The organism is Ruegeria sp. AN6, assembly GCF_056540425.1.
Window position 1 is genome coordinate 167384 of the sequence record NZ_JBQFWR010000001.1, and the last position, 115343, is coordinate 282726.

The window sequence follows — 115343 nt, forward strand, 5'->3', positions numbered from 1 at the left end:
GCCGGTTGGGGTGGCGTAGTGTGGAAGACTTTGGGGTCCGAAGGCCCTCCGGTCGTGAACGTAAATGGACCGCGTTATGGCGCGATCTACGGGGCGGACCGCCGGTTGTTGGGGCTCAACAACATTGAACTGATCACCGACCGGCCACTTGAGGTGAACCTTGAGGAAATGGCCCGTGTTAAGGCCGACTACCCAGATCGCGCCCTGATCGCCTCGATCATGGTGCCCTGTGAAGAGGCCGCTTGGAAGGCCATTCTGCCGCGCGTGGCTGAAACTGGCGCGGATGGGATCGAGCTGAATTTCGGTTGCCCGCATGGGATGAGCGAGCGCGGCATGGGTTCGGCCGTAGGACAGGTGCCGGAATATATCGAAATGGTGACCCGGTGGTGCAAACAGTATTACGACCGCCCGGTTATCGTGAAACTGACGCCGAACATAACCGATATCCGCAAACCCGCAGCGGCAGCTAGGAACGGCGGTGCGGATGCGGTGTCGCTGATCAACACGATCAACTCGATTACCAGTGTAGATCTGGATACGTTCAGCCCCGAACCATCGATTGACGGCAAAGGCAGCCATGGTGGCTATTGTGGTCCGGCGGTGAAGCCGATTGCCTTGTCCATGGTGTCCGAGATTGCGCGTGCCGAAGCCACGCGTGGCCTGCCGATCTCGGGCATCGGCGGCGTGACCACTTGGCGCGACGCTGCCGAGTTTATCTCGCTTGGTTGTGGTAATGTTCAGGTCTGCACCGCAGCAATGACCTATGGCTTTAAGATCATCGACGAACTGACTGCAGGCTTGTCAGAATGGATGGACGAGAAAGGCTATACCAGCATCGATCAGGTGATCGGCCGCGCGGTGCCCAATGTCACTGACTGGCAATATTTGAATCTCAACTACATCGCAAAAGCGAAAATTGATCAGGACCAGTGTATAAAGTGTGGCCGCTGCTATGCCGCCTGCGAAGACACCAGCCATCAGGCGATTTCGATGTCGGCAGATCGGGTATTCGAAGTCATCGATGAAGAATGCGTTGCCTGCAATTTGTGTGTAGATGTCTGCCCGGTCGAAGGCTGTATCTCGATGGAGCCAATGGCGGCCGGAGAGGTTGATCCGCGCACGGGCAAAGTGGTTAATCCCGAATATGCCAACTGGACAACGCATCCGAACAATCCGATGGCCAAGGCCGCCGAGTAAGAGATACCGGAATCCCGCTACAACCGGTTCGGTGATACACTGCCGCTGACGGACAGGATCAAAGGAGCATGTCATGTCAGCGGCACCAATGGGTCGGAACAAGGGTGGCAACCGGGTCACAAAGCTTGATCGGGATACATCCAAGAAGAATGTCGCCCTTTCCAAAGCGAAACAGCGCGACGCGCTTGCGGCAAAAAATTTCGTGAAACATCAAAAGCAGCTCAAAAAGGATCTGGAGCAACTGATCAAACTTCGGCGCTCGATCGAAGAGATGCTCAAGAAGTTGAAAGAGGACCGGCAACTGGATCAGAGATTTCTGAACCAAGTTACGAAAAAGGTTAAATCTCTTAAGGACTTTAGCACATTCATCAAAGCATCCGAACGTGAGCATTCGGTAGGTGTTCAGCAGCCCAAGATGTACACCGCAATTGTACGGGATGCCGGAAAAGTACCCAAAATCAATACAGTCAATACAATGGGCGACTTGACCATAATTCTGGCCATGACCATCGTGATTTTGAAGCGTATTCTGGCACTAAAACCGGCGAAGTAACGTCTACGGCGTTAGAAGTCTGCGATAGAGTGTATCAACGAAAGTCTCAGCGCCTTCAAAAGGATCTTCGTCACCCAAGATTGCACGAACCTGCACGTCAAAATCTGCATAATGCTGGGTCAGCGCCCAGATTGAGAAAATCAAATGATAGGGATGCAGGCGCGCAATCTTTCCCTGATCCATCCAACGGGTAAGGATGGCGGTTTTTTCATCGACCAGCTTCTTGAGATCGCTGGATAAAGCATTGTGAATGCGGGGCGCTCCCTGAACCAGTTCATTTGCAAACAGGCGGCTTTCGCGGGGGAGGTCGCGACTCATCTCAAGCTTTCGGCGGACGTAAGATAAGATCTCTTCAAGCGGCTCTCCGTTTTCGTCAAGCTCGTACAAAGGTGCCAACCATACCTCAAGTAAGCCAGTTAGAAGGGCGGTGTGAATCGCTTCTTTTGACGGGAAGTAATAGAGCAGATTGGGTTTGCTCAATCCCGCCTCGGCGGCGATTTGGTCAACGGTGGCCCCGCGATATCCATGTGCAGAGAACACATTCAGGGCAGCGTCCAGAATCGCTGCTCGGTTTTTTTGCTGAATCCGTGTTGGCGCGCGGTCCTTGGGCATGTTTCCCTGTGCCTATTTTTGGTTTTCTGCGTGGCGGATATGTCGAAAATTTCGGCAACACCATGCATTTTCTTGACTGATGTCGAACCCGTGATAGCGTGAGTTTGACCAGATGGTCAAATCAAGACACCAAAAGCGAGCTAAATCGCAAGCAACAGGGAAGAACAAGATGGCAGCTCCGGCGCAGAATCTCAGGATCAATGGCGACAGGCTATGGGACAGCCTGATGGAGATGGCCAAGATCGGGCCCGGTGTGGCGGGTGGCAATAATCGCCAGACGTTGACTGATGAGGATGCCGAAGGGCGCGCATTGTTTCAAAAGTGGTGCGAAGACGCGGGTTGCACCATGGGATTGGATCAGATGGGTAACATGTTCGCCCGTCGAGAAGGCGCTGATCCTGAAGCGTTGCCGGTATATGTTGGGTCGCATCTGGATACGCAGCCGACTGGCGGCAAGTATGATGGTGTTTTGGGCGTGCTTGGCGGGTTGGAGATCATTCGAACCCTGAACGATCTAGGCATCAAGACCAAGCACCCCATTGTCGCGACCAACTGGACCAACGAAGAGGGGACGCGATACGCGCCTGCGATGTTGTCTTCGGGCGTATTCGCCGGAATGCACACGCAGGATTGGGCCTATGATCGTGAGGATGCCGAGGGCAAAAAATTCGGGGATGAGTTGAACCGCATCGGCTGGCGCGGTGATGAAGAGGTGGGTGCGCGCAAGATGCACGCGTTCTTTGAGCTGCACATCGAACAGGGCCCCATACTGGAAGCTGAGGGCAAGGATATCGGCGTTGTCACGCATGGCCAGGGGCTAAGCTGGACCCAAGTCACAGTGACTGGCAAGGATGCGCATACCGGGTCTACTCCGATGCCGATGCGTAAGAATGCCGGGCTGGCAATGGCACGTATTCTTGAGAAAGTGGATGAGATTGCGTGGTCACATGCGCCTCATGCCGTTGGTGCGGCGGGTCATATCGACGTGTACCCGAACTCGCGCAATGTGATCCCGGGAAAGGCGGTGTTTACGGTCGATTTCAGATCACCCGAATTGGATGTAATCACTGATATGGAGAACCGGCTGCGTGTCGCGGCAGAGGATATCGTCAATGAGATGGGACTGCAGATCGAATTCGAGAAGGTTGGCGGCTTTGATCCAGTAAAATTCGATGAAGGCTGCGTGGCGGCGGTGCGCGACGCTGCTGAACGGTTGGGTTATTCCCATACGGATATCATTTCAGGCGCGGGACATGATGCCTGTTGGATCAATCGAGTTGCCCCGACGGCGATGGTGATGTGCCCATGCGTTGATGGACTAAGCCATAATGAAGCTGAGGAGATCAGCAAGGATTGGGCTGCAGCCGGGGCGGATGTTTTGCTGCACGCTGTCGTTGAGACGGCCGTGATCGTGGAATAGGGGGCTTTGCCCCCGTCGCCCGATGGGCGATTCCCCCGGGGATATTTTTAGCCAGATGAAGCAAGCGGCGCAGACCGCATCAGGGAGTTTAACATGAGCACTGTGATCAAGAACGGAACCATTGTGACCGCTGATCTGACCTATAAGGCGGACGTGAAGGTTGAAGGTGGCGTGATTACCGAAATTGGGCCGGACCTGCGTGGTGACAAGGAACTTGATGCGTCGGGCTGTTATGTCATGCCCGGTGGAATCGACCCGCATACGCATTTGGAAATGCCGTTTATGGGCACCTATTCCAGTGATGATTTTGAAAGCGGGACGCGGGCGGCGCTGGCCGGCGGGACCACGATGGTGGTGGATTTTGCGCTGCCCAATCCGGGTGAAAGCTTGTTGGACGCGCTGAAACGCTGGGACAACAAGTCAACGCGTGCAAACTGTGATTATTCGTTCCACATGGCGGTGACCTGGTGGGGTGAGCAGGTGTTTGATGACATCAAAACTGTCATCGAGACCCGCGGCATCAACACCTTCAAGCACTTTATGGCCTATAAAGGCGCGCTGATGGTGAACGATGATGAACTTTTTGCCTCGTTCAAACGTCTTGCGGAGCTAGGTGGCACCGCGATGGTCCATGCCGAGAATGGAGATGTGGTTGCTGAGCTGAGTGCGAAACTGCTCGCCGAAGGCAATACTGGGCCGGAGGCGCATGCTTATTCCCGCCCACCGCAGGTTGAAGGTGAGGCTACCAACCGAGCGATCATGATCGCAGATATGGCAGGTGTGCCACTCTATGTGGTGCATACATCCTGTGAAGAGGCACACGAGGCCATCCGGCGCGCCAAGATGCAGGGCAAGCGTGTATGGGGCGAGCCATTGATCCAACACCTGACCTTGGATGAAAGCGAGTACTTCCACCACGATTGGGAACACGCGGCACGTCGGGTTATGAGCCCTCCGTTCCGGAACAAGCAGCATCAGGACAGCCTTTGGAATGGTCTACAGTCTGGAACGTTGAGCGTTGTGGCCACAGACCATTGTGCGTTTACGACGGAGCAGAAACGGTATGGCTTGGGTGATTTCACCAAGATTCCGAACGGGACCGGAGGGTTGGAAGATCGGTTGCCGATGCTATGGACCCATGGGGTGAATACCGGTCGTCTGACGCCGAATGAGTTCGTGGCTGTTACTTCAACTAACATCGCCAAGATATTGAATTGCTATCCGAAAAAGGGCGCAATTCTTGTGGGCGCGGATGCTGATTTGGTTGTTTGGGACCCGGACAAGGCCAAGGTAATCTCGGCCGAGACACAGCAATCCTCCATCGACTACAACGTCTTTGAGGGCAAAGAGGTGCGCGGGTTGCCGCGGTTCACGCTGACCCGCGGTGCGGTGGCCGTGCATGATGGTGAGATTCAGACTCAGGAAGGGCACGGGAAGTTCGTGGCGCGTGAGGCCAATACCCATGTGAACAAGGCGCTGAGCACCTGGAAAGAGTTGACAGCGCCCCGGCCTGTTGAGCGGACAGGTATACCGGCAACGGGTGTGTAAACCCCTTGGGTCGCCTTTCCGGCGACCCGGGTCTGAGCTTCTTCAAGGCAATGGAATGAATACAGAAAATACTACTCAGCCCGTTATTGAGGCAAGGCAGCTGGATCTTACATTTCAGACGAATGATGGGCCTATTCATGCGCTGAAAGATGTGAACTTGTCGATTGGCAAGGGGGAGTTTGTCAGTTTCATCGGCCCTTCCGGCTGTGGCAAAACCACTTTCCTGCGCTGCATCGCGGCGCTTGAGACACCGACGGGCGGGTCTTTGACCGTAAATGGTATGGCCCCGGATGAGGCGCGGAGAAACCGGGCCTACGGGTATGTGTTTCAGGCGGCGGGGCTGTATCCATGGCGAACGATTGCGAAGAATATCAAGCTGCCACTTGAGATTATGGGTTATTCGTCTGTTGAGCAGGATGAACGGGTTAAAAAGGTCTTGGAACTTGTTGATCTTGAAGGGTTCGGTGGTAAATTCCCCTGGCAACTATCAGGCGGCATGCAGCAGCGGGCCAGCATTGCGCGAGCCCTGGCCTTTGATGCAGACATCTTGCTGATGGATGAACCGTTCGGTGCTTTGGATGAGATTGTGCGCGACCATCTGAACGAACAGCTCTTGGCGCTGTGGGCTCGGACCGAGAAGACTATCGGCTTCGTGACCCACTCGATCCCCGAGGCGGTGTATCTCAGCACCAAGATCGTGGTTATGAGCCCGCGGCCTGGTCGGATCACGGATGTGATCGATAGTCCTCTGCCGAAAGAGCGGCCATTGGATATCCGCGATACGCCCGAGTTTATCGAAGTTGCTCATCGCGTGCGCGAGGGGTTGAGGGCCGGTCATGGGGATGATGTTTGATGGCGGGTGACGGCATCAGACGGGCATCTTTGGATGATGTGAAAGATTGCGCGCGGATCATTTGGACCTGGGCGAAGCAGACGGGCTGGATGCCCGATGAAATGCCGCAAGAGGAACTGGCGGGCCTGATCCGTGAGGCGTTTCCCAACCGGGACGTCTGGGTCGCCGGAGATCCGCCTGATTGTTACATGTCGGTTGATCCGGTCGAGAACAAAGTGGGCGCGCTTTATTGTCTGCGGACGGGACGGGGTGTCGGCAAACGGTTGTTGGATAAGGCGAAGGAAGGGCGCGACCATCTTTGGCTAACGACGCATGAGCCCAATGTGGACGCGCAGCGGTTCTATCGTCGCGAAGGGTTTATCGAGACGGGACGGGAGCCTCCGGTGCCGCCTGACATGGTACCTGTCATTCGGATGGAGTGGCAGGCATGAAGCAAATTATTGCAGTCCTCACTGTCCTCGCCGCCATTGTTATCGTGTGGTACGCGGCCTGTATCCCGATGAATATCAAAGGGGTTCTGACTGAGCAGGAGCGTGCGGGGGCCGAAGTCCAGCCGCCCTCAGCCAAAGATCGCCGAGACATGGGTGAGATCGGTCTGGCCTTGAATAACTCTTTCGCCATACCAGCGACATGGGAGCAAGAGCGTCCGCGCCTTCCAGCGCCCCATCAGGTTGCGATTGAAATGTGGGAGACCACGGTTCAGAAGAAAATCACCTCAAAACGCTCGCTGATCTATCATGGTTGGGTCACGTTAAGTGCCACAATGTTGGGTTTCGTTATCGGGACCGGGCTGGGCATTCTGCTGGCCGTTGGAATTGTGCACAGCCGGGTGATGGACTTGTCGGTGATGCCCTGGGCGATTGTTAGCCAGACCATCCCGATTATCGCGTTGGCGCCGATGATCATTGTTGTCCTGTATTCGGTTGGCGTTCAGGGGATCATTCCCAAGGCCATTATTTCGGCTTACCTGAGTTTCTTCCCTGTCGTCGTCGGCATGGTGAAAGGGCTGCGTAGCCCTGATGCCATGCAGTTGGATTTGCTGCGAACCTACAATGCCAGCCGCTCGCAGGGGTTCTGGAAACTGCGTCTGCCGGCCTCGATGCCCTATCTGTTTACATCGCTGAAGATTGGCGTCGCTGCGTCTTTGGTAGGGGCCATTGTTGGGGAACTGCCTACAGGTGCTGTGGCGGGGTTGGGCGCTCGATTGCTCGCAGGCAGCTATTACGGCCAGACCGTGCAGATCTGGTCGGCGCTATTTGCAGCGGCCATTCTTGCCGCTTGTCTTGTAGGGTTGTTAGGGCTGATTGAGCGGACGGTTCTGAAACGGATGGGGATGGCACAATGATACCTATTCTTGGTGCAATAGCTGTCTGGTTATTGGGCTGGTGGTTGAACAGCCGTCTGGCCAGCGGACCCTATTCCGACACACGGATTGTGCGGTTTCTTGCGCCTTTGATCTTCGGTCTAACCGTCATTGGCATCTGGGAGCTGGTCGTGCGCGGCCTCGAGGTGCCATTGGTCATCCTGCCGGCACCATCTGTCATCTGGGTTCGTTTCTGGGACAGCTTGCCGACTCTTTGGGCGGACTTTGTACAAACGATCATCAAGGGCGCTTTGAGTGGCTATCTCATCGGCTGCGGTTCGGCCTTCCTGATGGCGATTGCCGTGGATCGATGGGATTTCCTGCGGCTCGGGCTTCTTCCCGTCGGCAACTTCGTCGCAGCGCTGCCGATCGTGGGCACAGCGCCTATTCTGGTAATGTGGTTCGGCTTCGACTGGCATTCGAAGGCGGCGGTTGTCGTGGTGATGGTGTTCTTCCCGATGCTGGTGAACACGGTGGCGGGGCTGCGCGAAGCCACTGCGATGCAGAGGGATTTGATGGAGACCTATGCGGCCACTTATTGGCAAAGCTTCCTTAAACTGCGCTTGCCTGCCGCGATGCCATTCATATTCAACGGATTAAAGATTTCTACCACTCTCGCCCTGATCGGCGCTATCGTGGCTGAGTTCTTTGGTTCTCCCACCTTGGGCATGGGCTTCCGGATATCTACCAGCGTCGGGCAATTGTCGCTGGATATGGTGTGGGCCGAGATCGTGGTCGCAGCGCTGGCGGGGACGGCCTTTTATGGCCTTGTGGCGATGATCGAAAAGGCGGTGACCTTCTGGCATCCGTCTCAGCGAGGATAAATGGAATAATTCAACAGACCCCACAAACGGGGCAAACATAAGCAACTAGGAGATATGATGATGAAGAAGCTACTCAGCGGGGCGGTTGCCGCCTTTAGCCTGGCAGCCAGCGCGGCACTTGCTGCGGATGAGGTGACGCTGCAATTGAAGTGGGTCACGCAGGCCCAGTTTGCAGGCTACTATGTGGCGAAGGACAAGGGGTTCTATGAAGAAGAGGGGCTGGACGTTACAATTCTACCCGGTGGCCCCGACATTGCACCCACTCAGGTGATTGCAGGCGGTGGTGCAGACGTGACGGTTGAATGGATGCCAGCCGCGTTGGCCGCGCGTGAAAAGGGTTTGCCTCTGGTAAACATCGCACAGCCCTTCAAAAGCTCAGGCATGATGCTCACTTGCTGGAAGGATGCTGGAATTGCTGCACCCGAGGACCTGAAGAACCGTACTTTGGGTGTTTGGTTCTTTGGCAACGAATTCCCGTTCATGAGCTGGATGAGCCAGCTGGGTATCAGCACCGATGGCAAAAGCGACAGCGGTGTCGAGGTTCTTAAGCAGGGTTTCAACGTTGACCCGCTACTGCAGCGCCAAGCCGATTGCATTAGCACTATGACCTATAATGAATACTGGCAAGTCATCGATGCCGGTGTCACGCCCGAGGAACTGGTGACCTTCAAATACGAAGATCAAGGCGTCGCCACGCTTGAGGATGGCCTCTATGTGCTTGAGGAAAACCTGAGCGATGCGGCCTTTGCCGACAAGATGGAGCGTTTTGTCCGTGCCTCGATGAAAGGCTGGAAATACGCCGAAGAGAATCCGGATGAGGCCGCTGAGATCGTGCTTGAAAATGATGCAACCGGTGCCCAGACCGAAGAGCATCAGAAACGCATGATGGGTGAGATTGCCAAGCTGACCGCAGGGTCGAATGGTGCTCTGGACCCGGCTGATTTCAATCGTACGGTTGAGACTCTGCTGGCCGGTGGTTCCGATCCAGTTATCACCAAGCAGCCTGATGGTGCTTGGACACACCAAATCACGGATGCTGCGCTGAACTAAGTTCAGCAAAACGCGCAATTCTAAACGCGGTCCCATTGGGGCCGCGTTTTCTGTTGTGGATGCCGGATTCGTGCCTGTACTTGCTGGTTGAAAGGTATAGTATTTCACTGAAATTAGCGGCATTTAATAACGTCATGGCATCTGTTGGGTAGAGAATGCAGAGTTTTGCATCAGAATTCAATCAAGCGATCTCGTTGATCCTGAATGGGGATGCCGAGTTGTGGGCGATTGTTCTGTTGTCGCTGCGTGTTTCGGTGTTTGCGGTGCTGATTTCGGCAGTCATTGGAATGCCTGTCGGGGCAGCATTGGCGGTCGCCCGATTTCCAGGGCGGCGCGCGCTTATCATATTGATGAACGCTCTGATGGGATTGCCACCGGTTGTGGTCGGATTGCTGGTTTACCTGATGTTATCCCGATCTGGCCCATTGGGTGTGCTGGAGCTGCTCTACACACCTGCTGCCATGATCATAGCGCAGGTGGTTCTGGTGACACCGATCATGGCCGCGCTTACCCGCCAGGTGGTTGAAATGCTGGCCGAGGAATATTCCGAACAGCTCCGCTCGCTTGGGGTATCGCGGTTGGCGTCGGTACCGGTGCTGTTGTGGGACGCGCGGTTGGCGCTGGTTACCGCCTTGTTGGCTGGGTTTGGCCGGGCGATTGCCGAGGTTGGTGCGGTGATCATTGTGGGTGGAAACATCAATCACGTCACACGCGTGATGACGACCACGATCGCTCTTGAAACCTCCAAAGGTAACCTTGCGATGGCGCTGGCCTTGGGGGTGATCCTGATCGGCTTGGCCGTGGCGGTAAACGCGATGGTCAGTGCGCTGACACTTCGTGCCGAGCGGGAAGGGCTGCGCCATGCGTGATGTCGTGACCGGGGCGCCGGGTATTCTGGACGTGAGCGGCCTGAGTATTGCACGTAATGGCAAGGCATTGCTGGACGTCCCGCACCTTTGTCTGGATGGTCCGGGCCCGACCCTTATTCTTGGACCGAATGGGGCGGGTAAAAGTCTGCTGCTGCGTTGCCTGCACGGACTGATACAACCAGATCGGGGACGGGTTTGTCAGAACGGTGCTGTGTTGAATGCCCGCCACAAGGCACGACAGGCGATGGTATTTCAAAGCCCTGTTTTGCTGCGCCGTTCTGTTGCTGCCAATCTGGACTTTGTTCTGAAGCGGGGATCCATGCCGCGCGCGGAAAGGAAGCATCGTATCGAATCCTTGCTGGATGAGGGCGGGCTAGGTGGCAAGGCGCGTCAACCCGCGCGTTCGCTTTCCGGTGGTGAGGCGCAAAGGCTCGCAATATTGCGCGCATTGGCCTTGGACCCCGAGACGTTGTTTTTGGATGAACCCACCAGCGCACTGGATCCCAGCGCAACGCAGATGATCGAAAGGATGATCCTGCGCGCCTCTGAGCGGGGCGTACGCATCGTTATGGTGACGCATGACATTGGACAAGCACGCCGGTTGGCATCTGACATAGTGATGATGCAAGCAGGGCGAGTTGTTGAACACGGTAAAGCAATGCAGGTTCTGGAAGCACCAGAAAGCGACGAGTCGCGCCGGTATCTGGCCGGTGGCCTCGTTACCTGATTTATACAGATGGAGAAATGGGATGATCCCTGATTTCATTCGGGCATCAATTGTTGCGCTTGGGCTAACCGCTGGCGCAAGTTTGGCGGAAGAACCCTTTATTATCGTGCAGTCTACGACCTCTACTCAAAACTCGGGTTTGCTTGATTATATCTTGCCCGGGTTTGAGGCCGAAACCGGTATTGACGTGCGGGTTGTGGCTGTTGGAACTGGTCAAGCGATCCGAAATGCAATCAACGGGGATGGTGATGTCCTGTTGGTTCATTCCAAAACAGCCGAAGAGCAGTTCGTTGCTGATGGTTGGGGGGTTGAGAGGTTCGATGTCATGTATAATGACTTTGTTCTCGTCGGCCCGAAATCTGACCCGGCCGAGGTCAAGGGCGATACCGATATCATCGCAGCCCTTGCGGCAGTGGCCAGCTCAAAGGCGCCCTTCGTTTCGCGCGGCGACGACAGCGGAACCCACAAGGCCGAGATGCGTTATTGGCAGGTGACAGATGTCGACCCGACAGTTGCGTCGGGAACATGGTATCGCGAGGCTGGAGCGGGCATGGGCGCATCGCTGAATATCGCTAGCGGAATGGGCGCTTATATCCTGACGGATCGCGCAACATGGCTTTCGTTTGGAAATCGAGGTGATTTGGAAATCCTGGTTGAAGGCGATCCTCGAATGTTCAACCAATATGGTGTGATTCTGGTGAACCCAGAGAAGCACTCGAAAGTTCGTGCAACTTCGGGGCAGAGGTTCATTGATTGGTTGATTGGCCCTGATGGTCAGGCGGCGATTGAATCCTACGAGTTGGATGGGCAGCAGATGTTCTTTCCGAACGCAAAATGAATTTCATCTTTGGCAATTGTCATTGGAAAAATGGAAAGATCAGCCACTTGCGCCGTTGTGGTGAATCTGGCCCAGATACCTGAGGTCATATCCGCCCAGGTCGGTAGCGCGTTCAGAGAAACGCTCGGATTGCAGGAACTGGATTAAAGTCTGCATCGGCGCCTCAAAGAAAGCGCGTCGCCAGATGGCAAGATCTAACCGTTCAGAGTGAGTGGGCACAAAGCTCAGCCCATAAGGGCTCGCAAGTGCACCGAGGCCGAACCCGGCTTCTGCTTTGCCATCCCGTACGGCAATCGCTAGTTCTTCTTCAGTGCGGGCGCAGATCGGAAGGGCATTCAGATCCTCTCGGCCGAGCCCATGCTTGCCAAGCTCTGCATCGAACAGGTGCTGACTGGCGGCACTGTCCTGTCGCAGGATGACGCGACGGCCTTTCAAGTCCTTTATACCAGAGATTTCAGGTGTGCCAGTCGCAAGCAACAGGCCGCGCTGCCGATGCGCGATTTGGTAGAGGATCACCGGGGCGTTGCCCATTTTGTCGCGCAAAGACTGGGTGTTAAAGCCTTCGGGTTCATGGATATGCAACGCAGCCGCTTGTGCTGTGCGGTCAGATAGGCGGTTCAGCCCGTCGAATGAACCGTCATAATAGGTGGCCAGCCCCGAGCCACTTTCCCTCAGCGCCCAATCCAGCAGCGGATCATGGCTGCCGGCGACAATGGGAGGCAGGGGCGGTTCAGCCACCTGCGGACCAGAGCGCGAGGCATTGAGCCATGCGATGATCTCAGCCTTCGGGAAAAGCAGTTTTCCCATTGCCCGCACGCAAGGGATTTCACCAGAGGACGCGAGATCATAGGCTTTCCGCTCACCTATGCGCAGCAGATCCGCCAATTCGCGGGTTGTCAGGTATTGCGACATTCAGTCTAGACGCACCGAAGAGCCGGAACCCGACGCTGCAGCGCTGAATCCGATCTTGTCCAGCACGATCGGCGCGGCAGCGGTAATAACGACCATCGCAACGACGGCGGAAAGGAAGGCTTTCATTGTCTCCTCCGGCTCAGTTTTCGGGTGCCGTGGCGTGTCGTAGAAAGGTGACCAGATCAATGCGGTCTTGCGACCCGCTAATCCGCTGCATTGGCATCTTTGATCCCGGAATGTAATGATCCGGGCCCTTGTCGAAAAGAGCGTTTATCGTCTCTTCATCCCAAATAATATCAGAAGATTGCAGTGTATCTGAATAAAGATAGTCCGGTACTGTCCCTGCTTTGCGTCCAAACACCCCATACAGGGTTGGACCCGCGCGCCGCTGGTCATCCGGTGAAAGGCTATGACAGATTGAGCATTTGCGGGCAAATTGGCGTTCCCCATTTCCCATCTCGTTCGGGTTCTTCAGGAAACTGGGTTCGGCCGCCGCCATCTGCTCGCGGTCTCCCGAGGCCGCGACCGGCCAGCTATACATCGCTTCGTCAATTCCGCCAGCATGAATATTTTGCCCATCGTTCGAAAAAGCCAGAGCCCAGACAGGCCCGCGTAGCGTAGCCCTGAAATCCTGCGAGATACGCCAGTTCAGGGTGTCGATGACCATGATAAAACCTTCACCATCACCGACTGCGAGAAGGCTTCGATCAGGGCTGAGGGCAAGCGCCAGTATCGGCCTTCGGTCCAGGGTGAAATCGCGTTCGTCGCCGGTTGCTAGGTCAAGGATGCGGGTGACACCATCGACGGCACCGTAGGCGATCCAGTTGTCGATAGAATTCAAGACCAACCTGTTCACGCCGAACCCGTGCTCGATAAGGCGATCCACCTCCTGACCGCTCGCGACATCCCAGAGGCGGACCGAACCATCGACACCCGCCGAATAAAGCTGTGACCCATTAGCAGTGAATTCCACGGCATTTACCCCGCTGCCCGTTGGCCCGAGCAACATAGGTTCTGACCCATCGACCGGCCAAAGCCCGATCATTCCGTCCCAGCTTGCCGTAGCGACATGAGTTTTTGATGCAGCGAGCCCGACGATCTTTCCTTTGTGTTGTCCAACGATTTCGCCTCCGGGCCAACGGCGTAGCGTGAAATCATCACCAGCTGAATAGATTGCGGTACCGTTGAACACGACAGTGTTGACGGCAGCTTCATGGCCTTCCAGCCATTCCGGGGTCTGTCCGGTCCACAGGCCAACCGAATTATCAAAACTCGCCGTTGCGATGCGCCCGTCTTGTGCGATTGCGATCCCCATGATCGGCCCGCCATGGCCTTTGAGCGTGAAGAACTCGGACCAAGCGGGCAGGGGGAACAAGCCAAGCGTCAGAACCAGCCAGCGCATTTATTCAGCGGGTGAGGCCGCCGCTTTGCTGGCCTCTTTTTCCTGCACCTCTTCCAGCCACAGCGAGTGATGCTCGCGCGCCCATTGCTCTTCGACTTCACCAGTGCCCATGGCGTCAAAAGCACCTTCCATGCCGACTGAGCCGAGGTAGATATGAGCTATGATGATTGCAATGAATACGTAGGCCACCATGACGTGCCAAACCTGAGCATATTGCATCTCTTCTTGTGGCGACATCTGCACGGGCAGGTTCAAACCCAGCATCTGCGGAATGCCGGTTGCGTTGGCGATTTGGAATGTCTTTGCGAACATCGGCAGCTCAAACGGGAACAGCAAGGAAAGGCCCGACAAGCTGATCGAGGCGCCGAGTAGTATACAGGCCCAGAAAATCACTTTTTGACCTGCGTTGAACTTCTTTGCGGGCGGGTGGCTGTTTTTGGTGAACAAACCACCTCCGGCTGCGAGCCACTTCAGGTCTGTCTTGTTGGGTATGTTATGTGAAATCCAGTTCACGGTGACGATGATCAAACCAAGCATGAAGGCCCAGGCGAGATTGTTATGTAGCCATTTACCCCCCTGCGCGATGGTTGCGAACCCTTCCTTGCCGAAAATCGGGATCAGGAAGTCACGACCATAAAGCGCCAGCAGGCCGGTGATGCCAAGGATCAGGAATGAACCGGCAAATAACCAATGTCCGAACCGTTCGAAACTATTGAACCGCAGGACCTTGCGCCCGGTCTTTTCGCCATCAATGCGGATTTTTCCGCGGATCAGGAAGAACAGAACGATGACCGCAATCATTCCCGCGATGATGTATGTACCGTATTCGCGCAGTGGCCCGGTACGGAAACTCAGCCACCACATACCGCCATCTTGAATCAAAACGCTGTCTGCTGGTCCATGGGATGAAACGGTGACATCTGCCGATCCATAGCGCAGCGCGCGATAGACATCGCTGTCTGAGGCGACGCCGCGTGTGCCGATTTGCCCGAGCAGGCCTTCCACATTGCCCTGTCCGGTATTTTCCGACCGATAGCTGTTGTCGACCTTCTCGCCGCGCTGTCGGGCCAGAATGTCCTCAAGCGTTGTCGCTCCGCCAGTCGAAGCGCGTTCATTCGTGGTTGCGGGTGCCTCAGCATCGTTGGTTTGGGCAACGGAAGCGTGGACCAGCCCGATGGTGAACAGCAATGCGAAGAGTAAGCGGAACATCTGAACCTCGGTCAAAATCCCTGATCAGGCGACCCACGGATGCGGGTCGCCTGTTTGGTTCATGAAAGCGGAGTTATCCGTCTTTCTGGTCGTAGGCTGTACCCCAACCCCAAGCGCCCGAGCCGAATCCGCGCGCCACGACGCGTTCGCGGTAAACGGCAGACACTACGTCGCCGTCACCGGCAAGCAGGGCTTTGGTGGAACACATCTCGGCGCAGATCGGCAGTTTGCCTTCGGCGATCCGGTTGCGACCGTATTTGGCGAACTCCGCGGTCGAGTGCGTTTCCTCGGGGCCGCCAGCGCAGAAGGTACATTTGTCCATCTTGCCGCGCGATCCGAAGTTGCCCGCCTGCGGATATTGCGGCGCGCCGAAGGGGCACGCGTAGAAGCAATAGCCGCAGCCAATGCACAGGTCCTTGGAGTGCAGGACGACCCCTTCTTCGTTCTGATAGAAGCAGTCGACCGGGCACACCGCCATGCAAGGCGCATCCGAACAATGCATACAGGCCACCGAGATCGAGCGTTCGCCCGGGTTACCATCATTGATCGTTACCACCCTGCGGCGGTTGATACCCCATGGCACTTCGTGCTCGTTCTTACACGCGGTTACGCAGGCGTTGCACTCGATGCAGCGTTCAGCGTCGCAGAGAAACTTTGCTCTAGCCATTATCGTCCTCCTTACGCTGCCCAGATTTTGCAGAGAGTACACTTGGTCTCTTGCATCTGGGTCACTGAATCATAGCCATAGGTCTGGGCGGTGTTGGTACTTTCACCCAGCACATAGGGGTCTGCACCGGCGGGATATTTGTGCCGCTGGTCTTCGCCCTGGAAATGGCCGCCAAAGTGGAATGGCATGAAGGCGACACCGGCACCAACCCTGTTGGTAAGCATCGCCATCACCTTGACCTTGCCACCCTCAGGACCTTCGACCCAGACCTGTGATCCGTCCCGAATACCAAGGTTGTTGGCATCGCGCGGATTGATCTCGACGAACATGTCCTGCTGAAGCTCGGCCAGCCACGGGTTCGACCGCGTCTCATCACCGCCGCCTTCATATTCGACCAGACGACCTGACGTTAGGATTATCGGGTAATCCTTTGAAAAGTCGTTCTTTTGGATCGAAGCATAAAGGGTGGGCAGGCGATAGGCTTGACGGTCCTCGTAGGTCGGATAATCCGCCACCAGATCGCGACGCGGCGTGTAAAGCGGCTCGCGATGCAGTGGGATCGGATCCGGGAAGGTCCAGACAACCGCGCGGGCTTTGGCGTTCCCGAAGGGCGCACAGCCATGGGCGATTGCAACCCGCTGGATACCGCCGCTAAGGTCGGTCTTCCAGTTGGTTTTCTCGCCCGCAACAGCGTCAATGGCCGCGCGTTCTTCTGCGGTTAGATCGCCGTCCCAGCCAAGATCCATCAGCATCTGCATCGTAAATTCGGGATAGCCATCCTGAATTTCCGATCCAACGCTATAGACCCCTTCGGCCAGCAGGTTGTCGCCGTCACGTTCCACGCCGAATCTGGCGCGGAAGGTCAGGCCGCCTTCGGCCACCGGTTTGGACATGTCATAGAGGTTTGGTGTCCCTGTATGACCCATCTCAGCGGTACCCCAGCAGGGCCACGGTAGACCGTAATACTCGCCGTCGTTTGGTCCACCAATGGCTTGCAGCGTGGTTCTGTCGAAGGTGTGCTGGTTGGCCATATGGCTTTTCAGACGTTCCGGCGACTGACCGGTATAGCCGATGGTCCAGAGACCCGAGTTGAACTCACGCGTGATGCTTTCAACATTCGGGGTTTCGGGATCTTCCATCTCGATATTGCGGAAGAACCGGTCTGCCCAGCCAAACTTGTTGGCGAACTTGGCCATGATGACCTCGTCCGGCAGGCTTTCGAACAACGGATCAACCACCTTGTCGCGCCACTGCAACGACCGGTTCGATGCCGTGACCGAGCCACGGGTTTCGAACTGCGTACAAGCAGGCAACAGATAGACGCCGTCAGTACGGTCGTGCAGAACGGCCGAAACTGTTGGATACGGGTCGATCACGACCAGCATGTCCAGCTTCTCCATCGCCGTCTTCATTTCCGTCATCCGGGTCTGTGAATTGGGCGCGTGTCCCCACAGAACCATGGCGCGGACATTGTTGTCCTGGTCCATGTTGGCCGGGTCTTCCAGAACGCCGTCGATCCAACGAGAGACCGGGATGCCGCGCTCATTCTGAAGCGGTTTATCCTTGCCTTCCTTGTCCTTGATCGTGGCGAATTGGCCTGCGAGCCATTCGGGCTCTTCACCCCAAACGCGCGCCCAGTGACCCCATGCGCCTTTCGACAGACCATAGTAGCCGGGCAGGGTGTGGGACAGAACACCAAGGTCCGTTGCGCCTTGCACGTTGTCATGGCCACGGAAGATGTTGGTGCCACCACCCGTGGTGCCCATGTTTCCAAGTGCCAGCTGAAGCACACAGTAGGCGCGGGTGTTGTTGTTGCCGTTGGTATGCTGAGTACCACCCATGCACCAGACGACTGTACCTGGACGGTTGTTCGCCATTGTGCGGGCAACGCGCTTCAATTGCGATCCCGGAGTTCCAGTAACGCGTTCCACCTCATCCGGGTTCCAATTAGCGACCTCTTCGCGGATCTGGTCCATGCCCCAGACACGGGTGCGGATGAACTCTTTGTCTTCCCAACCGTTGTCGAAGATGTGCCACAGGATTCCCCAGATCAGCGCAACGTCTGTACCGGGGCGGAAGCGGACATACTCATCCGCATGCGCTGCCGTGCGTGTAAAGCGCGGATCGCAGACGATCAGAGGGGCGTTATTCTGCTCTTTCGCGCGCAGAATATGCAGCAGTGAGACAGGGTGTGCCTCGGCCGGGTTGCCGCCGATGATGAAGATCGCCTTGCTGTTGTGCATGTCATTGTACGAATTGGTCATGGCGCCGTAGCCCCATGTATTCGCAACACCCGCAACAGTGGTTGAGTGGCAGATACGGGCCTGGTGATCCACGTTGTTCGTGCCCCAGTAGGCAGCAAACTTGCGGAACAGATAGGCCTGTTCGTTGTTATGCTTCGCAGAACCCAACCAGTATACGCTATCCGGTCCGGATTCTTCGCGGATGCTCATCATGCCGTCGCCGATCTCGTTGATCGCCTCTTCCCAGCTGATGCGCTTCCACTCGCCGCCTTCCTTTTTCATCGGATACTTGAGGCGGCGCTCGCCATGGGCGTGCTCGCGGACCGCGGCCCCCTTGGCGCAGTGTGCGCCCAGATTGAACGGGCTGTCCCAGCCGGGTTCCTGCCCGATCCAGACGCCGTTCTGTACCTCGGCTACGACCGTGCAGCCCACCGAGCAGTGAGTGCATACGGATTTGATATTCTCCACGGCGGTGTTTGCCGCTGTCTGGGCGCTGGCGGGCGTCACGGTTCCACCCGTGGCGCTGATCGCGGCAAGGCCGCCGATCGTCAGGCCCGAGCCACGCAGGAATGCGCGGCGATCGACGGTTTTCTCGCCGACCTGGGACAGGATACTTGTCCGCTGGGGGCGTCTCGCAACCCCGTTGGTCTTTTTCCTAAGCATTTCTTTCCTCCCTTGCGCGCCGTGTAAGCCACGGCTGGCTTGGTACTGCTGATCCCGACGTCAGGGCCAATCGCAACCGTCTGTCAGGTATGAAAACGTCCAGTCCTAGAACCGGGTGCTTTCGATGTATGCGCGCGTATGCGCGGTATCCTGCATCCGGGTTTCGTCCGTCGGCAGCTCGGCTGCTTCGGCCTGTCCAGTCAGGCTGGCTGCGGCAACAGCAGCAGGGGCTGCGGTTCCGGCCAGTTTCAGGAAGTCGCGGCGGGTTGCGCCTTCTTCCTTTGTCTTGCTCATGGGCTCCTCCTGTCCCAATTGCGGTTTGGCGCTGCAAAGCACCGGCGATTGGCGGATTAATCCGCCGTCATTCGGAAGGCTTCGCGCTCGATCTCCATGAACACCCGACCGGCGGTGCCGACCGAGGCATAGAGAACCGAATTCTCAGCGCCTTCCAAATCTGAATAGAAATGTGCGGCCCAGGGGCCGATGTGTTTACTCCAGAACGCCTTCTGGTCTTCCAGCGAGGCAGGCGCGCCGAAACGCCCGACGATCATGCCCGCCATCATCTCCATCAGAGAGGCAATGTTGTCTTCGGGTTCGTAAACATTTTGCGCCCTCGTGATACCGCGTGCTGCCATATCATTGCGAAGCTGGGCCAGCGGTTTTTCGTTCAGAAAACCGGTCAGATAGAAGCTGGCATAAGGCAACAATTCACCACGCCCCAATCCGATGAATAGCGCATTGAACTCACGCTCGGCAGCGGCGGGCTTAGTGACCTTTGCCACGCGCGCCATCGCCTCTATGGCCTGACCCAGATCAGAGGCGTCACCGCTTAGCCCTGCCATCTGGTCCAGCAGCAACTGATCGGGCGGACCGGCCAGAAGCAAACCCAGAAAATTGTAGAAATCCGCGCGCAGACGATCCTCGGCCGAGATATCAATGGTTTGCGCGTTGTCTGCGGTCATAGAGTTATCCTTCGAATTCAAATTTCATGCGGCGCGGAGCAGGGGGGACTTCAAGCTCCTCTGGTTCTTCCACATTAGCCACGATCATGGGTTCCGGCGCAGGTTCTTCGGCCTTGGCCGGTTCTTCACGCGCCTCGATCACATCAAGCGTATCTGTCTCTGGATCGCATTCTTGCTCTTCAACCTCGGCAGCGAGCGCTTCGACATGAGCCAACATGCCCTTGCCTACCTGATACGCGGTCTGAAGGTTCTCAATCACGCAGGCTGCGTCGGTGTAGTCCTCGCCGTAGTCGACCAGCCCGTCGACATTGGCCAGAATAGGGTTCAGCCGCCATAGGCGCCGCAAAGCGCGGCGGCGCAGGCGGTCAGGCACGGCTTTGGCCATGAAGCCCGAGACATCATCGCCTGCTTGCAGCGTATCGGGATCGGGCAGATCAAACTCGGACAGAATTTCGGCGTCGCTTTTTTCTTCCAGCTTAGCTTGCCGCGTCGTGATGATCTGTTCCTCTGCGACCAAAGCTTCTGCTTCGGTCTCGGCCTGAACGGCGGCCTTGCGGCGGGACCAGAAATCGCGCGCTTGGGTCATTGCAGCACCCGACGCGGTGCGCGGTAGACATCTGTGTCCTGACGGATGCGAGCGTCGCCTTTTCCGTCCTCAACCAAATCTATGCGCTTCTTATCCCGACGGCGCTTTACGAACACTTCGTCCCGATGATGCTGCAGCGTGAAATCGCGCACCCAAGCGATTAGACCTTCTGTCATCGGGATCTTCTCGACAATCTCCTCGCCGGTATCAGCGTAGTCCTGACCTTCAAACGGAGAGGCCGTGATCAGCACTGCATTCAAGGGAGTTTCACCTTTCAACTCATCCCGAAGCACCAGGTAAAGCGAGGGCTGTCCGTCCGACAGGTTCACCATATAGGCCTCTGTCTCGTCAGGCCATAGTGATAGGGGCAGTGTGGCAGCGTGATATTCGACGGTTTCACCTTCGCGGCGCAGCTCTTGCCAATCCGCAGGTCCGGCGCCAGGCAACAAAGCGACTGCGCGCCAGCTCCAGCGGGCCCAACGAGTGACCCCGGGTGTTTTGCGCACGATGACGCCAACCGGCATTTCAATCTGGCTTGCGGCCTTGGCCACTGGCTCCTCCCCGGAAGGCTCTCCCCTGCCTTCCCTATGATGTACTATGGTACATAAATCGGCGCTGTGCCAAGTCCACTTGCATTGATCAGGTCGTTTTCTTCGATAATTTATTCGTTATTGACCTCAGCGGTTCGTGTATCGCTTGGGGGTCGATGAAAAATAGTGCACAAATCTACCATTCTGCCCGGTATCGCATTGCCACGGTGCGGATTAGGTCTAGTGTGAATTGGGGCGGCAAACAATCCGGGAGAAGATATGACCAGCAAGCTTTTGTTGTGTGATTGCGAGGGGACGCAATCAATTGACGCAGATCGCATATCTTCGGCCTGTGAACTGTGCTGTTCAAAGGTCCATACTGCGCTTTGTACCCGACAACTTGGCGTGGTGGCTGAAATGCTTCAGACCGACGATCAGGTCGTGATTGCCTGCGGGCAAGAGACTGTCGTGTTTTCTGACCTTGCAGATGATCTGGGTGTGGATCAGCCGGGATGCGTTGACCTCAGAGACCGTGCTGGCTGGTCGGAACAGGGCCAAAATGCAGCGCCTAAAATGGCAGCGTTGGCAGCTGAAGCGATGTTGCCGCAGCCGATCACTTCTGCAGTTGATGTTATCAGCGAAGGCACTTGTTGTATCATCGGGTCGGGCGAAATCGCTTATGATCTGGCTGAACAATTATCGGACAGCTTGGCCGTAACGGTTTTAGTCACAGATGAGATTCAACCGCTGAGCCGTGCTTTTGATGTTATTCGTGCCAAGGTGCGGAACCTGTCGGGCGCACTGGGCGGGTTCACGTGGCATCTGGATCAAGTGCAACAACTAGAACCCGGCGGGCGTGGTGACTTTGCGTGGAGCGCGCCGAGGGATCGGGCCACATCGCGCTGTGATATTGTCGTTGATCTGACTGGAGGTACGGCTTTGGTTGCGGCCCCGGATAAGCGCGAAGGCTACCTGCGCGCCGATCCTCGTGATGCGGTGGCAGTTGCGCGCCTAGCCTTCGATGCGGTGCAACTGGTCGGTACCTTTGAAAAACCGCTTTACGTGCGACTGGATGAAGCGCTTTGTGCCCATTCACGCGCAGGACAGACCGGGTGTTCGAACTGTTTGGACATATGTCCGACCGGTGCCATCACATCAGCGACAGATCATGTGGCAATCGACCCTATGATTTGCGCCGGGTGTGGTGAGTGTTCTGCCTTATGCCCGTCTACAGCCATCACTTACGAGGATCCGCCGGTATCTGCCATTCTCTCTAGGATGCACATATTAGCGCGAACTTTTCGTTGGGCAGGGGGTACAGCGCCGCGTTTGCTGGTGCATGATGCCCACGGGGCGCAGATGATCCGAATGGTTGCCCGGTTTGGCCGAGGTCTTCCAGCGGATGTCATTCCACTAGAATTGCACGTGGTTTCAGGTTTTGGTCATGCCGAGATGCTGGCCGGGTTGGCACACGGCTTCGCCCGGGTCGACGTCCTGTTGGGGCCCAAAGTCGAACGGGACGCTCTGGATCGGGAGCTGGACTTGGCGCAGGCCATCGCGGGGCAGGGTGCCCTGAGCCTGATTGACGAAGTTGACCCAGATGCGTTTGCTGATCTGCTTTATGCGCAAGAGGTGCCGCTACCATTGACCGATCCGGTTCTTCCATTGGGGAACCGGCGACAAATCACCCGACTGGCGGCACAAGCGCTGAATACCAAGACCGAATCACCGTTGGCCTTGCCCGATGGCGCGCCATATGGCGCCGTCGTAGTAAACACTGGCACCTGCACTTTGTGCCTCAGTTGTGTATCTTTGTGCCCCTCAGGTGCGCTGATCGACAATCCAGACAAGCCGCAGTTGAACTTTCAGCAGGATGCCTGCCTGCAATGCGGTATCTGTCGCACGATCTGTCCTGAGCACGCCATTGATCTGGTGCCGCAGCTTGACCTAAGCGACAAGGCCCTGTCGCAGCAGGTTCTTAACGAGGAAGAGCCGTTCGAATGCATCGAATGTGGTGCGGCCTTTGGCGTCAGATCGACGATCGAGCGCATAATGGACAAACTGTCGGGAACACATCCGATGTTTGCAACTTCGGATCAGGCAAGGCTGATCCAGATGTGTGATGATTGCAGGGTAAATGCTCAGTTCCACAGCACCGACAATCCGTTCCGGTCATCTCCCAGACCCCGTGTCGTGACGACGGACGATTATTTTTCAAAGCGTAAGGATCACTGAAGTTGCAGCGGTGCGCCCAGATCGGCGGCGCTGATGGCGGCGACAAAGGCCAAAATGGCTTCGAGATCATCCAGACTTATTTCCACCGGATGGATCGGCGATGGACGCTCGGGCGGGAAGGGCTCGGTTACGCCTTCAATCTGGGTGAAGGCGGGATGTGGGTTCAGGGCAAAAAAGGCCTGAAACCGCTCGGACCAATCAGGCATCGCGCGCAGGACGGCGAAAGACGGCGTGGAACCCAATCCGTTCATGCGGTTTTGCGGCCCGATCACATGGCACCGGCCACAGTGAGTAAACGACAAATCCTGACCCAATGCAGCATCTCCGTCGATTTTAGCGTCTTCGACAACATCTGCGATTTCGAAGTTCGCGCTAAAAGGCCCACCTTCAGCGGGAACAAAGCTTTCGACGGTACGTTTGCCAATGTCGGACAACAGCCAGTCTCGGAACTTGATTTCCTTTGCGCTGGCATTAATGCGCAGGTGATAGACTGTTTCGTCACGGGCAAAAACCGGATCGCCAGGAGGTGCCGGAGCAAGAGCCATTACACCATCATCGTCTGCGACAACGCGAACCCCGGTCTTGAGAGAGAAGCGCGGAAGGATATGTTGCAGAAGACCCGAGTTTGAAATCTCATCTGGCGCTGCGAGTCCAATTGCCTCTTGTGACCAAGAGGGGGTGGCGGTGAGCGTCAGGCTCAGGCACAACAGGACAAAGCGCATGGCCAAACTTAGCGGTGTCAGGCCAATTGCGTCAAATGAACGAAAAGAGACGGAGTATCATGCAATGAGCGGCGACCGCAATCAGTCGACACGCAAGGCCCTAATCGAAGGGTGGATAATGGAGGTGGTCGCATGAGCATCCGTGACGCCGTACTGGCGAACCTAAAGAAGATCACTGATCCTGTTTCCGGGCAGGATATTGTCAGCGCAGGTATTGTGCGCGCACTGAATGTCGAGGGGGATACGGTGCGCTTTGTACTTGAGATCGATCCCAAACAGGCCGAGAAAATGGAGCCCGTGCGCGCCACAGCCGAGAAAGCGGCGCAGATGGTGGACGGCGTGTCCAACGTCTCGGCCATGATGACCGCGCATTCGGACAAGGCCCCACCCGATTTGAAGCCCAAGCCTAAGCCTTCGCAAACCGGACCGCAGGCGGTTCCGGGTGTGGATCGGATCATCGCGGTGGCGTCTGGCAAAGGGGGTGTCGGCAAGTCCACTGTGTCGGCCAACCTTGCCTGCGCGCTAGCCGCAGAAGGGCGCCGCGTGGGTCTTTTGGATGCAGATGTCTACGGTCCGTCGCAACCCCGGATGCTGGGCGTCTCGGGCCGTCCGGCCAGCCCTGATGGCAAGACGATTCTGCCTTTGCGCAATCACGGTGTTACCATGATGTCGATGGGACTGATGACCAACGAAGGACAGGCGGTTGTCTGGCGTGGCCCGATGCTGATGGGCGCATTGCAGCAGATGATGGGGCAGGTGCAATGGGGCGCGCTGGATGTGCTGATCGTTGACCTGCCTCCTGGCACGGGTGATGTGCAACTTACGTTGAGCCAAAAGTTTCAGGTGGATGGCGCCATCGTTGTTTCAACCCCACAAGACGTGGCTTTGATCGATGCTCGCAAGGGGATCGACATGTTTAATCAGCTCAAAACACCCATCTTTGGGATGATTGAAAATATGTCGACTCATATCTGTTCGAATTGTGGACACGAAGAACACGTGTTCGGTCATGGCGGTGTGGCGTCAGAAGCCGAGGCATTGGGCGTGCCGCTGCTGGGTGAGATACCACTGCATCTGGATATCCGCGTGGCAGCAGACGGGGGTGCTCCGATCGTGGTCAGCAAACCCGACAGCCCACAGGCAGAAGCCTTCCGCAAGATCGCTCGCGACATGATTGCCAAGGGGAATGCATGAGCCACCCGGTCTTTCCCCCATTGCTCAGCGGGCATCCTGCCAAGGCCGGAGAGGATCCGTTCGAAAAGGCTCAGGCCATGGCGGCGCTAGGCTGTGATGGGGGAACCGTGGTCTATAGTATTCAGGCGGATCGTTTGCGCGTTGCCATCGTCTTTGCCCCCGAGGTGCCGCTGCAGGATGCAATAGCAATGTTGCCGCTATGTGCCGTCGGTTTCCAGAACGCCCTGGGCGCATTGGCTCCTCCAGAAGTTGCTGTGCATCTAGGCTGGGACGGAGTGATCTGCGTGAATGGCGCAAAATGCGGGACGATGAAGGTTGCAGCCTCGTCTGCCGAGGCTGGCGAGATTCCTGATTGGCTTGTCGTCGGTTGGGAGCTTGCATTGCTGCCGACCAGCGACGCCCCCGGGGAAACGCCGGATGTAACTGCGCTTTATGATGAAGGTTGTGCTGACGTTTCGGCGACGCAACTGGTCGAAAGCTGGTCGCGCCACATGCTGACATGGCTCAACCGCTGGCAAGAAGAGGGCAACGCGCCGCTCCATGCCGAATGGATGGGGTTACTGCGAGGGGTTGGAGAACCGATCGCGGGCTCCGGTGTATTTCTCGGCACCGACGAACGGTTTGGCATGCTGATCCGCGAGGGCGCAGACACCCAAATACGCCCGCTGACAGAACTGTTGGAGACCGTCTGATGAATCTCGCCCGCGCAATCCATTTTGATGAAAGCGACATGAACGTGTTCCATTCACCTGCACGAACCGGTGAGTGGTGCATCCCGGGTGGTTTCGAGTTTTCGAATTGGGGAGAGGCCGACTTGGAAGGCAAGGCACGTCAGGCCTTTGCCAACGGTTGGCTGGGGCTTGAGACGTTTGGGCGCGTGACATTCGTTGCGGTTACGCAAATTGAGCAGGCTGAAATTGACCAACTGACACAGAATCTGGCTGAGCATTTTGTGCAGTTATACGGCGCACCATCGGTCGAGGCGGCGATGGATGTCGCGCAGACCGAAATCGCGCACATGACCGAGATGTGCGAGGATCATGCCCCGAACACGTTGCTGACTGTGGCCCGGGAATTGACAGGGGCAGGGGTGCACGAGGCGTTTCGTGTGATCACGCCGCAAGAAACGCAGCTTGAAGCATTGGCCGTCCACGGATCGCTGGACGACTAGATCAAATCTGCGAAACCACCAAACTGGCCGCGTTTAAAGATCAATCCTTGACCGGGGCGGTGCATGACTTTCTCGACATGGCCAACAAGAATCAGGTGATCACCTGCCGCGTGACGCGCCGACAAGCGACAGTCGAAGCGGGCTAGACATTCAGCAAGACGGGGACGCCCTGCATCATCTTCCTGCCAGTCGGCATGAGAAAAATCGAACCCGTTACGCGCAAATTGTAGGGCCTGATCGTGCTGGTCCTGCGCCATCACATGTATCGCGTAATGCTCGCAGGTGCTGAAGGCGTCATACCGGTTCGAGTTCCGGTCGAGGCACCATAAAACCAAAGGTGGGTCCAGAGATACGGATGCGAACGAGTTCACCGTGATCGCGGCGGGTCCTTCGGCGGTGCTGGTAGTGACAACGGTGACTCCGGTGCCGAAACAGCCCAACGCCTCGCGAAAGGCAAGATTGTCCTCAGGGCCAGGAATGAATGTTTTTTCCGTCATCACGCGCTCGTTCAAGGGGCCTGTCTCAGGTGCCATGTGGCGCAGGGATTGTCCACGAAAAGCTGCGGTGAATTGAGGATTTTCCGGCTAGTTCAGATCCTCCAGCAACCGCCCGTGTTTACGGGTTTCCGCGATTACGTCGCCAAAGGTTGTCATGCCGCGTGCCTTAAGCATTGGCAACATTCGGACCAGAGCCTCGGCAGTGGCAACCGCATCGCCCAGAGCAGTATGGCGTAGGGTTTCAGGTATGGTTACACCCAGCCGATCACAAACCGCATCCAGTGTGTGGGTTTCGCTTGCTCCGAAAAGAACAGCCGACAGCAAAACAGTGTCAAGAATGGGGTGGGACCAGTCTACCTCCATACGGTCGGCATGACGGCGCAGGAAAGCCATGTCGAATGGTGCGTTATGGGCGACAATCACAGCGTCACGGGCGAATTGGTGAAAGCTTTGCCCGGCCCCGGCGATGTCGGGCGCACCCTGCACCATCCTGTCGTTAACCTTATGGACTTTGGTCGAGGCTGGCGGGATCGGTATACCCGGATCGACAAGTGTGTCGAACTTCTCACCCTCGACAATCTTGCCCTTTACCACCCGCACAGCTCCTATCTGAACGATCTCGTCTTTATGAGGCAACAAGCCGGTCGTTTCAGTGTCAAAGACCACGAAACACAGGTCCGACAGGCTGCGTTCCTCAAAGACGTCATCCCCGGGTGTGTCGAGCAGCTCGAAATCATAGACCAGAGGGCGGGCATCCTCGGGCGGAATGCGGGCAACGCTGCCTTCAAAGACCAGCATATAACCCGGAGCGTCACCCAGCGGTTTCATCCGCGCGGTATAGGTTTGCCGCCCATCAACGCTGGACAAAGTGCAATAGACATCCATGCCGGTCTTGCACATCTCTTTGTAGGCATCGGTGAGGCCAGTGCTTTCAAGATAGTCAAACAAAGATGCGTTCAGGCGGGGGTGGGCGATCTGGGCCAGTACCCCGGCGGCCTGCGCGTCATACAGAACGATCTGATGCTTGGGGCTTGCCAGAAGCATGGCGACGGGTATCTCGGTCAGCAGGGCGGTGAGGCGTTTTTTCTCAGCCGCCAGATGGGCGGTTTCCGCTGCGACGGCCTGGGCGGTGGTCATGGCGTTTTCGGCCAGCTGTTCTGCTAGCCCCGCGGCCGCTGGGGCAAGATCACCCAGATACCGCGCAGCTTCCAAATCGAGATCTGTGCTGACCCCTGCATGGGCGCGGGCCCGAAGTTGCGCGGAAAGACGTTCGATCGGTTTAGCCACGTTATCATCGAACAACAGCCAGACACCTGCGACCAGTCCGAGCAAACCGAAGGCGATCAACGCATCCGCGAAGATAAATGCATTGATCAGTGCCGGGTCGGCCGCACGTTCATAGCTAATCCACAAGACCACTGTGCTAACAAGTATCCCGCCCAAGGCCAGCAGACAAAAAAACAGGAAGATGCGCAGGCGTAGGCTTAGCTTGTGCAACATGGTCAGACTCCGCAAGTCGCCTCGATGATCGGATCTCCGGTCTCGGCCTTGAACCATGTTGCGTTCGTCAGGCTGCCATCGGTTGCAAATTCTGCACCGTCAACCAAATTGGCGCGACTATTCTCGGCACAATTGACTGCAATCGGCAGTTTTGAAACCGGTGCCCAGCGGCCGAAGAAGTAGAGATCCACAAGACGTTGATCAGGGACACTTTCGTTTGTGCGAACAGATACGGTATCGATAGCGGCGAAGCGATCGACGAAGGGCACAGCATATGTCCAAGGTCTATAAATCGCGCGGCTTTCGATCTCTTCGACAATTGCCAGCCCATCAGGCAGTTGACCACGCGTGCGATCATACCAGGAATATTCGCTTGAGATCGTCATGGCGATCATCCCAACGCCTGCCGCGACCGGCGCGGCCCATTTTGGCAACCGGCCACCGGTTAGTTTGTTCAGCACCATGACAATGCCGGCAAAGGCAAAACCTGCAAAGACCGTGCCTATCAATTCCAGAAACATATTGTCTCTCCGTTATTCAGGCCTGAATTAGCCCAGCATACCTTTGCCATGACCAACCGCCGATTGCATCGTTTTTACCACGACGAAGGCATCGCGAAGATGACTTCGCTCAAAGTCCGAAAGGGCGGTTGGGGGCAGATAATTGTCCGGCGCGTCACCGGATTTCACTAATCTGACCTGATGTTCCAGCCGCGTCTCGGCAATCAGATCATAGGCGTCCAAAAGATCGCGCGCACCGGATGCACTCAGGACATCTGCTGCCTGGGCAGCGGTCAGACGGGCGCGCGTGTTGGCCTCGGTTAACTGACCCTGAAGGCTGTAGATGCGTGCCAGATCAACCACAGGCACGACGCCATTGTGCTTGAGGTCCAGCGTATTGCGGTGCTCACCCGACCGGATCGTTGCAAAACCGCGCAGCAGCCCCAATGGTGGTGTGTGTTTCAGCGAATTCGAGATCATGTGCGCCACGAAGATCGAGTTTGCGCTGGCATTGGCCAAAGTCTCGGACTGCAGGTCAGTGAACAGGTCGAAATTGCCCCCGATCGGACGCAGATCGAACATGACCGAGGCCAGCATCTGTGCCTCAGGGTTTGGCCTGTCGATCCATCCTTTGAAGTAATCGCGCCAGACCCTGACTGGTTGGCACCAACGTGGATTTGTCGCCATCATGTCGCCGGGGCAATAGAAATACCCGCAGGCGTCCAGCCCGTCCGATACGAACTTGGCCAGATCTGCGAAGTACGCCATGTCGTCTTCGGTTACGCTGTCATCCAGCATCAGGCAATTGTCCTGATCTGAAACACCGGTCTGCTCTTGCCGTCCTTGCGAGCCGCAGGCCAGCCACAGGTATGGCACCGGAGGTGCCCCAAGCTCGGCCTCGGCCAGTGCCAGCAAGCGCCGTGTTGCGGTGTCTGCAATGTCGGTGATCAGTCGTGTCACGATCTCGTGCCGGTTGCCGCCTGCAACGAGTTGAACCAGCAGTTGGGGTATCTCGGCAGTGACTGTAGCCATCTCATCGGCAGTATTGGCGCGGGCGATCCGGCCCACCAACTCGGCAGAATTGACCGCCTGATAACGGGTGAGGTCGGTTTGAGTGACGATGCCAACCAACCGCCCGGCCTCGGAAATTGGGATATGCCCGATGCCGCGCTCCATCATCACATGCAGCACGTCCGAGCCGATATCGGTGGGGGACAGCGTGATCGGGTTGGTGGTCATGATGGCTGAAACCGCAGTGTCTGCTGGCATCGACTCGGCGACGAATTTGCCCGAGATATCGCGCAGGGTCGCGATGCCCAGCAACTTTTCACCCTCGGTCACGCAGAGTGATGAGATATGTCGGTCGCGCATGATCTGCGCGGTGTTTTGAACCGGAGTATCGGGCGGGCAAGTGGCAGGGTCGCGCGCCATCAAAATGTCAATTGCACTGGTGGCCAGGCTTTGCGGCCCGCTGCGTCCACCGCGTGTGCGGTTGAAGAATTTGGACACCACGTCGTGCCCGTCGATCAGGTTTTTCACCAAATCCAGTGGCAGCACGATCAGCACCGTCGGCGTGTGGGCCCGCGCATGGGTTGCGGCCTTGCCGTCCTTCAGCAATCCGCGTTCACCAAACGAATTGCGCAATCCCAGATGCGAGACGACAGCGCCGTTCTCATCGGTAATCTCCACCTGTCCTTCGTAAATCACAAAGACGCCGGGCAAGGCGTTGCCCACCTGGTAAATGCTGCCATCGGCATCGACCTCACGCACTTCGATCTGCTGGGCCAGCTCGTCCAAAGCATCTTGGGGCAAGGCGTCATAGGGGTGCACAGATTTCAGAAACCGGGTGATTTCGTCATGGGACAGGGGCATTTACGCTCTCCGGAGTTCCGAATAAAAATCCCGCCCGGTGGTGTGCCGGGCGGGAACAGTAAGTCGAAAGACGCGATCGAAGACAAGAGCCACCGACCGCATCACACTCAGTGATCCTGAGCTGCGCCCGCACCACGGGGAATGCGAATGCTTTCGACCATATCTTTGATCTCCTGCGGAGTCTCTTTGGTTGCGCCTGCTACAAAATAGGCGACCGCAAAGTTGATCATCGCACCGATGGCGCCGAACGAGGTCGACTTGATCGGACCCAGAAGCGGGTCAGCATCGGTGAACGAGTTGGTGCCCGGAATAAACAGCCAGCCCTTATGCAGGAAGATGTAGACCAGAGTTACGGTCAGACCAGCCAGCATACCTGCGACCGCACCGGTGTTGTTGATGCGGGTCGAGAAGATCCCCATCATCAGCGCCGGGAAGATAGAGGCAGCCGCCAGACCGAAGGCCAATGCAACCGTCTGCGCCGCAAAGCCCGGAGGGTTGAGACCCAGATAGGTTGCAACAACGATGGCTACAGCCATGGCAATCCGCGCCGCTAGAAGTTCACCCTTTTCAGAGATCGACGGATTGATTGCACCTTTGACAAGGTCGTGGGACACGGCCGACGAAATTGCCAGCAGTAGACCCGCAGCGGTAGACAGAGCAGCCGCAAGACCACCGGCTGCGACCAGACCGATTACCCAACCAGGCAGGTTGGCAATCTCGGGGTTGGCCAGAACCAGTATGTCGCGGTTGAACTTGGTTAGCTCGTTTCCGACCCAGCCTTTTTCTTCGGCAAGCGCCTGCATGTCGGCATTCTTGTCGTTGTAGTACTGAATCTTGCCGTCGCCGTTCTTGTCTTCCCAATCCAACAGACCGGTTTTCTGCCAAGTAGCCATCCAATCATAGCGCGGATCGTTGTCTATATCTTCGACCGAGACAGCGCCACCTTCGATGCCGCCATTGGGCCACATCATGTCACTGATGTTCAGACGCGCCATGGCACCAACCGCAGGGGCGGTCAGGTACAGCAGTGCGATGAAGACCAGCGCCCAGCCAGCCGACCAACGCGCGTCAGATACCTTGGGAACGGTGAAGAAGCGCATGATGACGTGCGGCAGACCCGCTGTACCGATCATCAGCGATAGTGTGAACAGCACCATGTTCAGCGTGTTCGAGTGGTGGGCCGTGTACTCATTGAAGCCCAGCTCGGTCACGATGGCGTCCAGCTTGGTCAGCAAGGGTTCACCGCTTGCGGTGTCACCAAACAGACCCAGCGCCGGAACCGGCGTACCGGTCAGCTGCAACGAGATGAAGATGGCCGGGATTGTATAGGCGGTGATCAGCACGCAGTACTGAGCGACCTGAGTGTAGGTCACGCCCTTCATCCCGCCAAACACTGCGTAGGCAAACACAACAGCGGCACCGATTAGCAGACCCGAGGTGTTGGACACTTCGAGGAAGCGGCCGAAGGCCACGCCCACGCCAGTCATCTGACCAATCACATAGGTCACCGAGGCAACGATCAGGCAAATCACGGCAACGATGCGGGCTGTCTGGCTGTAGAAGCGGTCGCCGATGAATTCCGACACGGTGTATTTGCCGAACTTACGCAGATAAGGCGCAAGCAGCAGAGCCAGCAGCACGTAGCCACCGGTCCAACCCATCAGAAAGGTTGAGTTGTCATAGCCGGTAAAGGCAATCAGACCCGCCATCGAGATGAACGAGGCCGCCGACATCCAGTCTGCCGCTGTCGCCATACCGTTGGTGACCGGGTGAATGCCGCGACCGGCGGCATAGAATTCCGATGTGGAACCCGCACGGGCCCAGATTGCGATGCCGATGTAAAGCGCAAAGGACGCGCCCACAAACAGCAGGTTGATGGTAAACTGATCCATGGCTCTTACTCCTCGTCCACGCCGTGTTCAGCGTCGAGCTTGTTCATGCGCCAGGCGTAGTTGAAGATCAGCACCAGAAAGACCAGGATCGATCCTTGCTGAGCGAACCAAAAGCCCAGATCTGTACCGCCAACGGCGATGCCAGACAGCAGCGGACGCAGCAGAATGCCGAATCCAAACGACACCAGCGCCCAAATCGCGAGGCTGATGTAGATGAGGCGCAGGTTGGCCTGCCAATAGCCCTTATCGGCTTCGGCAGTCTGCGCGGAGTTTGTTGAATGATCCGCCATCGCGGGTTCCTCCTTCGCTTCCCTCATTGGCGGCCCGTTGCCCAACTCCTCCAGTGCCATGGGCCGCTTCTCGAAATTGCCAGATGCCGGATGGCGTCAGGCATAGCTTCTCCGGTCCGCCGAGGCAGTTCCATTGAAGTATTCTGTTTTTGGATCAAGGCCCTAGGGCTTATCTGCTCCCTTTAGTCCATGACTTCGCCGACAATCCCGTGAAGGTCTTGCGCGATGTCGTCGATCTGACCCATGGCATCGATGCCTTTCAGCACGCCCTGGGCTTGATAGTAGTCAATCAATGGTGCGGTTTGCGTGTGATAGGCGGTGAGCCGCGAAGCGACCGTCTCGGCATTGTCATCAGCGCGGCGCTTGAATTCGGTGTGGCCGCACTTGTCACATTTGCCGTCTTCGACGGGCTGCTTGTACGTGTCGTGATAGCCTTCACCGCATCCGGCGCACGTGTAGCGACCCGAAATCCGCGTAACCATTTCGGCGTCTTCAACCTCAAGGCTGATGGCCGCGTTGATCTTCTGATCTGACGACGCGAGTAAACCATCAAGCGCTTCGGCCTGAACGGTAGTGCGCGGGAATCCATCAAGAATGACGCCCTTGGCGCAGTCCGGTTCCGCCATGCGGTCGCGCAGGATAGCGATGACTATCCCGTCGCTGACAAGATCACCGGCCTCCATTACCGCTTTGGCCGCATTACCGGCATCAGTGCCTGCGGCAACCGCGTCGCGCAGCAGATCACCGGTGCTGAGTTGTACAAGCCCGAACTTCTCTTCCAACATACGGGCCTGCGTGCCCTTCCCGGCGCCCGGAGGGCCGAGAAGGATCAGAACGGCGGGGGATATGGTCGTGGCAGCCTCCATCACATCCTCACTTGTTCGCGCGGTTTTCGATTAGGTCTTCGACCACCGAAGGATCGGCCAGTGTGGAAGTATCCCCAAGCGAGCCAAAGTCGTTCTCGGCAATCTTGCGCAGGATGCGGCGCATGATCTTGCCCGAGCGTGTCTTGGGCAGGCCAGGAGCCCACTGGATCACATCCGGGCTGGCGATCGGGCCGATCTCGGTCCGGACCCAAGTGCGCAACTCCTTCAGTAGATCATCCGAAGGCTCGCGATCATTCATCAATGTGACATAGCAATAGATGCCTTGCCCTTTGATTTCATGTGGATAACCGACAACGGCGGCCTCGGCCACGGCGGCATGTGCCACCAGTGCGCTTTCCACTTCGGCAGTACCCATCCGGTGACCCGAGACGTTGATCACATCATCGACGCGGCCAGTGATCCAGTAATCGCCATCCTCATCGCGACGGCAGCCGTCGCCTGTGAAGTAGTAGCCTTTGTAATCCGAGAAATAGGTCTTTTCGAACCGCTCATGATCGCCCCAAACGGTGCGCATCTGACCGGGCCAGCTGTCCTTGATGCACAGAACGCCTTCGACACCATTGCCTTCGATCTCAACACCGGACTGAGGGTCGAGAACCACGGGCTGAATGCCAAAGAAGGGCTTCATCGCCGAGCCGGGCTTCATCGCGTGAGCACCGGGCAGGGGGGTCATCAAGTGACCGCCAGTTTCGGTCTGCCACCAGGTGTCAACGATCGGACAACGTCCACTGCCAACCACTTCGTTATACCAGTTCCAGGCCTCCGGATTGATAGGCTCGCCGACCGTGCCCAACGTGCGTAGGTCGCTCAGGTCGCACTTCTCGACCCACTCGTTGCCTTGCCCCATCAGAGCGCGCAGCGCAGTTGGGGCGGTATAGAACTGGTTCACCTTGTGCTTTTCACACACCTGCCAGAAGCGCGAGGCATCCGGATAGGTAGGCACACCTTCGAACATCAGCGTGGTCGCACCGTTGGCCAGCGGGCCATAGACGATATAGCTGTGGCCGGTGACCCAGCCCACATCCGCCGTGCACCAGTAAATGTCGCCTTCGTGATAATCGAACGTGATCTCATGCGTCATGGCCGCATAGACCAAATAGCCGCCGGTCGTATGAACAACGCCCTTGGGCTGACCTGTCGAACCGGAGGTATAGAGGATGAACAGCGGGTCTTCAGCGTTCATCTCAGCGGGTGCACAATAGTCGTCCGCCTCAAGCGCCATTTCGTTGTAATCGTAGTCACGACCGTCGATCCACGTGGTTTGCCCGCCAGTGCGTTTAACGACCAAGCATTTTACTGTGTCCTTACAGTGCAGCAGTGCAGCGTCTGCGTTCGACTTCAGCGGGGTCTTGCGGCCACCACGGGGCGCCTCATCGGCAGTGATGACGACTTTGGCGTCGCAGCCGTTGATACGTGCCGCCAACGCGTCGGGTGAAAATCCGGCAAATACAATCGAATGAATCGCTCCGATCCGTGCACAAGCCAGCATCGCGTAAGCAGCTTCGGGGATCATTGGCAGATAGATGACAACGCGGTCGCCTTTGCGTACACCCATCGACTCAAGGATGTTGGCCATCCGGCAAGTGCGGCGATGCAGTTCGGCATAAGTAATATACTGAGCCGTGTCGTTTGGATCATCTGGCTCCCAGATAATGGCCGTCTGATCGCCACGCGTCTTCAAATGACGGTCCAAGCAGTTGGCTGAGACGTTCAGCGTACCGTCCGCATACCAATTTATGCCAACCGAACCAAATTCATAGCTGACGTCTTTGACCTGAGTATAGGGCTTGATCCAGTCAACGCGCTTGCCTTGCTCATCCCAAAATGCCTCAGGGTTGTTGATCGACGCAGCATACATATCTGCGTATTTGTCGGCGTCGACATGCGCGCGGGCGACGGTTTCTGCGGATGGCGGATATGTCTTGGCATCTGCCTGGGCAGCGGTGGTCATTTTTGAGGCTCCTCCCTCTAGACTGGATTGCATGTGACCGATATTGCCAGCCGATCAGACAATGTCGATCCATTTCCTCCCCGAGTCGAATAATACGGAGATCAGAAAAGAAATAAATAAATTGCGATAATCCTTGAACTTCTTTGTAAATAAGTTTCAGAATAATCGCGTTACTTGTAAACAAATATGAAATAAATAGTAATTATATAATAATAACAATAATATAACTGTAACATATATAAAGCTCAACGGATCGGTTCTGGAATATTAGTGTATAGCCCCATTTTGTTGAGCTGAATTGATTGCGGTAACACCGCTTATCCAAGCAGGGGTTGGCAGATTCCAGACTAGGCGCTAGCTTCTCTTTCAAGCGCCTCGATAGGGGGCGCATCTATGGGAGAGATCACAATGAATAAGATACTGAGTGGTGCGGCCTTTGCCGCCCTGAGCGTGGCGTTTGTCACCGAGGCAGCCGCGACCGAATGGAATGCCTCGGTCTGGGGTAAACGTCGTGCTTTTACCGAACATGTTGAAAAACTGGCTGAACTGGTGAACGAGAAAACCGGCGGCGATTTCACCATCAATGTCAGCTATGGTGGCCTGTCGAAGCCCAAGGAAAATCTGGACGGGATCGAGATTGGTGCGTTTGAGATGGCGCAGTTCTGCGCGGGCTACCACCGCGACAAGAACCGCGCGATCACTGTTCTGGAACTGCCCTTCCTGGGTGTGAACACACTGGATGAAGAAGTGGCCGTCAGCCACGCGGTTTATGATCACCCGGCGGTCAAGGATGAGATGGCGCAATGGAACGCGCGTATCATCATGACTTCGCCGATGCCTCAATATAACCTTGTTGGCACCGGTGACCCTCGTGATGAACTTGCCGATTTCGACGGAATGCGCGTCCGCGCCACCGGTGGTTTGGGGCAAGCATTTGAAGCGGTTGGTGGAGTACCTACGTCCGTGCCCGCAACCGAAGCCTACAATGCGATGGAATCGGGCGTGGTCGATACAGTGGCCTTCGCTCAGCATGCGCATCTGTCGTTTGGAACCATCAACGAAGCCGACTGGTGGACGGCGAACCTCAATCCGGGAACCGTGAATTGCCCGGTTGTGGTGAATATAGACGCCTATGAAGCCCTGCCAGCGGAACACCGTGAGGCGCTTGATAGCTCGATTGATGAGGCGATCGCACATTATCTGGCCAACTACGGTGGACTGCTTGAAAAGTGGGACGGCGTTCTGGAAGAAAAGGGCGTTGAAAAGGTCGAGATTGACGGCGCAGTTCTTGAAGAGTTCCGCGCCAAGGCCGCCGATCCAATCCGCGCAAAATGGATTGAAGACATGACGGCTCAGGGTTTGCCAGCGCAGGACCTGTACGATCTAGTGCAGGCAACACTGCAACAGCAACGCGGCGGTAATTAATCGCCCTTCGCCGGGTGTCATTGGGCCCCCGGCCTTTCCTACAATCAAAGGATTGCTGAGATGGCAGGACATGCCACGGTGCTTGAGGATGGCGGTCTTCTAAGTCGGCTGGATCACCGATTGTTGCGACTGGAGCGCTTTATGGCGCTGATCAGTGGATTTGCGGTCTTCGGACTGATGGTGCTGGCTGTTGTGTCAGTCAGCGGCCGAAACGCCTTGAATGCGCCGTTGCCCGGCTATGTTGACTGGATAGAACAGGCGATGCCCCTGATCGCATTTTTGGGCATTTCGTTTGTGCAACGCGATGGCGGGCACATCCGAATGGATATCGTGATCTCGCGCCTGAAAGGGCGGGCGCTGTGGTTGTTTGAACTGATCTCGGTTCTGTTGATCCTGCTGCTGATGCTGGCACTGGTTTGGGGCAGTTGGTCCCATTTCGACCGCTCCTTTGATTTTGGCGCCCCGATGTGGAGCCGCGACAGCTCAATCGATATCGGGATTCCTATTTGGCCAGCCAAGCTGTTGGCGCCCGTTGCTTTTTCGATTCTTTGTGCTCGATTGGTCCTGCAGGTCTGGGGCTATGGTCGCGCGTTCTTGCTGGGGCTCGAAACCCCGGTGGCCGTACCGCTGATACAGGATGCCGCTGCACAGGCTGCAGCCGAGGCCGAACAATTCGAAGGACGTAACTGACCCATGGATACGATTGATATCGGCCTTTGGGTCACCGCCGGGCTGCTGGTTCTTGTCGTCACTGGTATGCGCGTGGCCTTTGCTGCCGGGTTGGCAGGTTTGGTTGGCCTTATTTGGATATTCTGGGCGAAATTTGGGTATGACCCCGAGCGGTTTGGAAAAGCACTGACGGTGGCCGTCAAAACGGCGGGGCAGGTGCCACATTCCAAGGTGGCGTCTCATACGCTCAGCCTGATCCCGACATTTATCCTGATCGGCTATCTGGCCTATTACGCTGGCCTGACCCGCGCCTTGTTTGAGGCAGCAAAACGCTGGGTGGCATGGGTGCCCGGCGGGTTGGCCGTTTCAACGATCTTTGCGACCGCCGGTTTCGCAGCGGTCTCAGGTGCATCGGTCGCCACATCAGCCGTTTTTGCAAGAATCGCCATCCCCGAGATGCTAGCCGTCGGCTACAACAAACGCTTCGCCGCCGGCGTCGTTGCCGCTGGCGGGACCTTGGCTTCGCTCATTCCTCCATCCGCGATTCTTGTGATTTATGCGATCATTGTCGAGCAGGATGTAGGAAAACTGCTGCTTGCGGGATTTATACCCGGTGCGTTCTCGGCGGTGATTTACGGGCTACTGATCGTCGGCATTGCCGTGATCTTCAAATCTGTCGGACCGCCGGTTACCGGGTTCACCTGGAAACAACGATTTGCTGCGCTTCCGGGCGCTTTGCCCATCGTGGCCGTGATCCTCATCATCATTTGTTTCGTTTACAACCCGTTTGGCGACAAGGCCTGGGGCACCCCAACCGAGGGCGGAGCCATCGGTGCCTTCATCGTGTTTTGCTTTGCCCTGATCCACGGCATGCGCTGGCCAGAGTTCAAGTCGGCCCTACTCGAAACCGCCAAACTGACCGCCATGATCTTTGCGATCATCTGGGGCGTTCTGATTTATGTCCGCTTTCTGGGATTCGCTGATCTGCCCGGAGCGTTTTCCGACTGGATCACTTCGCTGGAAATGTCACCCATGCTGATTCTGATCTGCATCCTGCTGGCCTATGCAGTGCTGGGCATGTTCATGGATGCGATCGGCATGCTGCTTTTGACACTGCCTGTCGTGTATCCCGCCGTTATGGCCCTGAATGGGGGCGAGGCCGTCAGCGCCGCAGACAGCGCATTTGGCATGTCTGGGCCAATGTGCGCGATCTGGTTTGGTATTCTTGTGGTGAAAATGGCCGAGTTCTGCCTGATCACACCACCAATTGGCCTGAATTGTTTTGTCGTTGCCGGGGTGCGGCCAGACCTTAGCGTTCAGGATGTGTTCAAGGGTGTGACGCCGTTCTTCATTGCAGATGCGCTGACCATCGCGCTGCTGGTGGCTTTTCCGGGGATCGTTCTATACTTGCCATCGCTGGCCGGATAAGAAAAAGCCCCGGCCAAAGGCCAGGGCACAGTTATTGATGTGCGGGTTCTTTATCCTGCCCGCATCAACATCCCAAACAGGTCCCTTGGGTCGTCAGGGTCTGCGAGCATATCCAATGCTTCATAGAAATCAGTGCCTTCAATTGCACTTTTGATGTATCGTAGTGCCGAAAAATCTTCGATTGCGAAACCTACACTGTCAAACAACGTGATCTGTCGATCATCGGTGCGGCCTTTGGCCTGTCCGGTCATCACTTCCCACATCTCGGTGATCGGGTGATCATCCTCCAGAGCCTGTATTTCACCTTCGATCCGTGTTTGCTCGGGGTATTCTACAAAGATAGCCGAGCGCAGAAGGATATCGCGGTGCAGTTCGGTTTTGCCGGGGCAATCGCCGCCAATCGCGTTGATGTGGACGCCGGGGCCGACCATATTGTCTGTCAGGATGGTGGCGTATTTCTTGTCAGCGGTGCAGGTCGTTATGATCTGGGCGCCTTCGATCGCGTTCTCTGGCGTTTTGCAGGGCACAACCGTCAACCCTTTGCCCTTGAGGTTGGCCGCGCATTTCGCAGTCGCGTTTGCATCGGTGTCATAAAGCCGGACGGTATCGATCCCGCACATGGCCTTGAATGCGAGGCACTGGAACTCGGATTGCGCGCCGTTTCCGATCATCGCCATCGTCGTCGCGGATTTGGGCGCGAGGTATTTGCCAACCAGCGCCGAAGTTGCTGCCGTCCGCAGAGCGGTCAGCATAGTCATTTCCGTCAATAATGTCGGGTAGCCGGTGTAGACATCAGCGAGCAGGCCAAACGCTGTCACGGTTTGCAGGCCCTCAGACGTGTTCTTGGGATGCCCGTTTACGTATTTGAACCCGTAAGCCTCACCATCCGAGGTTGGCATCAGTTCGATTACGCCGTGCGGTGAGTGAGCCGGGATGCGGGGCGTTTTATCAAAACTCTCCCAGCGTTTGAAATCAGCTTCGATCTGCGCAGCAATCTGTGTGATCATCTGTTCGACCCCGACGTGGTGAACCAGACGCATCATGTTGTCGACGGATACAAACGGCACGAGGGCCTTATCAGAGGGTTGCATCAAAGACTCCTATCGGCGGGAAAGATGGATACCAGCGATCATACAACGTACGGATCCACCGGCTGTTTCAATTGTGGGAACCGAGAGTGGCAGCGGAGTTGCGCTGGCTTCGATAACCGCGACTTGAGCGGGCGTAAGAGCCATTAGCGCACGGCTGGACAGCGCCAAAACAAGACCATCGTTGCCGCTAAGCTCAATCGCGTTTCCTGCAAAATCTGCGATCTGTTCATGAGACAGATCGATGACAGTACGACCAGACTCCTCAAGCCGTGCCCGAACTGTTGCCCGACGTTCTGGGTCGGAAATCATGTCCAAACAGATCAGCGCGTAGTGCGTCCCGATCCCCATCAGAACATTGGTGTGATAGACATCGCGTCCTTCGGCATCCTTTGCATCGAACGCGATCGGCTCATAGTTGAAATGCGTACAGAAACGTTCCAACAACACCGGATCAGCGCGGTTGGATCGAACGGTGTAGGCAATACGGCCCACGTGATCCAAAACCATTGCGCCCGTACCCTCAAGCGCGAGGTCGTCCTGTTCGAGGCCGGAATAATCGATGATGTCCTGAACACGATATTCATGCTTTAGCATCTCAATCACATCTGAGCGTCTTTCGCGTCGGCGCGATGGTACGAACATCGGATATACGGCGACATGACCGCCCGGATGGGTCGAAAACCAGTTGTTTGGGAACACGCTGTCGGGTGTATCGCGCTCACCTTCATCGTCAAACACATGAACGGTCACACCAGCAGCGCGAAGCTGTTCTACTGCTTTGTCGTGCTCATCCCGCGCAGCCGCTGAAGTCGCTGCGGCAGATCGATTTGCCAGCGTTTGAAACGCATTGTCGTCTCGGGTTTCTGGATTCGACGCGAATGCACGGGGGCGCACCATCACTACAGCCGAAGGCGATTGAAGAGATATCATCAGAAACTCCGGGTCGGGCGATCGAAGATGCGACGCCCCATAAGCGAGGCCGCAAGATCGACCATCAGTTTTGCGGTCCGGCCGCGCTCATCAAGGAACGGGTTCAACTCGACGAGGTCCAGCGAACAAACGAGGCCGCTTTCGTGCAGGAGTTCCATGACCAGATGCGCCTCACGCTCGGTCGCGCCTCCGGGGACTGTGGTGCCAACTGCTGGTGCGATCGAGGGGTCAAGGAAATCCACATCCAACGAGACATGCAGGATGCCGTTGGCCTCGCGTACTTTGTCGAGAAAGGCCAGAAGTGGGGTCTTGATGCCGTGTTCATCGATGCTGCGCATATCGGCCAGCATCGCGTCATCCTTTTCCAGCGCCGCGCGTTCGGCTGGATCAACCGAGCGCAATCCTATCATCCCAACGCGATTGGTTGGGATTGGAGTGGTTACAGGAGGAAAGGGCTCAAACCCCGGTTGACCGGTGAAATAGGCGACGGGTGTTCCATGTAAATTGCCGCTATCTGTGCTGCTCGGTGTATGAAAATCACTGTGTGCATCCAACCAAAGAACAAAGAGCGGGCGCCCGATTTCATCCGCGTGTGCCGCCATCCCTGTCACCGTACCCATCGACAGCGCGTGATCGCCGCCCATGAAGATCGGCAAACCTTGCTCTGCGACTTCATTCGCAGTCCGGCTCAACGCCTGTGTCCAGCCCACGCATTCCGGAAGCGAAAACAGATGGGCGTCTTCTGGCACATCTACCTGATCCTGGTGAGTATCGCCAATGTCGGTTACAGTATGGCCCAGGTCAGACAGCGCTTGTTCAAGCCCGGCAACACGGTAGGCGTCGGGGCCCATTCGACAGCCCTGACGATGTTTGCCAGCATCCATCGGAATCCCGGCGAGAATGATGTTCTGTTTGCTCATAAGTCTATCTATCGATACGATATGAGTTGAGAGAAGAGGGCAAATTGATCAAACTGGATCAACAAAATTCTATTTGGTAATTAAGTATGGACGAACTGGATAATAGGTTGCTGAATGCCCTGCATAGGGACGCACGCGCATCGCTGTCAGAATTGGCCGAATTGCTTGGCGTAACACGAACGACTGTGCGCAGCCGACTGCAGCGTCTCAAGCAATCTGGCGAAATCGTAGGGTTCACTGTGGTGACCCGGCAGGGTGTGTCGGAAAGCCCCGTACGTGGATTGATGATGCTTGGAATCGAAGGTCGCGGGACCGAGCGGATCAGGTCCCGGCTGGCTGCGATGCGGCAAGTTCGGGCAGTACACTCGACCAATGGCAGTTGGGATCTGATAGCCGAGATCGGCACAGATACTCTGGACGAGCTTGATGAAGTGTTGTTCCAGATCAGGCGGATGGAAGGCATCACGCGGTCCGAGACAAACCTGTTGCTTTCTACGCGCAAGGGCCGTTCGTGACAGGCTGTTCAAGCCACTTTGACGGATTCGAGAATCGTGCAAAGCTTTGAATTAACACTGATCTGAAGATCATAGGGCAGGGACGTACGGTATGACCACAGAGGCGAGCACCAATGAGACGCGCGTGGAAAATTTGGCCGAGCGCGTAGCAGGGTTGCTGGAAAAGCCATTGGTCAAGATTGCGGTTCCGCTGCTGATCACCGGAATAGCACTCGCGGTTCTGCACGACCTGTCTGCACATGTGAAATGGTCAGATATCCAAAGTGATATCGCGGCGAAGCCTGGGAAGTTCATGTTCTTCGCGCTGTGTTGGACGGCGTTTAGTTTTCTGTCTCTATCATTCTATGATGTCCTTGCCGTGCAGAGTGTGGCTGGTGGAAAGGTGCCTTTGCCCGTTGCCGGAATGGCTGGGGCGAGCGGTTACGCGGTGTCGAATTGCCTTGGATTCTCTTACATCACCGGCACCGCGATCCGATATCGGATCTATGCCTCGCTCGGGCTGGATTTGGGGCGCGTTGCGGGAGTGATCGCGACCTCGTGGGTGGCGTTCTGGATGGGGCTGGTTCTGCTTCTGGGCCTGCTGCTCACCATCCATCCTGACGGTATTTCCAAGGTCCTGCCCATCAGTGAGACAATGGAAACTGTGATAGGCCTCTGCATGCTTGCGGGGCTGATTGTTCTGTTTGTCTGGCTTTCAAGCGGTGGGCGGCGATTGGCGTATGGCGGCTTCGGGTTCAACCTGCCGGGTGGTAAGCTGGCCAGCTTGCTGACAGTCGCTGCAGTTGGCGATCTGTTCGGCGCGTCCATGGCGCTTTGGGTATTGATGCCTGACGATCTGGGTTTTGGCTATCCATATTTCTTCGCGGTCTATATCGGTGCAATCGCGGTGGGCATCCTCAGCCATGCACCGGGTGGAATAGGCGTGTTCGAAGCGACCCTGATTGCAGGCCTCGGGGCATCGGGCCGGTCTGATGTCATTGCTGCACTTCTACTGTACCGGCTGATCTATACTTTTTTGCCATTTGCCATTGCCAGCCTGTCGATTGCGGTCGCATCGGCAATGACTCAGCGCCGACGCATCGGGGGCGCGATGACCTGGGTTTATCGCGCAATCCGCCCCATTGTCCCGATGGTGGCCGCGGGTGTTGCGGCAGTGGCTGGGGTGATCTTGCTGGTCTCGGGTGCCTTACCTTCCAGTTCCCAAAACCTTGGCGTACTGCGTGCGGTGCTGCCCTTGTCGTTTGTCGAGGCCTCACACCTCGCAGGCAGCGCAGTGGGCGTTTTACTACTGTTGGTATCGCGTGGACTATTCCGCAAACTCTATCGCGCATGGGTCGTAGCCATGTTGTTGATGGCGGCTGGTTTCTTTGCCTCGCTCGCCAAGGGGTTGGATACACATGAAGCCCTGTCCTTGCTGTTTACGATTGGCCTTCTGGCGATGTTTCGGGGGGCTTTCTACCGGGTTAGTGGTGCGTCGATCTTTCGGCTGAATATCCCATGGCTGGTCAGCGTAGTCGCATTGCTGGCAGTCATTTTCTGGATCGGGTTGTTCGCTTATTCCCATGTTGAATACGAGAACGCCTTGTGGTGGGATTTTGCCTGGAGCGGCGATGCCTCACGTTTCCTACGCTCAAGCCTTGTTGTCGCTGTGATCCTTGGCATTGTGGCGGTGAACTCTCTGTTTGGGAGAGAAATTCCGGCTCCGGTTCGCACTGAAATTCCCGAAGTCGTTGAACGGCTTGTGATGGAAAGCGAAGACACCGAGTCTCAGATTTCGCTTACGGGCGACAAGCAATTCCTGATTTCACCCGACGAAACCGCATTCCTCGCTTATGCCGATACTGGCAACGCGCTTATCACCAAGGGTGAGCCGGTGGGAGATGAAAAGGCAGGGCAACAACTGATCTGGCAATTGCGAGAAATGGCCGATCGCGAAGGCAAGCTTTGTGCCTTCTACAGTGTATCGACCAAGTATCTGCCAACTTTCCTCGACCTCGGCCTATCTATCTTGAAGATCGGAGAAGTGGCCCGCGTGCCGCTGCAGGATTTCTCTCTGGATGGAAAATCGCGCAAACGGTTTCGTCAGGCCAAGAACCGGGCCGAGCGTGAAGGGTACAAGTTCGAAATCATCCCCAAGGAACAGCTTGCTCCGGTGTTGCCCGAGCTTCATCAGATCTCGGACGACTGGTTGGCGCAAAAGGCGGGTGAGGAAAAAGGTTTTGCACTGGGCGGCTTTGATGATGCCTACCTGTCCTATTTCGACCACGCCGTTCTGCGGGATGAGACAGGCAAGATCATGGCTTTCGCCAACCTGTTTCAAGGCGGAAACAAATCCGAATTGTCTCTGGACCTGATGCGTTACGAACCCGACAGTCCCAGTTTTGTCATGGACGCACTGTTCGCCGAGATGATGGTCTGGGGTTCCGAGCAGGGATTCCACTGGTTCTCGCTGGGCGCTGCTCCGTTCTCAGGGATTGAGAACCGGCAGTTGGCCTCGCTTTGGAATCGGATCGGTGGGTTCGTTTATGAACATGGCGAGCAGTTCTACCACTTCGAAGGCCTGCGCGCCTTCAAGCAGAAATTCGATCCGGAATGGAGCCCCAACTATCTGGCCAGCCCCGGCGGATTGGCGGCGCCACGTATCCTCTACGAAGTTAACATCCTGATCTCGGGTGGCCTGCGCGGGTTGACGAAATAGCGTTTAGTTCAGGCTGGCGCGTGTTGGCGTTTTCTCAAGCAGATCACCCCAATCGGTGCGATAGGCCATTTCGGCCAGAACAGTCTCGGGTAGGAACTCCTGATTCTGACGGATCTGCCAGCCGCCACCCAAACCTTTGTAGATCGCGACCAGATTGGACGAGACTTCTTGCCGCGCCTCGATCAAGTTTGCTTGTGAACGGAGCAGGGCAGTCTGTGTATTCAAGATACGGGAATAACTGGCGATGCCATCGCGGTATTGATCTACGGCTATGTCAGCAGCTTTGCGCGATGCTTCAACGCTACGCTGATAAAAGGTGACCTGTTTGCGCGCCTGTGCATAGGCGACCATCGCACTTTCAACCTCTGAATAGGCGGTCAGCACAGTGTTCTGGTAATTTGCGATCAACGCCTGATAAGCCGCATCCTGAGCGCGGACGTTGTTCTTGATGCGGCCATAGTTCAGGACATTCCAGACAACGCCTGCACTGGCCAATCCCGTGGCACTATTGGTGCTGAACAGATCACGCCCGCCCGAAGCCTGCAATCCGATCGACCCAGACAGGATGAATTGCGGATAGAGATCAGCCAAAGCGATTCCCACCTGCGCCGACTGGGTGGCAGCCGCAAGTTCGGCGGCGCGGACGTCGGGCCGCCGCCGTAGCAATTCGGCAGGGACTCCCACAGCTACGTTGCTGCGCCCTGTTGGAATGCGGCCCGAATTTCCAATCAGGCCCGCCATCTGGGAAGGGGTTTTGCCCAAAAGAACTGCCAGCGCGTTCTTGGCCTGTTGGATATCGCTTTCCAGCTCGGGCACTAGCGCCTTCGTGTTGTTGAGCAGAGCAGTTGATTCCTGCACATCCAGCTCGGTCGTCACGCCGTTGTTAAAGCGTAACTGGGTGAGGTCTGCGGATTCCTGCTGGATCGTGATGTTCTCCCGCGCGATGCGCAGAGCCTCCTGCAACGAACGGATGTTGATATATAGCGCTGCAACGTCCCCGGTAAGCGTGACTAGAGCGTCGTCATAATTGGCGACCTGTAGTGCAAGGTTAGACCGTGCGGCCTGTACGCCGCGACGTTGTTGGCCCCAAACGTCCAGTTCCCATTGCGCATCAAAACCGACTTGCGAGGTTGAGAATTCGGTGTCCAAAGGGATGATACGCCGTATATCCGAAATCGGCCCAAGGTTGTCGCTGATCTGTCGGCGTTGCAGCGAACCGCCCACGGCCTGCGACTGCGGGTACAGCTCTCCAAATGCGATACCAAGTTGCGCACGAGCCTGAAGTACTCGGGCGCCCGCAACCTGCAAGGTCAGGTTTTGCGCATAGGCTTCGGCGATTAGTTTGTTCAGCGTCGGATCGTTGAATGTCTCCCACCAGCGCACAACGGGGGCGCTGCGCGAGGTCAGGCCGCTTTGACCCGCGCTGGGGTTGTTGACCTCCATCCATTGCTTCACCACTGGAGAGTTGGGACGCACGAAATCGGGCCCCACCGGCGTACAGGCGGCGAGAGTGGCAGCGCAAAGGGCGTTGCCCAACAACCGGCGGAGAGTCATCTTACGCATCCTCAGATATCCAGCGGCCGGATGAAGTTGGCAAAGGAATAGAGGCGGATATTGATGCGCCTCAGAAACTCAAAACTTTGACCCATGCCCGTGTAGATTGCTACGGCCGCATGGCCACCAGCGGGGAAGGTGTGCCCCTCAGGCACATCGACTGAGATTTGAACAGCGATCCGACCGGGAAGCTTCGGCAGCTCAAAGCCGGGCAGGCGGCCTGAGGGCAGGTATTGGCCTTGACGTGTGGCCCACCAGACGGCTTCGACCTTGCCGGTCAGAATTTCTCCGGGGTAAAGGTCCAGCGCAACTTCTACCGGTTGGCCGACCTCAACGAATTTCAGGTTCTGCTGGCGGAAGGTGGCTAGAATATAGGGGTCTTCTTCGGTGACAAAGCTGGCAATGGCACCCAGACGAATTTCCCCCACGACCATACCAGGACGCGCCTGTTGTGAAACGATCATGCCATTTTCGGGGGCATAGATCGTTGTGTTGTCCAGAAAATACTCGGCTTCGGCCAGCTGTGCCTCAGCCTCCAAAATGCCGGTATTCACCCCGTCGATCTGTGAATCCAGCGCGAGGTTGGCCTTTTCCAGATTGGCCTGAGCCTCTTTGATTTTGGCCTGATCTTCCGCGACCTGTTCGTTCCAGCGGTCTAGTTCGTCCTGACGTGCCCCACCAGCCGGAACGAGGTTTTCGTAACGCGCCTGTTCCGTTTGGGCATACGCCAATTGCGCATTTGCACGCTCAACCGCTTCGCTTGCAGCGATGACGTCCTGTTCGAGAATTTTCGCGTTTTGCTGTGCCGCCACCAACTGGGCATTTGCCTTGTCTACGGCCAGCGAAAACACCGTATCGTCGAACTTATACAGCGGATCGCCCTTCGTGACCCATGTGTTGGGCTCGACCAGAACCTCGGACAGGATTGTGGGCTGTGTCAGGCGCGGAACGATCTGGATCGTGGACCGCACAACGTGGCTGTCAACTGAGAAGGGCTGAAAGAACCGCAGCGCGACCAAAAAGATCAGCAGCAGATGAGCGCCGACCCAGAACGAGACGATCCCCCACATGATGTTGAATTTCAGCCATTCCATCTTGAAAAAGATGAACCAGACAAAAATGATGTAGAACAGCGTGATGCCAAGGGCGACAAACATGAGTGCTGAATTCCTTTGGCGTTAGGCTTGCTTGGTTTCGTCGGTGTCCAGCGGGTCTTGGTATTCCGGTTTAACGGTGCCGCCCAGACGCTTGATCTCATCCCGGATCGCTTTGCGTTCTTCATCAGGGCCACGGCGCATGTCGACTGTCACCCCGTCATGGAACGCCCAGATAAAGGCATGCACCCACGGGACTATAGCCAAAAAACCCATCCATCCCATGATCTTGACGGCTTCGGCATGCGGGTGATTGCGTTTGATCGCTATTCGCCCCGGCAGACCCATGAGAAACAGAAACAACGCCATCACGGCAGCCAGAAGCAGAATGAGTGCCACAAATGTCAAATAGTCATAGTAGCCTAGCGGCTGCCCCAAAAGTCCCATGCTCGCGCCTCCTGTTGGGAAGGTTGTGCCATCCTCAGTTGTTGTTGCCCAGTTCGTCAATCAATTTGTAACTGGTCGGCGGGTCCGCACAAATGGTTGGGCCGCATTCGATCAGGGTCGAGATCGCGTTTAGCCCCGCCAGAGCCAACAACGTAAAAAATGCAGCTTTTGCCAACCCGCTTCCTCCGAAACGCGGGCCTTGTTGCGCGCCACTGACATATTGCCTGTCAAACATCAGCATGATCGCAGTTCCCAGAAGGACCAGAAAAAAGCAGATGGCGGCCCAGGTGTAGTAGTGCAGCCCTAATACGGGAGAGCCGTAGTGGCCTGTGCCTGGTACGATATGCAGCAGGATTTGACGGATCGAAACGCTGCCTCCGTAAAGTGCGGCAAGCAGCATTAGCGCATAGTGACGCGCACGCGCTCCGTAAAGCAGGTTCAGCCCAAGTCCAACGCCGACGGCGACAAAACCGACCCTCTGCAACAAACAAAGCGGACAGGGCAACTCGTTCAGCGAAAACTGATAGGCGTAGGCCAATACAAGTACGAGGCTGACAGCAAATGCGCCAACGGCATTCAGGGTGCGAGACAGTTCAGGTGTCATTGAAGCGCCCCCTACAGCTGAATGGTCAATGTGCTGGTGGCGTGAAATTTCAGCCAATAGACGCTCAACGCCAGAGTGATCAGAAACAGTGCCATTCCGGCGCTTGTCCGGCCAAAGAAATTTAATCCCATTGTGACTGTAAGTAACGAAAATAAAAGCGCGATCATGGTCCGCTGCCGCCCCCCTTGCGCCAATTGCAATTGATCACGACTTTGTCATCTGGATTGTGGTCTGGCAAGCAGAGACAACCGAAAGGCGCAGTAGAGGGCTATTTGCATTCCATAATTTGCGTTTGCCAGTCATTGCATTTCCGGGCCAGCGTTTCAGGAAAGTCAGAATCTGTATAAACCGTATCAATATCCGCCAGCGACGCTATGCGCGCAGGTGCGGTTCTGCGGAACTTGGAATTGTCAGCGACGAGGCTGATCTGCCGTGCCTGTTCAATGATTGTTTGGCTGACCAGTACTTCCTGTAGGTCAAAATCCATCAAGTCTCCGTCCAAATCTAAGGCCGAGCATCCAATTATGGCGTGATCAAATTTGAATTGTCGGATGGTTGAAACTGCCAGATTGCCTACCAGCCCGCTATCCGATCGGCGCAGAACACCACCTGCAACGACAATCTGACAATCCGGGTTCTCTACAAGGATATTGGCCACGTTCATGTTGTTGGTTACGACCATCAGATTCTTGTGGTCGAGCAACTGTCGTGCGACGGCCTCGGTCGAGGTGCCGATATTCATAAAGATCGAGCTGCCTTCCGGAATATCTGCTGCGCAGCGTTCGGCGATGCGAATCTTGGCCTCATGGTTCAGGGCACGCCGGTCCTCGTAACCAATATTGGACACGCCCGAACGCAGGACGGCCCCTCCGTGCACCCTGTCCAGTTTTCCTGCATCGGATAGCTCGGACAGGTCGCGGCGGATGGTCTGAACCGTCACCTGAAAGCGTTCGGCCAGTCCGTCGACGGTAACGCGACCCTCTTCATTGGCGATTTCAAGAATGTCTGATTGACGGAAGGATAAAGACATAGATCAGCTCTGCGCTTGGGATAGTTCGTTTTTGTTCTATTTTTTGAAACTGGCAAGACTTATTGAGCAGTAATTAAAAAATTTTGCGAATTATGACCGCAAGCGAACATTTGCGAAAAGTTATGTTGACGATACGAAGTGTTGTGATGCTAATGCCATCGAAACTGCCACTTTTGGGGAATCGTTTGGATATGTCATCAGACAGCAGTCAGGTAACCGATCTTTTCATAATCGGTGGCGGCATCAACGGGTGCGGAATTGCAAGGGACGCTGCGGGGCGGGGATTGTCTGTCACTTTGGCAGAGATGAACGATCTGGCATCTGCCACATCCTCGGCGTCGACCAAACTGTTCCATGGTGGGCTAAGGTATTTGGAGTTTTTTGAGTTCCGTCTGGTCCGCGAAGCTCTGATCGAGCGGGAAACGCTGCTGCGCGCGATGCCGCATATCAGTTGGCCGATGCGTTTTGTGTTACCGTATCACGCCGATATGCGCTTTGATTCTGAGACGCCAACCTCGCGATTGCTGAGTACGGTGATGCCATGGATGCGTGGGCGGCGCCCGGCCTGGCTGATCCGGTTGGGCTTGTTTTTGTACGATAATCTTGGCGGCCGCAAAATTCTGCCGGGAACGCGCGCGTTGAACCTGCGCTCTGTGCCTGAGGGCGCGCCTTTGCAAGACAAGTTCGAAACAGCCTACGAATACTCGGATTGCTGGGTCGAAGATTCTCGGCTGGTGGTTCTGAACGCCCGTGACGCTGAGGCAAGGGGCGCGAAGATCAGGGTCCGGACCGAGGTTCTTGCGGCCAGGCGTGTTGATGACTTGTGGCATATCACGATCCGCGATCAGCAGAGCGGTGAGACTGAGACAATTCTGGCAAGGATGTTGATCAATGCAGGTGGCCCGTGGGTGGGCGATATCATTCAGACCAAGATCCACATAAATTCACGCGAAGGGGTCCGGTTGGTGCGGGGCAGTCATATCGTGACACCCAAGCTGTTTGATCACGACAAATGCTACTTCTTTCAGGGTGAGGATGGGCGCATCATCTTTGCCATTCCCTACGAGCAAGACTTCACCCTAATTGGCACCACAGATCAGGATCATTCTGATCCATCGGAGCGGCCAGTTTGCACCGAGGCCGAGCAGGAGTACTTATGCGCATTTGCCACGAAGTATTTTAAGAAACCGGTGACTCGTGCTGATATCGTCTGGACCTATTCTGGCGTGCGTCCACTTTATGACGACGGCGCAAGCAGTGCCACCGCAGCGACCCGAGACTATACGCTGAAGGTTGATGCCACAGGCGGCGCTCCGGTTCTGAATGTCTTTGGCGGCAAAATCACCACATACCGGCGCCTCGCGGAAAGCGCGCTGGAGAAGATCGGAGAGTATTTCCCAGATCTTGCAGGGCCGTGGACTGCCGGAGTATCGCTGCCCGGAGGAGATTTCCCCGTTGATGGTGCGCCGGATTTAGTTCGGCAGGTGCAAACGGACTATCCTTTCCTTACAGAAGCATGGGCGCATAGGCTGGTCCGGGCCTACGGCACCGAAGCTTGGGACATTCTGGGGGCGACCAAAGATCAGACCGATTTGGGCGAGGATTTTGGGGCGACGCTGACCGAGACCGAACTTGTTTGGTTGATGGACAAGGAATACGCGCGCACCGCCGAGGACGTTGTATGGCGCCGCAATAAGTTGGGTCTACGACTAAGCCCCGAGCAGATTGATCGGCTCGAAGACTGGATGACAAATCGGTAACGCAACAACCAGTCGCTTCACACGAAAAAACGCCCCGCTGTTTTGCGGGGCGTTTTCGTTTTGGTGCCGTTTTTACGCGGTTTCCTCCGACGGTCCTGGATCATTCTTGCTCCCTTTGATCCACTCTCGCATGCTTTGCATAACGGCATAAAGGACGGGAACCAGAATGACGCCGAACAGTGTCGCAGCAAGCATACCGCCAAACACGGCCACACCGATGGCCTTCTGGCTGGCCGCTCCGGCACCGTTCGCTGCCAGCAATGGAACCACGCCCAACAGGAAGGACAATGCGGTCATCATCACGGCGCGAAACCGCTGGAAAGCAGCCTCGACCGCGGCGTCTTTGACGGACAGCCCCTTGGCCCTTTGTTCCATCGCAAATTCGACGATGAGAATCCCGTTCTTTGACGCAAGCCCGACCAGCATGATCATCCCGATCTGCGTGTAGAGGTTGATGTCGCTGCCCACGATTGCCACCGCTGCGACGGCACCGAACAAGGCAACGGTCACCGACATCAGGATCGAAACGGGCATCGTCCAACTTTCATATTGGCCGACAAGGAACAGGTACCCAAACAGGATCGCCAACCCAAGGATCACAACGACCAGACCGCCCGAGGCCAGCTGCTGCTGCGCCGTTCCGGTCCATTCATAGGCATAACCGGGGGGCAGGGCGGTCGCCGATTCTTCGGTCATAGCGGTGATGGCGTCACCGGTTGACAGTCCGGCCGCTGGAACTGCGGTCACAGTCGCAGAACGGAACAGATTGTGCCGTTTCAGCAGAACCGGACCCAGTACGTTTTCGACGTCGATCAATGTGCCCAACGGCACCATCTCGCCTTTGGTGGAACGTACATAGAGGTCCGAGATATCCTCGACCTTGTTCCGGTACGAGCCTTCGGCCTGGATCATGACGCGGTAAACACGACCAAACAGGTTGAAGTCGTTTACGTAATATGAACCAAGCTGCGCCTGCATGGTCTGGAAGATCTCGGCCACCGAGACCTGCAGCGTCTTGGCTTTTTCCCGGTCCAGATCAACGAACAGCTGCGGGACGTTTGCGCGGAAAGTGGTGTAGGCCTGTGCGATTTCAGGCCGCTGGTTCGCGGCATAAACATATGAGCCAACAGCCGAGGCCAGATCCTGCGGCGATCCGCCTCCGGTTTGCTGTACCTCCATTTCCACGCCAGCGGACATGCCCAAGCCCTGAATGGGCGGCGGGTTGAAGGCCACAATCGACGCTGCGGATTCCTGGTTTGCAATCGCCAGAACCTTGCCCAGAATGGCATCGGCGCTCAGATCAGGTTCTTGCCGCTCCTCCCAGTTGGTGAGGTTGACGAAAATGGACGCTCCGTTTGTCGTCGTGCCGTTCAGCAGCGAGAACCCGTTCACCAGAACGGTGCTCGCGACACCGGGGATCTCTTGAATCTGCGCATCCAGACGTGCCGAGACAGTTTCGGTGCGTTCCAGCGTTGCCGCGTCGGGCAGTTGGATGTCGACAAACAGATAGCCATTATCCTCAAGCGGAATAAACCCTTTCGAGGTGGTGCCCATGATGGACCCTGTACCGGCAGCGAAGGCCGCGATGATGCCCAGTGAAATCACCGGCAGAATCAGCAATTTTCGTACGATTGCGGTATATCCGTTGCGCATCGTACCGATGAACCCTTCGAACACAGCCAGCAGTCCGGTTGGGGGGCCGGAGCGTGCCTTTAGAACCAACCCACACAAGGCCGGAGACAATGTCAGGGCGTTGATCGATGAGATCACAACAGCGGTCGAGATCGTGACCGCGAACTGAGAATATAGCCGCCCTGAAATACCAGGCATAAAGGTGACGGGTACGAACACTGCCAGCAAAACCAGGGTTGTCGCAATCACCGGACCAGTGATTTGGCCCATCGCCTTGCGCGTCGCTTCGGCAGGGTTCAGCCCTTCATCCGCGATGATACGCTCGACATTTTCAACTACGACAATGGCGTCATCCACCACGATGCCGATGGCTAGGACAAGCGCAAATAGTGATATCGTATTGAGCGACATGCCGAATGCCAGAAGGAAAGCGAATGTTCCAATCAGTGAGACGGGAATTGCCACCGCGGGAATAATAGTCGCGCGCCAACTGCCAAGGAAAATGAACACCACCGTAATCACGAGTATGAATGTCAGGATCAGTGTTGACACCACGTCATTGAGCGATTGTTCCACAAAGTCTGTCGTGTTGAACGGAACGGCATATTCTACATCCGACGGAAAGGCTCGGGACAGACGGTCTAGCTCGGCTTCAACACGTTCGGAAACCGCAAGCGCGTTCGCGCCGGGGGCCTGATAGATGCCGATAACGGTTGCCGGAACGCTTTGAAAGTAACCCGAAGCTGAATAAAACTGCGCACCAAGTTCTGTGCGTGCGATGTCTTTGACACGTACGATCGCGCCTGCATCCCCGGTGCGGATAACGATATCTCCGAACTCATCAGCGGAGGTTAGGCGGCCTTTGGTCTTGATCGTGTATTGAAAGGTTTGCCCTTCTGGAACAGGCGGTGATCCAATCGATCCAGCCGATACTTCGATATTCTGCTCGCGGATTGCGTTTATGACATCACCCGGAGTGATCGACAGCGCGGCCATCTTATCCGGATCCATCCATATCCGCATCGCGTATTCCAGATTGGTCAGAACATCCGCCTTACCTACGCCCTGAACGCGTGCCAGCGCGTCTTTCAGGTTGATCGAGGCATAGTTCGAAAGAAACACGCTGTCATACGTGCCATTGGGCGAGGTCAGCGTGACCAGCAGCAGCATGTTTGTTGACGCTTTTTGGGTTACCACGCCCGATGAGGTCACTTCGCTCGGCAACGAGGCCATGGCCTGCGCGACGCGGTTCTGCACGTTGACCGATGCAATATCGGGATCGGTGCCAACTTCAAACGTTACATTCAGAGAATAAGAACCGTTATCTGACGAAGTTGACGTCATATAGATCATGTCGTCCACGCCGTTGACCTGCGCCTCGATTGGCGCGGCTACAGTGTTCTCGACAGTTTCGGCATTCGCGCCGGTATAGGTGGTCGTTACACTGACAACTGGAGGCGTGATATCAGGGAATTGCGCAACCGGCAGAACCATATAACCGATCCCGCCCAAGATGGTCAGGACCAGCGAAATTACAAGCGCCAGCTTGGGCCGGCTGATGAACAGGGCAGAGAACATCTGTTATTCTCCTGGCTGCTCAGAGGCGACAACGGCATCGACGGCGACGCCGGGACGAACGCGCTGCAGACCTTCGACGATCACACTTTCGCCCTCACGCAGACCATCCGTTACGATAATGGCCGAGTCGACGGGGTCTCCGGTTGTGATGTAGCGCTGCTCTACCATTTGTTTGTCATTGACGACCAAAACGAATTCCCCGCGTTGGTCACGTTGCAGGGCCGCTTGAGGGATCAAGACCTGCAGCGTTGGCTCCAACGCTTCGATCTGGACGTTTACGAACGCGCCATCGACAAGCAGACGTTTGGCATTTTCGAACTGAGCTGTGAGGGTGATCGCACCGGTCAACGGGTCAATGCGGTTATCTACAAAAATGATTTCGCCTGTCTCATCCAGTGCGGTTCCATTCGGCAAGGTCACATGGACGTTTGGACTTTTGTTGCTTTCTGCCAGGGTCGCTGGATCTTCACCAATTTGTTCAAGAACCGAGGTGAACTGTTTCTCGTTCAATGAAAAATTCACGTAGATGGGGGCCTCGCTAACCAGCGTGACGAGGGGCGGATTATTGGGGCCGACGACGTCGCCAACACTAATTTCGACCCGACCGATCCGACCAGAAAATGGCGCGTGAATCTGGGTATAGCTGAGATCAAGCTCGGCCTGCTGGATGGCCGCATTCGCAGCTTTTACTTCGGCTTCCGCAACCAATTCGTTGGCACGTGCGATATCACGTTCGGATTCGGGTGTGGCGTCTCGCTTGTACAGTTCTTCCTTACGTGCCAGATCGACTTTGGCCAGTTCAAGGTTGGCCTGAGCGCGGTCAAGATCAGCTTTGCGCGCCTCCAGAGTTGCTTGGTAAAGGTCTGGTTCGATCGTGAACAGCAGGTCATCTTTAGACACGGGGGCGCCGTCATCTACGTTCTGACTGTCCAGAAATCCGCTGACGCGCGCGACGATGTCGACCTTGTCGATGGCCTCGGCCCGCCCAATAAACGTCGCCTGATCAGTAATCTCTTCTGTATAGGCCGCCGCGATCGAGACCTTTGGCGCGGGGGCGTCTGACTGATCCTGTGCCATAACTGAGTGCGGAAGGATGGACCATGCGATTACACCGAGAGATGCGCCTATTGTCCTGAAATATCCGCGGCGGCGATATGTGGGCTTTTTAAATGCAAAGGACATGATGGCGCCTCGTTCAAACTAAAGATAATGCGCCCGGGCATCAGATATGCGCGGACGAGTCGAGTGATGTTTCAGGCAGGATGGCGGGTTTGGCGCAGTTTCTCAAGCATGTTGAGACTTCCTGCGAAGTTCAGATGGTAAAAAATTTCTTTCCAATTGGCGGACTTAGCTTGCGTCAACAGCAGATTTGCAGAGGAAAGGGCATCTTTTTAGGGCCGGTGGGTCCCCTGAATAAAACACGACAGAGGATTGCTCAGCCCTCTGCCGCTTCATTCACAGATGAAGATTTGTTGTTACTTACGCGTCCCGGCGAAGCGATTCTGCCAGTCTTCACGTTGCTCATCGGTCACCTTGGCGAACAGCACATCGGGAACCGTGAAGTCGTGGCCTGCGGGTAGGGCACGCAGTGCGGCGTCGACGTCATCAGGCCAGCTGGTGTCCAGCGTGTTCATCGCGCTAAGCATTTTTGCCGAAGTTTCAGGAATAAACGGCGCGCTCAGAACCGCATAGAGTCGGATCAAGTTTAGCCCCAGCCTGACTTGAACCGCAGCCAGCGCCGGGTCTTCCTTGAAAGTTGACCAGGGGGCCGCGGCCTGCAGGTATTCGTTGCCTGCGACCCAGATCGCCCGCAACTCCTGCGCAGATTTACGCACTTCCATTGCTTCCATGTGGCCTTCATAGGCGCGGATGCGTCGGGTCAGTTCTGCGATAAGCGTTTGCTCATGCTCACCATATTCACCATCACCCGGAACGGCCTCACCGAACTTGGAGCGGCAGAACTTGGTGATCCGGCTGACAAAGTTGCCCAGAACGTCAGCGAGGTCCTTGTTGACCGATTGCTGGAAGTTTTCCCAGGTGAATTCGCTGTCGCTGCTTTCCGGCGCATGGCTCAAAAGCCACCAGCGCCAGTAGTCGGCAGGCAGAAGCTCCAGCGCCTGATCCATGAACACGCCGCGCCCTTGTGAGGTCGAGAACTGGCCACCGTCATAGTTCAGATAGTTGAAAGATTTCAGGTGATCGACCATCTTCCACGGCTCGCCCGATCCCAGAATGGTAGCAGGGAAGCTGAGCGTGTGGAACGGCACATTGTCTTTGCCCATGAACTGGACGTACCGCACGTCATCCGCGCCTTTGTCGGTGCGCCACCATCGCTCCCACTCGGCATCGGGCTTAAGGTTGGCATCCGCCCATTCCTTTGCGCAGGCGATGTATTCGATGGGCGCGTCGAACCAGACGTAGAAGACCTTGCCTTCCATTCCAGGCCAGTCCTGATCGCCTTTCTTAACCGGCACACCCCAATCCAGATCGCGGGTGATGCCGCGGTCCTGCAGACCGTCGCCATCATGCAACCATTTCTTTGCAATCGAGGTGGTCAGGATCGGCCAGTCAGTCTTGCTGTCAATCCACGCATCCAACTGATCCTTCATAGCGGATTGGCGCAGATACAGGTGCTTGGTCTCGCGCGCCTCTAAATCAGTCGAACCGGAAATCGCTGAGCGGGGCTCGATCAGGTCGGTCGGGTCCAACTGTTTGGTGCAATTCTCGCACTGATCACCACGCGCGCGATCATAGCCGCAATTGGGGCATGTACCCTCGATATAACGGTCAGGTAGAAACCTGCCGTCGGCGTTTGAATAAACCTGCTTCTCGCTGACCTCGCGGATCAGCCCGGCCTCATCCAGTTTGCCTGCGAAGTGCTGGGTCAGGTTACGGTTCTGATCGCTGGATGAACGGCCAAAGTGGTCAAAACTCAGACCAAAGCGTTTGGCGATGTCTGCCTGCACCGCATACATATCGGCGCAGTATTCCGCGACGGGTTTGCCCGCTTTCGCCGCAGCAAGTTCCGCCGGAGTGCCGTGTTCGTCGGTCGCGCACAGGAACATGACCTCATTCCCCCGACCACGCAGATAGCGCGCGTAAAGATCGGCGGGCAACTGCGAGCCGATCAGATTGCCGAGGTGTTTGATCCCGTTGATATAAGGGATCGCCGAGGTGATGAGAATCCGAGCCATTTTGCGTTTCCAGATAACTGTCTGCGCGCCCGTCTACAGTATGTCGGCGGTTAGCAAAAGGCCGGGTTTTGCGACTCTGTGTAATTCACACTGAAATCGCGCTTAGTGCTTCTCACGCGAACCTTTCAGCAATCTGCCAATCGTAAACGAAGTACGCGGCGCATAGACGTAATTTGTCCGTTCGTCGGGCGTTGGGCGCGAGCGCATGCGGGCAAGGCCAAACACGATCAGGAATGTATGACCCAGAGCCACGAAGGCAAATAGGGCGCCAGGGCCGAACTGCTGGATCAACGTGGATGAGATGTATGGTGAGGCAATCGCGCCCAGTGCGTACCAGAACATCAGTGCTGCGGCCAGTTCTACGCGTTGTTCGGTAGTGGCAAAGTCATTCGCATGGGCTGATGAAACCGAGAAGATCGGGAATGTGGTCAGGCCGAAAAAACCGGCTGTCAGCATGACGCCGACAGTGCCGGTTCCGCTGGCCAACATTGTGATGCCGCAACTTAAGACCGCTGCGGCCGATAACCAGATCAACACCCAGCGTCGGTCATATTTGTCGGCCAGCCAGCCCAGCGGGTACTGCGCTAGTGCGCCGCCCAGAACGAATGAGGCCAGAAAGAACGCAATCTGATCGACAGCCAGCCCCACCTCCTGACCGTAAACCGGGCCGACCATTCGAAATGAGGCCGAGCTTAGGGCTGCGACGATCACCCCGGCCACTGCAAGCGGTGAGTTTTGCCACGCCAGCCGGGGCCGTAAGCGTGGTGCGTCCGGGGTTTTGGGTTGGCTCGCGCGTGTTAGCGTCAAAGGCAGTAGCGACGCGCAGCATAAAATGGCCAGAAGATTATATGAAACATAGGATGCCGGAGGCAGAACCGCGATGATCAACTGCGCGCAGAGCGAGGCGCCCAGATCCGCGATGCGATAGCTTCCCATCACACGTCCACGTGATTCATTTGTGACCTTTGCATTTAGCCACGCCTCAATCACCGTGTAGCACCCGGCAACGCAAGTGCCCGACGCGATCCGTAGGATGGCCCAGACATAGGGGTTCTCGGTCAGCGTGTGTCCCAACAGCCCCATGGCACCCAAGGCGGTGCAAACGGCAAATGCGCGCGAGTGTCCGACGCTTCCCATCAGGCGTGGTGCCCACCAGCAGCCAATGAAAAAGCCGAGGAAATGCGAAGACCCCAACAGACCGATCTGTTCTGTCGAAAAGTTCAGTGTCAGGCCCGAGATCGCATCCAATGGCCCAACACCACCGGTCGACAGTTGCAATAGTATGACCGAAAGAAAAAGTGCGGCAAATAAAATGATAGTACGCATGATGGGGGCAGCTTGTCTTTGTTGTCACGAATTGCGCGTGTCTATTCGACACCTTAGCGTCGTTTTTTGGCGTTCCTTGGCTAATCCTGTCGAATGATTTCGGCTCGGATGTTTAAACCAATCATTGGCTGTACCAGATCAGGATAGCCTGAGGCACCAAATTCGTGCCGATTAAGCGCGCCCACCAACTTTATGAACAGGATGTCCAGATCATCCACTGCGCTGCCTGGTCTTCGATAAAGATCAGCCTTCAGCGTTACGGGACGGGTTACATCACGCACTGTCAGATCCCCGGTTACTGTCGCGCCTTCCGAGATGCGACCCGTGGGTCCAAGTTGAATTTTGGTCGTGACGAACCGAATGGTTGGATATCGGGCGGCGTTCAACACGCTGCTGCCTAGCATTGGACCGCGCGCAAAGGGCAATTTCGTACGAGCTCGGGCCACGTCCATCACAACATCGACCCTACTGTTTTGAAGGCGTCTCGTGTCGATTAGAATCTGCGCCGTCTGAACTGGCATCGTACCTGTTTGTGCTGTGCCGGACAGAGTGTAGGTAAATTCAACTGAGCTGCGCGCCGTTGCCAGAACGTACGGGGTGAGTGCTGCATGAGCGTCGCGCGCGAACGGTAGAGCCGCAAGGCCAGCGATGAGTGTGCGGCGCGTGAGGTCGGTCATGCCAATGCTGTGTCGCCGCGTGGCCTTGAGCGTTTCATGAGCATCAGCAGGATGGCGATGTTCATGCCATTCCAAACGATACCGTTGATAAAGGCGAGTTGATAGTTGCCGGTAAGATCGTAGATCCAGCCGGACATCCAGCCGCCCAGCGCCATGCCCAGAATGGTCATCATCATGACAAAACCCACACGCGCTCCGGCCTCTTGTGGCGGCATGTATTCGCGCACAACCAAAGCATAGCTTGGAACGATACCACCCTGCGCCAATCCAAACAGCATGCTGACAACGTACAGTGACACCATACCGTCGTAAGACAGGAACAGGAACAGAGCGATGCACTGAAGGACCGAGCCGATCAAAAGGGTGGTAAGCCCTCCCGATTGGTCCGCGACCAGCCCTGAAATCACCCGGCTGACAACGCCTCCCAGCAGCATCAATGATAACATTTCAGCTCCGACCGCCGGACCGTAGCCAAGGCCGACGCAATAAGACACGATATGGACCTGCGGCATCGACATGGCCACGCAACATCCGATACCAGCCAGCCCGAGGATGTATTGCAGGGTGCGGGGTGAAAAGCCGACGCTTTGTGCTTTGATCTCTGCTGCGGCAGCTGCGGTGCTGTGCGCTTCGACCGGAACTTGGCGTCGTAGGAGCAGGGACAGGGGTATGACAACGACCAATGTGATGAGGGCGAGGCTCAGATAAACCTGTTGCCATCCTTCGCGCTGCAGAATGCCCGTTAACAGCGTAGGCCAGATTGCACCTGAAAGGTAGTTGCCACTGGCCACCAGCGCCACAGCAACCCCGCGCCTGCGCATGAACCAATGCGAGATATCGGCGATCAGTGGGCCAAATCCGATCGATGTTCCAAGACCCAGCAACAGATGCGCGACTGACAGGAAGGCAATGTTCGGTGCAAGCGTGGCCAGCAAATAGCTTAATGCGCTTAATAGGGCGGCCCCGATCAGAGCCTTTGTCACGCCCAGATTATCCACTAGCTTGCCAAGCCACATGTTGCCAAAGGCAAAACCGATCATGGTGAGCGTATAGGGCATCGATGCGGCAGCTCTGCCTGCTCCAAAATCGGCCTCGATGGCGGGCATCACGACGACCACAGCCCACATACCCACATTGACCACCGTTGCGATCGCCAGAGTGATCAGCAGGCGAAGCCAGGAGTATCGGCTGTCATGGATCGGATGTGTCATGCGGGCACGCTAGGGTGCAAGTTCTGCTTTGACCAGTCACAAGTTATGTGAACGTGGGTGCGTCTTCGGTTTTGATCTGTTGTAACTGCAGGCCGAAATGTGGGGCCGTCCGCGTCACGTGCCAACTGGCCGGGGGCAGGGCGCGGGCACGGCGGCGGGTCAGGCGCCAACTGCAGGCCTCGTCCCGATAAGTCGGCTCCATATGCCAGCGCGTCTCGATCCCCTGCGCGCCGCCATCGTCAGGTGTCAGCAACAGTCCCAGAGGGGCCTGACCCGATGTGCCACCCTGTTCGGCGGCCAGATGCAACCGCCGAACAGGGGTCAGACCCGGCGGGCCGGGCAGGTCGCCGATAACCACGGGCGCGGCGCCACTGCGCAAGGCTTCTTCCATGCACCACAATAGGTCTTCGGGTTTATCAGGGCGGATCAGCAGAAACCGGGACGGGTCGGCAAAAGGTAACATGCCTTCGGGATGCAGCTGGACGACCTCCCACGCCGGGGCAATCCACATTGCCGGACCCTGAGTTTGCCCCGCCACCCACAAGGCAAAACTGCGCCGGGCAGGGCCGCAGGCCTCGTGCACACGGGCCAGTTGCAGGCTGATCTGTGGGTGCAGGGCCACCCCGGGCGGGGTGCGCGCGGGCTTGCGGCCAAGAAGATGGGTGGACATGCTTATCAAACTAGCATGTTCCCAATTTGTTCTCAATTGAGGATTGCCGTCAGCGCGACAAAATCAGGCGTCCGTCAGCAAACTGGATATTCGAGAACCGATGCAGATATTCCATCCCCAGCAGGGATTGATCCAGGTCGCCCTCATTGACCGAGGCCGGGATATTGCGATCCGTGATCGGGCCCAGAGACAGGCTGTCCAGCCGAATCGGAGCCGTACGCACGATGCCATTGGCCGTCGAAGCGCGGCCCAGATAGTTCAATTGATCCGTATCGATTCCAATTCGTTCGGCATCTTTCGGACTAATGACGATATTGCTGGCCCCGGTATCGACCAGAAAGGTCACGGCTTTGCCATTCACAAGCATCGGCAAATAGTAGTGTCCATCATACGAGCGGGGCACTTCGATCCTCTGATCGGTCACGGTCAGTTGTGGGGTAGGGCTGACGGTCGAGCGGATGTCATCCCACAGCCCGACTACGGCGATAACGCCGATAAAGATGAACACCCAAGCCGCGACCTGCTGCATGGTTTTGCCCAATGACTGGCGGTTCTGAGTGAAAAACCACATCAACAGGGCGGCTCCCAGCAGAACCAGATAGGTCAATCGCCCAAAATCTTCGCCATCCATTCAATCACCCGAATACAGTTGTCTGATGCCAATATGGTGCCTCAGGAGGCGAAACCAAAGGCTTTAAGGCCATCTAGAATGAACTGAACCGATAGTGCGGCCAGCAGCATACCCAGCAGCCGTGTCAGTACGTTCAACCCGGTTTTGCCCAAGATGCGAGCAATCAGACCTCCGGCCAGAAAGAACACAAAAACAACCAGCATGACGCCCAGCATGACGGCACAGGCGGCTGCGATCCCTTGAATGCCGGGGTTCTGTCCGGCCAACAGAATGATAGTTGCGATCGAGCCTGGTCCGGCGATCAGAGGAATGGCCAATGGGAACACCGACGGGTCAGGATGCTCTTCCTCTTCCGCACGGTTCTCGCGCCGCTTGTTGCGCCGCTCGAACAGCATGTCGAGCGCGGTCAGGAACAACAATGCGCCGCCGGCCACTTTGAACGCAGGCATCGAGATACCAATAAAGCCCAGAACCGCCTCACCAAACGCGGCGAAGACGATCAGGATGAAAACGGCGGTCAAGCAACTGCGAATGGCAATCTTACGGCGCGTTGCGGCATCCATGTCCTGTGTCAAAGCAACAAAGACCGGCGTAGTGCCGAACGGGTCGATCACCACGAACATCGTGGTGAAAGCAGTTATGAAAAAGGCCATGTCGATCATGCTGCGCTCTCTGCCTGTTCCAAGCGTTCTGCGGCGGCAACCCAAAGGGCCTCAGCCTTTTGCATGGCCTCGACCACCTCGGTGAACTTGCGGTTCCAGGTTTCCAGATCGTTGATCCGGTCGTCTTCATAGAGCGCCGGATCCGCCAGCTTGGCCGATAGCTTGTCGTGCATATCCGTGAGTTTTTCGACCCGATCTTCACATTTGCGCAGATCTGCGCGCAGCGCCAATACCGTCTCGCGTGATGCACGTTTGGGTTTGGCGGTCTGTGGCTTCTCTTTGACCGGTTTTTCGCGGGACAACAGAAGGGAGCGATAGGCCTCAAGATCGCCGTCGAAGGGCTTCACGGTGCCATCCGAGACCAGCCATAGCCGGTCAGCGACAAGCGACAGTAGATGCATGTCGTGGCTGACCAAGATAACCGCGCCGGAATAGGCTGTCAGCGCCTCAACCAACGCCTCGCGGCTTTCGATGTCCAAGTGGTTGGTCGGTTCGTCGAGGATCAGCATATGCGGCGCATCTATCGTAGCAATCAGCAGCGACAAACGCGCCTTTTGCCCACCTGACAGACGACCGACCAGCGTTTCCGCCTGATCCGAATTCAACCCGAACCCCGCCAGGCGCGAGCGCCACTTGCCGGGTGCCTCATTCGGGCGCAGGCGGCGCAGGTGATCCAAAGGCGTTTCGTCCACATGAAGCTCATCCACCTGATGCTGCGCAAAATAGCCGATGCGCAGCTTGGAACTGCGGGTCATTTTTCCCGCCATCAGGGGCAGTCGGTCGGACAGCAGTTTCGAAAGGGTCGACTTGCCTTGACCGTTCTTGCCCAGCAAAGCGATGCGATCGTCCTGATCAATGCGCAAGTTCAAGCGGCGCAGAACCTTGGTCTCACCATAACCGGTCACGCCTCCTTCAAGCTGGATGATCGGGGGCGACAGCTCTTCCGGCTCGGGGAAGGAAAAGGCGCGCAAAGCTGCCTCTTGTGGGGTTGAGACCAGCTGGATGCGCTCAATCATTTTGAGGCGAGATTGGGCCTGAACTGCCTTTGACGCTTTGTAACGGAAACGATCCACGAAACTTTGCAGATGTGCGATGCGTGCCTTGGCTTTGGCATTTTCGGATTCGGCTTGCGCCAGACGTTCGGCGCGGCGTTCGGCAAACTTGTCGTAGGGAACCGCGTAATAGGTCAGCTTGCGGTCTTCGAGATGCAGAATTGAGCCCACCGCACGATTTAGAAGCCCACGGTCGTGGCTGATGATGATGACCGTATGCGGGTATTTCGCCAGATAGCTTTCCAGCCACAGCGCACCTTCGAGGTCCAGATAGTTGGTCGGTTCGTCCAGCAGCAGCAGATCGGGCTGTGAAAACAGCACTGCCGCCAGCGCCACGCGCATCCGCCAGCCGCCCGAGAAATCAGAACAGGGCTTCAGCTGATCTTCATCGTCAAAGCCCAGTCCTTTGAGGATCGAGGCCGCGCGCGCCTCAGCCGACCAAGCATCAATATCAGCCAGCCGGGTCTGGATTTCAGCAATCCGGTCCGGATCTGTCGCGCTGTCAGCTTCGGCCATCAGGGTGCTGCGTTCGACATCCGCGGCCAGAACGGTGTTTATCAGCGAGACATCCGACGACGGCACTTCTTGCGCCACGCCCCCAATCCGCGCGCGTTTCGGCAATGAGATATTGCCCGATTCCAGCGACAGCTCACCACGGATCAACCGGAAGAGCGTCGTTTTTCCGGTGCCATTACGCCCGACAAGGCCGACCTTGTGGCCATCGGGAATGGTCGCACTGGCCTCGTCGAACAGAGGACGGCCTTCGACGGCGTATGTGATGTTCTCGATCCGTAGCATGAGGCGCTCTTATCAGAGCATCCAAGACGCCGCCAGAGGTCACCATGTTCAAGCCAGAAGCAATGTGTTAGCGCTGTTCCGGTTCTTCTTCCAAACGGTTTCGATATGCGTGCGGCTCAAACTCCTCCGACCTTGATTACGCTGATCTTTGCAACAGCACTGTCGGTTCTGACGCTGAATATGTTCCTGCCGTCGCTGGCGCATATGAGCGAAGATTTTGGCGTGGATTATGGTCTGATGAACGTGTCCGTGGCCGGGTATCTATGTGTCTCGGCGGTCTTGCAATTGATCGTCGGGCCGCTGTCGGACCGCTACGGGCGCAGGCCGGTTTTGCTGATCGCGATGGCCATATTTGTAGCTGCATCGGTTGGATGTGTACTGGCCGAGTCGATCTGGGCCTTCCTTGCGTTTCGGATGATTCAGGCCGCGGTGGTGGCCGGGCCGGTTCTGTCGAGCGCTTCGATCCGCGACCGATATCCCCCAAATGAAGCAGCCAGCAAACTGGGGTATGTCGCGATGGCGATGGCGCTGGCACCGATGCTTGGACCGATGCTGGGCGGTGCGCTGGACATGCTGTTCGGTTGGCGCGCCGGGTTCGTAATGTATTCGTTGCTTGGGGCAGGGGTACTACTGCTGTTGTGGGTCGACATGGGTGAAACCAATACCAATCGATCCTCAACCTTCGCCGCGCAACTGCACGAATACCCACATCTGTTTCGCGCACGCAGGTTCTGGGGCTATGCCTTATGCGCTGCGTTCTCCATCGGTGGTTTTTTCAGTTTCATCACCGGCGCGCCACTGGTCGCAGCAGCCTGGTTCGATCTGAGCCCCGCAATGCTGGGCCTTGGGATCGGGATCATCACGGGCGGATTTATGGTTGGCAACTTCGTGACGGGGCGCATCGCAAAGCGCACTCAACTCACCACAATGATCCTATTCGGTCGGATCGTGGCGTCGGTCGGGCCGTTTTGCGGCTTGCTGCTATTCATCGGCAACATGGGCTCGGTCTGGGTGTTTTTCGGTTCCGCCGTCTGCGTTGGTTTCGGAAATGGTCTGACCAATGCAAATGCCTCGGCCGGGGTGATGTCGGTGCGCCCGAAACTGGCAGGCAGTGCTGCCGGCCTGTCAGGCGCACTGATCGTGGCACTGGGTGCAGTCTTGACCATGATGACCGGGACTTTTGTGAGCCCCGAAAACGGGCCTTTTCTTGTATTGAGCATGATGTGCGGCAGCAGCTTTGTTGGATTGCTGGCAGTGCTCTATGTCCGACGGTTGGATCGTACCGACCCACTGCCTGAGGCGATCTGAACGATAAACGATCATAACGCTTTTCATGAGGCAAATACCATGCTAGGCGGCGCGCGATGGATTTCGGCGCGGGTCGCGCGCCCTAAAGTTAAGGAGAGGCCACCATGGCACTGGAACGCACATTCTCGATCATCAAGCCCGATGCAACCCGCCGCAATCTGACTGGCAAGATCAATGCCAAGTTCGAAGAAGCTGGCCTGCGCATCGTTGCGCAAAAGCGCATCCACATGACCAAAGCCCAAGCAGGCAAGTTCTACGACGTCCATGCTGAGCGTCCGTTCTATGACGAACTGTGCGAATTCATGTCGTCGGCACCGGTTGTTGTCCAGGTTCTGGAAGGCGAAGGCGCCATTGCGAAGAACCGTGAAGTTATGGGTGCGACCAACCCCGCTGACGCGGCCCCCGGCACCATCCGCGCCGAGTTCGCCGAGTCGGTTGGCGAAAACTCGGTCCACGGTTCGGACGCACCGGAAACTGCTGCGGTTGAGATCGCCTACTTCTTCTCGGGCATCGAACTGGTCGGCTAATCTATCGTCAGATCAAAGTTTTAGGCCGTGCCCTTGTTGGGCGCGGCCTTTTTTGTTGCTTAGACAGGTTTGAGGTCACTTGCCGATACACACACGCCAACGGCATCCAGATCTGAAATCAACTGGCTTTCAGGCGCCCGACTGGTGCTGGCCTTGATCGCATCGAACCGTTCACGCAATGCCTTCTTTTCCTCGCCTTTACAGTCATTCCATGGGCGCCCTTGCAAGCCCATGACTAAGACATAATAGCCGATGAAATGCGGGCGGGTTCCAGCCTGCAACAGGCGAGCATATGCCTCATCAGCACCAAGATCGCGCAACTCCTGAGCTGTCATGATTCCCGCCTGTGCGCAGGCCTGTTCGAACGCTGGGCCAAGATTGCGGATTGATGAAATCGGGTCAGACATGCCTTGTCTTATCCGGTCCGACGTGGCCTGTCATCCGACAAGGTTGTTTGCTGTAGTCTATTCCGCTACCCAAACGTCAGGGGAGCGAAGCATGAACGACATAAGCCTAAAGAATCTTGCGCAAAATCTGGACCTGACAAACCCGCCCGAGGGGTTTGTCGATGACCCATTTCCCTTTTACGATGCTTTGCTCGAATACGCACCGATACTGCGTCAACCAGATGGTTCCGTACTGTTGTCTCGTCATGCAGATCTGGATGCGATTTATCGCAACACGACGCTCTATTCTTCGGACAAAGAGGCGGCGTTTGGTCCTAAATTTGGAGTTGGTTCACCGTTGTTCGAGCATCACACAACGTCGCTGGTGTTCTCTGACCCGCCGCTCCACACACGGGTGCGCAAAATCATGACCTCGGCCCTGACGCCGCGCGCAATTGCGCGGATGGAGCCGGGTTTGATCGAAACTGTTGATGTATTGCTCGACGACATGGAAGGCAAAGCACAGGTGGATCTGATTGAGGATTTTGCATCGACGATTCCGATCCAGATCATTGGTAATCTGCTGGACGTCCCTATGGATGAACGTGCATCGCTAAGGGATTGGTCTTTGGCTATTCTTGGTGCTTTGGAGCCCGCTTTGACGGACACTCAGCTGGAAATAGGCCACAGCGCGGTACGTGAGTTCAAAGCCTACCTTCAGGACCTCGTTGCCCGTCGCCGTGCAAAACCGGGTGATCCTGAGATTGATGTTTTGACCCGCCTGATCCGAGGTGAGGGTGCAGATGAAAAATTAAGCGAAATTGAGCTGTTACAGAATTGCATCTTCATCCTGAACGCCGGCCATGAGACCACCACCAATCTGATCGGCAATGGGTTGGCATTGCTGAACGACCACCCGGAACAACGCAAACGCCTTCTGGATAATCCTGACCTGATCGCTTCGACAGTCGAGGAGGTCTTGCGCTTTCGGTCGCCCAATCAGTTTGGCAACAGGGAAACCACGGCACAGGTCGAGATCGGGGGACATCAGATCGCCAAAGGAACGAACCTGCACCTTTGTATCGGGGCAGCGAACCGCGATCCTGAGGTATTTCCCGACGCCACGCGTTTTGACATCACGCGCAAGCCAAACCGGCATCTGGCATTCGCAGGCGGTCCGCATGTCTGCGTTGGCCTGACCCTTGCGCGGCTTGAAGGTCGCGTGGCGTTAGGGCGATTGCTGAACCGGTTTCCGGATTACCAAGTTCAGGAACCTAGGGTGCGAGGTGGCCGCATTCGCTTTCATGGGTACGCCTCTCTCCCTGCGATTCTTTAGTTATTTCACAATGCCTTGCGGCTTGAATTCCAATTATCAAAACTTGCGTGAAAGCCTCAGAGTCGTCTCCAGACCGGGCTTGCGGTTCCGGGCCTGAAAGCTGCCCCCGTGCATATGCGAGATGGCCGCTACAAGTGCGAGACCTAGCCCCGCGTTGCGTTCAGTCCGTGCGGGATCAAGGGTGACGAAGGGCATCTGCAACCGTGACAGATCGTTTTCCGGAACACCGGGGCCACGATCACGGACGCTGAGCAATGCATAATCCTCATCTTCCCGGATTCCGATGGTGATCGCAGTACCGGGAGGCGCATAGCGCATCGCGTTTTCGAGCAGGTTTGACAATGCCTGAGAGAGAAGTGGGCGGTGACCCTGGATCGGTTCGGCGTTACCAACAACTTCAAGTCGGATGTTCTGATCAGAAGCGACAGGTTCATACAGTTCAACCACATCACCGACCAGTTGCGGCAAATTCACCGGCTCGAACTGCTCGCGCCCCAAACCGGCTTCTGCGCGCGAGATCTCGGTCAATTGGCTGAGGACGCGCAACAGATGATCAATTTCCCCAGTCGCACGGGCCAAGTCGATATCACGGTCCTGTTCGCTTTTCCCGGGTTCGGCAAGAGACTCGACGCGCTGACGAAGTCGCGACAGGGGTGAGCGCAGGTCATGGGCGATTGAGTTGGAAGTTGTGCGCAGGTTGCTGATCAGCTCTTCGATGCGATCAAGCATGTTGTTCAAAGTGCCTGCAACTTGGTCGAATTCGTCACCTGTTCCGCGCAAGGGCATGCGCAGGGCCAGATCGCCTGAAACGATATTGTCGGCGGTGTCGGCAATATCCTTTAGCCGCGAGAACACAAGCCGAGTTAGCAACCAACCGGTCAACAGGCTAAGCGCAAGCGCGGTCGCCAGTGCCAGAGCAACCGAGCGAAGAAGAACACGATCAAATTGCTGTCTTGCCAGCGCATCCCGCCCAACCAGCAATCTTTCGCCACCCGGCAGTCTGATGGAAGCAGCAGAAATCGGAACGTGTTGATCGGTATCCCCTTTGCGCAACTGCAGGTCGACCCACCCACTGCCCGCTGTGATTCCTTCGGGCCAATGAGATAAATTTCCCGCCAGCTTTGTACCCTGCCGACCGGTTAACAGATACAGCGCATCGCGCTCGGCCGCTGTTGGCAATCGCCTCTCGATCGCAGTGATCAAACCGATCATGCCGTGCCGTTCATATTCATCCGCCAATCCGGTGAGCTCAGCCGACACGACCGAGCGCGTTTCGCCCGTGATCGTGCGGTTGGCAGTCACATAGACCATCGCAAGCACCGCCGCTGTTAGCAACGTGCTGAGAACCATACTGGCCAGAACCAGCCGCGTACGTGAATTTTTGAGCGACAGGCGCAGGTTATCCATCCGAAACCATGTAACCGGCCCCTCGGACCGTTTCAATAATCGGGTCGGCTCCGTCTTCATCGAGTTGGCGGCGAAGCTTCGAGATATGCACGTCGACTACATTGGTGTTCGGATCAAAGTGATAATCCCACACCCCTTCTAGCAACATGGTGCGCGAGACGACTCGGTTCTTGCGCCGCAGAAAGAACTCCAGAATCTGAAATTCGCGCGGGGTTAGAGTGATTTCCCGGCCACTGCGCGTGACTTTGCGGGTCAACAAATCCATCTCAAGATCGCGGCAGGCGAGGGATGGGGTTTCTTCTGACTCTTGTGGACGGCGCAGCAGCGCCTCGATCCGAGCGTGGAGCTCCTGGAACGAAAATGGTTTGACCAAATAGTCGTCAGCACCAGCACGCAGGCCTTTGACTCGTTCGTCGACCGCGCTCATGGCGGTTAGCATCAGCACAGGTGTTTTTACCCCGGCTGCGCGCATTGATTTGATCAGCGACAACCCGTCCAAGCCTGGCAACATTCGATCCAGCACGACTGCGTCAAATCCGCCATCGGTGGCGTGGTACAACCCTTCGCGGCCGTCTGATGCAACTTCGACAACGTACCCTTCTTCGCCAAACCCTTTGGCAATGAAGTCCCGTGTGTCTTGGTCATCTTCAACGATTAACAGGCGTCTACTCATAATCAGGGCTCCTTCACATCGGGATTTAAACACACATACTGTTTGAAAAAAACATGCCGGGTGCGATGCCGCACCCGGCTGTTCCGGCGGCGCGTGGACAATCCGCGTCGGCCAGAAATAAGCGCACCAGATTTCCCCATCATGTGGCGCGCTTAGGTGTGGGGTCAGACGATTTCGACCGCGACAAATATTTGGTTGCCGCCACGGTTAATAAGAACCAACGCTGGATCGGTCTTTTCGCTTTCCAGTGCTTCCTTCAGCGCATCCGGCGAAACCGTATCCAGATTGCCTAGCCGGACGATAACATCGCCGCGTTGCAAACCAGCTTTGGCCGCAGGGCTTTCAGGCTGGAGATCGGTGACAACAACGCCATCGACAGATTCCGCGACGCCAACTTCTGCACGGGCGCTTTCAGTCAGAGGAGCCACGATAACGCCAAGTTTGGTGCCTTCGAACTTGTCTTCCGCTACGCTGTCGGTGGCCGCCGATGCTGCCTGATGTTGGCCGATCGTCAGCTTGATCTGTTCTTCCTTGCCGTTGCGCAGAACTGTCAATGTGCTGTCGGTGCCAACCTTGGTGGTTCCAACCAGAACGGGGAGTTCATTACTGGATTCAACGGCATCGTCGTTGAAAGTCAGGATCACGTCGCCTTGCTGCAGCACGCCATCGGCGGGGCTGTCCGGGACAACATCGGATACCAGGGCGCCGGTAGCGACATCAATACCCATTGCTGCCGCCAATTCGGGGCTCACATTCTGAATCGAAACACCCAACCAACCGCGGCTGACTTCACCGTCATCCAGCAGATCAGCTGTAATGTGATCGACAATATTGGATGTGACCGCAAAACCCAATCCTACCGAGCCTCCGCTAGGCGAATAGATTGCCGAGTTCACCCCGATTACTTCGCCTTCCATATCGAACAGCGGACCACCCGAGTTTCCTTTGTTGATGGCGGCATCAGTCTGGATGAACTCGGCGTAAGGACCTTCCGAAATATTGCGGCCCTTCGCAGATACGATGCCAGTCGTAACAGTCGCGTTCAGACCGAACGGGTTGCCGATGGCCACCACATCTTCGCCGACGCGAATTACATCGCTGTCACCCATTTCGACGGCCTGCAAGTCTTCACCGGCATCGATCTTGAGTACGGCAATATCCGTTAACGGATCAGTGCCTATGACTTCAGCTTGGAACGTACGGTCATCGCTCAGGCGGACGGTCACTTCGGTTGCGTTGTCGACAACGTGGTGATTGGTCACGATGTAACCCGCCTCGTCCAGCACGAATCCAGAGCCCAAACCCTGGCTTGGACCGCGCTGTGGCATGTTGAACCCTTCCGGGCCTCCAAAGCGTTCAAAGAATTCACCAAAGGGGTGACCTTCGAAATTGAAGTCCTGCCCCTGCGCCTGTTTTGGCGTTGCGTCTTGTTTGGCGATGATTGTCACCACCGAGGGTGAAACCGTTTCGACCAGATCAGCCAGCGCCTCGTCTGCCATTGCGGGCAGAACGGTTGTGGCCAGCATTGCCGCGCCCAGTGCGCCAGCCCCCATCCAGCTGGATGTGCTTGGAAGAAGCAGTGAGGATTTCCGGATGCTCATTTTGACTCCTGTCTGTGTTTGGCGGTTGATCCCGCGCATTCAGACAGGAGATGCCCCAGCAACCTTGGGATATCCTGAGAGAAAAATTAAGAAACCTTAATTTCGCCACGTTTCGCCGCTTTAATGACTCTGTTCGAAAGGGCTTAACAGCGAGAATCAGCTTGGGAGAATCGGGGCGAATCGGTGGATTGTTGCCGACGAAGTCAATAATTTCGGAAAAGTATTGAATTGAATCATTTTTGTTAACAAAGAAACGGCGCGTGGACAGCCCGTCAGATTTCTCACCTTAAAGTTGTGTCGCGCAATCAATCTAATCTTTGAGTGCGTGTGTAGGTGTCTATGAAATAGGCGCAATGGGCGTATCGATGCACTACTAACGCTGTATTCGTTTCGAATAGGGCTAAGGGGCTGCAACCACTGGTAGAGTCTTGGGTGTTGTATTGTTGCGCAAAAGCCAAACCGTCTTCGCTCAAATTTACCATTTCTTCCAATTTTACATTGTTTGAACGCATCTGATCGGCGACATTGGTTATGCCCAAGTGAGGGGGGCCTGAGACACTAGGGGGTGTCAAAGGCACATCTCAGTCTCCACAGCGCTGAGCGGCATGTTAACGAGGGGGTCTTGTTTAGGTTCTGCAGCTCAAAGTCGGACAGCCTGATTGGCGATCTGATAGTGCTTTAGAGATTGGTGAAAGTGGTAGTCCTGTTTTTGGGCATGCGGCCCGGTCGAAAACGACCGGGCCGTGTTTATTTCGGGTGAAGCCCAGAAGGTTGGCGGGCTACCCACTCTGACCAATCCTCTGGCGTATCTAGATCCAACAGCGCATTTTGGCTGGGCAGGCGATGAAGGTGAACTGCATCCTTGTGACGCCGTACGACAGATTGCGCGCCACTGTCACCGGTCAACTCTGTCAGTTCTGCAAAGAGAGAGCGATCAAAGATCACCGGGTGCCCAGGGACGCCCTGGTTGGTCGCACCGCGCCAAATTCGATTGGCAGGATGGGTTTTGACCGATTGCAGGACATTGCGTAGATCTGCAGTCGTAAGGTCCGGCAAGTCGGACAAGAGGATCATCACTGCCTTCGCATCGGCTGGGATTGCAGCCATCGCCCCCTTTAGACTGGCATTGATACCTTCCCGTGCGTCCAGGATTTCGACCGGCAGCACATCGAGATCTTTCAACACCGTATAGCGTGGATGAGGCATCGGGGGCAGGGCAACGAAAACAGGACCAACGGCAATCGCTCTTTGCGCGACACGGTGCAGCAGCGGCACGCCACCCACTGGCTGCATCAGCTTATCGGTCCCACCCATACGGCTGGATTGGCCAGCGGCGAGCAGTATGATGGGAATCTCTTTCATCTCGCCACCATGCCGCTAAGGTCAGATTGTGTCATCCCCGCATTCTTGCACCGTCGGCATCAAACAGAGGCGTGGTGATCACACGGGCCGCGCGCATCCTGCCCAGTATCTCAATCGCGACCTCGCAACCTTCGGTTGCTTGTTCGGTTGGCAGGAATCCCATTGCTATCGATTTGCGTGCATAGTGGGAATACCCGCCTGACGTGCAGAAGCCGACAACTGAACCATCAATCCATATCGGTTCATACGCGTTAACATCGGCATCGGCTGCATCGACCTCGAACGCAACCAAACGGCGATTGGTGCCAGCAGCGCGTTCGGCCTCGACAGCTGCGCGGCCAATGAAGTTGCTGTTCTTTGCGAATGAGATGAACCGATCCAGACCGGTTTCCGCGGCGGTGTAGTCCGGCGAAAACTCGCGCATCCACGACCCAAAGAACTTGTCCAAACGCAGGCTCATCATCGCACGCATGCCAAATGGTGCGATGCCATGAGGTTGGCCTGCATGCCATAAGGTCCACCAAAGCTGCCGCTGTGCCATCGGATCACAATAGATCTCATATCCCAGGTCACCGGTATAGCTGACGCGTTGAACGATGCAGTCTGTCATGCCGATGGTCATCTCGCGCACGTCAAGGAACCTAAGTGAACTAACATCATCCCGGGTACAGGCCGACAGGACCTCGGTGGCCTTGGGCCCAGCAATCTGAAAGCCGTTCAGCCGGTCACTGATGTTTTCGATATTTATGCCTTCGTCCCGATTTTGCAGGAACCAGCGCATGTGAAACGCCTGGCTGCCATATGAGGCCGTGACGCGAAACTCATTTTCGTTCAGACAGGACACGGTGAAATCCCCAATCAACTTGCCATTGGGCGACAACATGGGCGTTAAAGAAACACGACCCGGTTTCGGAATTCGGCCAGCCATGATGCGATCCAGCCATGCGCGGGCACCGGCACCTGTGATGCGGTATTTGCCAAAATTGTGAACCTCGTTGATCCCCACTCCTTCGCGTACGGCGCGGACTTCTCGGCCAGTGGCCTCAAAAGCGTTGGAGCGGCGGAAAGAGGGTGTTTCGAAATCTGGTTCATCCCCTTTGGCAAAGTAGTTCGGAACCTCCAACCCGTACTGCTGCCCCCATACGGCACCGAGATCGCTGAAGATGTCATACATCGGCGTGGTTCGGTTTGGGCGTGCGGCAGGCAGCTCTTCGTTCGGATATGCGACGCTGAACCGTTTCTGATAGTTCTCAATCACTTTGGGGCGTGTGTAACCGGGGCTGATCCAGTCACCGAACCGGGCCACATCCATCGCAAACACATCGCGTTCAGGTTCGCCTTCGATCATCCATTGTGCGAGGGTCAGGCCAACCCCTCCGCCCTGGCTAAAACCGGCCATGACACCGCAGGCCGACCAGTAGTTCCGCACGCCAGGCACAGGCCCGACCAGGGGATTGCCATCGGGGGCAAAAGTAAATGGCCCGTGGATGACCGATTTGACCCCCGCCTTAGCCAGCACAGGGAAGCGCTGGTAGGCAAATTCTATACTGTCGGTGATCTTGTCGAAATCATCAGGCAACAACTCGTGTCCAAATTCCCAAGGGGTTCCGTCAACGGCCCAGGGCTTACAGGGTTGTTCATAAAAACCGATGCACAGCCCGCGCCCTTCCTGCCGCAGATAGCTTTCTCTTGCAGGATCCATCACATGCGGATGCTCGCCACCTGCGTCGATAATGGCCTCGATCTCAGGAATGGAATCGGTGACCAGATATTGGTGCTCCATCGGATGAAGCGGGAAATAGATACCGGCCATTGCGCCGACCTCGCGCGCCCACAAACCACCAGCATTGACGATATGCTCGGCGTGAATCGTACCCTTGTCGGTCACCACATCCCATGTTCCGTCCGGTCGCTGGTTGGTCTCGCGCACCATGCAATGGGTTTCGATCGTGGCGCCGCCCATCCGCGCCGCCTTGGCATAGGCATGGGTGGTGCCCGAAGGGTCTAAATGCCCGTCTAGGGGGTCATAAAGCGCGCCAAGTATACCATCGGTGTTGGTGATCGGAGCGATCCTCTTGATCTCTTCTGGCCCGACAATCTCGGTCTCAAGGCCCATGAACCGGTGTTTGGCACGCTCGGCCAGTAGCATGTCGAAGCGATCCTGATTGTCGGCCAGAGTGACGCCACCCACATGGTGCAGGCCGCAAGACATGCCCGTGATCTCTTCCAGCTCTTTATACAACCGTATGGTATAGCCCTGCAGGGCGGCCATGTTAGTGTCGCCGTTCAGCGTGTGGAATCCACCTGCCGCGTGCCAGGTCGAGCCGCTGGTGAGCTCGGACCGTTCCAGGAGCATCACATCCGACCAGCCAAGTTTGGTCAGATGATAGAGGACCGAACATCCGACGACGCCCCCGCCAATCACTACAACACGGGTGGTGGTTTTCACGATGCAACTCCCTCGGCTTTTGGCCGAGCCTGCCGAGGGCTCTGGCGCAATACTATTCCGTTCGCGACACTGCGCGTCGCTTGTCAATTGCGAACGCTGCCGAACCTAAAGAGGTCGCACTTTGAGGGCCGTGATCCGGTTACCCTCGCGTGCGGTGACTTCGAACCGAAAGCCGTGAAATGAAAACACCTGCCCAACGATCGGGATCATCTGTGCTTCGTGAATGACAAGACCAGCCAAAGTGTTGGCTTCTTCGTCCGGCAGGGCCCAGTCGAGGGCGCGATTGACGTCGCGGATGGTCATTGCACCTTCGACGAGGAATTGGCCATCATCGGTGCGGGTGACGGGTACTTCTTCGTCGATGTCGAACTCGTCGGCGATCTCACCGACGATTTCTTCCAGAATATCCTCGAGCGTGATCAATCCGCGCAGCGATCCATACTCATCCACAACAAGCGCGAAATGGCTATGCATCCTAAGAAACTCGCGCATCTGGTCGTCCAGAGTGGTGGTTTCAGGAACGAAATAAGGATCGTTAGCCACCTTTGCGATGTCGAAATTCTTAAGCCGCTCCGGATCGCCATCTGCACCGCCGACTTGGGCGTACATCGCGCGAAACAAGTCCTTGGCATGGACCACACCCACGATGTTTTCCTGTTCCTCCCGAAAAACCGGCAGGCGGGTGTGGGGGCTTTCCAGGCATTGTTTAAGGATCGCCTCGGGTTCATCATCGGCATCAATCATCTCAATATTCGAGCGATGGAGCATGATCTCTTCCACCGCGCGATCACCAAGATCCAGCGCACCCAGAATACGGTCGCGATCTTCCTTTTCGACAACTCCTTCGGAATGGCCCAGTTGCAGCGCGCCAGCGATTTCTTCCCGCACCGCGAGAATGTTGCTGTCAGGGTCGATTTTTACGCCAAACAAGCGCAGCACTCCGCGCACGAGAAGCCGGACGGCGGCTACGACGGGCGAAAACACCGTCACGACAACACCGATAACAGGCGCGACCCATGCGGCAGCCTTTTCAGCGTTTGTAATAGCGTAGGTCTTGGGCAGCACTTCGGCAAAGATCAACACCAGCAAGGTCATCACTAGCGTCGCCAATGCCACTCCGCTTTCGCCGAATAGCCGCGTAAACAGTGCTGTGGCCAGCGAAGCGGCAAGGATGTTGACAAGGTTATTGCCCAACAGGACCGAGCCGATCAGGCGTTCGTTGTCGTCGGTAATATCCAGCGCCTTCTGCGCCCCGCGTGAACCTTTGTCAGCCTGCGCCCTTAGCTTTCCGCGTGATGACGCAGTCAGGGCGGTTTCCGAGCCAGAGAAAAAGCCCGATAGCACAAGGAGAAGAAGAATGGATCCTGTCGTGATCCAGAATGCACTGTCGAGCAAAGAAGAGGTGGGTTCCATCGGTCCTAGGTTATTCTTGTTGCTGCATCCGTTATGGGGCTGCGACCACGTCCGATCAAGGGGTTAGCCTTGATCTGTGGTGTCATCCTTGGCAAGCGGGTGGTGTTCCAGCACCAGTTCCGACAAGCGTTCATCCAGAACATGGGTATAAATCTCGGTTGTGGCGACATCCGCATGGCCCAGAAGTGTCTGGATCGAGCGTAAATCCGCACCATTGGCCAGCAGATGCGTCGCAAACGCATGGCGCAGTGTGTGCGGGGTGACCTTCTCGGGTGAAACGCCGCCCTCGACGGCCAGTTCCTTGACCAGAAGGAAGAAGCGATGCCGTGTCAAATGCCCTGATTTCCCGCGCGAAGGAAACAGAAAACGTGATGCCTGTGCACCTTTTTTTATCGCTTGCTCTTCAGCCGCATCGCGGACCATGAGCCATCCGTTTAACGCTTCGCGCGCGGGAGGGGATAGCGGGACCATCCGCTCTTTGCCACCTTTGCCTAGAACTAACAGCATCCGGGGGTCGCCTCTGGCAGAGCTTACCGGCAACGACACAAGTTCAGTCACCCGCATCCCTGTTGCGTAAAGAAGCTCCATCAAACAGGTGTTGCGTATTCTGTCGGGTTTGGACCGACCCGTTCGGCGTGCTGCGGCAAGCAGGCGGTCAACCTCAGGCACATCCAGCGTTTTGGGCAGTCGTTTCGCACGTCCGGGGCCTTTGATCTGGATCGCGGGGTTGCTTTCACGCCATCCCTCCTCGAACGCAAATCGATACAACTGCTTGATCGCAGACAACCGCCGCGCGCGGGTGGCGCGGGACAGGCCCTGCGCATCGCAGTCGATCAAGTAGCCTTCGATCCCGTCTCGGTCAGCCTCGGCAAAGCCAGACTTTCGTCGTGTCAGCCAGTCTGAGAAATCCTTAAGGTCGCGTCCGTATGCAAGCAAGGTATTGGTTGCAGCCCCGAGTTCGGCGGCTTGCGCTTCGAGGAAGGTGGAAACCCACAGATCCTGAGACGAGGGTGCGGTCATCCTCAGGCCCCGTTCAGGATCATGAGCTGTAATGCAGCTCGGCGCGCGGTATCTTCGAGCCCGACACGTCGGAACGTGGCAATCGCGGCCGTCAGATCCACCAGATTGCCGCGCGCGCCATGGGCGAACAACTGCATCGTTTCCAGAATGGCCTCGCCCAACTGATCATTGAGCAGCATGGCGTTTATGTCCGAAGGGACAGGCGCAGACCAGGCAAAACCTTGTGAAATGGCATCAGCGAGTGGGGTAGGAGAGGGCGCGCGCTGCGGATCGCCTTGTGCAAGGGCGGACAAAAACTTGTTGGCGTCCGACTCGTCAGGCATCGTGCGTGCCGCGTCTTCATAAAGCTCGGACAAAAGCAGAATACGCCAACGGAGGTTTTCTGCAGTCTGATCGGGCAACTTCATTGATGCCAGACGCGGCGCAAACAATTCGGCAAAGGGCACTTCCAGGCCGACCGATTTCATCTGTGCCCAAACAGCTGTTAACGCATTTGAAACTGGCCCCGGCTTGCCAGTTTCGAGCGCGGCTTCGAACTTTTGTATGGCTGAGACACGATCCCATACCGCACCTGAGGCCGCAGGTGAGCGTTCGGTATAAAGGCCAAGCAACTGGTTTGGCGTCAGAGCACCAATCCGCGTCAACCGTTCGGCAGCTTCGATCTGAGCTTTCCACCCCGCCACGTCCCGCAAATCAGCGTTTGCAAAGGCCCGAGGCAGAGATGCCGTGGGCAGGCGTTCACCAATGGCTTCGAACATTCGGAAGGTGAGAGGGTCGGGATCTTCGGGTTGCGGAAGATACTCGGCCCCTTCGAACAATTCCGGGCTGAGAAAGCGATCGAGCAGGGCAAGCTGATCGTCGGGCAATACCTGCAACGCATGTGCGGCTTCAAGTGTAAGCGCTGCCGAGGCCCAATCCCCTCGGCGCGCCTTACAGAATATCTGAGCGGCGTAATTCCTCGATAAATTCGGCTGAGCGATCAGGGCTGTGCAACTTCGATCTTCGTCACCGGTCAGCAACGTGGCATCGAACCAACGTCTAAAGCGGTCTTGCGTATCGGTCGGACCGGCCAGTTGAACCAAGGATTGCACCGGATCGGATGCGCCCAATTGCATAAGACGGTCCAGTCGCGCCATCAGCAATGTATCTTCCGCCTGCCCACCCGCTGGGGCGCGGGCTTCGGACAAGAGTAACGTAAACAACAATCGTTGCATCGCTGGGTTGGACTTGACCTGTACCTTCGAGATCAAATCCGCGAGCCGATCAGCATCGCTGCTGCGCCACAGGTCCACCGGCAGACCAGTGACTGAAGACGCAACCAACCCTAGAGGAGGGGACAGCGCCTCCAACGGGGTGACCTGCACCTCGGGTTGCAGTCCCGTCTGCGTCACAGGGGGTTCCATCAGCACCGTGCCCGGCAGGTTTTCTGGCGGGTCAGTTAGCCAGTCGATGACTGACAATGGCTCTTGCGTTTGCGCCTGTGCGGTTCCGGCCAGAAAAAGCGCCAGTAAGGTGCCTTTAGTCTGCATTCAGGATGACCGGCTCACGAATTTCATTTTGCGGGGCGGAGAAGTCTGCGCCGAAATACGGCCCGATATAGGCATACCCAACCAGCCCGATGAAACACAGGCAAATGATGTATATCAGGAACTTGATCAAACGGCCCATAGGTGAACGCTGCCTCAATTTTTGCTTTTGGCCAAGTTATAACTAGCATTTTCCCTAAGATCACGTCATTCACGACGAAATGAGCGAAATTAAGCATAACACGGTGCCTTCTGACACAGCGACGCAGTTTCGACTGCACAAAACCGTCGTTTTGGTTGGAATGATGGGGGCAGGCAAAACAGCCGTGGGTCGTGCGCTGGCTGCCCGGCTGGGTGTTCCTTTTCTTGACAGCGATACCGAAATCGAATCGGCAGCCAACATGACCATCCCTGAAATCTTCGCACGGGATGGAGAAGCGTTCTTTCGCAGCAAGGAAAGTCAGATTATCGGGCGGCTTTTGGACGAAGAAAGAGGTATCCTGTCGACAGGTGGTGGTGCGTTTCTTGCCGAAGGTAATCGCAAAATGATCTCGGATCGTGGTGCCTCGGTTTGGTTAAAGGCTGATTTGGATGTGCTGTGGAATCGTGTCAAACACAAGGATACGCGGCCTCTGCTGCGTACAGCGGACCCCTATGCGACGCTGCGCGACTTGTATGAAGCGCGCGTGCCGATCTATGAACAATCTGATCTGGTGGCGGACTCGGATGGTGAGACCGCAATCGAAGATATGGTGGATCGGGTCATCGCCGCCTTGGTGACACGCCCAGATATTTTGGAACGAAATTAATGCATCAAACCGTACATGTAGACTTGGCCGAGCGTTCTTATGATGTTGAAATCGGCCCCGGACTTTTGGCGCAATCCGGGGAACGGATTGCCCCGCTGTTAAAGCGTCCGCGTGTCGCGGTTCTGACCGATGAAACGGTCGCGGGAATGCATCTGGATGCCCTGCGTGATGGATTGGCCTCAGCCGGGATCGAGATGACCGCGCTGGCGCTTCCAGCCGGTGAGGCGACCAAAAGCTGGCCGCATTTTGAGCGCGCGGTGGAATGGTTGCTGGCGGAAAAGGTTGAACGGAACGACATCGTTGTTGCGCTTGGTGGCGGGGTGATTGGCGATCTGGCGGGTTTTGCTGCTGCAGTGATGCGGCGCGGAGTTCGCTTTGTTCAGATACCGACCTCGCTGCTGGCGCAGGTCGACAGCTCGGTTGGCGGCAAGACCGGGATCAATGCGCCACAGGGTAAGAACCTGATCGGAGCGTTTCACCAGCCGTCACTGGTATTGGCCGATACGGACGTGCTGGGCACGTTACCGACGCGAGACTTTCTCGCTGGATATGGTGAGGTCGTCAAATACGGACTGTTGGGTGATGCCCAGTTCTTTGAATGGCTAGAAGATAACGGGCCTCTGTTGGCATCCGGCGACATGGCAGCGCGAGTGCAGGCTGTCACGCGTTCGGTTCAGATGAAGGCCGATATCGTGGCACGCGACGAGACCGAGCAGGGCGACCGGGCGTTGCTCAATCTGGGTCATACCTTCTGTCACGCGCTTGAGGCTGCAACGGGATACTCTGATCGATTGCTGCATGGCGAAGGCGTTGCGATCGGGTGCGCGCTGGCGTTTGAAACCTCCTCGCGGTTGGGGCTTTGCCCGCAAGAAGACCCAAGCCGCGTCAGGGCGCATTTGCGCGCCATGGGGATGAAGACCGATCTGGCCGATATCCCGAGTGAATTGCCGGATGCAGAAACGCTTGTTGATCTTATGGCACAGGACAAAAAGGTCATGGACGGTCAGTTACGGTTCATTATGGCACGAGGGATCGGGCAAGCTTTCGTCACACCGGATGTGCCCCGCGATACGGTGGTTTCTGTACTAAAGGACGCGTTGGAGGTGTGATTGAGGCTTAGCGCCCCTGGATCACCATCAACTCGCCGATATTTTCACGCGTGATATAGCCGACCATGTGCCCCGATTTGGTGCATACGGCAATCGCGGGCGCACCTTTGTGTAGGCCATTCAGGACTTTGTCCAATCCGCTGGTCAGCTCAACCTGCGGAATATTAGTATCCATAATCGAGACCGCCGATTCCGAGCGGGGATGGTCACCCGCCAATGCGGTAAACAGGCGATCACGGGTCACGAACCCCATAAGACTGCCGTCTTGTGCCAGTACCGGAAACTCGTGCTGGGTTGTGTGAATGACTGCTTGTGCTGCTGTTGCCAATGTATCGTCCGGCGATAACGCCTTATACTCGGTGATCATCGCATCCCGAGCCATCACGCGCCGTGCAACTGAACGCAACGCAACGTCCTGATTCTCGGCATTAGCAGCGATGAAAACAAAGACGGCGATCAGGACCAATATTGGATTGCCTGAGGTCAGCCCCAGAAATCCAAGCCCAACAGCAACGATCTGACCACCGAGTGCTGCAATGCGGGTTGCCTTGGCGCGTTCCATTTTCATGCACAGCAAGGCGCGGAAGACGCGTCCTCCATCCATCGGGAAAGCCGGGATCATGTTAAAGGCCGCCAACAGCAGGTTCACATAGGCCAAACGGCTGAGCAAGCCGGTTGCGGCCGAGTCAATCTGGTCGAGTGAACCAAGCTGTATGCTTGCCCCCAAGACAACAAGAATTGCCCAAATCGCGATGTTTACGGCGGGTCCAGCGAGGGCGACCCAGACCTCTTGCATCGGTTTTTCTGGCATTCGCTCAAGGCGCGCCAGCCCGCCAATCGGTAACAGAGTGATGTCAGGGGTACGGATGCCATATCTCCGCGCCATCAGCGCGTGGCCGAACTCATGCGCCACAACACAGGCAAACAAGGCGAGTACGAATACGACATTGTCAATCGCCGCAGGCAAGCCGCCGCTGGAATAGGCCGCAAAACCAACCCAGGCGAGCAGCAAAAAGAAGGTGACATGGACCCTCAGTTCCGAGCCGAGTAATCGGCCAAGTGAGAAGGACCATGCCATATTTAGTCTCCGCTTGGTTTAGAACGGAATCTCGTCATCGTCGATTCCGCCAGACGCAGGGGCTGGTGCGCTGGAGGGGCCGCCATATGGGTCGCCATATCCGCCGCCGGCTTGTCCGCCGCCATAGCCGCCTCCACCGCCGCCGCCTTCACCGCGGGCGTCGAGCATTACCAGCGTCGAGCCGAACCCCTGCAGCACCACCTCGGTCGAATAACGATCCTGACCGGACTGATCCTGCCACTTACGCGTTTGCAATTGCCCCTCGACGTAAATTTTTGAACCCTTGCGCAGATATTGTTCAGCCACGCGTACAAGTCCTTCGTTGAATATGGCGACCGAGTGCCATTCTGTCCGTTCACGGCGCTCTCCGGTATTGCGGTCCTTCCAGGTTTCCGAGGTGGCAATGCGCAGGTTGCATACTTTACCACCGTTTTGAAACGTCCGCACTTCAGGATCGCGGCCCAGATTGCCGACCAGAATGACCTTGTTGACTGAACCCGCCATTTATTCCCTCGTTTTACTCTGACTGGATGGCGCCCGAATCTGGCGCTGTGTTCTGCTGCTGACCCTATACGGGCTGGGACTTGGTTAAAACATGATTGATGCTGCAACGGTGAATGGGAAAATATTAGGCCAACTTTAACCAAGCTTTCATTTCCGGTTGATTTAACTATAATTCGGCTGGTTATAGAGGGTGCAGGATTGGCTTTAATGCGGTTTCTGATCGGTGGTATTTCTGTTTTAGGTGTTTGCCTTGTGTCCTTTTCGGCGCAGGCGGAAACCCTTTCAACAAAGAATCGAAAGGCCCTTTTCCTCAAGCAATCCAAGGTATTGGACGGTCGCGCTGCAAGCCAGTATCGCGATTCAGATCGGCTTAGACCTAAAACTGAGAACGGGAAGTTTGCCAAGCGATACACCGGAAATTATCGGGGCCAATATCTGAATCACGCCCGGAATGCGGCCCGAAAGCATAATGTACCTGAAGAGCTGTTCTTGCGACTTGTCCAACAGGAAAGCGGATGGAACCCACATGCTGAATCGCACAAGGGTGCTTTGGGTCTTGCGCAATTGATGCCACAGACAGCTAGGTTGCTGGGTGTCAATCCGTATGACCCCATCCAAAACCTGGAAGGGGGCGCGCGTTATCTGTCGTGGCAGTATCGCAAGTTCAAATCCTGGCGGCTTGCTTTGGCAGCGTACAATGCTGGCCCCAAAGCGGTCGAAAAGCATGGCGGCATACCACCTTACAAAGAGACCCAAAACTATGTGAAAGTGATCTGGGGCGGCTAAAAACCGGTGCTGCGGCGCAGAGAGGCTGTTTCTTGATCAAGTACAGAGCGCTGCCTTAGTCTGGGTAGATAGCTCTCAGACTTGTGCGGTTTGTAATGATCAAGGATCGACCGGATATACCAGCCGAAACGATGGCCAACTGGCAACGCCTGGTTGATCTAGTTTCACAACTCGCGGACGTGCCAGCGACATTGATCATGAAGACCGAAGCACCCGATCATGCGGTCCTGATCACCTCGGATCATCCGGAAAATCCGTACCCTGTCGGCATGAATTTTCGCCTGAATCCCAAGCTTTATTGCCAGGGTGTCCTTGAACGAGATGGCGAATTTGTTGTCGAAGATGCTACTTGCGATCCAGCCTGGAGTGACAATGAGGACATGGAGCACGGCATGTCCTTTTACATCGGTTTTCCGCTGAAATGGCCGGATGGTTCAGTTTTCGGAACCATCTGCGTTCTGGATCGCCATCGCAATCGCCGCGCTTTGCTATTCCGTGAGGGTCTGGCGCAGTTTGCACGTTTGGTTGAGTCGGATTTGGCTTTGATTCAAGAGGTTTATCTGCGGCGCGCGCTAGAGGAAAAGCTGAATGAAACACTGGCCCAGTTGGAAAATCGCGTCGAGTTGAGGACACGTGAGTTACGAGAAACCAACACTGCACTTCGGGTATTGCTGACTAGTCTGGACGACGACCGGAAAGAACGCGATCAGGACATTGTTGAACGGGTTCGTTCGATGGTCCTGCCGTATCTGGACAAGTTGCATAGCCAAATGACCGAAGGCGACGCCTCGCAAGTTTATCTGGAACTGGCATTGAGAAATCTGCAAGACATCACCACGATGATTTCCGACAAACTCTCGGATGCGTTTTCGGTTATGACGCCGACGGAAATCGAAATCGCTCAGTTGGTCATGTCCGGTAAAACCACCAAAGATATAGCCCGGGCCATGTCGCGCGAGACATCAACGATCGATTTTCATCGCAATAATATTCGCCGGAAACTGGGACTCGAAGGGCGGGATCAGAACCTCCGCAGCCATCTTTTGTCGATTTCGTGATCTGGGAATATGGGGATTACCCCCATATTCCCCCCAGATTTTTCTGATCTGAGCCTTCCACGAAGACCTTGTTAACCTGATCAGAAGGGTGCGGATACAGCCGCACCCGCTCAATCGGGAGGATCAAGATGGATCGCAAAGATCTAAAGCCAACTATTCTGAACGGGGAACGTGACACTCTGGCAACTGGCCTTTCACGCCGGTCTTTTTTTATGGCGGCTGGCGCTGCGGGCGTTGGGGCAGGGGCTTCGTTTCTGGGTAGCAAACCAGCCGAAGCACAATCTCAGGCTTGGCTGCAGCCGGGCAACAACAATCATGTGATTGATTTGCAGGGCTCGACTGGGCAGGCCAGCACGGGAACTGTTGGGATCGACTACTACGGTCACTGTGCCATCAAGATCACCTCGCCAAACGGAGCGACCGTGTTATTCGACCCTTGGCGGGATGATCCCTCGGGCGCATGGGGGTTATGGTTCCGCAACGAATTTCCGCAGATCCCCGTAGACATAACCATGTCCACTCATGCTCATTTTGACCATGACGCTATCGAACGGCCTAGCTCCACAATGGTTTTGGACAGGATGGCGGGGAATTTTGAGTTTGCCGACCTAAAGATCACGGGCTTTGCCGACAAACATGCCTGCGTTGCGCCGGGATGGTACGAATGGACCAACGCATTGGCCGAATTTGGTGCCGAAGCTTGCCCGCCCAACAACGTGGGCCACATGGATATGGTGGTCTACCTAGTGGAAACCGGCGGGATTCGCATCTTGATCTGGGGTGACAACCGTCACAATCCGCCTCAGGAGTTCTGGGATGCGATCGGGCAGGTCGATGTGCTGACTTTGCCTGTCGATGGGTCAGAACATATCCTAAGCTTCGATCAGGGAAATGATATTGTCGCCAAGCTCAAGCCCAAAATCATCATCCCGACACACTACCTCAACGAGGTTACGTCATACACGCTTACGACGCTTCAGGCCGCGGACGATTGGGTCAAAAGCCAGCAGAGTTATAAGATGCTCGACAGCGCCAGCTTAAAGCTGGAAGCCGGAGATGTTGCCGGCATGAATCAGGAGTTCATGCACTTTGGAAACAACGTGATGACGGGCTGATTGCAAACTGAAACTGCCACTCACCCACAACCTGCGTCGCCTGTCCCCCCACCAATCGTGACGCAAATCGAAAGGGCCGGTCGAGGGCCGGCCCTTCTTCATTCTTTTACGAGGAATTATTCGGCCGCAATTTTGATGACAGGCTCCATTTTGGCCAGAATATCTTCGGCAAGGTGACATTTGACCTGATGTCCATCTGCAAGCGTCTGAACCGGGGGTACATGAGACTCGCACCGCCCATCTGGTACTTCGGACTTCCAGCGACAGCGTGTCTGAAACGGACAGCCCGGCGGTGGGTTCATGGCCGAAGGGATGTCACCTTCAAGGACGATATGCTGTTTCTCAACTGACGTGTCTGCGATCGGAACCGCGCTCAACAACGCCTCAGTATAAGGGTGGTATGGTGGAGCAAAGACCTGGTCGGTCGTGCCCAGTTCCACCACATGGCCCAGATACATCACCATTACACGGTCACTGAGGTAACGCACGATTGACAGGTCATGGCTGATGAATAGCAGAGTAGTTTTGTGTTCCCGCTGAATTTCCATCAACAGATCGGTCACCGCTGCTTGTACCGAAACATCCAGCGCCGAAACCGGTTCGTCCGCGACAACGATCCTCGCGTCTCCGGCGAAGGCGCGCGCGATTCCCACGCGTTGCTTCTGACCACCTGACAGCTGGCGCGGCATGCGATCGGCAAATGCCCTCGGCAGTTTGACAAGGTCCAACAGCTCAAGCATCCGCTTTTTCCGCTCAGCCTCTGAATTACCGACGCCAAATATCTCTAGGGCCCGAATGATCTGACGCCCGACAGTCATCGACGGGTTCAGCGTATCGAAGGGGTTCTGAAAAACCATTTGAACCTCGCCCACGGTCTTCGCGTCCCGCTCTTCGATAGGCACCTGTTCGATGTTGCGATTGTCCAGCAAAATTTGCCCGTCGGTTGCAGTTTCCAGGCCCATCAAAACCTTTGCAAAAGTGGACTTGCCACAACCGGATTCACCAACAATGGCCAGCGTTTCAGATTCATGCGCCTCAAAACTCAGGGTTTCGTTGGCCTTGACCACTTTAGTCTCACCACCACCGAACAAGGCATTCGCAGCCACCTCATAATATTTCTTGAGGTTGTCCATTTTCAGGACAGTCCGGCCGATTTCACCTTTCTCTTTTTGCTCACCCACTGTGATTGGCGCATTCCAATCAATCTCCTGGAATTTCAGACAACGCGTATGGTGTCTGTCATTTCCCGGCACTGCTTCCATCAGTATGTCTTTGGCATCACAGCGACCTTCTTCGAAATAGTCGCAGCGCGGGCCAAAGTTACAGCCTGGGGGCCGCTCGTGGGGCAGGGGGAAGTTCCCCGGAATCGCCACCAGCGGGCGCGAGTTCTTGTCAGCTCCGGGCAACGGGATCGACCGGAACAGCGCCTGAGTATATGGGTGTTGCATCTCGTCGAAGACATCCTTGATCGAACCACGCTCGACCGCTTCACCGGAATACATCACGCAAAGCCGATCGCAGGTTTCCAGCACGAGCCCGAGGTTGTGCGAGATAAACAGCATCGAGGTGCCGTATTTCTTGCCAAGATCCTTGACCAGTTCGACTACTGCGGCCTCTACGGTCACATCCAAAGCGGTCGTTGGTTCATCCAGGATCAACAACGCCGGTTTCGACATCAGCGCCATCGCAATCACGATCCGCTGCTGCTGACCGCCTGAAAGCTGGTGTGGGAACGAATTCAACATCCGTTCGGGGTCAGGAAGACGCACGTCTGTTACCACCTCAAGCGCGCGTGAATAAGCTTCTTCCGCACCGACGCCTTCGTGGATCATCGGAACTTCCATCAGTTGCTTGCCGATCTTCATCGCCGGATTCAAAGAGGCCATCGGCTCCTGATAGATCATTGCGATTTCATTGCCGCGAATGTCTCGCAGCTCTTCTGTGGACATTTCGCTCAGATCGCGACCTTTGAACTTGATCGAACCCCCGACTATGCGGCCGTTCTTGCCCAGGTCTTGCATTACGCCCAAGGCAACGGTCGATTTACCGCACCCGGATTCACCAACCAGTCCGACGGCCTCACCAGGTTGCACGCTAACCGAAAAATCCATCACAGCCGGAATTTCCCGCAGACGGGTAAAGAACGAGATCGACAGCTTGTCGATCTCCAGGATGGGCCCGTCATAATCCGCCAGTTTGTTCATCTTGTATCTCCTCGCGAGAGTCCGGGGGATCCCCTTCATCTGGCTAAAAATATCTCGGGGGGGCCGGGGGGCTGGCCCCCCGGCCTCGATCACATCAGTCCTTCAGACTTTCTTCGCGCAGACCATCCGCCAGCAGGTTCAAACCAAGAACCAGTGACAACAGGGCCAGCGCAGGCGGAAGGGCTGGGTGCAGATAGATCGACAAGAGTTTACGCCCCTCGTTGATCGTAGACCCCCAATCCGGGCTTTCCGGCGGAAGACCCAACCCGAAGAAACCCAAGGTCCCCAGAAGGATGGTGGTGTAGCCGATGCGCAGACAGAAATCGACGATCAGCGGGCCGCGCGCGTTGGGCAGAATCTCCCACAGCATGATGTACCACGGGCCTTCACCTCGGGTCTGGGCCGCGGCCACGTAGTCTCGGGTTTTGATGTCCAGCGCCAAGCCACGTACGATGCGGAACACCGTAGGTGAGTTCACGAAGACCACCGAGACAAACACCACCAGAATGCCACCCGGAATGTCGAAGAGATCCAGATAGGTCGGCAGTCCCCAGATACGGTAGCTGTCAGTGTTGATGATGTAGCCGCTGGTTGAAATCAGCGAGAGATACAACCAGAGCGCAACGCCAAGTACCCCGATCAACAGCGGAGTCCGAAAGTTTGGCCGTGTGTAGTACCGCGAATTCAGCAAAACACCCAGAAAGATGATTGGGAATACGAACAATACGGCGGCCATATAATTAGGAACGCCGGTCGCAACGATCTCGGGTGTGACCAGCAGGTAGAATAGCAAGATCACTGGGAAGGCCAGGATCAGGTTCGCGAGAAACGACAGAAGCGTATCCAGCCGCCCGCCATAGTAACCCGCAGGTAGACCAAGAGTGATACCAACCATGAAGGCAAACATGGTCGCCAGAGGTGCGATTTGAACAACAATCCAGGCACCCTTGACCATGCGACTGAAGACGTCGCGTGCAAGGTTATCGCCACCCAGTAGGTACCAGGCGTACTGACCCTCTTCCAAGCTGGCCAGAGGCGTACCCGGCACCTTGTTTTTCATGCCTGAGAGCTGAGCCAATGGGTCATGGGTGACGATCAGGTCGAGCGCGCCGAAAATCCCGGTGAATACCCAAAACATCACAAGGCCAAAGCCGATCATGCCAATGGGGCTGTCGAAAAGTTTGCCGTAAAGTCCAAGCTTGCGTTTGAACGCAATCGACATCGCATAAAGGATGATCAGCGACAGCCAAACCGGCAGGAACTGCTGGGATATGGCGCCAATGATACCGGCGCTCGTGCCCATCAGAATGCCCAACACGATATAAGCAACTGCGAGGCCCACAATAGCTAGAAAACTATAGCGCAGCGCGGCTTGTATCAGATTGCGAAGACCCGAGCTCGAACTCAGCGTTCCGTCTGGATTCACTGTCATTTGGTCTTCGGGCAGAACGATACTTGCCAGCATCCAGACAACGATGGACAAGGCCAAAAGCCCAAGTGCCAGCAACAGTAGCGGGTTGAGGAAGGCGATAGAGCCGGTCCAGGTAAGTGGTTCCATGATCTAACCCTCCTTAAGAAATGCGAATGCGCGGGTTGAGGTAGACATAGCCGATATCCGAAATCAGCTGCGTCACCAGCACCACAAACACCGACACGACCGAAATCGCCAGCAGCAACTGGATGTCGTTATTGCCTGCCGCCTGCACCAGCGCCCAACCAAACCCTTTGTAGTTGAACAGGGTCTCGACGATCACCACGCCGTTCAGCAGCCATGGGAACTGCAACATGATGACTGTAAAGGGCGCGATCAGCGCATTGCGCAGCGCATGTTTCATGACGATGTTCGAGAACGATACACCTTTCAGGCGCGCCGTCCGGATGTACTGCGCCGTCATTACCTCGGTCATCGAGGCGCGGGTCATCCGGGCGATATAGCCCATTCCGTAAAGCGCAATCGTCAAAACCGGGAGGAAGAAGTTCTCGAATGTCGGGTTCTCCATCGCTTGTGTGGCAGTGCCCTTGAACCACTTCAAGCCGACAGCGGACGAAGTGAAAATCGCTATGAAGATAACACCAGAAACATATTCTGGGGTTGCGGTTGTGGTGATGGCAAAGGTCGACAGCGTCCTGTCGGTTGCTGAACCTTCTTTCATTCCGGCCAAAACACCCAGGATCAGTGCCGAAGGGACCATCAGCAGCATAACCCAGAACATCAACCGCCCGGTTAATGCCAGCCTGTTTCCAACTACGGTTGAAACCTCTTCCTTGAAGACCGTTGAATAACCCCAATACCCCTGCAGGATACCACAGAAACTGGGAGACTCTTCAGCAGTTTTCCCGGGCAGAATGCATCGGCCCTGAACGGTTCCATCTTCGTTCGTATGCCGATACGAAGGCAAGACCCCTAACCATTCACCGTATTTGATCGGAGTGGATTGGAGGTAACCGTTTTTCTGCAGATAGCTCTCAACTTGCTCATCCGACATACGGAAGTTGCCCTGCGTTTTCGCAAGCTTTTCGAGGTTCGGGTAGAGGTTGGTCAAAAAGAAGACCAGGAATGTCAGGCACAGTGCAGTCACCAGCATGATGCCGACGCGCCTTAGAATGAAAAGTCCCATATTAGCCCCTGTTGGTCGGCCAGCATGAATGCCAAACGGCTTCATGCATTGCTGTTATTATGGTCGCCGTGTTCAGGACGAAAAGGCCGCACCAGAGCGGCGCGGCCTTTGATGTTTGGTTAGGAGATGATGCCGAACTTGTACAACTGCGGCAGGTCGGCGATGTGTTTTTCAACACCCACCATGTTGTCACGATGGTGGCGCATCGCCGTCCGCCAATAGGGCTGGATGGTCACACCCTCGTCAATCATGATCGCCTGCAGTTTGGCCATCACTTCGCGACGTCTGTCGACATCTGCGATCGAGTTTGCCTCGGCCAGCAGAGTATCGAATTCTTCATTGGCAAAACCGGATTCGTTCCACGCGACGCCTGACTTATAGGCCAGTGCCAGAACCTGAGTGCCCAACGGGCGGTGGTTCCAGTTGGTCGACGAGAAGGCGTATTTCGTCCAGTCGTTCCAGAAGGTCGAGCCCGGCAGAACGGTATGCTTGGCCTTGATGCCCGCGTCGTTCAACTGCGCGACCACCGCGGCGGTGGTGTTACGACGCCAGTCATCGTCAATCGACTGAACTTCGTGTTCGAAATCACCCATTCCGGCTTCGTCCATCAGGGCCTTCGCCCCCGCTGGATCATACGGTATGCGTGTCACAGCTGAATCATACTCCGGATGCATCGGACCGACATGACAGTTATCGGCGGGGATGCCGTAGCCTGACATGCCCAGTTCCAAGCACACTTCGTTATCAACAGCCATAGCCAGAGCCTGACGCACACGCTTGTCGCCATAGATCTTGTTGCCATTCGCATCTTCAGCCAACTGGTTCGGGCGGATAACGATGGTAAAGCCTGATGGAATTTCCGAGCGGACGAGGCCGATGCCGTCGAAGATGTCGACAAACTCGCCGACCGATTCCCAGTTCATGTCGATCTCTTCGGCCTCATAGGCTGCCAGGAAGGCCGCCGGGTCGGTGCCGTAGTCGATGAACTCGATCCGGTCGATATAGCCGCCCTTGCCGGCCTCATAGCCCCACCAGTCAAAGCCTTCGTTGCGAACCAATACACCCTTAACACCCACTTCGTGGCTTTCCGGGATCATGAAGCCCGTACCAACGGGGTTGGAGAGCATGTCGTTCGCGTCAAAACTGCTGTGAACGATGGCGCCCGGATAGTCGGCCATGCCGGGGATGATTGTGATGTCGGGCGCGTTGCATTTCAGTATTACGGTGTGCGAGTCGACAACGGTGATGGCGCCGTCGGCTGCCTTCTGCGTTGACTCGTCGACCAGTGACGACATGCGCGATGCCATCGAGTTACCCTCGAGCGATGAGTCACACCAGCCAGCGATGTTGCGCGCCACGTCTTCGGCGGTGAAGTCGTCTCCGTTGTTCCACTTCACACCTTTGCGGACGTTCAGCGTGTATTCTGTGGCGTCATCATTGGCTTCCCAGCTTTCCAGCAACATCGGCTTGAACGAACCGTCGTTGTTGTACTCGACAAGGTATTCAAGCCAGCCCGCAGTGAAGGTCGCAATTTGCGTCCAGTCATAGGTGCGAGGATCTTTCAATGCGCGCACTTCCATCTGGTAGCGAATGGTGCCGCCTTTCTGGGGCTCCTGCGCTGCAGCAGGTGATTGCAGACCGATCATGCCATATGCCGCCGGAACGGCGACGCCAAGTGCGGTTACCCGCGCCATGAACTCGCGCCGACTCAGATTGCCGTCGCGATACTCTTGAGCATGCATCTCTGCCGCCCAGTGCATCGGCTTTCCATTGATTGTCTGGTTTTTCATAGATGTCTCCCTGTGACACTAGTTATTAGGTAAAGTTCGCGTTGTGATTGATTAAAACGGGCGCTACGGCCAACGAATTGGATCGATTGACCGGGCCGCAGGCTTGTTTTCTTGACTATTGAACATCCCCATGACCTCCATTCGGCACCAGTTTCATTGCGGCGTCAATGTCGGAAATCGTCATTGATGGTACAAAAACGACATCAGGCAGAAAAGTAAGCCATTCAGGATTATTTCGTGGTGCGTTCGCACAACTAGCCGAAAGCACCGCGGATAGAATTGACAGTCACGCTGCAACACATTCGGTCGTTTTTTTGGGGAGAAAACTAAGAAATCCAACTGCTTCCAATGCCCGAGGAATGCCCCTTACTGATGAGACGCGGCATCAATGTGGTGCCAGGATTTCATGCGGGCGCGAAACCAAGTTCGTTGTCGTTTGGCAAATTGACGTGTAGCTATTGTTGCCCGATCCCTGGCTTCTTCCTGGGACATGCGGCCTTCTAGGCATGCCATCAATTCAGGCACGCCAATGGCCTTGAAGGCTGGTAGAGAAGGGTCAAATCGGTTCTGCATCGCGGCCACTTCGGCCATGGCGCCTTGATCCAACATCTGATCGAAACGACGATTAATACGATCCAGTAACCAGCTTTTTTCGACGTCGAATACAATCGGAACTGTATTCCCCAGATCCAGAATCGGGGCGGGTGTATCAGCCTGCCAATCAGCAAGCGAGCGGCCTGTTGCGGTCTGAACCTCCCACGCGCGTTGAACACGGGCTCGATTCTGGGTGTCGATCTTCTGCAGCGTTTGAAGATCAAGACCTTCGATCAGCTTTCTTAGTGATAATGCGTCCGCCTCGGCCCGAATTTCAGGAGGGGTTGCAGGTATCTCGGCCATCCCTTCGGTCAGCGCAGTGAAATACAGACCTGTACCCCCCACAATGATAGGGCGCTGTTTTTGTCTAAGCAAAGGCGTGACGTCGCGAAGCCAATGTCCGGTGGAATAGGTCTGATCATATGCGACATGCCCGTACAGCAGATGTGGGGCACGTTTTTCTTCTTCGATCGAGGGACGTGCAGATATGATGCGCCAGCAATCATAGACCTGACTTGCATCGGCATTGACGATCACACCACCGCAGCGCTGCGCGATCAAAAGCGCCAGAGCTGACTTTCCTGAAGCCGTAGGCCCAGCGATCAGCACCGGTTTGTCATCAGGAATCGGAGGCAACTGCGCCCAAAGCCGGTTCTCATTTGTATCGGCCATCGCTGATTGCCTTATCCCTGACTATCTGCATTGAACCTGCGGAGGTTTTGCTTCATTTTGCGCCGGAAAATAAACCCGTGCCAGCCCGGAGCGCAACATGAGCCTTTCCCCTTCTGACGAGACCACTGAGACCCCGAAAACAACGTATGACCGCGTCATGTTGAAGATTTCGGGCGAGGCCCTGATGGGGGATCAGGGATTCGGACTTCATCCGCCAACCGTCCAGCGCATCGCACAAGAAGTGAAATCGGTACACGATCTGGGTGTCGAAATCTGTATGGTCATCGGTGGTGGCAACATCTTCCGGGGGCTTTCCGGCTCGGCACAGGGGATGGAGCGTACGACCGCAGATTACATGGGCATGCTGGCAACGGTCATGAACGCGCTCGCGATGCAATCCGCGCTTGAGGCGGCCGGGGTCTTCACCCGTGTCATTTCGGCCATTCGGATGGACGAAGTGTGTGAGCCATATATTCGCCGCCGTGCTGTACGCCACCTTGAGAAAAAACGGGTCTGCATCTTTGCGGCGGGAACCGGGAACCCCTATTTCACCACTGACACCGCCGCCACATTGCGCGCGAATGAGATGGCCTGCCAAGCGATCTTCATGGGTAAGAATGGTGTCGATGGCGTTTATGACAAGGACCCAAAAGAACACTCGGACGCGGTACGTTATGACAACGTTTCGTATGACGATGTGCTGGCTAAACGCCTGCGAGTGATGGATGCATCGGCCATCGCCTTGGCACGTGACAACAATCTGCCGCTGATCGTTTTTGGTCTGGATGAGCCCGGCGGGTTCCGCGGTATTTTGGCGGGTGAGGGCACCTATACCAAAGTCCAGGGATAGCGCATCAATTAGCACATAGACCGGGTCTAGCAGCCCGGTTCTTTTTTTGCGCTAGATATGAAAAATGTTATCAGCACAGTGACTTGACCTAATCTTTTCCGTCTGACTATCTGTTCCTGTTTGTTTGCAGCAAGCTGCCATCAGAAGGACTGCTGCCATAGCATGTCCTCTGATGGGGATGGCGGCCGGACAGTAATGCCTTGGTTGTTTTGGAAGTGCCCAGACCTTGCGCGGGCGGATTTCCGAAATGAGGCATGCGATCAGGGAGAGACGTGTGATGGGCACACTTGATATCGATTTCGTTAGGGCGCAATTCCCGGCCTTTTCTGAACCCAGTCTGAACGGGCAGGCCTTCTTTGAAAACGCTGGTGGATCTTACACCTGTAAGCCGGTGATTGATCGCCTGAACCGGTTTTATACACAGCGCAAGGTCCAACCTTATGCGCCATACGAAGCCAGCCGTCTGGGCGGCGAAGAAATGGATGAAGCGCGGATGCGGTTGGCCGCGATCATGGGCGTGGATACGGATGAGCTGAGCTTTGGCCCCTCAACGACTCAGAATACCTATGTTCTGGCGCAGGCCTTTCGTCAGTGGATGCGGCAGGGTGATGCCATCGTTGTGACCAATCAGGACCACGAGGCCAATACCGGCCCGTGGCGTCGATTGGAAGAAGACGGTATCGAAATCCGCGAATGGCAGATTGATCCGGACAGTGGATCGCTAAACCCACAGGATCTGGAAAACCTGTTGGACGAGAAAGTCCGCCTCGTTTGCTTCCCACATTGCTCAAATGTCGTCGGCGAGATTAATCCAGTGACCGAAATCACGGCGATAGCGCATGCCGCGGGTGCGTTTGTCTGTGTCGACGGAGTTTCTTATGCGCCACATGGCCTGCCGAACGTCGGTGATCTCGGGCCCGACATCTATTTGTTCTCAGCCTACAAAACCTATGGCCCGCACCAAGGCTGCATGGTTATTCGACGCCCTTTGGGTGAGATGCTTCCGAACCAGGCCCACTATTTCAACGGTGGCACGCTCTATAAGCGGTTTACACCTGCCGGCCCTGATCATGCACAGATCGCCGCGAGTGCTGGCATGGCCGATTACATAGATTTGCTTTGTGATCATCACGGCGGGCCGGAAACCGGGGCGTCTACGCGCGGTGGATTTGTTCATGACCTTATGCGCCAACACGAAATTGCGTTGCTGCAGCCACTGCTCGATGCAGTCAAAGATATAAACACTTTGCGTTTGATTGGGCCGTCCAAGGCCGAACAGCGCGCACCGACGGTGGCGTTAAGCCTAAACAAAAAAGCCGAGGCTGTTGCAGCCGAGCTTTCCCAACACGGGATCATGGCAGGTGGTGGCGATTTCTATGCGCATCGCCCTCTGCAGGCCATGGGTGTTGATCCAGATCAGGGGGTTCTGCGGCTCAGCTTCACGCACTATACAAGTCATCAGGAAATTGATCAGCTTTTTCAGGCGCTTGACCGCGTTTTGTGATCCAATATTCGTACCGGTTCGTATTCTTTTAAAAACAAGAGGCGGATATGGATTCCGGGCGTTCTCCGATCATTTTATGGTTCAGGCGCGATCTGCGATTAAGTGATCATCCAGCGTTGACGGCGGCGTTACGGTCGGGTCGCCCGATTGTACCCGTATTTATTCTGGACGATCAGGTTCAAGCATTGGGCGCAGCGCCCAAATGGCGTCTGGGTTTGGGTCTTGAGGCTTTTGCTATGACCCTTGATCAGATCGGCAGCAATCTGATCCTGCGCCGGGGGACTGCGCTGGGGGTGCTGCAAGGTCTGATACACGAAACCGGAGCAGGAGCTGTATTTTGGTCGCGAGAGTATGACCCGAAGGCGATCAACAGGGACATGCATATCAAGGCCAGCTTGAACGAACAGGGGATCGAGGTGCGATCCTTTGCAGGGCATCTTTTGTTCGAACCTTGGACGATTGCGACCAAAGCGGGGCAACCGTTTCGTGTATTTACTCCGATGTGGAGGTCGGTGAGCGGACGAGATGTTGCGATGCCAGAACCGACTGCTGCACGAATTGCCAAGCCAGATCTTTGGCCTGCTTCTGATCGGCTGTCCGATTGGAATCTGGATCAGGAGATGCAGCGTGGCGCGACGATCGTACGACCGTTTGTCCGTCCTGGAGAGGCTGCGGCTTTGGATCAGTTGGATAGGTTTCTGGAAAATATTGATCAATATCAGGAAGCGCGAGATCGATTGGATCAGGTTGGTACGTCTGATCTTTCAGAATACCTCTCGTTAGGCGAAATCGGGCCGCGCACAATATGGCACCGGGTGCAAAACGCGGATCGCACCGGTTCGCGCGGGGGCGAGGCCTTTCTACGGCAGCTTGTGTGGCGTGAGTTCGCTTATCACCTGATGTACCATTGGCCGCATCTCCTGACCGACAATTGGAAACCTGAATGGGATGCGTTTCCGTGGAATACTGATCCCGACACGCCTGAAGTCCGCGCGTGGAAGTTGGCCAGAACTGGGGTGCCACTAGTCGATGCGGGGCTAAGGCAGATGTACGTGACCGGGCGGATGCATAATCGTGCACGGATGATTGTGGCGAGTTATCTAACCAAGCATCTGATGACGCACTGGAAAATTGGTGCTGATTGGTTTGCCGATTGCCTGATTGATTGGGACCCAGCCGCAAACGCGATGGGATGGCAGTGGGTGGCGGGTTCCGGGCCAGACGCAGCCCCGTATTTCCGTATCTTCAACCCAGAAACACAGCGCGAGCGATTTGATCCACATTCGGATTATCTGAATCGTTGGATTGCTGAGGGTCGGTCTGACCCGTCCCCAACCGCACGCGCCTATTTTAGTGCCATACCGCGGTCTTGGGGGCTTTGTCAGGAAGACAGCTACAGCGCTCCAGTGGTAGGGCTGAAAGAAGGTCGCATCCGAGCATTGGACGCGTATGAAACCAGAAAAGTTCCGGTAAAGAACTGAAAACTTGCCATAAACCGAATCCCGTCCTAGCTTTATTCTGCAACCGCAGAGGGGAGAGCGGATGTTCCTGACGAGCACCGAAGGGCAGGAGGACCTGCCAAGATATTTTGCACAAGTCTTCAAGATGCTGAGCCGCATGGAAAGCGGCCGCCTTGATATCGCTCTGCCGGATGGTCGGGTTTTTCGGGCGGATGCACCTAAAGCCGGTCCGGTTGCCCATGTGGATATCCATGATCCCGACGTCTTTGCCAGGCTGCTACGAGAAGGAGAACTGGGGTTTTCGGACGGCTATCTGGAAGGCGACTGGAGCACACCTGATCTGCGCAGCTTTATGGACTTGGTACATTTGGGAACTGAAACCGTTTATGACGATTTCACGGGCAAGTTCCTGGTTCGCGCCTATGAGCGTCTGAGGTTCTGGTTGCACCGCAATAACCGGTCGCAGGCGAAGAAGAACATCTCGTATCACTATGATCTTGGAAATGATTTCTATGGTATGTGGCTGGATGACACGATGACTTATTCCAGCGCCATTTTTGAGACCGGGCAGGAAAGCCTCGAGAATGCGCAGACAGCGAAATATGCCAGTTTGGTGGATGAAATGGGGGCCAAGCCAGGGGATCATATCCTTGAGATCGGGTGCGGTTGGGGCGGCTTCGCCGAATATGCCGCCAAAGAGTGCGGGCTCCGAGTCACTGGATTGACGATCAGTCAGGAACAGTTGAAGTTCGCGAAGGAACGCATTGAAAAGGCTGGGCTATCGGATCTTGTAGATTTTAAATTACAGGATTATCGCGATGAACAGGGACAATATGACGGTATTGCATCAATCGAGATGTTCGAAGCGGTTGGTCGGAAATATTGGCCAGCATATTTTAACACTGTTCGTGACCGGTTGAAGCCCGGTGCGCAAGCGACATTACAGATCATAACAGTCGCGGATCACCGCTGGGAAGTTTACAAGAATGGTGTTGATTTCATACAGAAATACATATTTCCGGGTGGCATGCTTCCCGCACCGTCGATCCTGAAAGAGCAGATCGATCAGGCCGGACTTCAAGTAGTACGCTCAAAGGAATTTGGCCAAAGCTATGATCTGACACTGCGCCGCTGGTACGACACCTTCAACGCCAAGTGGGACCAGATCTCAGAGCTAGGGTTTGATGAGCGTTTTCGCCGCATGTGGAATTATTATTTAACTGCATGCGGCGCAGCCTTTGACACCGGCAATTGTGATGTGACACAGATCACTATAGCTAAGCCAAGTTGAAGAACGGAACTACGAATGCCTACAGCTTCCCGCCTCGTCGCCGCGTTGTGTCTGCTGGTCATTGCCTTCCTTGTTTCAAGTATGATCATCAACAATGGTGAAGAGGGTAAAAGCTATGGCTGGTTCACATATGTGAACATGTTGTTAGCGGTGGCCTGTGGTTGGATTGTCATGGGCAAGCGGGCAGGCCGGGGTTGGACGGCTGCAGTTAACAATGGTCTGACTGGTGTTGCCGCGCTGGTTTTCTGGGGATTGTTCGTTCAAGGCACCTACGAGATGTTTAGCCAGGCGATGCGCCATCGGTATGGCGGCCCATTTGAAGCCTTGCTGGAAATCTTCAAGATCGGAGTGGCCTATGGTGAACAACTGCTGCCCAGTGAAATTTTGATTACGCTTGGTATTGGTGCGGTGGTCAGTGGGATACTTACCGAAATCGCCTTTCGACGCTGGCGTTAAAACGGATCTGCCAAGTCAGGGCTCCTACTTTGTCTAACCTGTTTTTCTACGGCACTTTGCGCCATGCGCCTTTGCTGGAACTCGTGATGGGTCAATCTGCGGACGAATTGTCGGCGAAACCTGCAATCTTAGCTGATCACGCGGTGTATTCAGTAAAGGGCCAGCCTTTTCCCATGATCGTTGCTGAAAAAAGCGCAACGGTAGATGGTGTATTGGTTCAGGGGTTGGGTAAGGACGTGCTTGCCCGATTGGCCTTTTATGAAGGCGGCTTCGAATATGATCTGCGCCAGCAAACGATCAAAACCAGCGAAGATGGGAATCATCAGGCATTGGTGTTCTTTCCCGACTCGGTGGCATGGAAGACCGGCACACTCTGGGATTTTGAGGCATGGAAAAACGATTGGAGCGCTTTGTCGATGCTGGCAGCGCAAGAGGTTATGGCCCAGTATGGGTGTGTTGATGCCTCGACGATTGCAAATAGTTTCCCTGCGATCCGCACACGGGCATGGGCCAGACTCGCAGCGCGTCAGCGAAGCACCGGAGATGCCCGGGACACCAAGAATGATGTCGTAATCCACCAACGCAACCACCCTTATGTCAACTATTTCGGTATCGATGAGATAGAGCTGCAGCACCGTCAGTATGATGGCAAGATGGGGCCTGTATTGCACCGCAGCGGCTTGATGCAAGGATCTGCAGTCATCGTCCTGCCTTACGACCCCAGGCGCGATACGGTTTTGCTGGTCGAGCAGTTTCGCGCACCTGTATTCTTGATCGACGACCCCGAACCATGGATGTGGGAACCGGTCGCCGGTATGATTGACCCTGGCGAAACACCCGAGCAGGCAGCGTATCGTGAGACACAGGAAGAGGCGCATGTTTCTCTGTCTCGGCTGGAATATGCAGGCGGTGCCTATACATCCAGTGGATCGTCAACCGAATACGTCTACCTCTATGTCGGGCTGGGTGATCTGACGACGACCGTTGAAAGTGGTGGTCTTGCCACGGAAGGGGAAGATATTCGGAGTAAAATTCTGCCGTTTGACGATTTCATGAACATGGTTGATACCCATGTTTTCAAGGACTTACCGCTTCTTTCGTTGGCACATTGGCTGGCGCGAAATCGCGAACGTCTGCGCGCATAACTATCCCGGCTTGTGATCAAGTCAGGGCGCCTGTAAATCTGCTGCAATACCACATGACAAGAGGACGCCATGCGCATTGCGAAAGACCTTGCCGACGCGGTCGGTAAAACACCCTTGATCCGGTTGCGTCGCGTCAGCGAAGAGACAGGCTGTGAGATCCTCGGCAAAGCCGAGTTCATGAATCCGGGTCAATCCGTCAAAGACCGTGCGGCGTTGTTCATTATCCGCGATGCAATTGCGCGCGGAGACCTCAAGCCCGGTGGCACAATTGTCGAGGGTACGGCGGGTAATACTGGCATTGGTTTGGCATTGGTCGGGGCCTCAATGGGTTTCAAGACGGTGATCGTCATTCCTGAGACTCAATCGGAAGAGAAGAAGGACATGCTCCGACTTGCCGGAGCTCAGCTTGTGCAGGTACCTGCTGCGCCTTACCGCAATCCCAACAATTTTGTGCACTATTCCCGCCGCTTGGCTGAGGAACTTGCCCAGACCGAGCCCAACGGAGCCATTTGGGCGAACCAGTTCGACAATGTCGCCAACCGGCAGGCGCATGTGGAAACCACCGGCCCAGAAATCTGGGACCAAACCGGTGGCAAAGTTGATGGCTTCGTCAGTGCGGTCGGTTCGGGCGGGACCCTAGCGGGTGTCGCCGAGGTTTTGCAGCCCAAAGGCGTAAAAATCGGATTGGCTGATCCGATGGGGGCAGGCCTTTATTCTTATTACACTACAGGTGAGATCGCGATGGAGGGCGGCTCCATCGCCGAAGGCATCGGACAGGTTCGGATAACGAAGAACCTAGAGGGGTTCACCCCTGATCATTCCTGGCAGATCACCGACAATGAGGCGTTGCCCTACATCTTTGATCTGCTTCGCGAAGAAGGTCTGGTGATGGGCGGATCAACCGCGATCAATATCGCGGGCGCTGTACGTCTCGCGAAAGAGATGGGGCCGGGGCACACCATCGTGACCGTATTGTGTGACTTTGGAACGCGCTACCAATCCAAATTGTTCAATCCTGACTTCCTGCGGGAAAAGGAACTGCCTGTTCCGGATTGGATGACCGAAGCACCGCGCAGCATTCCCGGCGTATTCGAGGACGTGTGATGCTGCGACAGGTCCGCCTGTTTCTGTTTCTAAGTTTATTCTGCCTGATCGGGCTGGGTGGGATCGCATCTGCCCAGCTCACTGACCGGCAGAGTGAATATTACCAGGGCTGGGTCAGCACGGCGGATCGGGCGGAATCTGTGATTCGCGCGAACCGGGCATCGAATGCCGCGTTAGAGAATTTGCGCTCAGAAATAAACGGTTACCGCGAAGACTTTAACATGGCGCGCGGCGCAAACACGGATCGTATTCAGACGCTTGAGGGCCAGCTTAAGGCGCTTGGCACGAAGCCGGTAGACGGCGAGACCGAGCCTGAAGATATTGCCAAGCTGCGCACACATCTTGAAGAGCAACTTAACAGTTTGCGGGTGCCGCGCATAATCTCGGAAGAGGCTTTCAGCCGAGCCAACGGGTTAATCAGCGAAATCGACCGGATCATTCGCGATCGTCAGAAAAAAGAGATGCTGGAACGCGGGCCATCGCCTTTCAACCCCGTTTACTGGGGCCCAGCCTGGATCGACGTCAAGGAAGCGGCGCAGAGCCTGATCAATGAAACCGTCACGAATATGCGGTCTGACATCGTTCACGAGCGCATTCGTGAGCGTGGTCTCGGCATTTTCGTTCTGTTGGCCATATCTGCGGTATTGCTGCTTTTTGGGCGCAAGTGGTCCGAAAAAGGGGGCGCTTTTCTGCGTTCTCTGGGGGGGCGCGGAAGTGGAGTCTGGACCTTCGTCGTCTCTCTGCTGCGCATACTGCTGCCTTGGTTGGGCGTTCTGGCATTGGTCACGGCGATCGTGCAGACTGGTGTTCTGGGCTTGCGCGGTACGTTGCTGATTCAGAATATTCCTTATTGGGCTGCCATCATCTTCTACTTTGACTGGATCGGTCGACAGGTCTACCTGATGGGGGCCTCTCAGAATTTCAAACGATTGTCGGCAGGCAGAATTCGAGAACTGCGGGTCTATATCGATCTACTGGCCGTCATGCTTATTTTGCATGATCTGGTTTTGCTATTTGAGCAAATTGAGAATATTTCGGACGCAACACGAGCGGTTGTTGGATTCCCGATCGTATTGGTTACGGCGCTGCTGCTGCTACGTGTGCGTCAGATCCGTCAATCAGAACCACAGGAAGAGCAGACAGATTCAGAAACGTCTCGCAGAGCGGCTGGTTTTAGTCAGTTGGTTGAATTGCTGCGGCGCGCTCTGTTCATACTTGGGATTGCAACACCAATGCTGGCGGCATTGGGGTATATCAATGCCGCCGAAGCAATCGTCTTCCCAGCCGTGAAAACACTGGTTCTGATCGCGGCGCTTGTGATCATACGACGGTTTATCACCACGATTTACGGTTGGTTATCGGGGCAGGGCGAGGCCGCGCGCGATTCTCTGTTTTCGGTTCTTGTTGGGTTTGCGCTGGCGATATTGTCGCTGCCTATTCTGGCGCTGTATTGGGGCGCACGCAAGACAGACCTGCTCGAGGCCTGGTCGCGATTGCTGCTGGGATTCGATATCGGCGGCGTCACGATTTCACCCAGTAATTTCCTCACCTTCGTCGCAGTTTTTGCCATCGGATACACATTGACCCGCCTTCTGCAAAGCGGGTTGCGCAACTCATTGCTGCCAAAAACCAGTATCGATCCCGGCGGGCAGAATGCCATCGTATCGGGAACCGGCTATGTCGGAATATTCCTGGCGGCGTTGGTCGCCATTGTTGTTGCTGGATTTGATCTTTCCTCCTTGGCGATCGTGGCTGGTGCCTTGTCGGTTGGTATCGGTTTCGGTCTGCAAACCATCGTGTCGAACTTTGTTTCAGGGATCATCCTGCTGGTCGAACGCCCGATCTCAAAAGGCGACTGGATCGATGTCAACGGCATGATGGGATATGTTCGTGATATCTCGGTCAGGTCCACGCGGATCGAGACGTTTGATCGGACGGACGTGATCGTCCCCAACTCTGACCTGATCAGCGGAGTGGTCACCAACTATACCCGCGGCAACACCATTGGCCGGGTGATCGTTCCTGTCGGCGTGGCCTACGGTACTGACACCCGAAAAGTCGAAACCATTTTGGGTGAGATCGCCAATGGGCATCCGATGGTTCTGGCCAACCCAGCGCCGAGTGTCGTGTTTCAAGGATTTGGTGCGGATTCTCTGGATTTTGAAATCCGGGCAATACTGCGCGATGTGAACTGGGTGCTATCGGTCAAATCCGACATGAACCATGAGATCAACCGCAGATTTGTTAAAGAGGGTATCGAGATTCCGTTTGCTCAACGCGATCTGTGGCTGCGAAATCCTGAGGTGCTGACGGGCCATTCTGAGGAGGCTAAGCCCGACGAAGACCTATCTCCTACTGCCCCTTCCGCGAAGCCTGCCGATTTGACAGCTGATGATTTGGACTCTGCCGGAGACGCAGATGCAGACGCGGATGGCGACGGTCGCTAAACGCGACACATCAAGCATTTTTCCCAAGTGATTATCGGATTGTTACATTTCGATGTAGTCTGATTTTTATTTGAAGGAGGAATTTCGATGGTAACTTTCTCACACAGCCTCGTGCGTATTGCGGTTTGGAACCTTGCGGGTTTCAACCCGGTTAACACAAGTCTGGGCATACCCGCCAATAGTGAGCGGGTCATCCACCAGATTGAAGGCTTGGCCCTGCTTGATGCCGAGTTGATCACGCTGGTCGAGGTTAGCCCTATAGAACATATCAACCGGTTGGCAGCGGGTTTGGCGGACAAGGGCTTGGATTATCAGGTCAAGATCCTGCAGCAACCCAACGGCAACATCCACATTGGGTTTCTCCACAAACCAGGGGTTTCGGTGACGGAGCTGGAGTTGATTGACGGTTCGGAAGGTGATGATTCCGGCGGGCGTCAGGCCCTTATCGCCGATGTACAGGTCGGCAAGTTCAAAGCTAAACTGATCGCGGTGCACCTGAAATCCGGTCGTGACCGGCCTGAACAACAGATACGTGATAGCCAATGTAAGATCATCGGTGCAAAGATCGCCGAAATCCGAGCGACACCGGGCCTGACTCAGCGCACGATCCTGCTGATGGGCGATTTCAACATGATCCCCGGTCAGGACGTCAGCAATTTCCACCATCTTGGTGGGGATGACATGATGGACTTTGTTTCGTGCTGGGATTTGCAAGACCGGTTCTCGCATATTCTGGAAAAGGGTCGCGCCAACCTGCTGGACGGGTTCGCTGTTTCGCGAACCTATTCCACCGACTATGTCCGCGGCAGCCTGCGGTTATTTCCGATGCATTGGACAATGAATATGGGGCGCGAGGCGTTCAAAGACGAGGTTTCAGACCATCTGCCATTTGTCGCCAGCTTTCGTATATTTTGAGCCACCTGTTTTTAAGAATGGGGCCTTGCGCTCGGTTCAGAAATTCGCATAAGTCACCTCTACCGGAGAGGTGGCCGAGTGGTCGAAGGCGCACGCCTGGAAAGTGTGTAGGCGGGAAACCGTCTCCAGGGTTCGAATCCCTGTCTCTCCGCCACCCACCTCAGAATACCTAAAGCATTAGTTTTATGTCCGAATTGTCGCCGATTTTCCGGCGGTTTGCACGGTATTTTTCGATGCGGAGACGGTTTGGAGGAGCGGATCTGCGGCCAATGCGCCTTGCGTCTCTGTTGGGTGCAAATCGGGGTGCGCTTTTGGGCCAAATTCCCTGCTAGCAGGGAATTTGCAGGGAAATTTTCGAAAAATGCGCCATTTGCGCAGCTTTGCGTTCTGAATCCACATTCTATTTCAATGAATTGAGGGGCAATTCCCTGGTCAGGTGAGCAGGGAATATGCAGCGAATTCGATTGTCGCGATGCGTGCAATATTCTGATGCCTCCGGCGGACCTCGTTTAAACCCCGAACATCTGCTCTTGCCGGGTCCAGTCGAGCGGTATGGGGCGACGCAGAATTTGCTTCAGGGTCAGATGCGGGGGCAGGGTGCCGTCGCGTATAGCGACCTGGATTTTGGGCGAGAGGAAGGCCAGCTTGCCACGTTGGCGGATCAGGGACCCGCTGCAGTTTGTCTGGTCTGCAATGTCCTTGATCTGCAAGCCGCCTTTCAAAAATCGCGCCCAGTGGTGGGCAGTGCTGAGTGCGTTCAGCAAGGTGGCGTCAGTCGCCGGGTTTACTTCGCCGATAACCAGCTGGTCTTGTCAGAAGAACTTTGCTTGAGCGGGGCAGGGCGGTTGCGTAGGTTTTGCCCATGACCAAACCTGCCTCTTTCAAGTATTTCAAAACCAGTCCCGAGATCATCCGCCTGGCGGTGATGCTTTATGTCCGATTTCCGCTTTCGCTTCGAAATATCGAAGACTTACTTCACGAACGCGGGATCGATGTCAGCCATGAAACTGTCCGCTACTGGTGGAATAGGTTCGGTCCGATGTTTGCTTCTGAGATCCGAAGAAAGCGTGTTCAGCAGCTGCGCGCGTTCTCGAAATGGAAGTGGCATGTGGACGAGGTCTTTGTGAAGGTGAATGGCAAACGTCACTACCTTTGGCGGGCTGTGGATCAGGAAGGTGAGGTGCTGGAAGCCGTTGTCACCAAACGTCGAAACAAGGCTGCAGCACTTAAATTCCTTAGGAGATTGATGAAACGGCACGGCAAGGCAGAAGAAGTCGTCACAGATCGCTTCGCGTCCTACAAAGCAGCGCTCAGAGAATTGGGTGCGCTGGACAAGCAAACGACGGGCAGGTGGCTCAACAATCGCGTAGAGAATTCGCACCTGCCGTTCCGACGACGCGAGCGTGCCATGCAGCGATTCAGGCGCATGCGAAGTTTGCAGAAATTCGCCGCCGTCCATTCCTCCATCTACAACCATTTCAACCAGGAAAGATCGCTCACCAGCCGAGACACCTTCAAGCTGACACGCAGCGCCGCTCTTGCCGAGTGGCGCGAACTTGACGCTGGATAAAGGGCAGCCTCACTGGCCTACCAGAGACGAGTTCGAATTCGTCTGACAGCACCGGCATATGAGTTTGAAGCTTGCTTGTCTCGCCTGTGGTCAGGGAAATAGGGTTCCGGAAGGCCGTCTGCGCGCTTCTCCTAAATGTGGAAAATGTGGTGCCCTGCTCGTGCCCCGGGCTCCCATCGATGTCTCTCTCGACGTTTTACAGAAGGCGGAACGTGTCGACGACGTTCTATTGATTGTGGACTTTTGGGCCGCATGGTGTGGGCCTTGCCGCATGATGGCGCCAGAGTTCGCCAAGGCCGCTCAGGCGCTCAAAGGTCGCGCGCGCCTCGCCAAGCTCGATACTGAGGCATTTCCGACGGCGGGAGTCCGGTATGGCATCCGTGGCATTCCACTTCTGATTGCCTTCCAAGGTGGCAAAGAAATCGGACGGCGGACTGGCGTGATATCCGCAAGCGACATAGCAGACTGGGTCGGCACAAGCACTGGCACGACACTTGATGGACATGCGGAATGAGCGATGATCCTTGCTAGGTTTTGTCAGAAGCACTTGGCTTGATGCGGAGCAGGGGGCTTTCGTGGCCTCAGCTTATGAATAAAAGATCGCCATTAAAGTACTACAAAACCAACCCCGAGATCATTCGTCTGGCCGTTAACCAGCAGGTTTGTCCGCAGAGTGCTCGTTCAAAAAAAAGCGGATCCCGCTGGGGGTTTCTCAGTGGGCGAGGAAGACCGGTAACTTGGTCTGTTCGACCATCGACCGGGTCGTTCCGCCCAAAACAGTCTGGATCATCCGGGCCTGACCGTATGCTCCCATCACGATCAGATCTGAGCCGGCTTCCGCCGCGCGGTCCTGAATAACATCGGCGACGGAGCGTCCACCGCTGGGATACTGTGATAAGGTTACCAAGCATCCATGATGGCTGAGCCATGTGGCCACATCGGTTCCGGGATCCTGCCCGTCACGGTTAACCGTGGTCACAGGGTCGATACATCCTATAATCACCTCGCGCGCGTCCAGCAGATGCGGTAGGGCGGCGTGAACTGCTGCAGACGCGGCCTCGCTGCTGTCCCAGGCGACAAATATGCATTCGGAATTTCGTGCTAGGTTGGCATTGATCCGAATTCCGATCGGTGAGTGGAACAAAACGCCGGATGCCGCTTCGGTCATCAGATCGCGGGTCTCCCGCAGACTTTGAGAAAAGATCGCCTCATCGCTGACACGGGCAAAACGCGCAACGACATGTTTGGTATCCATGCTTGCAGTAAGGACAGCCTCAACCTCCCCCGACGCATTTCTCTGTGCGAGCAGCTGTTCAATGATATCACACCTGAATTTGAGATTAGCTTGCGAGGAGGCTAGGGTCTCCTTCCAATCGTCCGGAATATTCAGCCCGCCATATGGCGGAACCGAGTAGGAATATGCAGGCAAGGCTGGGGCCATATCAAGCATAAGACAAAGCAAATGATGGTCCTCTCTTGCGGCCATTTCCGCAACCTTGCCGATCTCGTGGTCCTCGGTTTTAACATTCATAACAAAAAGTATGGTTCGGCGTTCCATAGGGGTCTCCGTTGAAGTTTGGCGCCAGTCGGAGGCCTTCAACTGTATCATGAATTGTATTTCGGCCACACGCCTTTCGCCGTCGTATAGAATTCTAACCTTTCAATTCTCCCATGCATTTTGGGAGAGAGGCGCTGACACGGAAAGCGGCAACATCGTCCGCGTTGTGGTCAAGGCCATATTTTCTTCCAGCGGCTGCTAGCTCACGAAGCAGCCGTCCCACTGAGTGTAACGTTCAAGTTGTATCGCCCTAGGATCTGCGGATCTGCACCTTGGTATCTTCCGACTTTGCCGGTGCGACCTTAGGAATAGTGATGGTCAGCACTCCATCCTTTAAGTGTGCATCGACACTGCCGGCATCCGCGTCCGGCGGCAGCCGAAAAGACCGACTGAAAGAGCCATACTGCCTCTCAGAGAAGAACCATGTCTCACCTTTCTCTTCGCGTTCGGTCTGCTTTTCGCCCTTCAGCGTTACAACACCGTCATGAACACTCAAGTCGATGTCTCCTTCAGCCACCCCTGGCAGTTCGACGCTTATACGGTAAGTGTCTTCCGATCCTGAGGCCTCTGATGCGGGGGCCAACCATTCGGATACACGCGTCCCCGCCTGCCGAAGAGGTTCATAAAGCGAAGGCCAGAAGCCACTGGTGTGAGATTTCTCAACCATTATTAGGTTCTCCTCTTTGATAGGTTGGAGAGATGTTGAGCTGGCCGCCGTTCCCCGTCCTTGATACGGATCAAAAGGGCTTGGCTGCAATGTCCGCGGAGCAGTCGTTCACACCGAGTGCAGCGAAGGTTCGCTTCTGAGCCCAAAGCAGACTTTAACGCAGTTACAGCAGTTGGCATTACGGCCGTCGGACCTTCACTACGTGGGAGGAATAATCACATCGCTCACTGCCTCGACATTCACCTTGGAAAAGCACTAAATTTAGAGAGAAGTGAATGCGCATCCCACATCAGAATTTGCCGTGTCGACGATTTCCGCTTTGCTTCAACGTAATTGGCGTTTTGAATCATTGCCCGCGTCTAGAAGCGAAGTACTTAAGCGCCTTGGTTGGCGTTTCGATCTGGGCATAGTCGGTCTCAGGTATCGACACGCCTAAGCGTGCGTGCAGGGCTGTCACAAGGTTCAAAATATCCATCGAGTCGAGCTCCAGATCATCTTGCAGATGGTCATCATCAGACACATCCGCCGGTTTGATGTCCGGCGCGATTTTGTGGATTTCCTCCAGAAAGGCCTGTCTAATCTCACTGTCGTTCATAGTTCCTCCGGTCTCGAAAGCTTTTCGGCCAACACTGTAAGGAATTTTGAGGCCTTCCTGCCGTCGCAGACGCGGTGGTCTGCAGAGAGCACAAAGTTCGTGACCTCACGGGGGGCAACTTTCTCCCCATCCACCCAAGGGCGGATTTGTGGGGCGCCGACCGCCAAGAGGGCAACCTGAGGAGGGAAGATCACTCCCGTCATACTGTCGGCACCACTCTCACCAAGGCTGGAAATTGTGAACGTTCCGCTGGTCAGTTCTGAACTACGCAATCGTCCGGATCGAGCACGGGTCACCAGATCACGCACCCCTTCCATGACCTCCTCAAGGGACATACGGTCTGCGTTGAAGAGCGCTGGGGCGACTAGTCCGCCGCCACGGAGGGCAATGGCGACTCCTGTATTGATCTTGTTACAGGGGACAAATGCTCCATTCACAACATGACCGTTCAGCGATTTGACGGCCTGCGCTGCGAGGGCGGCGGCCTTCACGATGGCCGCGCCGAGCAATATCCGTTCTGCCGGGGGCCGGTCCTTGTTGCGTGCGGCCAGCCATTCAGACAGGCCCTGAGTTTCAATCGTGTGTGAGACGTAGAAATGTGGAATTTCCTGCTTTGCGCGCGTCATCGCTGCGGCAACCGCCTTGCGCATTTCGGATAGGCCGTCCGTGGCTTGTTTGGAACTGGCCGCGTTTTTCGCGAAGATCTCAACATCGGCCAAAACTACTGCCCCATCCGGGCCGCTGCCTCGGAGTTCAGACAGCTTGAGGCCAGCATGCCGTGCTGCAACGCGGGCCGCCGGGCTGGCTGCCATAACCGCCGCCGGTCTGGGTGGCGTGGCCGAGACCTTTTGTGCATCAGGGCCATGAGATGGGATGCCTGGAAGCGCAGTGTCGGACGGGTCTGGCAAAACCGCTGGTGCTTCCGGCGGGTCCTCTCCTATACGGGCTAGCGGCTCTCCCACGGGAACGGTTTGACCGACTTGCGCCAGTAATTCTGAGACGCCCCCGGCTTCAAAACTCTCGATTTCTATGGCGCCTTTCTGTGTCTCTACCACGGCGACGACATCCCCCCGGTGCACCTCGTCCCCTGGCTGAATCAGCCACTCGACCAACGTACCGGCCTCCATATCTGCACCTAGCGAGGGCATCCGAAAAATACTCATGTCAGCTTTGCCCCATCACACTCTTGGCCGCCGCGACAATCGCAGGAACCTGTGGTATCGAGGCGTCTTCCATATGTTTCGGGTAAGGGATCGGAACTTCTTCCGAACACACCCTTTCAACTGGGGCATCGAGCGTCCAAAAGACCTGTTCGGTGATCCGGGCCGAGATTTCAGCTGCCAGCGAGCCGCTGCGCCATCCTTCGTCAACAATGACGGCGCGGCGCGTCCGGGCAACCGATCCCATGATTGTTTCGTCGTCAAGCGGACGTAGCGAGCGCAGGTCGATGACTTCAGCGCCAATCCCTTCTAAGGCTAGCGAATTTGCCGCCTCTAATGTCTTGTGGAGCGACCCGCCATAGGTAATCAGCGTCAGGTCTTTGCCCGGCCTGCGAATAGCCGCGCGGGAAATGTCGACAGGGCCTGCGCCCGAGTCAATTTGACCGCTCAGATTGTAGAGCATAACATTTTCGAAGATAAGGACTGGATCGGGATCCTGCAGAGCGGTCCAAAGCATGCCGCGCGCATCTCCCAGCGTCGCAGGCGCGAGGACTTTAAGTCCCGGAATATGGGCGTACCATCCTTCAAGGCTATGGGAATGCTGGGCCGCGAGTTGCTTGCCCGCCCCGGTTGCCATACGGATGACCATCGGTACGCCGAACTGCCCTCCGGACATGTGCCGGAGGGTGGCTGCGGTGTTCAAAATCTGGTCGAGGGCCAAAAGGCTGAAGTTGACGGTCATCAGTTCAACTACGGGGCGCATCCCGGCACATGCAGCCCCGATCCCAGCCCCGGTGAAGCCTGACTCGGAGAGCGGCGTGTCACGCACCCTGTCCGCGCCGAATTTGTCCATCAGACCTTTGGAGACGGCATAGCATCCGCCATATGCACCGACGTCCTCGCCCATCAGGAAGACACGGGGATCGCGAGCCATGGCGTCGGAAATCGCGGCCCTAATGGCTTCACGATAGGTGGTCTCGACCAGCTCACCGGTAGGGGAAGAGGCCTCAACAGTTGTCGCGGATGGCGCCATTACGTCCTTAGTTAACGACGACACAGGCTCCCAGGTGCCGGCCTCGGAAAAAGCGACGGCTTCGTCGATTTCAGCATCAGCTTGCTTTTCGAACTCCCGGATTTCTTCTTCGTGGATCAGCCCATTTTCTAAGAGCCATGACTGGAAGCGCAGAATTGGCCCCTTATTACGCCATTCCTCAACTTCGTCCTTTGGTCGGTAAAGTTGGGCATCAAACATCGAATGCGCCCGGAAACGGTAAGTTCTACATTCAAGAAAGATTGGCTTTCCCGTTTCGCGGATTTCCTGCAGCGCCTGTGTTGCGGCCACTTCGACCGCGACAATGTCCATACCATCGACCACACGCGCCTCGAGCCCATAGGCGGCGGCCTTGCGGCTGACATCGGTCTCAGACTCGGAGCGCGCCAGAGCCGTTCCCATTGCGTAGCCATTGTTTTCGCAAACAAAAAGAACAGGTAGCCGCCACAGTGCCGCGAGGTTAAGAGTCTCGTGAAACTCGCCCTCGGCCACGGCGCCTTCGCCAAAGAAGCAGGCCGTCACGCCTGTGTCGCCGCGCATCCGTTCGGCTAGAGCCAGCCCCGCAGCCAAAGGGAGACCGCCACCGACAATGGCATTGCCGCCATAGAAGTTCGTGGCGGCGTCAAACAGGTGCATCGAACCTCCGCGTCCGCCCGAGCAGCCTTCGGTCTTGCCATACATCTCGGCCATGACCGAGGACATTGAGACGCCGCGCATCAGCGCATGTCCGTGCTCTCGGTACGTGGCGACGACGCGATCTTTGTCCGACAAGAGCGGGATAATCCCAGCGGCAATCGCTTCCTCTCCATCATAGAGGTGCAGGAAGCCGCGAATTTTTTCCTGAGTGTATAGCTCCGCACATTTGTCTTCGAAACGTCGGATACGGATCATGTCACTCAGCAAGCGTTTCACATGGTCGCGGTCCAGTCTTGGTTTGCTTGTGGTCATTTCTCGTCCGTCTCCAATGTAGAGATGTCACCTTCTGGCAGACCAAGTTCGCGCGCCTTCAAAAGGCGGCGCATGATCTTGCCAGAGCGGGTCTTGGGCAGGGCATTTCGGAAAACGATCTCGCGGGGGGCCACAGCCGCTCCAAGCCGTTTGCGGGCAAGGCCGCGAATGTCGCGCTCTAGCTCCTCATCCTCGGTTTGGCCGGGATTCAGGGTCACGAAGGCTTTGACGATTTCGCCCGCAGTCTCGTCTGGAATACCAATCACAGCGGCCTCGGCGATGGCTTCATGCTCAATCAGCGCACTTTCAACCTCGAAGGGGCCGACCAGATGGCCCGACGTTTTGATTAGGTCATCGGCTCGACCGACGAACCAGAAATACCCATCACTGTCCCGCATCGCGAGATCGCCTGACAAGTACCAGCCATCATTAAAGCATTTTTCGTACCGCGCCTGTTCGTGAAGATAGTCCCGCATCATCGAGGGCCAACCCGGTCGCAGAGCAAGCTCTCCGATCTCGCCATCCGGTAATTCTCGCAAGCCCCCGTTGTCTGGTTCCACAATGCCGACAACAACGCCAGGCAGGGGTCTGCCCATCGATCCAGGCTTGATGTCATGCGCTCTAGTATTGGCAATCATGATGCCGCCGGTTTCTGTCTGCCACCAATTGTCGTGGAACGGTCGACCGAATACCTCGTTGGACCAGACCACGGCTTCGGCGTTCAGAGGCTCACCGACGCTTGCAAGAAACTGCAGAGCGCTGAAGTCGTACCCGCGTGCGGCCTCACTGCCAGCGCGCATCATCATGCGGATGGCTGTTGGGGCTGAATACCAGACCTCAACGCGTTCCCTTTCAACGATCCCATACCAGCGTTCGAGATTGAACTCTGCCTCGTCCACAATCATCGTCACGCGGTTCACCAGTGGTGAGATAATTCCGTAGGTCGTTCCGGTGACCCAGCCCGGGTCAGCGGTGCACCAGTAGGTCACGCCGGGCTGCAGTTCGAGCGCGTAACGACCGGAGAACGCGTGGTGCTGAACTGCGCCATGCACGTGAACCGCACCTTTTGGCCTCCCGGTGGTACCCGAGGTAAAATGAATCAATGCCGGGTCTTCCGTCTGTGTATGGACCGCCAGAAATTCTGTCGAGGCCTCTTGCAATGCCGGGGCCAGAGCGACGCAATCATCAGGAGCTTCGTCGCCAACGATGAGGACCAGACGCAGCGACGTCATTTCCTGACGCCACGATGCGATTTTGCGTTTGTAGAGTGACTTAGTCGTGACCAGAACATTGGCATCGCCGATTTCCATCCTGGTTCTCAGGGGTTCTGGCCCAAAGGCGGCAAAGAGTGGCGTAAAGACCATCCCGGCCTTTAAAGTGCCAAGGGCTGCAGCATAAAGCTCAGGCCGGCGCCCCATCGCGACAAAGACGCGGTCTCCTTTTTGTTGTCCGTGGTCATAGAGCAGATTTGCAAATCGCGACGACATGGCTGCGAGATCGCCATAGCTGAGCGTTTGCTGCGCTCCGTCCTTGGATAGCCATATCAGGGCAGTATGGTCTCCATGCCCCTGAGCTACGTGGCGATCGACAGCTTCAAACCCGATGTTGATCGAGCCATCTGGCAAACCTGTGAGAAGTTCGCGGCCAAGGTCGTGTGTCGGCTGCTCTAGGGCATCCGAGGTTGGTTGCCAACACGCAGCGGCGCGCTCTTCGGGTGATTTCCGGATGGTGCTCATAGCTACATCCTCCCACAGAAAGTCTGGCGGGGAGATCTGGGGGAAGACAATGACTCAAATCAAAGCGCGCAATATGGACTCATCTAACACGGTCTTTAACGTTTCGGGCAAGGTCAGTCAGTCCAAACATTTGAGCAAGTAGAGTTCCTACGCCATGATTTGAATCAATGAGACATGTACGTTGCGGTAGTAGAAACATCGAGGTC

Annotated in this window: 105 protein-coding genes, 1 tRNA gene and 1 pseudogene (1 of these 107 cut by a window edge); 44 read left to right on the plus strand and 63 right to left on the minus strand. The window is 56.0% G+C overall.

The window, feature by feature from the left end; all coding sequences use genetic code 11:
• On the plus strand, positions 1–1197 hold the 3' portion of the coding sequence (gene preA, locus ACR0MQ_RS00835; RefSeq protein WP_170770486.1) for an NAD-dependent dihydropyrimidine dehydrogenase subunit PreA. The gene continues 108 nt to the left of window position 1, outside the view; the window shows 1197 of its 1305 coding nt (coding positions 109–1305); the start codon falls outside the window, past its left edge; it ends in the stop codon at positions 1195–1197.
• 73 nt (positions 1198–1270) lie between these two features.
• Complete coding sequence (locus ACR0MQ_RS00840; RefSeq protein WP_170469489.1) at positions 1271–1750, plus strand: hypothetical protein; 480 nt, start codon at positions 1271–1273, stop codon at positions 1748–1750.
• A gap of 3 nt (positions 1751–1753) precedes the next feature.
• Here ACR0MQ_RS00840 and ACR0MQ_RS00845 read toward each other — a convergent pair whose 3' ends face one another.
• On the minus strand, positions 1754–2362 hold the full coding sequence (locus tag ACR0MQ_RS00845; protein WP_170770488.1) for a TetR family transcriptional regulator C-terminal domain-containing protein: 609 nt from the start codon (positions 2360–2362) through the stop codon (positions 1754–1756).
• Positions 2363–2531: 169 nt separating this feature from the next.
• Between ACR0MQ_RS00845 and ACR0MQ_RS00850 the strand changes: the two genes are divergently transcribed.
• The 10 genes from ACR0MQ_RS00850 (at position 2532) to ACR0MQ_RS00895 (ending at position 11854) form a co-directional block, all read left to right on the plus strand.
• Positions 2532–3782 carry a Zn-dependent hydrolase gene (locus tag ACR0MQ_RS00850; RefSeq protein WP_170770490.1) on the plus strand — a complete coding sequence of 417 codons (1251 nt, stop codon included), beginning with the start codon at positions 2532–2534 and terminating at the stop codon, positions 3780–3782.
• Between the two features lie 93 nt (positions 3783–3875).
• Positions 3876–5330, plus strand: coding sequence for a dihydropyrimidinase (gene hydA, locus ACR0MQ_RS00855; protein WP_170770492.1), 1455 nt, complete (start codon positions 3876–3878; stop codon positions 5328–5330).
• 55 nt (positions 5331–5385) lie between these two features.
• Positions 5386–6183 (plus strand): ABC transporter ATP-binding protein, encoded by a 798-nt coding sequence (locus ACR0MQ_RS00860; protein ID WP_170770494.1) that lies wholly within the window; start codon positions 5386–5388, stop codon positions 6181–6183.
• Positions 6183–6614, plus strand: a complete 432-nt coding sequence (locus ACR0MQ_RS00865) for a GNAT family N-acetyltransferase (protein WP_170770495.1) — start codon at positions 6183–6185, stop codon at positions 6612–6614. The genes ACR0MQ_RS00860 and ACR0MQ_RS00865 overlap by 1 nt, the downstream gene beginning before the upstream one ends.
• On the plus strand, positions 6611–7528 hold the full coding sequence (locus ACR0MQ_RS00870; protein WP_170469504.1) for an ABC transporter permease: 918 nt from the start codon (positions 6611–6613) through the stop codon (positions 7526–7528). The genes ACR0MQ_RS00865 and ACR0MQ_RS00870 overlap by 4 nt, the downstream gene beginning before the upstream one ends.
• Positions 7525–8370, plus strand: coding sequence for an ABC transporter permease (locus tag ACR0MQ_RS00875; protein WP_170469508.1), 846 nt, complete (start codon positions 7525–7527; stop codon positions 8368–8370). The genes ACR0MQ_RS00870 and ACR0MQ_RS00875 overlap by 4 nt, the downstream gene beginning before the upstream one ends.
• 60 nt (positions 8371–8430) lie before the next feature.
• A complete protein-coding gene (locus tag ACR0MQ_RS00880) occupies positions 8431–9420 on the plus strand; it encodes an ABC transporter substrate-binding protein (RefSeq protein WP_010439453.1) in 990 nt (329 codons plus the stop codon).
• 155 nt (positions 9421–9575) lie between these two features.
• Positions 9576–10289 carry an ABC transporter permease gene (locus ACR0MQ_RS00885; RefSeq protein ID WP_480603825.1) on the plus strand — a complete coding sequence of 238 codons (714 nt, stop codon included), beginning with the start codon at positions 9576–9578 and terminating at the stop codon, positions 10287–10289.
• The gene (locus tag ACR0MQ_RS00890) at positions 10282–11016 is read left to right on the plus strand and encodes an ATP-binding cassette domain-containing protein (RefSeq protein WP_170469514.1); all 735 of its coding nucleotides are present in this window, start codon (positions 10282–10284) and stop codon (positions 11014–11016) included. The genes ACR0MQ_RS00885 and ACR0MQ_RS00890 overlap by 8 nt, the downstream gene beginning before the upstream one ends.
• A 22-nt stretch (positions 11017–11038) precedes the next feature.
• Positions 11039–11854, plus strand: a complete 816-nt coding sequence (locus ACR0MQ_RS00895) for an ABC transporter substrate-binding protein (RefSeq protein ID WP_480603828.1) — start codon at positions 11039–11041, stop codon at positions 11852–11854.
• A gap of 39 nt (positions 11855–11893) precedes the next feature.
• Here the strand turns inward: ACR0MQ_RS00895 and ACR0MQ_RS00900 are convergent, their stop codons facing one another.
• The 10 genes from ACR0MQ_RS00900 to ACR0MQ_RS00945 all read right to left on the minus strand — a co-directional run bounded on the left by ACR0MQ_RS00900 (position 11894) and on the right by ACR0MQ_RS00945 (position 21049).
• A complete protein-coding gene (locus ACR0MQ_RS00900) occupies positions 11894–12766 on the minus strand; it encodes a substrate-binding domain-containing protein (protein ID WP_480603831.1) in 873 nt (290 codons plus the stop codon).
• Positions 12767–12892 (minus strand): hypothetical protein, encoded by a 126-nt coding sequence (locus tag ACR0MQ_RS00905; RefSeq protein WP_260025789.1) that lies wholly within the window; start codon positions 12890–12892, stop codon positions 12767–12769.
• A 13-nt stretch (positions 12893–12905) separates the two neighbouring features.
• Positions 12906–14168 carry a c-type cytochrome gene (locus tag ACR0MQ_RS00910; protein ID WP_170770505.1) on the minus strand — a complete coding sequence of 421 codons (1263 nt, stop codon included), beginning with the start codon at positions 14166–14168 and terminating at the stop codon, positions 12906–12908.
• Entirely contained in the window at positions 14169–15377 is a 1209-nt protein-coding gene (locus ACR0MQ_RS00915) for a formate dehydrogenase subunit gamma (RefSeq protein ID WP_170776829.1), read from the minus strand.
• 73 nt (positions 15378–15450) lie between these two features.
• Positions 15451–16044, minus strand: a complete 594-nt coding sequence (gene fdh3B / locus ACR0MQ_RS00920) for a formate dehydrogenase FDH3 subunit beta (protein WP_010439472.1) — start codon at positions 16042–16044, stop codon at positions 15451–15453.
• An 11-nt stretch (positions 16045–16055) separates the two neighbouring features.
• A complete protein-coding gene (locus ACR0MQ_RS00925; RefSeq protein ID WP_170469527.1) occupies positions 16056–18950 on the minus strand; it encodes a formate dehydrogenase subunit alpha in 2895 nt (964 codons plus the stop codon).
• A gap of 105 nt (positions 18951–19055) precedes the next feature.
• Positions 19056–19244 (minus strand): ubiquinol-cytochrome c reductase iron-sulfur subunit N-terminal domain-containing protein, encoded by a 189-nt coding sequence (locus ACR0MQ_RS00930; RefSeq protein WP_170469532.1) that lies wholly within the window; start codon positions 19242–19244, stop codon positions 19056–19058.
• A 56-nt stretch (positions 19245–19300) separates the two neighbouring features.
• On the minus strand, positions 19301–19912 hold the full coding sequence (locus ACR0MQ_RS00935; RefSeq protein ID WP_170469535.1) for a TorD/DmsD family molecular chaperone: 612 nt from the start codon (positions 19910–19912) through the stop codon (positions 19301–19303).
• Positions 19913–19916: 4 nt separating this feature from the next.
• A complete protein-coding gene (locus tag ACR0MQ_RS00940; protein WP_480603837.1) occupies positions 19917–20498 on the minus strand; it encodes a DUF3306 domain-containing protein in 582 nt (193 codons plus the stop codon).
• The gene (locus tag ACR0MQ_RS00945; RefSeq protein WP_480603840.1) at positions 20495–21049 is read right to left on the minus strand and encodes a DUF3305 domain-containing protein; all 555 of its coding nucleotides are present in this window, start codon (positions 21047–21049) and stop codon (positions 20495–20497) included. The genes ACR0MQ_RS00940 and ACR0MQ_RS00945 overlap by 4 nt, the downstream gene beginning before the upstream one ends.
• Before the next feature lie 258 nt (positions 21050–21307).
• Here ACR0MQ_RS00945 and ACR0MQ_RS00950 point away from each other — a divergent pair, with 258 nt between their 5' ends.
• Complete coding sequence (locus tag ACR0MQ_RS00950) at positions 21308–23263, plus strand: 4Fe-4S binding protein (protein WP_480603841.1); 1956 nt, start codon at positions 21308–21310, stop codon at positions 23261–23263.
• Here ACR0MQ_RS00950 and ACR0MQ_RS00955 read toward each other — a convergent pair.
• Positions 23257–23985, minus strand: coding sequence for a cytochrome c family protein (locus ACR0MQ_RS00955; RefSeq protein ID WP_170770511.1), 729 nt, complete (start codon positions 23983–23985; stop codon positions 23257–23259). The two genes, ACR0MQ_RS00950 and ACR0MQ_RS00955, sit on opposite strands and share 7 nt — an antisense overlap.
• Between ACR0MQ_RS00955 and ACR0MQ_RS00960 the strand changes: the two genes are divergently transcribed.
• From ACR0MQ_RS00960 to ACR0MQ_RS00975, 4 genes are read left to right on the plus strand one after another with little or no spacing between them, the layout of a single operon-like run.
• Positions 23984–24121, plus strand: coding sequence for a hypothetical protein (locus tag ACR0MQ_RS00960; RefSeq protein WP_170770513.1), 138 nt, complete (start codon positions 23984–23986; stop codon positions 24119–24121). The genes ACR0MQ_RS00955 and ACR0MQ_RS00960 overlap by 2 nt on opposite strands.
• Positions 24118–25179, plus strand: a complete 1062-nt coding sequence (locus ACR0MQ_RS00965) for an Mrp/NBP35 family ATP-binding protein (RefSeq protein WP_480603844.1) — start codon at positions 24118–24120, stop codon at positions 25177–25179. The genes ACR0MQ_RS00960 and ACR0MQ_RS00965 overlap by 4 nt, the downstream gene beginning before the upstream one ends.
• Positions 25176–25871 carry a biotin/lipoate--protein ligase family protein gene (locus ACR0MQ_RS00970; protein ID WP_480603847.1) on the plus strand — a complete coding sequence of 232 codons (696 nt, stop codon included), beginning with the start codon at positions 25176–25178 and terminating at the stop codon, positions 25869–25871. The genes ACR0MQ_RS00965 and ACR0MQ_RS00970 overlap by 4 nt, the downstream gene beginning before the upstream one ends.
• Positions 25871–26350, plus strand: a complete 480-nt coding sequence (locus ACR0MQ_RS00975; protein WP_170770517.1) for a DUF6505 family protein — start codon at positions 25871–25873, stop codon at positions 26348–26350. Before ACR0MQ_RS00970 ends, ACR0MQ_RS00975 begins: the two co-directional genes overlap by 1 nt.
• Here the strand turns inward: ACR0MQ_RS00975 and ACR0MQ_RS00980 are convergent.
• From ACR0MQ_RS00980 to acs, 8 genes are all read right to left on the minus strand, one after another.
• Entirely contained in the window at positions 26347–26847 is a 501-nt protein-coding gene (locus tag ACR0MQ_RS00980; protein WP_170469560.1) for a flavin reductase family protein, read from the minus strand. The genes ACR0MQ_RS00975 and ACR0MQ_RS00980 overlap by 4 nt on opposite strands.
• An 87-nt stretch (positions 26848–26934) precedes the next feature.
• On the minus strand, positions 26935–28347 hold the full coding sequence (locus ACR0MQ_RS00985) for an exonuclease domain-containing protein (RefSeq protein WP_170469563.1): 1413 nt from the start codon (positions 28345–28347) through the stop codon (positions 26935–26937).
• Between the two features lie 2 nt (positions 28348–28349).
• Positions 28350–28868 carry a hypothetical protein gene (locus ACR0MQ_RS00990; protein WP_480603850.1) on the minus strand — a complete coding sequence of 173 codons (519 nt, stop codon included), beginning with the start codon at positions 28866–28868 and terminating at the stop codon, positions 28350–28352.
• 27 nt (positions 28869–28895) lie between these two features.
• Positions 28896–30719, minus strand: coding sequence for a DUF294 nucleotidyltransferase-like domain-containing protein (locus ACR0MQ_RS00995; RefSeq protein WP_480603852.1), 1824 nt, complete (start codon positions 30717–30719; stop codon positions 28896–28898).
• Between the two features lie 107 nt (positions 30720–30826).
• The gene (locus ACR0MQ_RS01000; RefSeq protein ID WP_010439509.1) at positions 30827–32611 is read right to left on the minus strand and encodes a sodium:solute symporter family protein; all 1785 of its coding nucleotides are present in this window, start codon (positions 32609–32611) and stop codon (positions 30827–30829) included.
• Between the two features lie 5 nt (positions 32612–32616).
• Positions 32617–32901: a DUF4212 domain-containing protein gene (locus ACR0MQ_RS01005; protein ID WP_010439512.1), complete on the minus strand. Its 285-nt coding sequence runs from the start codon at positions 32899–32901 to the stop codon at positions 32617–32619.
• Positions 32902–33083: 182 nt separating this feature from the next.
• Positions 33084–33767, minus strand: coding sequence for an adenylate kinase (locus tag ACR0MQ_RS01010; protein ID WP_480603855.1), 684 nt, complete (start codon positions 33765–33767; stop codon positions 33084–33086).
• A gap of 7 nt (positions 33768–33774) precedes the next feature.
• Positions 33775–35739, minus strand: coding sequence for an acetate--CoA ligase (gene acs, locus ACR0MQ_RS01015; RefSeq protein WP_170770525.1), 1965 nt, complete (start codon positions 35737–35739; stop codon positions 33775–33777).
• Positions 35740–36147: 408 nt separating this feature from the next.
• Here acs and ACR0MQ_RS01020 point away from each other — a divergent pair, with 408 nt between their 5' ends.
• Genes ACR0MQ_RS01020 through ACR0MQ_RS01030 form a run of 3 tightly spaced genes read left to right on the plus strand, consistent with a single transcriptional unit; the run spans position 36148 to position 39261 of the window.
• Complete coding sequence (locus ACR0MQ_RS01020) at positions 36148–37164, plus strand: C4-dicarboxylate TRAP transporter substrate-binding protein (protein ID WP_010439518.1); 1017 nt, start codon at positions 36148–36150, stop codon at positions 37162–37164.
• A 60-nt stretch (positions 37165–37224) separates the two neighbouring features.
• Positions 37225–37854 carry a TRAP transporter small permease subunit gene (locus ACR0MQ_RS01025; RefSeq protein ID WP_480603859.1) on the plus strand — a complete coding sequence of 210 codons (630 nt, stop codon included), beginning with the start codon at positions 37225–37227 and terminating at the stop codon, positions 37852–37854.
• 3 nt (positions 37855–37857) lie between these two features.
• Positions 37858–39261 (plus strand): TRAP transporter large permease, encoded by a 1404-nt coding sequence (locus ACR0MQ_RS01030; RefSeq protein ID WP_480603862.1) that lies wholly within the window; start codon positions 37858–37860, stop codon positions 39259–39261.
• 50 nt (positions 39262–39311) lie between these two features.
• On the opposite strand, the gene ACR0MQ_RS01035 is transcribed toward ACR0MQ_RS01030, so the two are convergent.
• From ACR0MQ_RS01035 to rocF, 3 genes are read right to left on the minus strand one after another with little or no spacing between them, the layout of a single operon-like run.
• Complete coding sequence (locus ACR0MQ_RS01035; protein WP_480603865.1) at positions 39312–40355, minus strand: ornithine cyclodeaminase; 1044 nt, start codon at positions 40353–40355, stop codon at positions 39312–39314.
• 6 nt (positions 40356–40361) lie between these two features.
• The gene (gene ctlX / locus ACR0MQ_RS01040) at positions 40362–41282 is read right to left on the minus strand and encodes a citrulline utilization hydrolase CtlX (protein WP_170770531.1); all 921 of its coding nucleotides are present in this window, start codon (positions 41280–41282) and stop codon (positions 40362–40364) included.
• Positions 41282–42202 carry an arginase gene (gene rocF, locus ACR0MQ_RS01045; RefSeq protein WP_170770533.1) on the minus strand — a complete coding sequence of 307 codons (921 nt, stop codon included), beginning with the start codon at positions 42200–42202 and terminating at the stop codon, positions 41282–41284. Before rocF ends, ctlX begins: the two co-directional genes overlap by 1 nt.
• Positions 42203–42288: 86 nt before the next feature.
• Here rocF and ACR0MQ_RS01050 point away from each other — a divergent pair, with 86 nt between their 5' ends.
• Positions 42289–42717 carry an Lrp/AsnC family transcriptional regulator gene (locus tag ACR0MQ_RS01050; protein ID WP_010439529.1) on the plus strand — a complete coding sequence of 143 codons (429 nt, stop codon included), beginning with the start codon at positions 42289–42291 and terminating at the stop codon, positions 42715–42717.
• A gap of 91 nt (positions 42718–42808) precedes the next feature.
• Positions 42809–45415, plus strand: coding sequence for a bifunctional lysylphosphatidylglycerol flippase/synthetase MprF (gene mprF, locus ACR0MQ_RS01055; RefSeq protein WP_170770535.1), 2607 nt, complete (start codon positions 42809–42811; stop codon positions 45413–45415).
• Between the two features lie 3 nt (positions 45416–45418).
• Here the strand turns inward: mprF and ACR0MQ_RS01060 are convergent, their stop codons facing one another.
• The 6 genes from ACR0MQ_RS01060 to ACR0MQ_RS01085 form a co-directional block, all read right to left on the minus strand.
• Positions 45419–46969 (minus strand): efflux transporter outer membrane subunit, encoded by a 1551-nt coding sequence (locus ACR0MQ_RS01060; RefSeq protein ID WP_480603870.1) that lies wholly within the window; start codon positions 46967–46969, stop codon positions 45419–45421.
• An 11-nt stretch (positions 46970–46980) separates the two neighbouring features.
• Complete coding sequence (locus tag ACR0MQ_RS01065; RefSeq protein WP_170770539.1) at positions 46981–48126, minus strand: HlyD family secretion protein; 1146 nt, start codon at positions 48124–48126, stop codon at positions 46981–46983.
• Between the two features lie 21 nt (positions 48127–48147).
• Positions 48148–48510, minus strand: a complete 363-nt coding sequence (locus tag ACR0MQ_RS01070; protein WP_170421206.1) for a DUF3302 domain-containing protein — start codon at positions 48508–48510, stop codon at positions 48148–48150.
• 34 nt (positions 48511–48544) lie between these two features.
• On the minus strand, positions 48545–49114 hold the full coding sequence (locus ACR0MQ_RS01075) for a disulfide bond formation protein B (protein ID WP_170770541.1): 570 nt from the start codon (positions 49112–49114) through the stop codon (positions 48545–48547).
• 11 nt (positions 49115–49125) lie between these two features.
• Positions 49126–49281 carry a DUF5993 family protein gene (locus ACR0MQ_RS01080; protein WP_480603874.1) on the minus strand — a complete coding sequence of 52 codons (156 nt, stop codon included), beginning with the start codon at positions 49279–49281 and terminating at the stop codon, positions 49126–49128.
• A gap of 101 nt (positions 49282–49382) precedes the next feature.
• The gene (locus ACR0MQ_RS01085; RefSeq protein WP_480603877.1) at positions 49383–50144 is read right to left on the minus strand and encodes a DeoR/GlpR family DNA-binding transcription regulator; all 762 of its coding nucleotides are present in this window, start codon (positions 50142–50144) and stop codon (positions 49383–49385) included.
• Between the two features lie 191 nt (positions 50145–50335).
• On the opposite strand from ACR0MQ_RS01085, the gene glpD reads away from it, so the two are divergent.
• The gene (glpD, locus tag ACR0MQ_RS01090) at positions 50336–51904 is read left to right on the plus strand and encodes a glycerol-3-phosphate dehydrogenase (protein WP_480606141.1); all 1569 of its coding nucleotides are present in this window, start codon (positions 50336–50338) and stop codon (positions 51902–51904) included.
• Between the two features lie 72 nt (positions 51905–51976).
• Here glpD and ACR0MQ_RS01095 read toward each other — a convergent pair whose 3' ends face one another.
• The 10 genes from ACR0MQ_RS01095 to ACR0MQ_RS01140 form a co-directional block, all read right to left on the minus strand.
• Entirely contained in the window at positions 51977–55114 is a 3138-nt protein-coding gene (locus ACR0MQ_RS01095; RefSeq protein WP_480603879.1) for an efflux RND transporter permease subunit, read from the minus strand.
• A gap of 3 nt (positions 55115–55117) precedes the next feature.
• Positions 55118–56296, minus strand: coding sequence for an efflux RND transporter periplasmic adaptor subunit (locus tag ACR0MQ_RS01100; RefSeq protein WP_480603882.1), 1179 nt, complete (start codon positions 56294–56296; stop codon positions 55118–55120).
• Positions 56297–56589: 293 nt separating this feature from the next.
• Positions 56590–58308, minus strand: a complete 1719-nt coding sequence (gene metG / locus ACR0MQ_RS01105) for a methionine--tRNA ligase (RefSeq protein ID WP_480603884.1) — start codon at positions 58306–58308, stop codon at positions 56590–56592.
• Between the two features lie 102 nt (positions 58309–58410).
• Entirely contained in the window at positions 58411–59634 is a 1224-nt protein-coding gene (locus tag ACR0MQ_RS01110) for an MFS transporter (RefSeq protein WP_480603887.1), read from the minus strand.
• Positions 59635–59714: 80 nt separating this feature from the next.
• Entirely contained in the window at positions 59715–60311 is a 597-nt protein-coding gene (locus ACR0MQ_RS01115) for a YceI family protein (protein WP_480603890.1), read from the minus strand.
• Positions 60308–61522, minus strand: a complete 1215-nt coding sequence (locus ACR0MQ_RS01120) for an MFS transporter (RefSeq protein ID WP_480603893.1) — start codon at positions 61520–61522, stop codon at positions 60308–60310. The genes ACR0MQ_RS01115 and ACR0MQ_RS01120 overlap by 4 nt, the downstream gene beginning before the upstream one ends.
• A 43-nt stretch (positions 61523–61565) precedes the next feature.
• Complete coding sequence (locus tag ACR0MQ_RS01125) at positions 61566–62192, minus strand: hypothetical protein (RefSeq protein WP_170770554.1); 627 nt, start codon at positions 62190–62192, stop codon at positions 61566–61568.
• Positions 62193–62241: 49 nt separating this feature from the next.
• A complete protein-coding gene (locus ACR0MQ_RS01130; protein ID WP_170469630.1) occupies positions 62242–62823 on the minus strand; it encodes a TIGR02281 family clan AA aspartic protease in 582 nt (193 codons plus the stop codon).
• A 41-nt stretch (positions 62824–62864) separates the two neighbouring features.
• Positions 62865–63485 carry a MarC family protein gene (locus tag ACR0MQ_RS01135; RefSeq protein WP_170770555.1) on the minus strand — a complete coding sequence of 207 codons (621 nt, stop codon included), beginning with the start codon at positions 63483–63485 and terminating at the stop codon, positions 62865–62867.
• Complete coding sequence (locus tag ACR0MQ_RS01140; RefSeq protein WP_480603897.1) at positions 63482–65335, minus strand: ABC-F family ATP-binding cassette domain-containing protein; 1854 nt, start codon at positions 65333–65335, stop codon at positions 63482–63484. Before ACR0MQ_RS01140 ends, ACR0MQ_RS01135 begins: the two co-directional genes overlap by 4 nt.
• Positions 65336–65440: 105 nt before the next feature.
• Here ACR0MQ_RS01140 and ACR0MQ_RS01145 point away from each other — a divergent pair, with 105 nt between their 5' ends.
• Both ACR0MQ_RS01145 and ndk read left to right on the plus strand, forming a co-directional pair.
• Positions 65441–66643 (plus strand): multidrug effflux MFS transporter, encoded by a 1203-nt coding sequence (locus tag ACR0MQ_RS01145; RefSeq protein ID WP_480603900.1) that lies wholly within the window; start codon positions 65441–65443, stop codon positions 66641–66643.
• Between the two features lie 104 nt (positions 66644–66747).
• Positions 66748–67170: a nucleoside-diphosphate kinase gene (gene ndk / locus ACR0MQ_RS01150; protein WP_008757405.1), complete on the plus strand. Its 423-nt coding sequence runs from the start codon at positions 66748–66750 to the stop codon at positions 67168–67170.
• Positions 67171–67229: 59 nt separating this feature from the next.
• On the opposite strand, the gene ACR0MQ_RS01155 is transcribed toward ndk, so the two are convergent.
• Positions 67230–67577, minus strand: a complete 348-nt coding sequence (locus ACR0MQ_RS01155) for a TfoX/Sxy family protein (protein ID WP_480603903.1) — start codon at positions 67575–67577, stop codon at positions 67230–67232.
• Positions 67578–67668: 91 nt separating this feature from the next.
• Between ACR0MQ_RS01155 and ACR0MQ_RS01160 the strand changes: the two genes are divergently transcribed.
• Positions 67669–68892, plus strand: coding sequence for a cytochrome P450 (locus ACR0MQ_RS01160; protein WP_480603906.1), 1224 nt, complete (start codon positions 67669–67671; stop codon positions 68890–68892).
• 36 nt (positions 68893–68928) lie between these two features.
• Here the strand turns inward: ACR0MQ_RS01160 and ACR0MQ_RS01165 are convergent, their stop codons facing one another.
• The 9 genes from ACR0MQ_RS01165 to ACR0MQ_RS01205 form a co-directional block, all read right to left on the minus strand.
• Entirely contained in the window at positions 68929–70335 is a 1407-nt protein-coding gene (locus ACR0MQ_RS01165) for a sensor histidine kinase (RefSeq protein WP_480603908.1), read from the minus strand.
• Positions 70292–70972 (minus strand): response regulator transcription factor, encoded by a 681-nt coding sequence (locus ACR0MQ_RS01170; protein ID WP_010439589.1) that lies wholly within the window; start codon positions 70970–70972, stop codon positions 70292–70294. Before ACR0MQ_RS01170 ends, ACR0MQ_RS01165 begins: the two co-directional genes overlap by 44 nt.
• A 164-nt stretch (positions 70973–71136) precedes the next feature.
• Entirely contained in the window at positions 71137–72573 is a 1437-nt protein-coding gene (locus ACR0MQ_RS01175) for a Do family serine endopeptidase (protein ID WP_480603911.1), read from the minus strand.
• 747 nt (positions 72574–73320) lie between these two features.
• Positions 73321–73935, minus strand: a complete 615-nt coding sequence (locus ACR0MQ_RS01180) for a nucleotidyltransferase family protein (protein ID WP_170770569.1) — start codon at positions 73933–73935, stop codon at positions 73321–73323.
• A gap of 31 nt (positions 73936–73966) precedes the next feature.
• Positions 73967–76384: a GcvT family protein gene (locus ACR0MQ_RS01185; RefSeq protein WP_480603914.1), complete on the minus strand. Its 2418-nt coding sequence runs from the start codon at positions 76382–76384 to the stop codon at positions 73967–73969.
• A gap of 105 nt (positions 76385–76489) precedes the next feature.
• Positions 76490–77797 carry an HlyC/CorC family transporter gene (locus ACR0MQ_RS01190; RefSeq protein ID WP_170778892.1) on the minus strand — a complete coding sequence of 436 codons (1308 nt, stop codon included), beginning with the start codon at positions 77795–77797 and terminating at the stop codon, positions 76490–76492.
• Positions 77798–77860: 63 nt separating this feature from the next.
• Positions 77861–78817 carry a tyrosine recombinase gene (locus ACR0MQ_RS01195; protein WP_480603918.1) on the minus strand — a complete coding sequence of 319 codons (957 nt, stop codon included), beginning with the start codon at positions 78815–78817 and terminating at the stop codon, positions 77861–77863.
• A gap of 2 nt (positions 78818–78819) precedes the next feature.
• A complete protein-coding gene (locus ACR0MQ_RS01200; protein ID WP_480603921.1) occupies positions 78820–80346 on the minus strand; it encodes a hypothetical protein in 1527 nt (508 codons plus the stop codon).
• Positions 80336–80485 (minus strand): hypothetical protein, encoded by a 150-nt coding sequence (locus tag ACR0MQ_RS01205; protein ID WP_170770577.1) that lies wholly within the window; start codon positions 80483–80485, stop codon positions 80336–80338. Before ACR0MQ_RS01205 ends, ACR0MQ_RS01200 begins: the two co-directional genes overlap by 11 nt.
• A gap of 79 nt (positions 80486–80564) precedes the next feature.
• Here ACR0MQ_RS01205 and ACR0MQ_RS01210 point away from each other — a divergent pair, with 79 nt between their 5' ends.
• Both ACR0MQ_RS01210 and aroB read left to right on the plus strand, forming a co-directional pair.
• On the plus strand, positions 80565–81152 hold the full coding sequence (locus tag ACR0MQ_RS01210) for a shikimate kinase (protein ID WP_010439601.1): 588 nt from the start codon (positions 80565–80567) through the stop codon (positions 81150–81152).
• Positions 81152–82261: a 3-dehydroquinate synthase gene (gene aroB / locus ACR0MQ_RS01215; RefSeq protein WP_480603925.1), complete on the plus strand. Its 1110-nt coding sequence runs from the start codon at positions 81152–81154 to the stop codon at positions 82259–82261. Before ACR0MQ_RS01210 ends, aroB begins: the two co-directional genes overlap by 1 nt.
• A gap of 7 nt (positions 82262–82268) precedes the next feature.
• Here aroB and ACR0MQ_RS01220 read toward each other — a convergent pair whose 3' ends face one another.
• Together ACR0MQ_RS01220 and ssb are read right to left on the minus strand one after the other, a co-directional pair.
• Positions 82269–83339, minus strand: a complete 1071-nt coding sequence (locus ACR0MQ_RS01220) for a site-2 protease family protein (RefSeq protein WP_480605351.1) — start codon at positions 83337–83339, stop codon at positions 82269–82271.
• Between the two features lie 18 nt (positions 83340–83357).
• Positions 83358–83843 (minus strand): single-stranded DNA-binding protein, encoded by a 486-nt coding sequence (ssb, locus tag ACR0MQ_RS01225; RefSeq protein WP_010439606.1) that lies wholly within the window; start codon positions 83841–83843, stop codon positions 83358–83360.
• Positions 83844–84050: 207 nt separating this feature from the next.
• Between ssb and ACR0MQ_RS01230 the strand changes: the two genes are divergently transcribed.
• The 3 genes from ACR0MQ_RS01230 to ACR0MQ_RS01240 all read left to right on the plus strand — a co-directional run bounded on the left by ACR0MQ_RS01230 (position 84051) and on the right by ACR0MQ_RS01240 (position 86802).
• On the plus strand, positions 84051–84629 hold the full coding sequence (locus tag ACR0MQ_RS01230) for a lytic transglycosylase domain-containing protein (RefSeq protein ID WP_010439608.1): 579 nt from the start codon (positions 84051–84053) through the stop codon (positions 84627–84629).
• 95 nt (positions 84630–84724) lie between these two features.
• The gene (locus ACR0MQ_RS01235; RefSeq protein ID WP_480605354.1) at positions 84725–85687 is read left to right on the plus strand and encodes a LuxR C-terminal-related transcriptional regulator; all 963 of its coding nucleotides are present in this window, start codon (positions 84725–84727) and stop codon (positions 85685–85687) included.
• A 128-nt stretch (positions 85688–85815) separates the two neighbouring features.
• On the plus strand, positions 85816–86802 hold the full coding sequence (locus tag ACR0MQ_RS01240; protein WP_010439614.1) for an MBL fold metallo-hydrolase: 987 nt from the start codon (positions 85816–85818) through the stop codon (positions 86800–86802).
• Positions 86803–86918: 116 nt separating this feature from the next.
• On the opposite strand, the gene ACR0MQ_RS01245 is transcribed toward ACR0MQ_RS01240, so the two are convergent.
• The 5 genes from ACR0MQ_RS01245 to miaA form a co-directional block, all read right to left on the minus strand.
• A complete protein-coding gene (locus tag ACR0MQ_RS01245) occupies positions 86919–89006 on the minus strand; it encodes a dipeptide ABC transporter ATP-binding protein (RefSeq protein WP_010439616.1) in 2088 nt (695 codons plus the stop codon).
• A gap of 94 nt (positions 89007–89100) precedes the next feature.
• The gene (locus ACR0MQ_RS01250; RefSeq protein WP_010439618.1) at positions 89101–90564 is read right to left on the minus strand and encodes an ABC transporter permease; all 1464 of its coding nucleotides are present in this window, start codon (positions 90562–90564) and stop codon (positions 89101–89103) included.
• Between the two features lie 13 nt (positions 90565–90577).
• Positions 90578–91624: an ABC transporter permease gene (locus ACR0MQ_RS01255; protein WP_010439620.1), complete on the minus strand. Its 1047-nt coding sequence runs from the start codon at positions 91622–91624 to the stop codon at positions 90578–90580.
• Positions 91625–91743: 119 nt separating this feature from the next.
• Complete coding sequence (locus ACR0MQ_RS01260) at positions 91744–93414, minus strand: ABC transporter substrate-binding protein (RefSeq protein WP_010439622.1); 1671 nt, start codon at positions 93412–93414, stop codon at positions 91744–91746.
• Between the two features lie 366 nt (positions 93415–93780).
• Positions 93781–94680, minus strand: a complete 900-nt coding sequence (miaA, locus tag ACR0MQ_RS01265; protein WP_170469691.1) for a tRNA (adenosine(37)-N6)-dimethylallyltransferase MiaA — start codon at positions 94678–94680, stop codon at positions 93781–93783.
• Between the two features lie 97 nt (positions 94681–94777).
• On the opposite strand from miaA, the gene pyrH reads away from it, so the two are divergent.
• The 10 genes from pyrH (at position 94778) to ACR0MQ_RS01315 (ending at position 106006) form a co-directional block, all read left to right on the plus strand.
• Positions 94778–95530: a UMP kinase gene (gene pyrH, locus ACR0MQ_RS01270; RefSeq protein ID WP_010439624.1), complete on the plus strand. Its 753-nt coding sequence runs from the start codon at positions 94778–94780 to the stop codon at positions 95528–95530.
• 277 nt (positions 95531–95807) lie between these two features.
• Positions 95808–97034 carry an aminotransferase class V-fold PLP-dependent enzyme gene (locus ACR0MQ_RS01275; RefSeq protein WP_480605359.1) on the plus strand — a complete coding sequence of 409 codons (1227 nt, stop codon included), beginning with the start codon at positions 95808–95810 and terminating at the stop codon, positions 97032–97034.
• A gap of 47 nt (positions 97035–97081) precedes the next feature.
• A complete protein-coding gene (locus ACR0MQ_RS01280) occupies positions 97082–98515 on the plus strand; it encodes a cryptochrome/photolyase family protein (protein WP_480605362.1) in 1434 nt (477 codons plus the stop codon).
• 61 nt (positions 98516–98576) lie between these two features.
• Positions 98577–99785 carry a class I SAM-dependent methyltransferase gene (locus ACR0MQ_RS01285; RefSeq protein WP_480605365.1) on the plus strand — a complete coding sequence of 403 codons (1209 nt, stop codon included), beginning with the start codon at positions 98577–98579 and terminating at the stop codon, positions 99783–99785.
• A 15-nt stretch (positions 99786–99800) separates the two neighbouring features.
• Positions 99801–100241 carry a TrgA family protein gene (locus ACR0MQ_RS01290; protein ID WP_170770587.1) on the plus strand — a complete coding sequence of 147 codons (441 nt, stop codon included), beginning with the start codon at positions 99801–99803 and terminating at the stop codon, positions 100239–100241.
• Between the two features lie 29 nt (positions 100242–100270).
• Complete coding sequence (locus ACR0MQ_RS01295; protein ID WP_480605368.1) at positions 100271–101386, plus strand: NUDIX domain-containing protein; 1116 nt, start codon at positions 100271–100273, stop codon at positions 101384–101386.
• A 69-nt stretch (positions 101387–101455) separates the two neighbouring features.
• Positions 101456–102490, plus strand: a complete 1035-nt coding sequence (locus ACR0MQ_RS01300) for a cysteine synthase A (protein ID WP_010439636.1) — start codon at positions 101456–101458, stop codon at positions 102488–102490.
• Positions 102490–104937 (plus strand): DUF3772 domain-containing protein, encoded by a 2448-nt coding sequence (locus tag ACR0MQ_RS01305; protein ID WP_480605371.1) that lies wholly within the window; start codon positions 102490–102492, stop codon positions 104935–104937. Before ACR0MQ_RS01300 ends, ACR0MQ_RS01305 begins: the two co-directional genes overlap by 1 nt.
• An 87-nt stretch (positions 104938–105024) precedes the next feature.
• The gene (locus tag ACR0MQ_RS01310) at positions 105025–105852 is read left to right on the plus strand and encodes a GMP synthase (protein WP_480605373.1); all 828 of its coding nucleotides are present in this window, start codon (positions 105025–105027) and stop codon (positions 105850–105852) included.
• Between the two features lie 64 nt (positions 105853–105916).
• A tRNA-Ser gene (locus ACR0MQ_RS01315) sits at positions 105917–106006 on the plus strand.
• Positions 106007–106361: 355 nt separating this feature from the next.
• Here ACR0MQ_RS01315 and ACR0MQ_RS01320 read toward each other — a convergent pair.
• The gene (locus tag ACR0MQ_RS01320) at positions 106362–106616 is read right to left on the minus strand and encodes a hypothetical protein (RefSeq protein WP_480605376.1); all 255 of its coding nucleotides are present in this window, start codon (positions 106614–106616) and stop codon (positions 106362–106364) included.
• Positions 106617–106714: 98 nt separating this feature from the next.
• On the opposite strand from ACR0MQ_RS01320, the gene ACR0MQ_RS01325 reads away from it, so the two are divergent.
• The 3 genes and pseudogenes from ACR0MQ_RS01325 (at position 106715) to ACR0MQ_RS01335 (ending at position 107936) form a co-directional block, all read left to right on the plus strand.
• Positions 106715–107422 (plus strand): IS6 family transposase, encoded by a 708-nt coding sequence (locus ACR0MQ_RS01325; RefSeq protein ID WP_480605379.1) that lies wholly within the window; start codon positions 106715–106717, stop codon positions 107420–107422.
• A gap of 58 nt (positions 107423–107480) precedes the next feature.
• A pseudogene (locus tag ACR0MQ_RS01330) lies at positions 107481–107564 on the plus strand (thiol reductase thioredoxin); the annotation flags it as partial.
• A gap of 18 nt (positions 107565–107582) precedes the next feature.
• Entirely contained in the window at positions 107583–107936 is a 354-nt protein-coding gene (locus tag ACR0MQ_RS01335) for a thioredoxin family protein (RefSeq protein ID WP_480606145.1), read from the plus strand.
• 198 nt (positions 107937–108134) lie between these two features.
• On the opposite strand, the gene ACR0MQ_RS01340 is transcribed toward ACR0MQ_RS01335, so the two are convergent.
• The 6 genes from ACR0MQ_RS01340 to acsA form a co-directional block, all read right to left on the minus strand.
• Entirely contained in the window at positions 108135–108980 is an 846-nt protein-coding gene (locus tag ACR0MQ_RS01340) for a universal stress protein (RefSeq protein WP_480605381.1), read from the minus strand.
• A gap of 250 nt (positions 108981–109230) precedes the next feature.
• On the minus strand, positions 109231–109647 hold the full coding sequence (locus ACR0MQ_RS01345; protein ID WP_170603058.1) for an Hsp20/alpha crystallin family protein: 417 nt from the start codon (positions 109645–109647) through the stop codon (positions 109231–109233).
• 346 nt (positions 109648–109993) lie between these two features.
• Entirely contained in the window at positions 109994–110242 is a 249-nt protein-coding gene (locus ACR0MQ_RS01350) for an acyl carrier protein (protein WP_170485688.1), read from the minus strand.
• Complete coding sequence (locus tag ACR0MQ_RS01355; protein WP_480605384.1) at positions 110239–111405, minus strand: dihydrolipoamide acetyltransferase family protein; 1167 nt, start codon at positions 111403–111405, stop codon at positions 110239–110241. The genes ACR0MQ_RS01350 and ACR0MQ_RS01355 overlap by 4 nt, the downstream gene beginning before the upstream one ends.
• A gap of 1 nt (position 111406) precedes the next feature.
• Entirely contained in the window at positions 111407–113401 is a 1995-nt protein-coding gene (gene pdhA, locus ACR0MQ_RS01360; RefSeq protein ID WP_480605387.1) for a pyruvate dehydrogenase (acetyl-transferring) E1 component subunit alpha, read from the minus strand.
• Complete coding sequence (acsA, locus tag ACR0MQ_RS01365) at positions 113398–115137, minus strand: acetate--CoA ligase (RefSeq protein ID WP_480605390.1); 1740 nt, start codon at positions 115135–115137, stop codon at positions 113398–113400. Before acsA ends, pdhA begins: the two co-directional genes overlap by 4 nt.
• Positions 115138–115343: the final 206 nt, after the last annotated feature.

Coding starts and splice junctions, on each gene's coding strand:
- ACR0MQ_RS00840 (WP_170469489.1), top strand. CDS start 1,271: ATGTCAGCGGCACCAATGGGTCGGAACAAGGGTGGCAACCGGGTCACA.
- ACR0MQ_RS00845 (WP_170770488.1), bottom strand. CDS start 2,362: ATGCCCAAGGACCGCGCGCCAACACGGATTCAGCAAAAAAACCGAGCA.
- ACR0MQ_RS00850 (WP_170770490.1), top strand. CDS start 2,532: ATGGCAGCTCCGGCGCAGAATCTCAGGATCAATGGCGACAGGCTATGG.
- hydA (WP_170770492.1), top strand. CDS start 3,876: ATGAGCACTGTGATCAAGAACGGAACCATTGTGACCGCTGATCTGACC.
- ACR0MQ_RS00860 (WP_170770494.1), top strand. CDS start 5,386: ATGAATACAGAAAATACTACTCAGCCCGTTATTGAGGCAAGGCAGCTG.
- ACR0MQ_RS00865 (WP_170770495.1), top strand. CDS start 6,183: ATGGCGGGTGACGGCATCAGACGGGCATCTTTGGATGATGTGAAAGAT.
- ACR0MQ_RS00870 (WP_170469504.1), top strand. CDS start 6,611: ATGAAGCAAATTATTGCAGTCCTCACTGTCCTCGCCGCCATTGTTATC.
- ACR0MQ_RS00875 (WP_170469508.1), top strand. CDS start 7,525: ATGATACCTATTCTTGGTGCAATAGCTGTCTGGTTATTGGGCTGGTGG.
- ACR0MQ_RS00880 (WP_010439453.1), top strand. CDS start 8,431: ATGAAGAAGCTACTCAGCGGGGCGGTTGCCGCCTTTAGCCTGGCAGCC.
- ACR0MQ_RS00885 (WP_480603825.1), top strand. CDS start 9,576: ATGCAGAGTTTTGCATCAGAATTCAATCAAGCGATCTCGTTGATCCTG.
- ACR0MQ_RS00890 (WP_170469514.1), top strand. CDS start 10,282: ATGCGTGATGTCGTGACCGGGGCGCCGGGTATTCTGGACGTGAGCGGC.
- ACR0MQ_RS00895 (WP_480603828.1), top strand. CDS start 11,039: ATGATCCCTGATTTCATTCGGGCATCAATTGTTGCGCTTGGGCTAACC.
- ACR0MQ_RS00900 (WP_480603831.1), bottom strand. CDS start 12,766: ATGTCGCAATACCTGACAACCCGCGAATTGGCGGATCTGCTGCGCATA.
- ACR0MQ_RS00905 (WP_260025789.1), bottom strand. CDS start 12,892: ATGAAAGCCTTCCTTTCCGCCGTCGTTGCGATGGTCGTTATTACCGCT.
- ACR0MQ_RS00910 (WP_170770505.1), bottom strand. CDS start 14,168: ATGCGCTGGCTGGTTCTGACGCTTGGCTTGTTCCCCCTGCCCGCTTGG.
- ACR0MQ_RS00915 (WP_170776829.1), bottom strand. CDS start 15,377: ATGTTCCGCTTACTCTTCGCATTGCTGTTCACCATCGGGCTGGTCCAC.
- fdh3B (WP_010439472.1), bottom strand. CDS start 16,044: ATGGCTAGAGCAAAGTTTCTCTGCGACGCTGAACGCTGCATCGAGTGC.
- ACR0MQ_RS00925 (WP_170469527.1), bottom strand. CDS start 18,950: ATGCTTAGGAAAAAGACCAACGGGGTTGCGAGACGCCCCCAGCGGACA.
- ACR0MQ_RS00930 (WP_170469532.1), bottom strand. CDS start 19,244: ATGAGCAAGACAAAGGAAGAAGGCGCAACCCGCCGCGACTTCCTGAAA.
- ACR0MQ_RS00935 (WP_170469535.1), bottom strand. CDS start 19,912: ATGACCGCAGACAACGCGCAAACCATTGATATCTCGGCCGAGGATCGT.
- ACR0MQ_RS00940 (WP_480603837.1), bottom strand. CDS start 20,498: ATGACCCAAGCGCGCGATTTCTGGTCCCGCCGCAAGGCCGCCGTTCAG.
- ACR0MQ_RS00950 (WP_480603841.1), top strand. CDS start 21,308: ATGACCAGCAAGCTTTTGTTGTGTGATTGCGAGGGGACGCAATCAATT.
- ACR0MQ_RS00960 (WP_170770513.1), top strand. CDS start 23,984: ATGGCCAAACTTAGCGGTGTCAGGCCAATTGCGTCAAATGAACGAAAA.
- ACR0MQ_RS00955 (WP_170770511.1), bottom strand. CDS start 23,985: ATGCGCTTTGTCCTGTTGTGCCTGAGCCTGACGCTCACCGCCACCCCC.
- ACR0MQ_RS00965 (WP_480603844.1), top strand. CDS start 24,118: ATGAGCATCCGTGACGCCGTACTGGCGAACCTAAAGAAGATCACTGAT.
- ACR0MQ_RS00970 (WP_480603847.1), top strand. CDS start 25,176: ATGAGCCACCCGGTCTTTCCCCCATTGCTCAGCGGGCATCCTGCCAAG.
- ACR0MQ_RS00975 (WP_170770517.1), top strand. CDS start 25,871: ATGAATCTCGCCCGCGCAATCCATTTTGATGAAAGCGACATGAACGTG.
- ACR0MQ_RS00980 (WP_170469560.1), bottom strand. CDS start 26,847: ATGACGGAAAAAACATTCATTCCTGGCCCTGAGGACAATCTTGCCTTT.
- ACR0MQ_RS00985 (WP_170469563.1), bottom strand. CDS start 28,347: ATGTTGCACAAGCTAAGCCTACGCCTGCGCATCTTCCTGTTTTTTTGT.
- ACR0MQ_RS00990 (WP_480603850.1), bottom strand. CDS start 28,868: ATGTTTCTGGAATTGATAGGCACGGTCTTTGCAGGTTTTGCCTTTGCC.
- ACR0MQ_RS00995 (WP_480603852.1), bottom strand. CDS start 30,719: ATGCCCCTGTCCCATGACGAAATCACCCGGTTTCTGAAATCTGTGCAC.
- ACR0MQ_RS01000 (WP_010439509.1), bottom strand. CDS start 32,611: ATGGATCAGTTTACCATCAACCTGCTGTTTGTGGGCGCGTCCTTTGCG.
- ACR0MQ_RS01005 (WP_010439512.1), bottom strand. CDS start 32,901: ATGGCGGATCATTCAACAAACTCCGCGCAGACTGCCGAAGCCGATAAG.
- ACR0MQ_RS01010 (WP_480603855.1), bottom strand. CDS start 33,767: ATGGAGGCTGCCACGACCATATCCCCCGCCGTTCTGATCCTTCTCGGC.
- acs (WP_170770525.1), bottom strand. CDS start 35,739: ATGACCACCGCTGCCCAGGCAGATGCCAAGACATATCCGCCATCCGCA.
- ACR0MQ_RS01020 (WP_010439518.1), top strand. CDS start 36,148: ATGAATAAGATACTGAGTGGTGCGGCCTTTGCCGCCCTGAGCGTGGCG.
- ACR0MQ_RS01025 (WP_480603859.1), top strand. CDS start 37,225: ATGGCAGGACATGCCACGGTGCTTGAGGATGGCGGTCTTCTAAGTCGG.
- ACR0MQ_RS01030 (WP_480603862.1), top strand. CDS start 37,858: ATGGATACGATTGATATCGGCCTTTGGGTCACCGCCGGGCTGCTGGTT.
- ctlX (WP_170770531.1), bottom strand. CDS start 41,282: ATGATATCTCTTCAATCGCCTTCGGCTGTAGTGATGGTGCGCCCCCGT.
- rocF (WP_170770533.1), bottom strand. CDS start 42,202: ATGAGCAAACAGAACATCATTCTCGCCGGGATTCCGATGGATGCTGGC.
- ACR0MQ_RS01050 (WP_010439529.1), top strand. CDS start 42,289: ATGGACGAACTGGATAATAGGTTGCTGAATGCCCTGCATAGGGACGCA.
- mprF (WP_170770535.1), top strand. CDS start 42,809: ATGACCACAGAGGCGAGCACCAATGAGACGCGCGTGGAAAATTTGGCC.
- ACR0MQ_RS01060 (WP_480603870.1), bottom strand. CDS start 46,969: ATGACTCTCCGCCGGTTGTTGGGCAACGCCCTTTGCGCTGCCACTCTC.
- ACR0MQ_RS01065 (WP_170770539.1), bottom strand. CDS start 48,126: ATGTTTGTCGCCCTTGGCATCACGCTGTTCTACATCATTTTTGTCTGG.
- ACR0MQ_RS01070 (WP_170421206.1), bottom strand. CDS start 48,510: ATGGGACTTTTGGGGCAGCCGCTAGGCTACTATGACTATTTGACATTT.
- ACR0MQ_RS01075 (WP_170770541.1), bottom strand. CDS start 49,114: ATGACACCTGAACTGTCTCGCACCCTGAATGCCGTTGGCGCATTTGCT.
- ACR0MQ_RS01080 (WP_480603874.1), bottom strand. CDS start 49,281: ATGATCGCGCTTTTATTTTCGTTACTTACAGTCACAATGGGATTAAAT.
- ACR0MQ_RS01085 (WP_480603877.1), bottom strand. CDS start 50,144: ATGTCTTTATCCTTCCGTCAATCAGACATTCTTGAAATCGCCAATGAA.
- glpD (WP_480606141.1), top strand. CDS start 50,336: ATGTCATCAGACAGCAGTCAGGTAACCGATCTTTTCATAATCGGTGGC.
- ACR0MQ_RS01095 (WP_480603879.1), bottom strand. CDS start 55,114: ATGTTCTCTGCCCTGTTCATCAGCCGGCCCAAGCTGGCGCTTGTAATT.
- ACR0MQ_RS01100 (WP_480603882.1), bottom strand. CDS start 56,296: ATGTCCTTTGCATTTAAAAAGCCCACATATCGCCGCCGCGGATATTTC.
- metG (WP_480603884.1), bottom strand. CDS start 58,308: ATGGCTCGGATTCTCATCACCTCGGCGATCCCTTATATCAACGGGATC.
- ACR0MQ_RS01110 (WP_480603887.1), bottom strand. CDS start 59,634: ATGCGTACTATCATTTTATTTGCCGCACTTTTTCTTTCGGTCATACTA.
- ACR0MQ_RS01115 (WP_480603890.1), bottom strand. CDS start 60,311: ATGACCGACCTCACGCGCCGCACACTCATCGCTGGCCTTGCGGCTCTA.
- ACR0MQ_RS01120 (WP_480603893.1), bottom strand. CDS start 61,522: ATGACACATCCGATCCATGACAGCCGATACTCCTGGCTTCGCCTGCTG.
- ACR0MQ_RS01125 (WP_170770554.1), bottom strand. CDS start 62,192: ATGTCCACCCATCTTCTTGGCCGCAAGCCCGCGCGCACCCCGCCCGGG.
- ACR0MQ_RS01130 (WP_170469630.1), bottom strand. CDS start 62,823: ATGGATGGCGAAGATTTTGGGCGATTGACCTATCTGGTTCTGCTGGGA.
- ACR0MQ_RS01135 (WP_170770555.1), bottom strand. CDS start 63,485: ATGATCGACATGGCCTTTTTCATAACTGCTTTCACCACGATGTTCGTG.
- ACR0MQ_RS01140 (WP_480603897.1), bottom strand. CDS start 65,335: ATGCTACGGATCGAGAACATCACATACGCCGTCGAAGGCCGTCCTCTG.
- ACR0MQ_RS01145 (WP_480603900.1), top strand. CDS start 65,441: ATGCGTGCGGCTCAAACTCCTCCGACCTTGATTACGCTGATCTTTGCA.
- ndk (WP_008757405.1), top strand. CDS start 66,748: ATGGCACTGGAACGCACATTCTCGATCATCAAGCCCGATGCAACCCGC.
- ACR0MQ_RS01155 (WP_480603903.1), bottom strand. CDS start 67,577: ATGTCTGACCCGATTTCATCAATCCGCAATCTTGGCCCAGCGTTCGAA.
- ACR0MQ_RS01160 (WP_480603906.1), top strand. CDS start 67,669: ATGAACGACATAAGCCTAAAGAATCTTGCGCAAAATCTGGACCTGACA.
- ACR0MQ_RS01170 (WP_010439589.1), bottom strand. CDS start 70,972: ATGAGTAGACGCCTGTTAATCGTTGAAGATGACCAAGACACACGGGAC.
- ACR0MQ_RS01175 (WP_480603911.1), bottom strand. CDS start 72,573: ATGAGCATCCGGAAATCCTCACTGCTTCTTCCAAGCACATCCAGCTGG.
- ACR0MQ_RS01180 (WP_170770569.1), bottom strand. CDS start 73,935: ATGAAAGAGATTCCCATCATACTGCTCGCCGCTGGCCAATCCAGCCGT.
- ACR0MQ_RS01190 (WP_170778892.1), bottom strand. CDS start 77,797: ATGGAACCCACCTCTTCTTTGCTCGACAGTGCATTCTGGATCACGACA.
- ACR0MQ_RS01195 (WP_480603918.1), bottom strand. CDS start 78,817: ATGACCGCACCCTCGTCTCAGGATCTGTGGGTTTCCACCTTCCTCGAA.
- ACR0MQ_RS01200 (WP_480603921.1), bottom strand. CDS start 80,346: ATGCAGACTAAAGGCACCTTACTGGCGCTTTTTCTGGCCGGAACCGCA.
- ACR0MQ_RS01205 (WP_170770577.1), bottom strand. CDS start 80,485: ATGGGCCGTTTGATCAAGTTCCTGATATACATCATTTGCCTGTGTTTC.
- ACR0MQ_RS01210 (WP_010439601.1), top strand. CDS start 80,565: ATGAGCGAAATTAAGCATAACACGGTGCCTTCTGACACAGCGACGCAG.
- aroB (WP_480603925.1), top strand. CDS start 81,152: ATGCATCAAACCGTACATGTAGACTTGGCCGAGCGTTCTTATGATGTT.
- ACR0MQ_RS01220 (WP_480605351.1), bottom strand. CDS start 83,339: ATGGCATGGTCCTTCTCACTTGGCCGATTACTCGGCTCGGAACTGAGG.
- ssb (WP_010439606.1), bottom strand. CDS start 83,843: ATGGCGGGTTCAGTCAACAAGGTCATTCTGGTCGGCAATCTGGGCCGC.
- ACR0MQ_RS01230 (WP_010439608.1), top strand. CDS start 84,051: ATGCGGTTTCTGATCGGTGGTATTTCTGTTTTAGGTGTTTGCCTTGTG.
- ACR0MQ_RS01235 (WP_480605354.1), top strand. CDS start 84,725: ATGATCAAGGATCGACCGGATATACCAGCCGAAACGATGGCCAACTGG.
- ACR0MQ_RS01240 (WP_010439614.1), top strand. CDS start 85,816: ATGGATCGCAAAGATCTAAAGCCAACTATTCTGAACGGGGAACGTGAC.
- ACR0MQ_RS01245 (WP_010439616.1), bottom strand. CDS start 89,006: ATGAACAAACTGGCGGATTATGACGGGCCCATCCTGGAGATCGACAAG.
- ACR0MQ_RS01250 (WP_010439618.1), bottom strand. CDS start 90,564: ATGGAACCACTTACCTGGACCGGCTCTATCGCCTTCCTCAACCCGCTA.
- ACR0MQ_RS01255 (WP_010439620.1), bottom strand. CDS start 91,624: ATGGGACTTTTCATTCTAAGGCGCGTCGGCATCATGCTGGTGACTGCA.
- ACR0MQ_RS01260 (WP_010439622.1), bottom strand. CDS start 93,414: ATGAAAAACCAGACAATCAATGGAAAGCCGATGCACTGGGCGGCAGAG.
- miaA (WP_170469691.1), bottom strand. CDS start 94,680: ATGGCCGATACAAATGAGAACCGGCTTTGGGCGCAGTTGCCTCCGATT.
- pyrH (WP_010439624.1), top strand. CDS start 94,778: ATGAGCCTTTCCCCTTCTGACGAGACCACTGAGACCCCGAAAACAACG.
- ACR0MQ_RS01275 (WP_480605359.1), top strand. CDS start 95,808: ATGGGCACACTTGATATCGATTTCGTTAGGGCGCAATTCCCGGCCTTT.
- ACR0MQ_RS01280 (WP_480605362.1), top strand. CDS start 97,082: ATGGATTCCGGGCGTTCTCCGATCATTTTATGGTTCAGGCGCGATCTG.
- ACR0MQ_RS01285 (WP_480605365.1), top strand. CDS start 98,577: ATGTTCCTGACGAGCACCGAAGGGCAGGAGGACCTGCCAAGATATTTT.
- ACR0MQ_RS01290 (WP_170770587.1), top strand. CDS start 99,801: ATGCCTACAGCTTCCCGCCTCGTCGCCGCGTTGTGTCTGCTGGTCATT.
- ACR0MQ_RS01300 (WP_010439636.1), top strand. CDS start 101,456: ATGCGCATTGCGAAAGACCTTGCCGACGCGGTCGGTAAAACACCCTTG.
- ACR0MQ_RS01305 (WP_480605371.1), top strand. CDS start 102,490: ATGCTGCGACAGGTCCGCCTGTTTCTGTTTCTAAGTTTATTCTGCCTG.
- ACR0MQ_RS01310 (WP_480605373.1), top strand. CDS start 105,025: ATGGTAACTTTCTCACACAGCCTCGTGCGTATTGCGGTTTGGAACCTT.
- ACR0MQ_RS01325 (WP_480605379.1), top strand. CDS start 106,715: ATGACCAAACCTGCCTCTTTCAAGTATTTCAAAACCAGTCCCGAGATC.
- ACR0MQ_RS01340 (WP_480605381.1), bottom strand. CDS start 108,980: ATGGAACGCCGAACCATACTTTTTGTTATGAATGTTAAAACCGAGGAC.
- ACR0MQ_RS01345 (WP_170603058.1), bottom strand. CDS start 109,647: ATGGTTGAGAAATCTCACACCAGTGGCTTCTGGCCTTCGCTTTATGAA.
- ACR0MQ_RS01350 (WP_170485688.1), bottom strand. CDS start 110,242: ATGAACGACAGTGAGATTAGACAGGCCTTTCTGGAGGAAATCCACAAA.
- ACR0MQ_RS01355 (WP_480605384.1), bottom strand. CDS start 111,405: ATGAGTATTTTTCGGATGCCCTCGCTAGGTGCAGATATGGAGGCCGGT.
- pdhA (WP_480605387.1), bottom strand. CDS start 113,401: ATGACCACAAGCAAACCAAGACTGGACCGCGACCATGTGAAACGCTTG.
- acsA (WP_480605390.1), bottom strand. CDS start 115,137: ATGAGCACCATCCGGAAATCACCCGAAGAGCGCGCCGCTGCGTGTTGG.